Source organism: Vibrio rhizosphaerae, assembly GCF_024347095.1.
Classification (GTDB): Bacteria; Pseudomonadota; Gammaproteobacteria; order Enterobacterales; family Vibrionaceae; genus Vibrio; species Vibrio rhizosphaerae.
The window spans coordinates 3,342,982-3,458,324 of record NZ_AP024903.1 but is presented as its reverse complement, the minus strand read 5'-3'; the positions used below and the strand labels follow the sequence as shown (position 1 = coordinate 3,458,324).

103 protein-coding genes and 1 pseudogene (2 of these 104 only partly in view) are annotated in these 115,343 nt (G+C 47.0%); 63 read left to right on the top strand and 41 right to left on the bottom strand.

Annotated features, from left to right (window positions below):
- The 7 genes from choV to OCV37_RS14995 all read right to left on the bottom strand — a co-directional run.
- Positions 1-893: the 5' portion of a choline ABC transporter ATP-binding protein gene (choV, locus tag OCV37_RS15025; protein WP_038185321.1), read on the bottom strand. The gene continues 322 nt to the left of window position 1, outside the view; 893 of the gene's 1,215 nt are visible here — the first part of the coding sequence; its start codon is at positions 891-893; the stop codon falls past the left edge of the window.
- Position 894: 1 nt separating this feature from the next.
- Positions 895-1,743: a choline ABC transporter permease subunit gene (choW, locus tag OCV37_RS15020; RefSeq protein WP_038185323.1), complete on the bottom strand. Its 849-nt coding sequence runs from the start codon at positions 1,741-1,743 to the stop codon at positions 895-897.
- A gap of 66 nt (positions 1,744-1,809) precedes the next feature.
- Positions 1,810-2,766: a choline ABC transporter substrate-binding protein gene (locus OCV37_RS15015; RefSeq protein ID WP_038185325.1), complete on the bottom strand. Its 957-nt coding sequence runs from the start codon at positions 2,764-2,766 to the stop codon at positions 1,810-1,812.
- A gap of 25 nt (positions 2,767-2,791) precedes the next feature.
- On the bottom strand, positions 2,792-4,495 hold the full coding sequence (betA, locus tag OCV37_RS15010) for a choline dehydrogenase (RefSeq protein WP_038185327.1): 1,704 nt from the start codon (positions 4,493-4,495) through the stop codon (positions 2,792-2,794).
- A 10-nt stretch (positions 4,496-4,505) separates the two neighbouring features.
- Complete coding sequence (gene betB, locus OCV37_RS15005; protein WP_038185330.1) at positions 4,506-5,963, bottom strand: betaine-aldehyde dehydrogenase; 1,458 nt, start codon at positions 5,961-5,963, stop codon at positions 4,506-4,508.
- A gap of 17 nt (positions 5,964-5,980) precedes the next feature.
- Complete coding sequence (betI, locus tag OCV37_RS15000; protein WP_038185332.1) at positions 5,981-6,577, bottom strand: transcriptional regulator BetI; 597 nt, start codon at positions 6,575-6,577, stop codon at positions 5,981-5,983.
- 290 nt (positions 6,578-6,867) lie between these two features.
- Complete coding sequence (locus OCV37_RS14995; protein WP_038185333.1) at positions 6,868-8,652, bottom strand: aminopeptidase P family protein; 1,785 nt, start codon at positions 8,650-8,652, stop codon at positions 6,868-6,870.
- Between the two features lie 251 nt (positions 8,653-8,903).
- On the opposite strand from OCV37_RS14995, the gene tsrA reads away from it, so the two are divergent.
- Positions 8,904-9,200, top strand: coding sequence for an H-NS-like global regulator TsrA (tsrA, locus tag OCV37_RS14990; protein WP_038185335.1), 297 nt, complete (start codon positions 8,904-8,906; stop codon positions 9,198-9,200).
- Positions 9,201-9,239: 39 nt separating this feature from the next.
- Here the strand turns inward: tsrA and asnC are convergent, their stop codons facing one another.
- Positions 9,240-9,704, bottom strand: coding sequence for a transcriptional regulator AsnC (gene asnC, locus OCV37_RS14985; RefSeq protein ID WP_038185337.1), 465 nt, complete (start codon positions 9,702-9,704; stop codon positions 9,240-9,242).
- A gap of 205 nt (positions 9,705-9,909) precedes the next feature.
- On the opposite strand from asnC, the gene OCV37_RS14980 reads away from it, so the two are divergent.
- Both OCV37_RS14980 and OCV37_RS14975 read left to right on the top strand, forming a co-directional pair.
- Positions 9,910-10,686, top strand: coding sequence for a class I SAM-dependent methyltransferase (locus OCV37_RS14980; RefSeq protein ID WP_038185339.1), 777 nt, complete (start codon positions 9,910-9,912; stop codon positions 10,684-10,686).
- 120 nt (positions 10,687-10,806) lie between these two features.
- Entirely contained in the window at positions 10,807-11,172 is a 366-nt protein-coding gene (locus OCV37_RS14975) for a hypothetical protein (RefSeq protein ID WP_038185342.1), read from the top strand.
- A 132-nt stretch (positions 11,173-11,304) separates the two neighbouring features.
- Here the strand turns inward: OCV37_RS14975 and OCV37_RS14970 are convergent, their stop codons facing one another.
- On the bottom strand, positions 11,305-12,177 hold the full coding sequence (locus OCV37_RS14970) for a carboxylate/amino acid/amine transporter (RefSeq protein WP_038185344.1): 873 nt from the start codon (positions 12,175-12,177) through the stop codon (positions 11,305-11,307).
- 58 nt (positions 12,178-12,235) lie between these two features.
- Complete coding sequence (gene uspA / locus OCV37_RS14965; protein ID WP_038185345.1) at positions 12,236-12,661, bottom strand: universal stress protein UspA; 426 nt, start codon at positions 12,659-12,661, stop codon at positions 12,236-12,238.
- A 158-nt stretch (positions 12,662-12,819) separates the two neighbouring features.
- Between uspA and ftnA the strand changes: the two genes are divergently transcribed.
- From ftnA to OCV37_RS14950, 3 genes are all read left to right on the top strand, one after another.
- The gene (gene ftnA, locus OCV37_RS14960; protein ID WP_038185348.1) at positions 12,820-13,347 is read left to right on the top strand and encodes a non-heme ferritin; all 528 of its coding nucleotides are present in this window, start codon (positions 12,820-12,822) and stop codon (positions 13,345-13,347) included.
- A gap of 66 nt (positions 13,348-13,413) precedes the next feature.
- Positions 13,414-13,737 carry a universal stress protein UspB gene (gene uspB / locus OCV37_RS14955; protein ID WP_038185350.1) on the top strand — a complete coding sequence of 108 codons (324 nt, stop codon included), beginning with the start codon at positions 13,414-13,416 and terminating at the stop codon, positions 13,735-13,737.
- 150 nt (positions 13,738-13,887) lie between these two features.
- On the top strand, positions 13,888-15,075 hold the full coding sequence (locus tag OCV37_RS14950) for a BaiN/RdsA family NAD(P)/FAD-dependent oxidoreductase (protein WP_038185352.1): 1,188 nt from the start codon (positions 13,888-13,890) through the stop codon (positions 15,073-15,075).
- Positions 15,076-15,092: 17 nt separating this feature from the next.
- On the opposite strand, the gene OCV37_RS14945 is transcribed toward OCV37_RS14950, so the two are convergent.
- The 3 genes from OCV37_RS14945 to prs all read right to left on the bottom strand — a co-directional run bounded on the left by OCV37_RS14945 (position 15,093) and on the right by prs (position 18,150).
- Positions 15,093-15,536, bottom strand: coding sequence for a nuclear transport factor 2 family protein (locus OCV37_RS14945; protein WP_245609159.1), 444 nt, complete (start codon positions 15,534-15,536; stop codon positions 15,093-15,095).
- A 236-nt stretch (positions 15,537-15,772) separates the two neighbouring features.
- Entirely contained in the window at positions 15,773-17,254 is a 1,482-nt protein-coding gene (locus tag OCV37_RS14940) for a nicotinate phosphoribosyltransferase (RefSeq protein WP_038185356.1), read from the bottom strand.
- Positions 17,255-17,316: 62 nt separating this feature from the next.
- Positions 17,317-18,150 carry a ribose-phosphate diphosphokinase gene (gene prs, locus OCV37_RS14935; RefSeq protein ID WP_038185361.1) on the bottom strand — a complete coding sequence of 278 codons (834 nt, stop codon included), beginning with the start codon at positions 18,148-18,150 and terminating at the stop codon, positions 17,317-17,319.
- A 56-nt stretch (positions 18,151-18,206) separates the two neighbouring features.
- Between prs and OCV37_RS14930 the strand changes: the two genes are divergently transcribed.
- The 4 genes from OCV37_RS14930 to OCV37_RS14915 all read left to right on the top strand — a co-directional run bounded on the left by OCV37_RS14930 (position 18,207) and on the right by OCV37_RS14915 (position 27,416).
- Positions 18,207-19,007, top strand: coding sequence for an NUDIX hydrolase (locus OCV37_RS14930; protein WP_211252101.1), 801 nt, complete (start codon positions 18,207-18,209; stop codon positions 19,005-19,007).
- Positions 19,008-19,223: 216 nt separating this feature from the next.
- Complete coding sequence (locus OCV37_RS14925; RefSeq protein ID WP_038185363.1) at positions 19,224-19,550, top strand: hypothetical protein; 327 nt, start codon at positions 19,224-19,226, stop codon at positions 19,548-19,550.
- 38 nt (positions 19,551-19,588) lie between these two features.
- Positions 19,589-26,938, top strand: coding sequence for an RHS repeat-associated core domain-containing protein (locus OCV37_RS14920; RefSeq protein WP_169739383.1), 7,350 nt, complete (start codon positions 19,589-19,591; stop codon positions 26,936-26,938).
- A 121-nt stretch (positions 26,939-27,059) separates the two neighbouring features.
- The gene (locus tag OCV37_RS14915) at positions 27,060-27,416 is read left to right on the top strand and encodes a hypothetical protein (protein ID WP_157635084.1); all 357 of its coding nucleotides are present in this window, start codon (positions 27,060-27,062) and stop codon (positions 27,414-27,416) included.
- 143 nt (positions 27,417-27,559) lie between these two features.
- On the opposite strand, the gene OCV37_RS14910 is transcribed toward OCV37_RS14915, so the two are convergent.
- The 4 genes from OCV37_RS14910 to OCV37_RS14895 form a co-directional block, all read right to left on the bottom strand.
- Positions 27,560-27,988, bottom strand: coding sequence for a TM2 domain-containing protein (locus OCV37_RS14910; protein ID WP_245609160.1), 429 nt, complete (start codon positions 27,986-27,988; stop codon positions 27,560-27,562).
- Complete coding sequence (gene yidD / locus OCV37_RS14905) at positions 27,988-28,212, bottom strand: membrane protein insertion efficiency factor YidD (RefSeq protein ID WP_038185367.1); 225 nt, start codon at positions 28,210-28,212, stop codon at positions 27,988-27,990. Before yidD ends, OCV37_RS14910 begins: the two co-directional genes overlap by 1 nt.
- Before the next feature lies 1 nt (position 28,213).
- On the bottom strand, positions 28,214-28,429 hold the full coding sequence (locus OCV37_RS14900; protein WP_038185369.1) for a DUF4177 domain-containing protein: 216 nt from the start codon (positions 28,427-28,429) through the stop codon (positions 28,214-28,216).
- 164 nt (positions 28,430-28,593) lie between these two features.
- Positions 28,594-29,244 (bottom strand): Rossmann-fold NAD(P)-binding domain-containing protein, encoded by a 651-nt coding sequence (locus tag OCV37_RS14895; RefSeq protein ID WP_038185374.1) that lies wholly within the window; start codon positions 29,242-29,244, stop codon positions 28,594-28,596.
- A gap of 641 nt (positions 29,245-29,885) precedes the next feature.
- Here OCV37_RS14895 and OCV37_RS14890 point away from each other — a divergent pair.
- A complete protein-coding gene (locus OCV37_RS14890; RefSeq protein WP_051680852.1) occupies positions 29,886-31,061 on the top strand; it encodes an MIX and LysM peptidoglycan-binding domain-containing protein in 1,176 nt (391 codons plus the stop codon).
- A 201-nt stretch (positions 31,062-31,262) separates the two neighbouring features.
- Here OCV37_RS14890 and OCV37_RS14885 read toward each other — a convergent pair whose 3' ends face one another.
- Positions 31,263-31,472, bottom strand: a complete 210-nt coding sequence (locus tag OCV37_RS14885; RefSeq protein ID WP_157635085.1) for a hypothetical protein — start codon at positions 31,470-31,472, stop codon at positions 31,263-31,265.
- A gap of 281 nt (positions 31,473-31,753) precedes the next feature.
- Here OCV37_RS14885 and OCV37_RS14880 point away from each other — a divergent pair, with 281 nt between their 5' ends.
- The 5 genes from OCV37_RS14880 (at position 31,754) to OCV37_RS14860 (ending at position 44,604) form a co-directional block, all read left to right on the top strand.
- Positions 31,754-32,356: a helix-turn-helix domain-containing protein gene (locus tag OCV37_RS14880; RefSeq protein WP_038185378.1), complete on the top strand. Its 603-nt coding sequence runs from the start codon at positions 31,754-31,756 to the stop codon at positions 32,354-32,356.
- Positions 32,346-33,200: a queuosine precursor transporter gene (locus OCV37_RS14875; protein ID WP_038185379.1), complete on the top strand. Its 855-nt coding sequence runs from the start codon at positions 32,346-32,348 to the stop codon at positions 33,198-33,200. The genes OCV37_RS14880 and OCV37_RS14875 overlap by 11 nt, the downstream gene beginning before the upstream one ends.
- Positions 33,201-33,222: 22 nt before the next feature.
- The gene (gene queF, locus OCV37_RS14870) at positions 33,223-34,044 is read left to right on the top strand and encodes an NADPH-dependent 7-cyano-7-deazaguanine reductase QueF (RefSeq protein WP_038185380.1); all 822 of its coding nucleotides are present in this window, start codon (positions 33,223-33,225) and stop codon (positions 34,042-34,044) included.
- 268 nt (positions 34,045-34,312) lie between these two features.
- Positions 34,313-35,887, top strand: coding sequence for an acetolactate synthase large subunit (locus tag OCV37_RS14865; RefSeq protein ID WP_211252102.1), 1,575 nt, complete (start codon positions 34,313-34,315; stop codon positions 35,885-35,887).
- A gap of 671 nt (positions 35,888-36,558) precedes the next feature.
- Positions 36,559-44,604, top strand: coding sequence for a non-ribosomal peptide synthetase (locus tag OCV37_RS14860; RefSeq protein ID WP_051680854.1), 8,046 nt, complete (start codon positions 36,559-36,561; stop codon positions 44,602-44,604).
- 182 nt (positions 44,605-44,786) lie between these two features.
- Here OCV37_RS14860 and OCV37_RS14855 read toward each other — a convergent pair whose 3' ends face one another.
- Complete coding sequence (locus OCV37_RS14855) at positions 44,787-45,779, bottom strand: DMT family transporter (protein WP_084717535.1); 993 nt, start codon at positions 45,777-45,779, stop codon at positions 44,787-44,789.
- 6 nt (positions 45,780-45,785) lie between these two features.
- Positions 45,786-47,006: a hypothetical protein gene (locus OCV37_RS14850; RefSeq protein WP_038185381.1), complete on the bottom strand. Its 1,221-nt coding sequence runs from the start codon at positions 47,004-47,006 to the stop codon at positions 45,786-45,788.
- A gap of 142 nt (positions 47,007-47,148) precedes the next feature.
- Between OCV37_RS14850 and OCV37_RS14845 the strand changes: the two genes are divergently transcribed.
- The 3 genes from OCV37_RS14845 (at position 47,149) to OCV37_RS14835 (ending at position 49,252) form a co-directional block, all read left to right on the top strand.
- Positions 47,149-48,027: a LysR family transcriptional regulator gene (locus OCV37_RS14845; protein ID WP_038185384.1), complete on the top strand. Its 879-nt coding sequence runs from the start codon at positions 47,149-47,151 to the stop codon at positions 48,025-48,027.
- Between the two features lie 117 nt (positions 48,028-48,144).
- Entirely contained in the window at positions 48,145-48,630 is a 486-nt protein-coding gene (locus tag OCV37_RS14840; RefSeq protein ID WP_211252103.1) for a hypothetical protein, read from the top strand.
- Positions 48,631-48,856: 226 nt separating this feature from the next.
- Positions 48,857-49,252 (top strand): hypothetical protein, encoded by a 396-nt coding sequence (locus tag OCV37_RS14835; RefSeq protein WP_038185387.1) that lies wholly within the window; start codon positions 48,857-48,859, stop codon positions 49,250-49,252.
- A 191-nt stretch (positions 49,253-49,443) separates the two neighbouring features.
- Here OCV37_RS14835 and OCV37_RS14830 read toward each other — a convergent pair whose 3' ends face one another.
- The 6 genes from OCV37_RS14830 to OCV37_RS14805 form a co-directional block, all read right to left on the bottom strand.
- The gene (locus OCV37_RS14830; RefSeq protein WP_038185575.1) at positions 49,444-50,340 is read right to left on the bottom strand and encodes a HEPN domain-containing protein; all 897 of its coding nucleotides are present in this window, start codon (positions 50,338-50,340) and stop codon (positions 49,444-49,446) included.
- A gap of 171 nt (positions 50,341-50,511) precedes the next feature.
- On the bottom strand, positions 50,512-50,814 hold the full coding sequence (locus tag OCV37_RS14825; protein ID WP_038185390.1) for a type II toxin-antitoxin system RelE/ParE family toxin: 303 nt from the start codon (positions 50,812-50,814) through the stop codon (positions 50,512-50,514).
- The gene (locus tag OCV37_RS14820; protein ID WP_038185391.1) at positions 50,802-51,059 is read right to left on the bottom strand and encodes a type II toxin-antitoxin system Phd/YefM family antitoxin; all 258 of its coding nucleotides are present in this window, start codon (positions 51,057-51,059) and stop codon (positions 50,802-50,804) included. The genes OCV37_RS14825 and OCV37_RS14820 overlap by 13 nt, the downstream gene beginning before the upstream one ends.
- Before the next feature lie 146 nt (positions 51,060-51,205).
- Positions 51,206-52,195: an L-arabinose ABC transporter permease AraH gene (gene araH, locus OCV37_RS14815; RefSeq protein WP_038185393.1), complete on the bottom strand. Its 990-nt coding sequence runs from the start codon at positions 52,193-52,195 to the stop codon at positions 51,206-51,208.
- 12 nt (positions 52,196-52,207) lie between these two features.
- Complete coding sequence (gene araG / locus OCV37_RS14810) at positions 52,208-53,725, bottom strand: L-arabinose ABC transporter ATP-binding protein AraG (protein ID WP_038185397.1); 1,518 nt, start codon at positions 53,723-53,725, stop codon at positions 52,208-52,210.
- Positions 53,726-53,779: 54 nt separating this feature from the next.
- Positions 53,780-54,784 (bottom strand): arabinose ABC transporter substrate-binding protein, encoded by a 1,005-nt coding sequence (locus tag OCV37_RS14805; protein WP_038185398.1) that lies wholly within the window; start codon positions 54,782-54,784, stop codon positions 53,780-53,782.
- Positions 54,785-55,284: 500 nt separating this feature from the next.
- On the opposite strand from OCV37_RS14805, the gene OCV37_RS14800 reads away from it, so the two are divergent.
- The 5 genes from OCV37_RS14800 (at position 55,285) to araC (ending at position 60,826) form a co-directional block, all read left to right on the top strand.
- The gene (locus OCV37_RS14800; protein ID WP_038185400.1) at positions 55,285-56,994 is read left to right on the top strand and encodes a ribulokinase; all 1,710 of its coding nucleotides are present in this window, start codon (positions 55,285-55,287) and stop codon (positions 56,992-56,994) included.
- A gap of 56 nt (positions 56,995-57,050) precedes the next feature.
- On the top strand, positions 57,051-57,752 hold the full coding sequence (locus OCV37_RS14795) for an L-ribulose-5-phosphate 4-epimerase (protein ID WP_157635092.1): 702 nt from the start codon (positions 57,051-57,053) through the stop codon (positions 57,750-57,752).
- Between the two features lie 9 nt (positions 57,753-57,761).
- The gene (gene araA / locus OCV37_RS14790) at positions 57,762-59,264 is read left to right on the top strand and encodes an L-arabinose isomerase (RefSeq protein WP_038185401.1); all 1,503 of its coding nucleotides are present in this window, start codon (positions 57,762-57,764) and stop codon (positions 59,262-59,264) included.
- A gap of 45 nt (positions 59,265-59,309) precedes the next feature.
- Positions 59,310-59,834: a hypothetical protein gene (locus OCV37_RS14785; protein ID WP_084717536.1), complete on the top strand. Its 525-nt coding sequence runs from the start codon at positions 59,310-59,312 to the stop codon at positions 59,832-59,834.
- A gap of 155 nt (positions 59,835-59,989) precedes the next feature.
- Entirely contained in the window at positions 59,990-60,826 is an 837-nt protein-coding gene (araC, locus tag OCV37_RS14780; protein ID WP_038185407.1) for an arabinose operon transcriptional regulator AraC, read from the top strand.
- Positions 60,827-60,883: 57 nt separating this feature from the next.
- Here the strand turns inward: araC and OCV37_RS14775 are convergent, their stop codons facing one another.
- Positions 60,884-61,795 (bottom strand): DMT family transporter, encoded by a 912-nt coding sequence (locus tag OCV37_RS14775; protein WP_038185581.1) that lies wholly within the window; start codon positions 61,793-61,795, stop codon positions 60,884-60,886.
- A gap of 255 nt (positions 61,796-62,050) precedes the next feature.
- On the opposite strand from OCV37_RS14775, the gene OCV37_RS14770 reads away from it, so the two are divergent.
- From OCV37_RS14770 to tatC, 8 genes and pseudogenes are all read left to right on the top strand, one after another.
- On the top strand, positions 62,051-62,284 hold the full coding sequence (locus OCV37_RS14770) for a hypothetical protein (protein ID WP_038185410.1): 234 nt from the start codon (positions 62,051-62,053) through the stop codon (positions 62,282-62,284).
- Positions 62,285-62,381: 97 nt separating this feature from the next.
- Positions 62,382-63,851: pseudogene (gene rmuC, locus OCV37_RS14765) on the top strand (DNA recombination protein RmuC); the annotation flags it as partial.
- 388 nt (positions 63,852-64,239) lie between these two features.
- Complete coding sequence (gene ubiE / locus OCV37_RS14760) at positions 64,240-64,992, top strand: bifunctional demethylmenaquinone methyltransferase/2-methoxy-6-polyprenyl-1,4-benzoquinol methylase UbiE (protein ID WP_038185415.1); 753 nt, start codon at positions 64,240-64,242, stop codon at positions 64,990-64,992.
- A 13-nt stretch (positions 64,993-65,005) separates the two neighbouring features.
- Positions 65,006-65,611, top strand: a complete 606-nt coding sequence (locus OCV37_RS14755) for a ubiquinone biosynthesis accessory factor UbiJ (protein ID WP_038185417.1) — start codon at positions 65,006-65,008, stop codon at positions 65,609-65,611.
- Positions 65,608-67,248 (top strand): ubiquinone biosynthesis regulatory protein kinase UbiB, encoded by a 1,641-nt coding sequence (ubiB, locus tag OCV37_RS14750; RefSeq protein ID WP_038185420.1) that lies wholly within the window; start codon positions 65,608-65,610, stop codon positions 67,246-67,248. The genes OCV37_RS14755 and ubiB overlap by 4 nt, the downstream gene beginning before the upstream one ends.
- Before the next feature lie 44 nt (positions 67,249-67,292).
- Entirely contained in the window at positions 67,293-67,514 is a 222-nt protein-coding gene (gene tatA / locus OCV37_RS14745) for a twin-arginine translocase TatA/TatE family subunit (RefSeq protein ID WP_038185423.1), read from the top strand.
- Positions 67,515-67,520: 6 nt separating this feature from the next.
- Positions 67,521-67,844: a Sec-independent protein translocase protein TatB gene (gene tatB, locus OCV37_RS14740; protein ID WP_051680862.1), complete on the top strand. Its 324-nt coding sequence runs from the start codon at positions 67,521-67,523 to the stop codon at positions 67,842-67,844.
- 69 nt (positions 67,845-67,913) lie between these two features.
- A complete protein-coding gene (tatC, locus tag OCV37_RS14735; protein WP_038185425.1) occupies positions 67,914-68,669 on the top strand; it encodes a twin-arginine translocase subunit TatC in 756 nt (251 codons plus the stop codon).
- Between the two features lie 124 nt (positions 68,670-68,793).
- Here tatC and OCV37_RS14730 read toward each other — a convergent pair whose 3' ends face one another.
- Positions 68,794-69,318, bottom strand: a complete 525-nt coding sequence (locus OCV37_RS14730) for an NAD(P)H-dependent oxidoreductase (RefSeq protein ID WP_038185428.1) — start codon at positions 69,316-69,318, stop codon at positions 68,794-68,796.
- Positions 69,319-69,523: 205 nt separating this feature from the next.
- Between OCV37_RS14730 and OCV37_RS14725 the strand changes: the two genes are divergently transcribed.
- Complete coding sequence (locus tag OCV37_RS14725) at positions 69,524-70,492, top strand: LysR family transcriptional regulator (RefSeq protein WP_038185432.1); 969 nt, start codon at positions 69,524-69,526, stop codon at positions 70,490-70,492.
- Between the two features lie 41 nt (positions 70,493-70,533).
- On the opposite strand, the gene OCV37_RS14720 is transcribed toward OCV37_RS14725, so the two are convergent.
- On the bottom strand, positions 70,534-71,298 hold the full coding sequence (locus OCV37_RS14720) for a TatD family hydrolase (RefSeq protein WP_038185435.1): 765 nt from the start codon (positions 71,296-71,298) through the stop codon (positions 70,534-70,536).
- Positions 71,299-71,648: 350 nt separating this feature from the next.
- On the opposite strand from OCV37_RS14720, the gene hemB reads away from it, so the two are divergent.
- The gene (gene hemB, locus OCV37_RS14715; RefSeq protein WP_038185437.1) at positions 71,649-72,695 is read left to right on the top strand and encodes a porphobilinogen synthase; all 1,047 of its coding nucleotides are present in this window, start codon (positions 71,649-71,651) and stop codon (positions 72,693-72,695) included.
- Positions 72,696-73,401: 706 nt separating this feature from the next.
- Positions 73,402-76,173, top strand: coding sequence for a DNA polymerase I (gene polA / locus OCV37_RS14710; RefSeq protein ID WP_038185439.1), 2,772 nt, complete (start codon positions 73,402-73,404; stop codon positions 76,171-76,173).
- A gap of 731 nt (positions 76,174-76,904) precedes the next feature.
- Here the strand turns inward: polA and yihA are convergent.
- The gene (gene yihA / locus OCV37_RS14705; RefSeq protein WP_211252104.1) at positions 76,905-77,573 is read right to left on the bottom strand and encodes a ribosome biogenesis GTP-binding protein YihA/YsxC; all 669 of its coding nucleotides are present in this window, start codon (positions 77,571-77,573) and stop codon (positions 76,905-76,907) included.
- A gap of 820 nt (positions 77,574-78,393) precedes the next feature.
- Here yihA and OCV37_RS14700 point away from each other — a divergent pair.
- The 4 genes from OCV37_RS14700 (at position 78,394) to hemN (ending at position 81,607) form a co-directional block, all read left to right on the top strand.
- Positions 78,394-79,032 carry a class I SAM-dependent methyltransferase gene (locus OCV37_RS14700; protein WP_038185441.1) on the top strand — a complete coding sequence of 213 codons (639 nt, stop codon included), beginning with the start codon at positions 78,394-78,396 and terminating at the stop codon, positions 79,030-79,032.
- A complete protein-coding gene (gene yihI, locus OCV37_RS14695) occupies positions 79,032-79,580 on the top strand; it encodes a Der GTPase-activating protein YihI (RefSeq protein WP_038185444.1) in 549 nt (182 codons plus the stop codon). Before OCV37_RS14700 ends, yihI begins: the two co-directional genes overlap by 1 nt.
- A gap of 8 nt (positions 79,581-79,588) precedes the next feature.
- Positions 79,589-80,077 carry a DUF2489 domain-containing protein gene (locus OCV37_RS14690; RefSeq protein WP_038185447.1) on the top strand — a complete coding sequence of 163 codons (489 nt, stop codon included), beginning with the start codon at positions 79,589-79,591 and terminating at the stop codon, positions 80,075-80,077.
- A 144-nt stretch (positions 80,078-80,221) separates the two neighbouring features.
- Positions 80,222-81,607, top strand: coding sequence for an oxygen-independent coproporphyrinogen III oxidase (gene hemN, locus OCV37_RS14685; RefSeq protein ID WP_038185450.1), 1,386 nt, complete (start codon positions 80,222-80,224; stop codon positions 81,605-81,607).
- Between the two features lie 203 nt (positions 81,608-81,810).
- Here hemN and OCV37_RS14680 read toward each other — a convergent pair whose 3' ends face one another.
- From OCV37_RS14680 to hemC, 4 genes are read right to left on the bottom strand one after another with little or no spacing between them, the layout of a single operon-like run.
- Entirely contained in the window at positions 81,811-82,995 is a 1,185-nt protein-coding gene (locus OCV37_RS14680; RefSeq protein WP_038185453.1) for a heme biosynthesis HemY N-terminal domain-containing protein, read from the bottom strand.
- Positions 82,995-84,149: a uroporphyrinogen-III C-methyltransferase gene (locus tag OCV37_RS14675; RefSeq protein ID WP_051680864.1), complete on the bottom strand. Its 1,155-nt coding sequence runs from the start codon at positions 84,147-84,149 to the stop codon at positions 82,995-82,997. Before OCV37_RS14675 ends, OCV37_RS14680 begins: the two co-directional genes overlap by 1 nt.
- Complete coding sequence (locus OCV37_RS14670) at positions 84,146-84,898, bottom strand: uroporphyrinogen-III synthase (protein WP_038185456.1); 753 nt, start codon at positions 84,896-84,898, stop codon at positions 84,146-84,148. Before OCV37_RS14670 ends, OCV37_RS14675 begins: the two co-directional genes overlap by 4 nt.
- Before the next feature lie 2 nt (positions 84,899-84,900).
- Positions 84,901-85,839: a hydroxymethylbilane synthase gene (gene hemC / locus OCV37_RS14665; protein ID WP_038185459.1), complete on the bottom strand. Its 939-nt coding sequence runs from the start codon at positions 85,837-85,839 to the stop codon at positions 84,901-84,903.
- A 406-nt stretch (positions 85,840-86,245) separates the two neighbouring features.
- On the opposite strand from hemC, the gene OCV37_RS14660 reads away from it, so the two are divergent.
- On the top strand, positions 86,246-88,783 hold the full coding sequence (locus tag OCV37_RS14660; RefSeq protein ID WP_038185462.1) for a class I adenylate cyclase: 2,538 nt from the start codon (positions 86,246-86,248) through the stop codon (positions 88,781-88,783).
- Positions 88,784-88,901: 118 nt separating this feature from the next.
- On the opposite strand, the gene cyaY is transcribed toward OCV37_RS14660, so the two are convergent.
- A complete protein-coding gene (gene cyaY, locus OCV37_RS14655) occupies positions 88,902-89,216 on the bottom strand; it encodes an iron donor protein CyaY (protein ID WP_038185464.1) in 315 nt (104 codons plus the stop codon).
- Between the two features lie 76 nt (positions 89,217-89,292).
- Here cyaY and lptM point away from each other — a divergent pair, with 76 nt between their 5' ends.
- Genes lptM through yigB form a run of 6 tightly spaced genes read left to right on the top strand, consistent with a single transcriptional unit; the run spans position 89,293 to position 93,949 of the window.
- A complete protein-coding gene (gene lptM, locus OCV37_RS14650) occupies positions 89,293-89,412 on the top strand; it encodes an LPS translocon maturation chaperone LptM (protein WP_082671483.1) in 120 nt (39 codons plus the stop codon).
- 30 nt (positions 89,413-89,442) lie between these two features.
- A complete protein-coding gene (gene lysA / locus OCV37_RS14645; protein WP_038185465.1) occupies positions 89,443-90,696 on the top strand; it encodes a diaminopimelate decarboxylase in 1,254 nt (417 codons plus the stop codon).
- Between the two features lie 8 nt (positions 90,697-90,704).
- Complete coding sequence (dapF, locus tag OCV37_RS14640; RefSeq protein WP_038185468.1) at positions 90,705-91,535, top strand: diaminopimelate epimerase; 831 nt, start codon at positions 90,705-90,707, stop codon at positions 91,533-91,535.
- Positions 91,536-91,577: 42 nt separating this feature from the next.
- On the top strand, positions 91,578-92,258 hold the full coding sequence (locus OCV37_RS14635; protein WP_051680865.1) for a DUF484 family protein: 681 nt from the start codon (positions 91,578-91,580) through the stop codon (positions 92,256-92,258).
- 41 nt (positions 92,259-92,299) lie between these two features.
- Complete coding sequence (gene xerC, locus OCV37_RS14630) at positions 92,300-93,229, top strand: tyrosine recombinase XerC (RefSeq protein ID WP_038185471.1); 930 nt, start codon at positions 92,300-92,302, stop codon at positions 93,227-93,229.
- 3 nt (positions 93,230-93,232) lie between these two features.
- Positions 93,233-93,949: a 5-amino-6-(5-phospho-D-ribitylamino)uracil phosphatase YigB gene (gene yigB, locus OCV37_RS14625; RefSeq protein ID WP_038185474.1), complete on the top strand. Its 717-nt coding sequence runs from the start codon at positions 93,233-93,235 to the stop codon at positions 93,947-93,949.
- 18 nt (positions 93,950-93,967) lie between these two features.
- Here yigB and OCV37_RS14620 read toward each other — a convergent pair whose 3' ends face one another.
- Together OCV37_RS14620 and OCV37_RS14615 are read right to left on the bottom strand one after the other, a co-directional pair.
- Positions 93,968-94,624, bottom strand: a complete 657-nt coding sequence (locus tag OCV37_RS14620) for a tRNA-uridine aminocarboxypropyltransferase (RefSeq protein ID WP_051680866.1) — start codon at positions 94,622-94,624, stop codon at positions 93,968-93,970.
- Positions 94,621-95,634 carry a hypothetical protein gene (locus tag OCV37_RS14615; RefSeq protein ID WP_051680867.1) on the bottom strand — a complete coding sequence of 338 codons (1,014 nt, stop codon included), beginning with the start codon at positions 95,632-95,634 and terminating at the stop codon, positions 94,621-94,623. The genes OCV37_RS14620 and OCV37_RS14615 overlap by 4 nt, the downstream gene beginning before the upstream one ends.
- Before the next feature lie 61 nt (positions 95,635-95,695).
- Here OCV37_RS14615 and OCV37_RS14610 point away from each other — a divergent pair, with 61 nt between their 5' ends.
- From OCV37_RS14610 to OCV37_RS14595, 4 genes are all read left to right on the top strand, one after another.
- Positions 95,696-96,148, top strand: a complete 453-nt coding sequence (locus tag OCV37_RS14610) for an EVE domain-containing protein (protein ID WP_038185476.1) — start codon at positions 95,696-95,698, stop codon at positions 96,146-96,148.
- A 561-nt stretch (positions 96,149-96,709) separates the two neighbouring features.
- Positions 96,710-97,396 (top strand): 4'-phosphopantetheinyl transferase family protein, encoded by a 687-nt coding sequence (locus OCV37_RS14605; protein ID WP_038185477.1) that lies wholly within the window; start codon positions 96,710-96,712, stop codon positions 97,394-97,396.
- 51 nt (positions 97,397-97,447) lie between these two features.
- Positions 97,448-97,660 (top strand): MbtH family protein, encoded by a 213-nt coding sequence (locus tag OCV37_RS14600; RefSeq protein WP_038185479.1) that lies wholly within the window; start codon positions 97,448-97,450, stop codon positions 97,658-97,660.
- A gap of 12 nt (positions 97,661-97,672) precedes the next feature.
- The gene (locus OCV37_RS14595; RefSeq protein WP_084717538.1) at positions 97,673-101,149 is read left to right on the top strand and encodes an amino acid adenylation domain-containing protein; all 3,477 of its coding nucleotides are present in this window, start codon (positions 97,673-97,675) and stop codon (positions 101,147-101,149) included.
- 115 nt (positions 101,150-101,264) lie between these two features.
- Here the strand turns inward: OCV37_RS14595 and OCV37_RS14590 are convergent, their stop codons facing one another.
- Positions 101,265-102,089, bottom strand: coding sequence for a Cof-type HAD-IIB family hydrolase (locus OCV37_RS14590; protein ID WP_038185480.1), 825 nt, complete (start codon positions 102,087-102,089; stop codon positions 101,265-101,267).
- Positions 102,090-102,250: 161 nt separating this feature from the next.
- The gene (locus OCV37_RS14585) at positions 102,251-103,249 is read right to left on the bottom strand and encodes an alpha/beta fold hydrolase (protein ID WP_038185482.1); all 999 of its coding nucleotides are present in this window, start codon (positions 103,247-103,249) and stop codon (positions 102,251-102,253) included.
- Positions 103,250-103,319: 70 nt separating this feature from the next.
- Here OCV37_RS14585 and rhtB point away from each other — a divergent pair, with 70 nt between their 5' ends.
- Together rhtB and OCV37_RS14575 are read left to right on the top strand one after the other, a co-directional pair.
- Positions 103,320-103,937 (top strand): homoserine/homoserine lactone efflux protein, encoded by a 618-nt coding sequence (rhtB, locus tag OCV37_RS14580; protein ID WP_038185485.1) that lies wholly within the window; start codon positions 103,320-103,322, stop codon positions 103,935-103,937.
- A gap of 9 nt (positions 103,938-103,946) precedes the next feature.
- Entirely contained in the window at positions 103,947-105,173 is a 1,227-nt protein-coding gene (locus OCV37_RS14575; RefSeq protein ID WP_038185487.1) for an EAL and HDOD domain-containing protein, read from the top strand.
- A gap of 76 nt (positions 105,174-105,249) precedes the next feature.
- Here the strand turns inward: OCV37_RS14575 and OCV37_RS14570 are convergent, their stop codons facing one another.
- A complete protein-coding gene (locus OCV37_RS14570; RefSeq protein WP_038185490.1) occupies positions 105,250-105,720 on the bottom strand; it encodes a Dps family protein in 471 nt (156 codons plus the stop codon).
- A gap of 215 nt (positions 105,721-105,935) precedes the next feature.
- On the opposite strand from OCV37_RS14570, the gene OCV37_RS14565 reads away from it, so the two are divergent.
- From OCV37_RS14565 to OCV37_RS14545, 5 genes are all read left to right on the top strand, one after another.
- Positions 105,936-106,940, top strand: a complete 1,005-nt coding sequence (locus OCV37_RS14565) for an acyltransferase (RefSeq protein WP_038185492.1) — start codon at positions 105,936-105,938, stop codon at positions 106,938-106,940.
- Between the two features lie 49 nt (positions 106,941-106,989).
- On the top strand, positions 106,990-107,361 hold the full coding sequence (locus tag OCV37_RS14560; RefSeq protein ID WP_038185494.1) for a hypothetical protein: 372 nt from the start codon (positions 106,990-106,992) through the stop codon (positions 107,359-107,361).
- A gap of 342 nt (positions 107,362-107,703) precedes the next feature.
- Positions 107,704-107,877: a hypothetical protein gene (locus tag OCV37_RS14555; protein ID WP_157635087.1), complete on the top strand. Its 174-nt coding sequence runs from the start codon at positions 107,704-107,706 to the stop codon at positions 107,875-107,877.
- A 343-nt stretch (positions 107,878-108,220) separates the two neighbouring features.
- Positions 108,221-108,814: a lysoplasmalogenase family protein gene (locus OCV37_RS14550; RefSeq protein ID WP_051680873.1), complete on the top strand. Its 594-nt coding sequence runs from the start codon at positions 108,221-108,223 to the stop codon at positions 108,812-108,814.
- A 132-nt stretch (positions 108,815-108,946) separates the two neighbouring features.
- A complete protein-coding gene (locus OCV37_RS14545) occupies positions 108,947-109,534 on the top strand; it encodes a YhgN family NAAT transporter (protein ID WP_038185497.1) in 588 nt (195 codons plus the stop codon).
- Between the two features lie 31 nt (positions 109,535-109,565).
- On the opposite strand, the gene rsmD is transcribed toward OCV37_RS14545, so the two are convergent.
- Positions 109,566-110,171 (bottom strand): 16S rRNA (guanine(966)-N(2))-methyltransferase RsmD, encoded by a 606-nt coding sequence (gene rsmD, locus OCV37_RS14540; protein WP_038185499.1) that lies wholly within the window; start codon positions 110,169-110,171, stop codon positions 109,566-109,568.
- Between the two features lie 242 nt (positions 110,172-110,413).
- Here rsmD and ftsY point away from each other — a divergent pair, with 242 nt between their 5' ends.
- The 6 genes from ftsY to glpG form a co-directional block, all read left to right on the top strand.
- Complete coding sequence (ftsY, locus tag OCV37_RS14535; protein ID WP_038185503.1) at positions 110,414-111,646, top strand: signal recognition particle-docking protein FtsY; 1,233 nt, start codon at positions 110,414-110,416, stop codon at positions 111,644-111,646.
- Between the two features lie 124 nt (positions 111,647-111,770).
- The gene (gene ftsE, locus OCV37_RS14530) at positions 111,771-112,445 is read left to right on the top strand and encodes a cell division ATP-binding protein FtsE (RefSeq protein ID WP_038185505.1); all 675 of its coding nucleotides are present in this window, start codon (positions 111,771-111,773) and stop codon (positions 112,443-112,445) included.
- Positions 112,435-113,418, top strand: coding sequence for a permease-like cell division protein FtsX (gene ftsX / locus OCV37_RS14525; protein WP_038185506.1), 984 nt, complete (start codon positions 112,435-112,437; stop codon positions 113,416-113,418). Before ftsE ends, ftsX begins: the two co-directional genes overlap by 11 nt.
- A 171-nt stretch (positions 113,419-113,589) precedes the next feature.
- The gene (rpoH, locus tag OCV37_RS14520; protein WP_038185510.1) at positions 113,590-114,444 is read left to right on the top strand and encodes an RNA polymerase sigma factor RpoH; all 855 of its coding nucleotides are present in this window, start codon (positions 113,590-113,592) and stop codon (positions 114,442-114,444) included.
- Between the two features lie 414 nt (positions 114,445-114,858).
- The gene (gene glpE / locus OCV37_RS14515; protein WP_038185514.1) at positions 114,859-115,182 is read left to right on the top strand and encodes a thiosulfate sulfurtransferase GlpE; all 324 of its coding nucleotides are present in this window, start codon (positions 114,859-114,861) and stop codon (positions 115,180-115,182) included.
- Positions 115,183-115,278: 96 nt separating this feature from the next.
- Positions 115,279-115,343, top strand: the 5' portion of a protein-coding gene (glpG, locus tag OCV37_RS14510; RefSeq protein WP_038185517.1) for a rhomboid family intramembrane serine protease GlpG. It continues 778 nt past the right edge of the window; 65 of the gene's 843 nt are visible here — the first part of the coding sequence; it begins with the start codon at positions 115,279-115,281; its stop codon lies beyond the right edge, outside the window.

Genomic DNA, 115,343 nt, shown 5'->3' with positions numbered 1-115,343 from the left:
TCTTTAATTGGCTTCATCAGAGAGCGTCCCTTCAGGACATTCAATGGATTCGTATGGGCAACAAATTCACGGACATAATCGGTTTTAGGTTGCAGTACGATCTCTTCCGGACGGCTGTGTTGAATCAGTTCCCCGGATTCCATAATCGCAATACGATTACCAATTTTTAATGCCTCATCTAAATCATGGCTGACAAACAGAATCGTTTTATTTAATTTTTTCTGTAAGGTCAGTAATTCATCCTGAAGCTGAGTTCGAATCAGTGGATCAAGCGCAGAGAAAGGCTCGTCCATTAATAAAATATCACTATCCATAGCAAAAGCACGAGCAAGACCAACACGTTGCTGCATCCCACCAGAGAGCTCATGGGGAAACTTGTGTTCCCATTCTGCCAGGCCGACCATTTCCAATTGTTCACGCGCATGTTTACGGCGCTCTTTTTTGGAAATCCCTTGCATTTCGAGACCAAAGGCGACGTTATCGAGTACGGATAGCCATGGCATCAGAGCAAATTTTTGGAATACCATCGACACACGCTGAGTCCGCAGGTTACGTAATGTTTCACTGTTACAGTTGGCGACATCAACGAAATCTTCACCGTGCTTGACTTTCAGAGAGCCTCGGGTGACTTGATTGAGTCCGTTAACAGCGCGGAGTAAACTCGATTTACCTGAGCCGGATAAACCCATTAATACACAGATTTCACCTTCTTTTACCTTGAGGCTGACGTTATTCACGCCGACGACTAATCCGGTTTCATCAATTATTTCCTGACGCGTTTTACCTTGATCGAGGAGGGTGGTTGCCTTTTTAGGTTGTCGGCCAAAAACGACATCCAAGTTTTCAATCGTAATCGCATCGGTTGCTTTATGATGTTTAAAAAAATGATTCATCTTATTGCTCCTTGGTCTGATTCGGTGTTTTGCACAGTCGATCAAGGATGATGGCAACCAATACAATGGCTAGGCCAGCTTCAAATCCTTGCGAGATATTCACGGTATTCAAGGCGCGGACAACAGGTTTACCCAGACCGTCGGCACCAACCAATGCGGCAATGACAACCATCGAAAGGGATAACATGATGCACTGCGTCACACCGGCCATAATGCTGGCCATTGCTGCCGGTAATTCGACTTTAAACAGCAGCTTCATATTGCTGGCACCAAATGCTCTGCCGGCTTCAACCAGTTCTTCCGGAACCCGGACGATTCCCAGATAGGTCAGACGAATCGGTGAAGCAATGGCAAAAATGATTGTCGAGATTAAGCCGGGAACCACACCAAGTCCGAATAAAACGAGGGTCGGGATTAAGTAAACAAATGTCGGAACCGTTTGCATCAGATCTAAAATAGGGCGAATGACGGTATATAACCAAGGGCGATGGGCCGCCATAATGCCGATTGGAACACCGATTAAGACTGAAATTCCGGTTGCGGAAAAGACCAGCACGAAGGTTTCCAGCATTTCTTTCCAGTATCCGAGGTTCAGAATGAGCAAGAGAGAGGCGACAATAAAAATCACCAAAGATATCCGGCGATGAAGCCACCAAGCTAATGCAGCCGTGAGTAAAATAGGAAGAAACGGTGGCATGGATTGGAAAAAATCGACCAGAAACATAATCACAGTTTCAAGAGAATACGAAATCGCATCAAAAAAACCGGACGCATGAATTGTGAGCCAGTCTACGAATGACTCGATCCATTGACCGAGTGGAATTTTATAATCTGTAATATAATTATTCACAATATTTTACCTTCACCGGTGCAGATTCAACTGCACCGGTCATTGAGTATTGTATGAATGGATAGGTTATGAATTAGAATTTAAATATTGAACGACCGCCGCTTTACCGGGTTTGCCATCCACCGTGGTTACACCTTCAAGCCATTGATCTAAAACATCTAAATTTGATTTCAACCAAGATTTTGCCGCTTGTTGAGGCTTCATGTTCTGGTTGAGGATATCGTCCATGACCCGGTTTTCCATTGGCAGAGTGAACTGTAGATTTTTCAGGAACTTACCGACATTCGGACATTCTGATGTATATCCCTTACGAACGTTGGTATAGATGGTCGCTCCCCCATAGTTCGGCCCGAAATAGTCGTCGCCACCGGAGAGATAAGCCATTTTGAAGTTCGCATTCATTGGATGTGGAGCCCAGCCGAGAAAGACAATCCATTGATGACGACGAATCGCCCGCGACACTTGTGAGATCATGCCGGCTTCACTGGATTCAACCAGATCAAAGTCTTTCAACTGAAATGCATTGGTATCGATCATCTGTTGAATGAGTCGGTTACCATCATTACCGGGTTCAATACCATAAATGCGGTCTCTGAATTTATCCGCATATTTTGCAATATCAGCAAAGCTGTGTACGCCTGCGTCATAGACATATTGAGGAACGGCAAGGGTATATTTGGCACCACTTAAGTTGACTCGAAGCTGCTCGACACTGCCATTCGACAGGTATTTCTTGATGTCGCCTTCCATGGTTGGCATCCAGTTACCGAGAAAGACATCAATGTTGCCACTGGCCATCGAAGAATACGTGACAGGAACAGAGAGCAGGTCAGTTTTGGTCTGATAGCCCAGACCATGCAATACCTCAGTCGTGACTGCTGTTGTTGAGGTGATATCTGTCCATCCCACATCGGAAAAATGGACAGTATCACAAGTCTCTGCAGCATAGCTTTGCGAAGCACAAGATAGGCCGAAGCTAAGTGCTGCAATTTTCGTTATAAGAGGCCATTTTCTGAAATTCATAGTTATTTCCTTTTTGTTCATCATTTCATTTCTGTACGGATACAGAAGCGAGTTGAGGCTGAGTCGTCCGTTGTTCTGTTTGCCAGTCTTTCGCAATCCATACTGGTGCGTCAGAGCCGGGAAGCGGGGTTTTGCCTAAAATGAAATCGGCAGCTCGTTCTGCCACCATCATGGTGGGAGCATTTAAGTTACCGTTGGTAATTGTCGGGAAAATGGAAGAATCAACGATACGTAACTGATCAATACCGATGACTTTGCACTGTGTATCGACGACCGCCATGGGATCATCAATACTGCCCATTTTGCAGGAACAGGATGGGTGATAAGCGCTTTCAACATTTGCTCTGACCCATTGATCAATTGCATCATCACTTTCAACATCAATACCGGGCTGGATTTCATCACCACGATACGCAGCTAATGCTGGCTGAGACATAATCTCCCGGGTCAGGCGGATACAGTCACGCCAGTCCTGTCGGTCTTGTTCTGTCGACAGATAATTAAATGTAATTTCTGGTTTTACATGTGGATCCGCTGAAGTAATCCGGATAGTACCGCGACTCTCTGGCTTGTTCGGGCCTACATGCACCTGAAAGCCGTGCCCGGAAAAAGCAGCCTGACCGTCATAACGCATCGCCGCAGGAAGAAAGTGATACTGGATATTCGGCCATTTCAGTCCGGCTCTGGAACGAATAAAGGCACAGGATTCAAAATGGTTGGTTGCTCCGAGTCCTGTATGCGTAAGAATCCATTGCGTCCCAATCAACCCTTTACTGATCAGCCCTAATTTACTATTGAGCGTGATAGGTTGTTTACATTGATACTGAAAATAGACTTCAAGGTGATCCTGAAGGTTTTCACCCACTCCGGCCAGTTCATGATTGACTTCAACACCAGCGGCCTCTAGGACGGCTCTTGGACCGATTCCTGAACATTGGAGAAGTTGTACCGAACCGACCGATCCGGCAGATGAAATCACTTCTGCATTTGCATAAGCAGATTTGACGGAGCCTTGATGCTCAAATTCAACGCCGATTGCTTTTTTACCGTCAAGCAAGATCTTTCTTGCGACAACATGCTTTAACAAGGTCAGATTTGAGCGCTTTAATGCGCGCTTCAGATAAGCATTGGCGGTTGAGGCCCGGACACCGTGATCAACGGTCATATGCATCGGGCCGAAGCCTTCCTGCTGGTAGCCGTTATAGTCAATGGTTTCTGGGTAACCTGCTTCGACACCGGCCTGAATAAATGCAGTATAGAGCGGGTTGAGCTTCATTTCGTTGCCGTTACACGTTGCAACCGGACCGTCTTGGCCACGGTACCGATCTTCACCGCCTGACCAAGATTCGGCACGTCTGAAGTAGGGCAGGCAATTGGCGTAATTCCAGCCGGTTGCCCCGTGAGATTCCCATTCATCGAAGTCACAGGCATGGCCACGTACGTAAACCATCCCGTTAATCGACGAGCTGCCACCGAGGACTTTACCGCGAGGACAATGAAGCTGGCGGCCATCCAATCCTTTTTCCGGAACGGTTTCAAACTGCCACGCATATTTGGGCGTATTCATCGGATAGGAGAGTGCTGTTGGCATTTGAATGAAGATACTTTTGTCGCTGCCTCCCGCTTCGAGAAGCAGGACATTATGCTCTCCTGATTCTGTTAATCGATCTGCCAGTATGCATCCGGCAGATCCGGCTCCGACAACGATATAATCAAACTGCTGTTTCATCTGTTGGCTCCTAGTACGGGTAAGGGCTTTCAAAGTTTCCTAACTCGATAAAGACACTTTTGGTTTGTGTGTAGTGAGTCAGTGTCTCAAGGCCATTCTCGCGACCAATTCCAGAGTTTTTGTATCCACCGACAGGCATTTCCGCCGGTGAGTTGCCCCAGGTGTTGATCCAGCAGATACCAGCCTGAAGCTGATGAATAATGCGGTGAGCGCGTGAAATATCCCGAGTGAATACCCCGGCTGCGAGCCCATAAGAGGTATCATTCGCTCGTTGAATTACATCGTCCTCATCTGAGAATTTCATCACCGCCATAACCGGGCCGAAGATTTCATGCTGAACCAGTGCCATGCTTTCATCACAGTCATAGAAGACGGTTGGGGCAACAAAGTTACCTTTATCTAAACCGTTCTCTGTGACTTGGAAACCACCGGTCAGGAGCTTCGCGCCATGGTTACGGGCTTCATCAATAGCGGCCATCACCTGATGACAATGTTTTTTGGAAATCAATGCGCCGACCTGAGTTGCCATATCCATTGGATTGCCGATGATCAATTGCTCTGTACGGGTTTTCAGCTGTGTTAAAAAATCATCGTAGATCGACTCATGAACAAAGACGCGTGTACCATTGGTACAGACTTCACCCTGCGTGTAGAAATTGGCGACCATTGCCGCTGATACCGCTTGGTCGATGGGTGCATCATCAAAGATCAGCAGTGGTGATTTTCCACCAAGTTCCATCGTGACGGACTTCAGGGTCCGGGCGCTGTTTGCCATTACTTTTTTGCCGGTTTCGACTTCACCGGTGAAAGAGACCTTAGCGATGTCAGGGTGAGATGTGAGTTGTTCTCCGACCTGACCATCTCCCTGAACAATATTGAATACACCGTCGGGAACACCCGCTTTGGTATAAATCTCTGCAAGTTCAAGGGCGGTTAATGGTGTTTCCTCTGAAGGTTTGAAAATCATCGCATTACCCGCTGCAAGTGCCGGTGCGGATTTCCACATGGCAATCTGAATCGGATAGTTCCAGGCACCGATACCGGCACAGATTCCCAGCGGCTCCTGGCGAGTATAGAAAAACTGATTGTCTGTCAGGGGCTGTTGTGTACCGACCAAGGTTGGTGCCAACCCTGCGTAGTATTCGATCACATCTGCACCGGTGACGATATCGACTTCAAGCGCTTCTTGTAGGGGTTTGCCGGTATCAAGCACTTCCAGCTTGGCTAGTTCATCATTCTTTTCGCGGAGAAGTTCAACGGCTTTGAGCAGAATTCGACTGCGTTCTACGGCGCTCATAGCTGACCAGCGTGCAAAACCTTGTTTGGCAGACTCTACGGCATCCTGAATATCTTGTGTTGAGGCTTGTTCGATTTCAGCAAGCACTTCTCCGGTTGCCGGATTCAATGAAGTGAATGTTTTTCCGGAAGTGGCGCTGCATCGCTTTCCATGTATATAAAGTGATTTCATTTTGAGGCCTAACCTAGTTACAAGTTGTTGTAATATATGATTTGTTTATCCAGATAATCGTTAATAATGGTTCTGGCGAGTGCGGCATCAATCCCTCTTGGATTCAATGCGCCTCGTAGCCAGATGCCATCAATGAGCGCGGCGATCCCGTGGGCGACAGATAACGATTGAGGATGAGGGACTAATGTTTTTAATTCGATTTTAAGGTGTGAAATCAGGCGTTTCTCATTCACACGCTGAAGTCTGTATAACTGGGGGTCGTGCATCGAATAGGACCAGAAAGCCAGCCAAGTTTTAACGACTTCACTTTCTGTCTGGAATCCGTTGAAGTTGCCATCAATAATGGCATTAATCCGTTCATAATGCGCATCGCGCGGCAGCTGCTTTAATGCAGCAGTAATCACCCGAGAATGCTCACGTAAAATCGCGCGCATCGTTTCTTCGAGTAATCCTTGTTTACCACCGAAATAATGATTGATGATTCCAGCGGAAACGCCTGCTTCTTTGCTGATAAGCGAGATACTTGCCCCGTGTAACCCGACGCGCTCGATCACATTCATTGTTGCCTGAACGAGTTGCGGTTTACGGATATCTGGCATGCCGACCTTAGGCATAGCGACTCCATGTTTTTTTTGATTGAACGTTTAATTAACAAAAAAAGTAACACACAAAATGATTTGATTTCAAATCTTTTTTCAATCAAATTATCCTTTTAAAGGATGGGTAATGGTTATTTATCCTTTAAAAACAGATAGTTGTAATTATTAAATTGTTTAGTGATCTAATTGGTTTTTTGCTGTTCCAGATAAACTAGTTAGTGGTCTAACTGATGGGTTGAGGAAATGTAAAAAAACAGCCGACTGAGTCGGCTGTTTTATCTTTGAGGAATGACGGAAAAAGATGTTTAAGTGAGAGGCTGAGTTGCTTGTTTGAGCCACGTTTTGACATCACCACTGACGAGTGGCGAAACATCATTCCAGACTTTCTGGTGGTAGTTATTGAGCCACTGGATTTCTGTTTCGGTGAGCTGTGATCGGTCAATGGCACGTTGGTCGATCGGACAACGTGTTAAAGATTCAAATCCCAGTACACTAAAATCACCTTGGGTCTCTACCGGTGTAACCAGTTCTAGGTTCTCGATCCGAATTCCAAACTGATCCGCACGGTAATAACCAGGCTCATTGGAGACAACCATCCCCGGTTGTAAAGCCACGGTATTCGGTGCTTTGCTGATGCGCTGTGGTCCTTCATGAACGTTGAGGCAATGACCAACACCATGACCCGTCCCATGATCGAAATCATAGCCATGCGCCCATAAGTGCTGGCGTGCCAGTGCATCTAACTGATGTCCGGATGTTCCCTGTGGGAAGCGCGCACTTGCCAGTGCAATATGCCCTTTTAAAACCAGTGTAAATTGCTGTTTCATCAGCGGAGAGGGCGTTCCTATCGCGATGGTCCGGGTAATATCGGTCGTGCCATCGGTATATTGGCCACCAGAATCGACCAGATATAAACTGTCTGGTGTTAGCTGTCCGGGCGTTGGCTGATTGAGATGATTATAATGGCACATTGCCGCATTGCTGCCGGCCGCGGAAATGGTATTAAAGCTAAAGTCCAGTAAAGTCGGATCTTCTTGTCTGAATTCTGCCAGTCGATCCGATAAGGTGGCTTCATTGTGCAGATGGCCTTGCGCAACTTCCTGATCCAACCAAGATAAAAACTTCGCCATCGCGGCACCATCACGAATGTGGCAGGCTTTCATGCCGGCAATTTCACTGGTATTCTTCGCGGCTTTCGGTAGCATGCACGGATCTGCACCATGAATGATAGAGACGCCTGCGTTTTGTAATGTCAGACTGAACCAAGCGTTGCTGGTGTCGGGATCCAGTAAAACTTGCTTGCCCTGTAAGTTTGCCAGTGACTGTTCAAGTGTCTCCGGAGGGCAGATTCTGACGCCCGGTCCGGCATGGGGTTCAAAGTCTTCAATTACTCGTTGTGGGTCGATGAAAAGATCGACACTGGCATCGTCATAGATAATGGCATAAGTCAGTAAGACCGGGAGGCAGGCAATATCCTGGCCGCGAATATTCAGTAACCAACAGATTGAGTCTGATTGTGTGAGTAGTGCACAATGTGCTTGTTTTTTTCTGAGGATATCCGCGATAGCTTGGCGTTTGTCCTCGCTGCTCTGACCTGATTGTTTGATGTCCATTAACCACATTTTCGAAAAAAGTGGTACTGGACGGTTCTGCCATAACTGATCAATTGGGTTATCCTGAAGTGGACACAGCGTAAATTTCCCCGCGATTTTTTGTTGGGCATGTGTTACCCATAGAGCCCGATGAAGACGCGGATCGAATCCGACTTTACTGCTTGGGGAAAGATGGTCTATTATCCAATCGAGATAGGGTTCTTCAATCAGATGATGATATTCAAATATTGTCTCTGGAACTTGTTTGGTAACTTGAACCGTGTAGCGACCATCAACAAAAATTGAAGCTCGCTCTTGAGTAATGACGGCAACGCCCGCAGAACCAGTAAAGCCTGTCAGCCATTGTAGACGTTCGTTATGGACGGGTAGATACTCTCCCAGATATTCGTCCTCATGAGGAACAATCAGCGCATCAAGTTGGTTTTCTTTGAGCCAGCTTCTTATATTTGATATTCGTTCAGATATATGACCTTGCATCTGTTGTTATCCTTTTTGTAGTCAATGGTAAAATGCTACCGGTGAGTGATTTTGAAATAAGCTACGCTTTTTTTGCTTGGCTCGCAATTTTGAATGATAAGTATCATTATTCATATAGGACATCGGATGTGATGTTCTATATGAATAAATATCAACCAATCGGCTGCGAAACGTATTATTATTGATATGTTCGTGCCCGATGATTATTTAGGCATATCTTTAACATTATAATATTTTCTTGGAAATCACATATGTCGATGACAACTTATGAAATGGCTCGAATTTTAGAGCAGCTTGATGAAACACCAGAGAAGGTGATGTTTGGAAAGTTGCTCAGTGAATTGGGCAACCAGAGCAGTGAGCGTATTCGCAGTGCTGCTAAACAAGTATCTGTTCCTGTTTTACGTGACTTGGTTTACCAATTTGAGCAAGTGATCGAATCCCGCAAATATGAACAAGTTGAAAGCATGGCAAAAAATTTAGCGGCCCAAGGTATTTCTGCTGAAGAGCTGCTGAACTATTTAAGTAAAAAGAATAGTGCTATTTAATTAAAGTCACTTTAATTTTTCCGGTTTTTATGCCGTTGTTTACGGGATAACATTTCTATTGATGGGGTTTTGCAATGAAATTAATGTTTCAGTTGATTGAACCTCATCGATGCTTTGCAATTTATCAATGAGTACGTATTGAAGTTCTTCAATTGAGTGACACATTAATTTTGCAAATATATTGTATGCCCCCGTTGTATAATAGGCTTCGACAACTTCATCGAGCGCATTCAGCTTTTCTAACGCTGAGTGGTAGTCTCTTGCGGCATTTAAATTGATGCCAATAAAACAGCAGACATCGTAGCCTAGCTTTTTCGTGTTCACGACGACTTCCGTTTTTTGGATAATATCCGCGTTTTTCATTTTTTCGATGCGAACGTGGATTGTGGCCGGGCTGACATTAAATTGTTTTGCCATTTCTGCGTAGGGCGTTCGGGCATCATCCATTAAAATTTTGAGGATGGCACGATCCAAATCGTCGAGTTTGGCCGTATTGGGATGCATGATTATTCCTTGTTTGAGCTTTTATTTTTTATAGGAAACCGATGCTGAGCACCCGGAAGTCTTTCGTGGTGTTCAGCGGTTTACAGATTATATCGATATCACAGCAAACTATTCTATCACTCAAATTGTCAAATGATGTATAGCGTCATGTCGATTTCATGTATACCACACTCTTGGCTGGCTTGATTCAGAGGAGAAAGTCTTTTTGTCACTACAGTTGTTAACCGAGTCCCGTGACGGACAGCCAACTCTCGACGCAATTGCGGAGCGATGGCAGCTTGAGCATACGCCGGGCAGCGCCTTTGCTTTAGTCTTGACTGACGAACGCTTAGAGTTGCGTCAGTTGGATGAGCCCAAGTTGGGCGCGATCTATGTTGATTTTGTTGGTGGGGCTGTTGCGCATCGGCGTAAATTCGGTGGTGGAAAAGGGCAGGCGATAGCCAAAGCGGTCGGGCTGAATAAAGGTGTCATTCCGGTTGTCCTTGATGCAACGGCTGGCTTGGGCCGTGATGCTTTCGTATTGGCTTCTTTAGGGTGCCATGTCTTGATGGTGGAGCGTCACCCTGTGGTTGCAGCACTCTTGGAAGACGGGTTAAGACGAGCTTATGCCGATACTGAGATTGGGTCATGGGTGGCTGAGCGAATGACATTACTGCATGAGAGTAGTCACCGGGCACTCGACAATCTTGAGCACCATATCCGGCCTGACGTCGTTTATCTGGATCCGATGTACCCTCACCCGGTGAATAAGAAGAAAACCGCGTTGGTGAAGAAAGAGATGCGGGTATTTCAATCTTTGGTCGGTGCTGATGACGATGCTGACGCTCTGTTAATGCCAGCACTGCGTTTAGCAAAAAAACGAGTGGTCGTGAAGCGTCCTGACTATGCTCCGTGGCTTGATGCGCAGCGCCCGACGATGGCCATCGAAACCAAGAAAAACCGCTTTGATGTGTATGTCAATGCAGCCATGGACGAGAAATAACAAACAAGAAACAACCATTTCACCACGTATTGGCACTGTGCCTGAGTATTTTTCTTGATTCCCGGACGATTGCTTTGTATATCTAATTAAGAATAATTATTATTTTTGTTGAGATAAACAATGAGCAAGCGTCTGTGTAAATTCGATCGACGTGAAATTCGACATACTTTGGGAGAGATTCATCATTTGGTGAGTGCGCCTCAGTTTGTCTGTCTTTCCTGCGCGAGAAGTGCCAATCAACGCTTTCACTTATGTAAACCCGTGGCACTTCCGACCCCGACGCATCAGCCGATCACTGTCGAACAGCCACGACCACTGCTGAATGTTGCGATGCCGGTCTGGGATAAGAAAGTGCTCAAGCAATTCAAAAAGCAGCTCAAAGATAAAAAGGCCCGAAAGCAGATTAAAAAACTTATCCGGCAGCACAAGAAACTACGTAAAGAGTCGGGGAAAGTGCAGAAGAAGCTAGAAAAAATCGCCGGTTGAGTCATTGTAAGTGATTACTTACATTCGTTGTCGGCTGTTAAACCTGAACCTATGCCGGGAAAGAAGGGTAAGGATGATTACAGCCCCCCGCTTTCCCGTACGTGTTCGGTAATTTTTATGATACGTGTGTTGCTATGAGTATTGTTGTGCCACTTTACGTTTGACCCAAGTTTCATTGATCCAGAGTGACAACATAATGATTGCGCCACCGAGAATCAGTTTCAGCAGGTTAGCCTCTCGGTTCCAAATCAAGATATTCACAATCAGACCAGCCGGGACCAATGCGTTATTCATAATCGCCAGAGCTCCCGCATTCACCAGACAAGCCCCTTTATTCCACATAAAATATCCCACCCCTGAAGCGATCAACCCCAGATAGACCAGAATACCCCATTGCAGTGACGTTGTTGGCAGTTTATCCGGATGTCCCAAAAGGAGAAACGCGATCGCCGCAACGAGTAGTGCACCGAGATAGAAATAGCCAAATACGGTGTGCTGAGAGAGTTTGGTGTCCTGATTTTCCATCACATACTTATAGCTGACCTGACCGATCGCAAAGCAAAGATTCGCCCCCTGAACGACCAAAAACCCGATTAAAAAGTCTTCTTGCACATCCGTGCGTTTAATCACGATTGTCCCTAACACGGCCACAATAGCTGTTACGAGATACCAGGGAGAAAAGCGCCCTTTGAGCAGATCATAAATTAATGTGACGTATATCGGGGTAAACACCGTAAATAACAGCACTTCAGGGACACTGAGCAAGAGAAAAGATTGGTAGTAAAAGCAGTACATCAAACCAAGCTGGATGCCACCGATGGCCATAAGTTTGAGGATCAGTGAGGGAGCAACCTGGCGGAATTTCAGAAATGGTAAAAACACCAGACTCGCAAGTGCAATACGCATGAGGACGGAGAACCAAGCATCAACCTGACCGGCAAGATAAACACCGATCAGGCTGAACGAAAAAGCCCACAATAGGGTAATCACAGAAAGGTAAGCCATATAATCGTTTCAAAATGATCAATAATGGCCCAGAGTCTAGCGAAGTTTTCCCTATTCGTCAGTCTTTGAGTGGCACGACCAGCATATCAACCGGAGAACAGTTGATGAGAAGTTTGGTTGAGGAAAGCAGTTTGCTCCAAAAATCCTGATGATGGCCACAGACAACCAGATCGATTTCGTATTCTTTGATCGTTTCACAAATCTCATGGCCTAAATCACCACTACCTACCAAGGTGTGATGAATCGGATAGTTGGCATGGGTTGCGATTTCTTGCAAATGCTTTTGTGACATTTCCATGGATTGATGCTGTGTTTCTGCCAGATTGATATCGATCAGCCCGGTGTACAGCTCGGCATAATTCACATCAATATGAATAAAAGACAATTTTGCTCCAAGAGGTTTTGCCAACGCAACAGCTTTATCTACTAAAACTCGGCTTTCCTCAGATAAATCGACTGTGACTAAGATATGTTTATAGCTCATTGTACCGTCTCCGTTTCATATCTGATGGTTTCACTTTAGCATCGCCCTGAAAAAAAAATTGTCGTAATGATCTCAGTTCCACTTCTCTGACAGAAGATGATAAAGTGTTGAAGGTGCTATATTTCAATCAATATGAGCTTAAATCAGGAGACAACGTTATGCTAGCACAAGCTATGGTTGATCAACTAAATGATCAAATTAATCTCGAATTTTTCTCATCCAATCTATACTTACAAATGAGTGCTTGGTGTGAAGATAAAGGCTTTGAAGGTGCAGCAATGTTTCTTCGTTCTCATGCTCAGGAAGAAATGCAGCACATGCAGCGTCTGTTTACTTATGTGAGTGAGACAGGAGCGCTGCCGATTCTCGGTGCGATTGATGCGCCCAAACACGACTACACAAGTTTAGGGGAGGTTTTCCGCGAAACATATGAACATGAGCAAATGATAACGCAAAAAATTAATAAGTTGGCCCATGTAGCATTCACATCCCAAGATTACTCGACCTTTAATTTTCTTCAGTGGTATGTCGCTGAGCAGCATGAAGAAGAAAAACTATTTAAAGGGATTTTAGATAAGTTAGAGCTGGTTGGTGAAGATGGCAAAGCCCTGTTTTTCATCGACAAAGATTTAGCAGACATGGTTAATGAAGGTTCATCTTCTGTTATGGATTCTCAAGCCGGGTAATCTCAGAAATATCACTGCTGATTGTCTTTTTCTTTGAGATCCAAGTGAAGATGTAGGGAGGAAAAGATGATCAGCGAAGATACGATCTTATTCGCACTCATGGGAGTGACACTGGTTAATGTTGCGCGGTACCTAACAGCGCTTCGGGCATTGATTTATATCATGCGTGAAGCCCATCCTCTCTTGTATCAGCAAGTAGACGGTCCCGGATTTTTCACTACTCACGGTAATATGAATAAACAGGTCCGTTTATTTCATTACATCAAAAGTAAAGAGTACCTCCATCATCACGACACGGTCTTTACAGGTAAATGTGAACGGGTGAGGCAACTCTTTATCCTTTCATCTGCCCTTGTCGGAATTACGATGGTTACCTCGCTTATTTTATAGAGAGAATTTCAACGTCGGGCACTTGATTGGTAAAATAACGCGCTTGACGTTAGAATCATGTTTCTATCGATGAAGGATGTGCTGACTGGCACATCCTTTTTTTCGTATCTTTTATATTTATAGCGATCGTTTGATTTTGGTGAGATGAGAATGAGCAAACAAGTTGATGTCGTTGTGATCGGCGCCGGAGCTGCCGGGTTGATGTGTGCTGCGCAAGCTGGCAAACGGGGACGACGCGTCTTGGTTGTCGATCACGGTAAAAAACCGGGACGGAAAATCTTGATTTCCGGCGGCGGACGCTGCAATTTCACCAACTATGATGTCTCTGCGAACCATTACCTCTGTCGCAATCCTCATTTTGTTAAATCTGCTTTATCGCAATATACCAACTGGGATTTTATCTCTTTGGTTACTCAGTATGGTATCGAGTTTGAAGAACGGGATCATGGGCAATTATTCTGTCTTGAGAGCGCGAAAGACATTGTTAATTTGCTGCTCAGGGAGTGTGATTTACCCAATATTGAACAGCGCTATCAGGTTAACATTCAAACCATTGAGAAAACGGAAACCGGTTTTCGCCTGAACATCGGGTCAGAGATCATTGATTGCCAGTCGCTGGTGGTTGCAACCGGAGGATTGTCGATGCCGAAACTGGGTGCAACGCCTTTCGGCTATCAAATTGCGGAACAGTTTGGTCTGAAGGTTTTGCCGACCAGAGCAGCATTGGTGCCTTTTACACTCCACAAAGAAGAAAAAGATCGGTTTGCCGAGTTGTCGGGTATTGCTGTTCCTGCGGTTCTCACCGCTGAAAATGGCACTTCATTTAAAGAAGCGCTGCTTTTCACGCACCGGGGGCTTTCCGGCCCCGCGGTGTTGCAGCTTTCCTCTTATTGGCAACCCGGGGAGAACGTCACGGTGAATCTGGTACCGGACGAGGATATCGAGCAATTGCTGAATCGTTCCTGTGCCAAACACCCCAACCAAAGTGTGAAAAATACCCTTGCGAAGGTGTTACCTAAACGCTTGGTTGAAGTCTTGATTGAGCGAGGCGAGCTGGTGGATAAGCCGCTCAAGCAGCTCAACAGTAAAGAAATGGCCGCACTGGTTGAAACATTGACGCACTGGCAGGTTTTACCCAACGGCACGGAAGGCTACCGCACCGCAGAAGTGACACAGGGTGGGGTCGATACCGATGCGCTTTCTTCGAAAACCATGGCATGTAAATCCGTCCCCGGCCTGTTCTTTGTCGGTGAAGTGATGGATGTCACCGGCTGGCTGGGCGGATATAATTTCCAGTGGTGCTGGTCGTCCGGCTGGGTTGCCGGACAGTGGGTGTGATGCTGTGCAAAGCTGCGTTACTTTCCCTCTGACAGCACAGCAATTCTTTCCAAATCTCGACTCGGAAAATCAGGATCGACGTACACATACATACGACTTATTATGTTTCCATCAAACTCAAATACACTACAAAAACGACCCGTGGACACATTGTTGTCCGGCCAGGGGGTTCCGTCACTCATGACTCCACCCTCTTGTCCTTCAACAATGACTTTGTTTCCTGCCGTTGTGATTTGAAAACCGTCTATATCGTGCCAGATACTTATCAACGAGCTACCAATTCTATTGCCGAACGCAACTAAGGCATTCTTTCCTTTCGCCTGTCCAAATTTAGGAAAGAAAAAATCAACATCCTCTGAGAATAGATCCAGATAACTCGGATCACCTGCGTCTATTTTCTCGAAATACTTAATGACTAGCGCAACTAAATCGTCTTCTTTCATCATTGTTCCTACATCCATATTCGTTTTACCTACAACAGTGTCTTTTCAGCAGATATTATCTTTATGATTTTTCATAAAATAAAAACACAATGACAGTAACACACTATGCCGCTCATAACTCAAAATAAACATGAGTTATTTCGTAAAAATCTCTTTCGAAATAAACCGCTCGAATAGCATGGTCAACCTGACTGCTTTTTCATCGGATTGTGTCAAAAAGGTCATCTGACACAATCCTGAATTCGGCGCTTATTTTACTGAGTGGTCAGCCGCTCTCGAATATCCATCAGCGTTTGTTCTGAAACCAGAACGCCATCTTTGAAAACGGTCTTTAATTCCCCTTGTTGTTCTTGCTCTGCGGTTTGTTGATCAAATAGTTCAAAGCCAGTGGCTGTCTTTTCGACCCGCAGCAGGCCACGTGCTGATTTTTTGGTGCCGTTATCTGTTTTCGGGTCTTTAAATATTTCTCTGCCTTCACCGTTGACTTGGCCCCAAGTTGCTTTCATGGCAAAGCCAAAGTTATCGCGGGTTAAATATTGATATGTGTAGCTGCCAATACCGAGCACGATATTATTTGAGGCAAAGCCTTTCTTCTTCATTCCTTCGAGAATCGCTTGGGCTCTTTCTAAGGTAATGGAGTCCCCGTAAATAAGACCGACCCGGGAATTTAACATTTTATAACCGCGCTCGGTGACATCACCGCCAAAGATATCCCATAAGCATTCCACAGCGCCTTTATATTCAGGTGTTCCCGGTTTGGCATCTGGATCCCCACAGATAATTTTAACCGGGTCACCACTGTCTGGACGGAAGACAACTTTCGCTAATCCTAGTGCATCTTCTTCACGCGCCAGAATAAGCTCTTTTAATGTCTTGGTATAAGAAGAAATCACCTGCCAAAAATCCCAGGTATCGGAAACAATACTGACCACGCCGCGGGGATACAATTCGGTGATTAAGCGGCGAAATGTTTCAATCTCTCCCTCTTGGGTGCCCATACACATGACACTGTGTTCTGTCGCAGGTACGGAGACACCGATGACACCTTCTGCATTGTAATAATCCTCAGCATAATCAATCGCTGTCACCGAGTCTGTGCCAATGAAGCTTGTTAAGTGCCCCAGACTAGACTGTGCTGAATCGACAATCCCGCTCATGCCGCGAAAACTAAAATCGTGTCCTTGTAATGGCACAAATGCTGGTGGGGCACCGGTTTGATCGGCGTAATCCGTTAAGAGGCGTTTATATTCATAAGCGATGGTTGCTGTTGTACAGGTTTTCCAGATTTCAGCACTCATACTGGTTTCCAGATAGTTGGTCAGCCAGTAAAACTCGGGCAGTGTGTTCACAATGGTAAACATCGGGACTTTTATGTTAACTCGGCTGCCTTCAGGTAATGCTTTGATTTCCAGAGGCAGGTAGCCCAAGTCATGCAGTGCTTCAATGTGATCGACTGGGACTGCGCCTTCACCGAGCGATGTATCCATACGGCGTTTATACCGAGCTACCACTTTTTCTTTGGGCTGGTTAAAAAAGCCGTCACGCCATGCTTCGATTAAGAAGCGTTTGATATAGCCCTGTAATCCGACAAATACAACTCGTTCATCAAAGCCTTCTAAGACAGGAGCGAGACGTGATGATCTAGGTGTAAAGTTAGAATACACGTATTCAGTTCCTTGGGGATATTGGCGTCTGTGGTCGGCTTTGTAAAAATCAATCGCTGTTAGTGGGTTCATAAAATACTCCGGTTGTTTCACTCTTTTTATGATTAGCTTCGTTTTATTTTCTGGTGGCTTGTTTACGAATAGTGGATAACGTTGATCATCGAATTGTCTGCATTTTGCGGGAAACTATCCGTGGTATAAATTTTATCGATAAGACCATCGAATACTTGGAAACCATTACTGAAAATTCCGTGTGTGACATACAGAATGATTTGGCTGGCACCTTTGGCTTTCAGCTGCTCTGCGATTTTGATAAAGGTAAAGCCGCCATCACAGATATCATCGGTAATAATTGCGGTTTTACCGGTCAGGCTTGGTGCTTCAATTTCTGTTTTTGTAATATGTCCGGTTTTGGAATCGCGTTTTTTGTAGCATTGAACCATTGATGGCAGGGCGAAATATTCTTGAATCGCTGTGCAGCGTGCCTTTGCACCCTGATCGGGACAAACCAAGACACTATTGTCTGATGTTAATTGTTCAACTAATTCTGAATGCGTAGCGATGATTTTTTCTGGTGTAATATTAATCGCTTGGGTTAAATCTATACCTACCTGACTATGGCAGTCCCAGACAGTCAGACGACGCAATGCCATTGAATTTAATAATCCGGCAAAGACTTCCAAAGAAAAGGCCTGTCCGGCGGCACAGACCCGATCCTGACGTGCGTAAGGTAAATAAGGCAGGGTGAGATGAATCGGTGTGTTCTGCCCGAATTTGTGCTGAAGTGCGTTCACAAGTAAGAGTAAATCCATGACGTCAGTTGTGTCTTGAATACGGGCTTCTATGGTGATGCAGGAGAATGGTGATACATCAGTATCCGATAATTGAACGTGTCTTTCACCACCCGAAAAGGTAAGGAAATTCGTTGTTAGGATTTGATTGTTATCGGTTTTTATTTGAATGTTCATCTTGACATACTCGCTATTATCTTCGGGGTGTTTATATAGTGTCCTATGGACACTATATGTGTCAATCTATTTTTTGTCCTAAAGACACTATTTTGCTTATAATGATAAAAATTTCTGATGCTATGGGGGAATGTATGCGAGAAACTGAGGCTGAATTTTTGCGCGACTATGACCGAAGCTCATACCTTGCACCGCTTATCACTGTCGATGCCGCCATCTTTACGTTTCATGATGACGAGTTACTCATCTTACTCACGCAGCGTAGTGAACATCCTGAAAGGGGGAAATGGGCATTGCCGGGCGGCTTTGTCGATGAAAGTAAAGATATGTGCTTAGAAGACACAGTGCAGAGAAAGTTGCGTGAAAAAACCGGTGTGAATGCACCTTATATTGAACAGCTGATGAGTGTGGGAAATCATCATCGGGATGCTCGCGGTTGGTCTGTGACGATTGCTTATACGGCATTGGTTGCTTTTCAAGCATGCCAGAGTTTTGTTGAGAATGTGTCCGAAGCCCGTTGGATGGCGTATAACGAGGCTTTGGTGATGGAATTAGCATTTGATCATCTTGATATTCTGCAAGCAGCGCGGGAGCGACTGAAGCAAAAAGCATTGTATTCGATGATACCTGCCTACGCATTATCCGATACGTTTACCTTATCTGAGTTGCAAAAATTTTTAGAAGTGTTGATTGATAAGCCTATTCAAAAGAAATCTTTCCGTCGCCGTGTTGAACAAGCAAATTTGGTTGAAGAAGTGGGACTAAGAGCCGCAGAAGGAAAAGGACGTCCGTCCATGACCTACAGACTGAAAGATGGTGCGAGGGACTTCACGTTTATCAGAAACTTAGATACATAGTTTAGATACATAGTATTGAACGACTTCAATATTCAGCGATTGACTAACAATCCAATCAATCGTTGTTTTTAGTCACCACGGATACAGAAATTGAATATTATGTGTGAATTAAATATTTTGTGATCTAATTAATCCTTTTGCATATGTGTGCTAATGATTATCGTAATAAAGTTGTATGTTATCCGCGATTTGGCTTCAGGTACTGATAAATAATTCATGATAAATCATAAAATAACGGCGGTTCGCTGGGTGTTGGCGCTTTTATTGCTGGTTGCTGTGATTACCGGTATCAACCTTTTGTTACCCAACCGCTCTGCTGTTGAGTTGGGTCATCCGCTCCCCGAAAAAAATCATACCTTACCGCCAAATACAGAAACGCTGACCGTAGAAAAATTAAATCATCAGGTTCAGGTGAAACAGTTACGGCAGGCGCTGATTCATGAGCAGCCGTTATCGGCGACTGAGACGCTATCCGACCAAGATATTGATCAGAAAATTGAATCACTTGAGCAAGAGCTACACCAGTTAAGTCAAGAAAAGTAGCGCTGTATTCGCTGTATTAAATGTTAAGTGGGTTAAGTATGAATAAACGGATTGGCCTTTTGTTAGGTCTGGGGTTTTTTGTATCTGCGTCATATGTACAAGCAGCCTCTATCACTGAAACGGTCGGTACTTTACCGGGAGAACTCAGTGTTCACCAAGGGATTGCCTCTTATCAGATTCCGATTCAATTGCCGGAAGGTCGTGGCGGTAATACACCACAACTGGCGATGCAGTATTCCAGTCAGGGGGCCACGAACTCAGCATTTGGTGTCGGTTTCAATATTGCCGGACTTTCTTCGATTTATCGCTGTGGCAGTCAGTTCTTTACCGATGAGCAATTTCGTCCCGTTGAAAATAGCCGTCTGGATAATTTCTGTATGGATGGCAATCGGCTGATTGTTGCAGATGGTGTCCGTGGTGAAGATGGTTCGGTTTATTTTTTACAACAGGATGATTTTACTCGTGTCTCCCTGAACGGTAATGCATTGGCATCAGACAGCATCTTTATTTCCCAGAGTAAGAGTGGTGAGCGGATGACCTATCGTTATCATCCGCAAAGTCGTGCGTGGTTACTGAGTGAAGTAACCAACACATCCCGTAAGAATCCAGTCAAATACAGCTATACAACGCATGGGACGATCGCTCAGGTCGACTATGATATCTATTCACTTGCATTTGTTTACGAACCCGTGGCAAATGCCCAATTTAAACTTTCTCGCTTCAGTCAAAATGGTGAAACGGATCAATCAGGGGAACGCTTGTCCCGGATTGAGCTGAAAACCAGCGGGCAACTGGCCAATTATTATCAGTTCACTTATCAGGCGACGACCGGTGAACAAAGTTCTTCAATCGATACACAGACTGTGCGCGCAATTCAATATTGTGATCACGACAATGTGTGCTTACCTAAGACCCAATTCGATTGGCATGCCGTGCCGAAACCCAAACAGCAAAATGTTTATTTTAATCGACAGGTAGTTAACAGCAATATTGTGAACTGGGGTAATAACAGTATTCCTGCCGCTTGGAAAAATCAGTCCCGTTCATGGTGGATTGACTTAGATGGTGATGGTGAGCTTGATCTGTGTAAAACCGCAACCGGCGGATTGCACTGTCATTTCAATGTCGCTGGTGATAACAAAACGGTGGCGTATCCCATTACTCAATGGGGGGACAGTGATGCTCACTGGTGGCTGGATCTCAATGGGAACAGCAAGAGTGAATTCTGTCGTAATGATAAAGACCAGCTCGTTTGCACCGAATTCTCGCCCAATGGTCAACAAACCACCCAGACTTACCCGTTACCGGCGCTTGGTTCAAAAGAGTACCGCTGGTGGGTGGATACTAATGGCAATGGCTACCCTGAATTCTGTCGACGCATCGATGATGACTTGGTCTGTAGTCAACTGAAAAAAGAGGATGAGACCACTTATACCTGGCAGGAAACCACTCGCCTCAATCACTTGGTTTGGGAAGCGAACAGTGACATTGATTGGGTTGATCTCGACGGCAACGGCAGTCAGGATTTCTGCCGGGTCAGTGCCAATCTTGTCAAATGTACGTTATTGAACGCCAGCGAGGTCAAAGGGGAGCGCGTTCGTGTATTCCCGTTGGCCAATACCGGCAGTAAAGATAAGCGCTGGTGGGTTGATATCAATGGCGACGGAGCTATGGATCTGTGCCGGGCAACCAAAAATGAAGCCGGTCAGGAGAAGAACCTGACTTGTTCTTATGGGACTCACGGTAATGTGTCCGGCTTAAGTAATGATCTGGTTTTGGTCGGAGGGCCGGACTGGAATGGCAACTGGGGAGATGCGAATAAACGCTGGTGGCAGGATCTCAATCAGGATGGGGTGATTGATTTCTGTCGTGGCAGCGGCTCTCAGGTGTTCTGTACCAATATCAACAAAGAAAATTATCAGTTTAAAGTCGATTCATGGGGCAGCACCCAGCGTTGGTGGGCCGATCTGAACCATGACGGTCAACTGGATTTTTGTACCGATAAAGGGGGATTACTGGTCTGTAAGACGGCTGAAAATCTCGTCAACCGGGCTTTATTGTTGTCCAAAGTGACCAACGGTTTAGGTCATACATCACAGGTATGGTTTGGTGCTTACGGCCAACATACAGATCGTTCCGCGATTCAACCAGCGACCTTACCCAAACAAAATCTTTCGCTGGCTCATCCGGTCGCTTATCGGCTGGACAGTGAGAATGGCAGCGGGACCACCAGTTATGTGTTCCGGTATGGGCCGTATCAATATGATACGCAAGGCGAAGGTTCCGGCGGTTTTGAGTGGATTCAACAGCGTGAATTCGTGAACGGGGAAAACAACCGCAACCGATATATCGAGTTTTACACCGCGTTTCCTTACAGTCAGAATCAAAAGCATCGTCAAACGTTTCTTGGCAATGCGGATCAACTGGATGACAACTGTCGTGTCTGTGGTGAGGCAAACTTCTGGAACTTCCGTCATCTGACGCTGCTGAATGAGTCGGATACCCACTATGAACATCGCCCGGTGATACGGCAGGGATGGGTACGACCAAAATCTCAGGAGCAGATTCAACAGGCAGCCGCAGCGCTCGCGCAGCCCTATGAATTGATCGAATATCAAGATAAAACTTATGCCAAAAAGCCGGATACCGCGTTGCTGATCCCGGGGCCGGTCATTATCTCGATCATCCAACCGAACGATCAATATTATCTGGTTGAAAATCTAGCGTCGGTTCCTGAACTGGCGCAGGGATCGCAGGCTGTCTTGTCTGCCGTGGATGATGCGCTCAAACATAAACTGGCAAGACAGCAGAAAACCGCCACCACTCAGATCATTGCTCGCGATCAGTATCAGCAACTGGTCAATAATACCCCACAGATGACTCAGCACCGGAGTTATCAGGTTTATATGCAGCAGCAGCGTGATAAAAGTTATGATCTGGATAAAAACCTTCTGATGACGACGACAGTCAGCCATGAGCAGGTTGATGACTATGGCAATATTGGTAAAACAACCACGCTGACACAGGGGCTCAATCCGGTTACCGGAGCCACAGATACTTACCGTAAGGTTGTTGAAAATCAGTTTAGTAATCATGTTTCCTCTTGGTTGTTGGGGTTACTGACTCGCTCGCAAACCACCCAGATTCATACTGACGGCAGTCAAATCAGTCATGTTGCTGAATTCAGTTATGATCCGCTGACCGGGAAAGTCGTGAAGGAAGTCAGCGATCCCGGTGATGCACTGGCGGTCACCAAAACATACCGCTATAACAGTGAAGGGGTTGTTGAATCAGAGACAATCACGGCACAACAAAATGGTGCTCAGGTTAGTCAGGAATCGAAACACACCCTGACATATTCACAAAATCTAACCACGGCAACCCATACCAATCCGTTGGGACATCAAAGCCGAACCGTCAGAGACCGTTTAAACGGCGTCATGACCAACTGGGATCCGAACGGGCTTGAATCGCGTGTTTATCTCGATGGTTTAGGGCGCAAAACCGAGTCTTGGCAGCAGGCTGAAACCGGGTTTATTAAAACTCAGTATCGGTATCTGCCGGCATCCGATAACCGCTGTGGTATTAAACCGTCCGATGCCGTGTATTGTGTGGTTTCTGAAACGCCGGGGCAGGCGACACAGGTTGCTTTTTACGACATGTTGCAGCGTAAAGTCCGTGACGCTCACCGGGCGCTGCATGGTAAATGGGTTCTGGTGAATCATCAGTATACCCCGTTGGGACAGGTGAGTGCGGTCACACGTCCTTATTACGCCGGTGATGTCCCACAGTATACGTATACCCGTTATGATCAGTTGGGTCGCATTCATACCGTTTCTCAGCCGGGACCGGCAGGGAAAGACCTGAGTTGGGTGTCTTACCAGTATCAGCCATTCGTCACCACTAAGATTGATGCCAAAGGCAGAAAAGAGTCCACCTATCTCAACGTGATGGGATGGGAGATTCAGAAGCTGGAGCCCGCAGGCGGCAGTCTCACCAAAGAATATTATGCCGATGGCATGCTGAAGTCGGTGATCAGTGCAACCGGGAATATGAGTGAGTCTCGCTACAATGTGCAGGGGAAAGAAATTTATCGCAGCGATCCGGATTTAGGTGTCTGGAGTTATGTTTACGATGGATTTGGCAACCTCCTGAGTCAGACGGATGCCAAAGGTCAGCATACGACGATGAAGTATGATGCGTTGGGGCGGATGATCGAGAGTAACGAAGAGACCATCACAGCTACGGCGCAGGGTGAGCAGAAACAGATTCGAACAACGCTATGGCATTATGACTCGGTGGCAACGGCAACCGGTACCCGTCAATGGAATGGGGCACTGCTGCAAAGTGAGGTCAAAGGTGAGCTGATTAAGAACTTTTATGTGGATGCTATCGGCAGAGCCAGCAAAGAAGAGTTGATTAATGAAGACCAGACACTCAGTCGTCAGTTTGAATATAACAACCTTGGTCTGTTGATTGCCGAGCATCGGCCGAATCAGTTTACGCTCAACTATCAACGGGATGCGCAAACGGGGATTAATACCGAAATTTGGGGTGATATTAGTCAGGCTCAGATTCACTTTAGTGCTGAAGAATATGATCGCGTGATTCGGCCATTGATTGATCAGGCGATCGCCCGGGCCGGTGATTATCTGCGTAAAGCCAAAGAGCTCCGAAGACAACAACATTTCTATCAGGCCCGTGAAGAAGAATATCTGGCGCTGAAAGACCACGTGATTTCTGCCGATGGTGTTGCGGAGAATGAGCAGTTTGCACAGCAAATGTACGCCGAGCTCCATGGCCGGGCGCTGGAAGCATTTTACGATCAAAATGGCGAGCGCTATTTTAAAGTGCCGGGCCGGACTGTGTTGATCAATTCTCCGGTCACGATTACCGTGGTTCAGCAACCGAAATTCCACCTCAAACTAGAGGGCAACCTGTTACGCAAAGTGAGCTTAGCGGAATGGGCAAGCGTTCAATCCGGCTTAATTGCCGCCAATCAGATTGCTTATTACGGCCATTATGCGGACAACAACGGTGCCGGGTTGGTGAGTTTTACATTAGATCGGGATGACCCGTTATACGACCAGCGAGTCCGGGAGATGTTTGGTCGTCTGACCGTGTTAGCTGATGATATCGGCCGCCTCGAATATGTGGCCGATCACACCCACCGCAAAGCAACCAGCTACTTACAGGCGGCGAACCAACTGGTTCAACTGGTCAAACAGGTCAAACTGGTTTCGCAACGCTACCGGAATTTAGGCGAGGAAAGCGGTACTGAATCTCTATTGTTACAGTCGTTAAAAGATGCCGCGCCGGCCCAAGGCAAGCTCAGTTACTGGAAGCTCAGTGATCTCGATGCGGAAGGCCGTATTACTGCGGAAATTTACGGTAATGGCCTGACCAACCAGTACGACTATCAGGAGGACAGTGGTCAGTTGCTCAATATCACGACACTTCAGGGCAACCAGTCCATTCGCTCTCTGCACTATACCTATGACCGAATGGATAATGTCACGTCTCGTTATGATGCCATCAATAATATTCGTGACGAATATTATTATGACCAACAGGACCGGTTAACTAAAAATCGTCTCATGGGTACCAATCATCAGCATCAGGATAATCCGTTGTTTAATAAGGATTATACGGTTAGATATAACGCGGAAGGCAACATTACCTATAAATCCGATGTCGGTCGTTATTTCTATGCTGATCCCGAGCATGCTCACGCGGTCACCCGTGCCGGTAACAATACTTATACCTATGATGCCAACGGCAACATGCTTACTGGTGGCGGGCGGACCATTGACTGGAATGGATTCAACAAACCTGAGCGGATTACATCGGGTGAGCAGTGGGTGGCGTTCAAATACGATTCAGCCCGTCAGCGCTACTTTAAACAGAATCATCAGGGTGAGAAAACATGGTATCTGGGCAAAGTGTATGAGCGAGTTGAAGGTGCGGACGGTAATATCCGGCATAAGCAGTTTATCTATGTTGACGGCCGTCTGGTGGCGCTCAATGTTGATGTGACCAAAACCGATGGTCAAGGCAACGCGGCCTCGGTGGATCGTCAGATTCGTTACAGCCATAGTGATGCGCTGCATTCCATCGATTTGATGACTGATATGTGGGGCAATGTCGTTGAGCGCAGAAACTATGATGCCTGGGGTAAAGTCCGGCCATTTGCGTGGCAGCAAGAGACACAAAATGTCCCGCAGGCACTGATGCAAAACCGGGGCTATACCGGTCACGAACAGATCGAAGAAGTCGGGCTGATTCACATGAATGCCCGGGTGTACGATGCCACGCTGGCGCGTTTCCTCAGTGCGGACACCTATATTCAGGCTCCCGATCACAGTCAGTCCTATAACCGCTATAGCTATGTAATGAATAACCCGATGAAGTATTACGATCCGTCGGGTCATTTCTGGAAAAAGATCAGAAAAGCAATCAGTAAAGGCCTGAAGAAAGTCACCCGGGAAGTGTTTAAAGGGGTGGCCAAGGTGAAATATCTGAACGCGGTGTTACAGACGGCTGCCTGCGTCGTGGGTGGCCCGGCCGGATGTGCCGGCTATGCCGCTGCATCGACACTGGGATATACCGGTTCATATAGTGGCGCATTCCGGGCCGGGGCGTTTTCATATGCCGGCGCGAGAATCTATGGTGTCGGAAATCCGCTGAGTTCTGTGCGGGGGACGATTTCTTTTGTCACTTCTGCAACGTTAAGCCGTGAACAATCGACCATTGCCAATTTTGCCTTATATGGTTTGGGCGGTAGCTTCGGGCAAGTTGCTGCGAATGCCGTGGTGGAGGCGAAAAACTATTACTGGAAGACGCGGGTAGAGCATTATGCGAATAAGTTAGGCCTGAGCCTGTATGAAGCGAATATCTTACTGCAATTAAACTCAGAGATTGGTTTGGCTGTCGCGGGGGATACGGTACAAATCGATGACAAAGGTGTTCAGATTTACGGATTTACGACCCGGAATAAACATGGCATGTGGGGCGTTCTCTGGGATGTTAATGACACGATTCTTGGCTACCAGGGAGAAATCGATGCCGTAGGACGGAGTTTTATTCGTCAGGCGGAAGGGCGGCGGATCGAGATCGGTCATAGCCTCGGCGCGTTGCGTTCAACCAATCTGGTTCGTCGTGGTTATGCATCAAGCGCCCATGTCTATGCATTACCGGCTACCAATATCGGTGGGCCGGGCGTCACGGTGACCAATGGAATGCATGATGGCGTCAGTGGTGGTGTACTCGGCGGCATTTTTAATCCCGGTTCACTGATTCCCAGCCCTTACAGTCAGTTCAGTTTTTATCCGCCGATCTTCAGACTGGATAAAAACCATCCTTACTGTTCAGCGTATGGAAAATGCTAACCCTATGAATCTCTCGGCGGTACATCGCGTACCGCCGTTACACTCAATAATCAATGAAATTTTGTAAAACAGGCCCAGCAGACATGCGACACAGTGGCCACTGATAATAAAGCAAGGAACTATGATGAAATTACAAAAAATACTACTGCTCGGCGGTCTGCTACTTTCTTCGACCGCATTTGCCGGAGCTTGGACCGAGCCGTTGACGGTCAAAGATGTATCGGTCAGTGTAAATGAAGGTCGATTTGCTAAGGCTCAGTTGAGGGTTACTTTTGATAAACCACCAGTCACCTCGGTATGTGCGGCAACCGAGAAACTGGCTGTCTATGATCCGAGTGATATGAATGCCTGGATTCAGACTTGGTCTTCGATATTACTCACGGCACAGGCTCAGAATAAGAAAGTACAGATTTATATGACGACCTGCCGTGCCAACAGCGTTCCGCTACTTTACGGTGTGCGAGTGATTAATCAGTAACGGTTTTATTTCCCTTGTCTTAGATAAAAGCTTTGAGTCACTGACTTGAAGCTTTTTTATTTGCATAAGTACTAATGTGGTTAATGGGGAAAAGCCTGAAGGTCAGTCACACCAGATGCAAAACTGATGTGACAGCTGTGCTCTCAATGGTGATCGCGATGCGGTGAACCGCTATGAATAATCTGTTCGTAAAGTTCTCTGGAGATAGCTTCGTTGTACTGACGGACAATTTTCTGCGAGAGGAATAACTGGGGCAGTTCATAGCCACATAAAGCGATCAGAATCAGGACACCCAGTCCGCTGCCACCGAGAATAAAACTCAAGATAGCAATGATCAGCAGAACCAGTTCCGCGATAAACCGTTTATATCTGCCCAGATACAGATGGTGCACACCACCGAGAAAGAAATAGTTGAGTACCGCGTAATTATCGGGGTCTTTGATGAGCTTGGACTGCTCATGATAAAAGGCTTTTCTTTCCGTATCAGACAGCGCATTGATCTGTTTCCGCAGCTGTTCTTCTCTGGTTTCGAGTTGTTCTTGGGGTTCAAGCCAGTTCATCAGGGAACTCATTACGGCACCTCGTCATAAATTTTTTCGACCAAATCGGGCTGATTACAACGTCTGATGCGGGCAAGTCCGAGCTTCCACCCTTTTCGGGCGCCGTATTTCTCAATGCATTGTTTGGTGTATTCCGAGCAGGTTGGTTCGAAGTTACATTCAATATTGAGTAATTGTTTAGAGCCGCCTTTACGTTGGTAAAGGCGGATCAAATGCAGAGAGATAAACTTCAGCAAATTAGCGACCTAAAGTCAGCAGAATTGCTTCACGTTTCCAGAACAGCATAAAACGTTTCTGTTCAATCACCTGAAAGACAACTTGCCAGCCATCGGCGGCATACTTATTCAGATCGGCTTCCATTTTTTGTACCGGCAAGCCGCTTGAACCGAGTAAAATTGTACCGCAACCACCTTCTACGATGTGAACCACTTTATATTCTTTATATTGAGCCATGTTGATTACCAATCTATTTAATAGAAAATAGCATGCTATCTAAGAATGATTGATTTATCAACAACTAACGATGTGATTTATATGTTTTTATGATATTCACCCGAGTTATTCATATCTCATTTCACTGAAGTCGTTCATGATAGCGAAACCATGTGATCAGCGTTTTAAGCAGTCTGCATCTCCCCGGAGCGTAAAATGATGGTTTGGTCAGTGGTAGGGACATGGTGCAACAGTGCCCGCGCCACTTTCTGCGCCTGGATGGGACGATAGTGCTGTGGAATCAGCGGCCAGACTACCCGACTGGCATATCTGGTGAGCGTTTCACTCGCACGTATCGGTTGTCCCAATGCCTCTCGATCTCCCAGTAGCATCGATGGGCGAGCAATGACCAAACCATCCGGAGATAGATCGGTTAAGGCAGCTTCCAGCTCACCTTTAACGCGATTGTAGAAAAACGGTGATTTGGGGTTGGCTGCCATGGCACTGACCAGCCCGATGCGTTGTGCGCCCGCAGCCCGTGCCGCTTGTGCGACTGCTAAATTGATTGTCAAATCGACTGCCCGAAATGCTGCCCGGCTACCAGCTTGATGCATGGTCGTCCCGACCGCCAGATAGACTTCGTTGATTTCTGGCAAGGGGGGAATCAATTGAAAATCGACCTGATGTTCCAATAATTTGGGGTGACTGACTGTCAGGGGCTGACGACATAACACATGAACTTCTTCGATCGACGGATCCTCGAGCGCGTTGCGTAGAATCGCATTGCCAACCAGACCTGATGCGCCTGCAATCGCAATATGACGTTTGCCTGCCATTGATTTCTCCTTGGTTATGATGTCTGTTTCTGTCCGTTCTTTTGGGTCAGCCAATCCTTGAATATGAGTGTAGAAGTTATCCAAGTATGGGTCTATCGGTTGATGGTACCTATAGCAAAAAAAGTGAACGCAAATTTGAAAAAGTACAAATTTGAAAAAGTAGTCATGTGTTGGATTTTTTCATCGATTTCAGTGTTCTGACATCTTCGATAGATTTACCTGAATATGCAGCCATGATGTTCAATTGTGGGAGTTGAAAGCGTTGTTATTGCCGGATGAGAAATGGGTCATAAGTCAAGACTGACCCAGCTATGACTCAGGCATGCCATGGCCAAGACCTCTGTATTCAAGTGATATTTTATCCCTGTTCAGGGCATTCAGAGCCTGACCCCGATGCTCTCTTTACATCTTGTTGTCGTTATTTTGCTTTCTCTTGACTTTATTGCTCCTTTTGACGCTATTATTGATACGTTTAATAGAAAGCGCGCAGAATCGCTACCTTGGTTCAAGGTTTTGCAATTGCAACTGAGCACTACATATACTCCCATCGGTTTTTGTGTAGAATAAGCACCTTGTAGCGTTTGTTTCGCGTTGGTTAAAACAGTACAGTACTCATCAATAAGAAACGTCAGTGAACCCGTATGATTCAGTCAAAAATCAATGCCGATATCCTCGCAGAATCGAATCATTCTCAGTCTTCCTTTTCTACCTCTTCTTACAGTGCCGCGCCGACGCTTCCTGAACGTCCGGATGAGATCCCGAATGTCAGATTCGAATATCATCTGGAAATCGCCTGTTCAGATGAATCCCGTCGCGCGATGATTCGCTACGGGTTTGCCCTGAAAGGACAAGAAGTTGAACTGACGACCAGTCCGCAGAATCAATATTCGACGGAGTACGGTACCCGTTATACCTACTATACCGCTTACAATGACCCGAAGCGGATTATGGCCTTTAATGATCTCAGTCCTTTGGGGATCAGTGTGCCGCATCCGATTCAGGTCAAGCCGATTGGCTCCGGCTTCGTCCGCGAAGCATTTATTCCGGTGCAGCCGGCGATTCAGGTCGGTGATCATCTTGGGCTGCCAACCGAAGGCTATATTTATCATTTCCATCAGGCGCGGCTGGTGCAGGAGTACCACTTGATGCCGGGTGGATCAGGCAGCTTTTATGCCACGCTTTCACGCCATGAAAAACTCAATCAGGCGAGGGGTTGCCCTTGTGCGCATGATGCATTGCTGGTGTTCTGGAAAATTGGCTGTCGGGATGTGCACAACCAGCATCTGCTTTATCTGAAAAAACCGATCACCAGAGCACAGCTTGATGCATTGAATGAAACGTGGCTGGATAAACATGCGGTCAGACTGGATCTGCAGGCATTGCTGGACATCACACGTGAGCCGGTCGTCTTACGGTCGTTGGAGCAACCTACCCGGAATGAGCAAAAAAATGCTGACGATACATTGCATACCGTGCAGCGTATTCCCGGTACCAACCTCCGGGAAAGCTGGCTGGAAATTGCGGTGCGTTACGGCTTATCTGCCAAAGCGCTGCTGGATTTAAATCCTCAGTATCACGCTGACCCGATGGCATTGAAAATTGGCGACGTACTGACAATCGAGTCTCAAAAGCGTGATTCGCACCAAGAAAACTTGATTGGCCAGCCTCCCAAAGTCCCTCAAACTTATAACCATCCACTGAATAGCTATTATGCTCATCAGGATACCTATCTTGCCGGTACAACGATAAAAGCAATGAATAGCCGTGATTTAGTCAGAAAAGATATTCCGGTTGTCCGTCTCAACCGTCTCGTTTAGTGGGTCTGCGGACGGCCTGAGTCTCTCTGTAAAAACAACCATGGGTTGCGATTGCGTCATATGCTCAAGATGCACCGGGAAGTCATGATGTCTGGTGTGAAGAGCTGTGATTTACCGATAGAGACGGTGATGCTGACAGAATTGATGGACAACTCGGCCTTGGAAGCGCTGTCCATCACGCTTCCATATCATTCAACCGACTCACATTTCAGATACGACGGCTTCCGTTACACTATTGGTATAGAGTGTTGTCGTTGTATGCAGTGCCATAATGGCCCGGTGTAGTGCATCTTTTTCAGCCGGGGAAAGTTCTCCTGACGTTGGAACGCTACACTGACTCACAACGCGGCACCAGAATAAAACATCATCCATGCCACTTTCATTTTCTCTTAGTTCTGACATTGTGCCCATAACATTACCCTAACCACTGTATTATTGATATTTATGTAATTAAGAGTTTGCTATTAATATTATATTGATTTTAAAGACTACTGATCATAAATTTAAAAATTAATCAATAGTTGGAAATTTGCTGTTTATCATATTAAAAACGGACTCTTTTAGTTATTTTACAGAACGTGACCAAAAATGTTCAATCTTTGGTTATCTAATGTTGATCCAGATCACGCAATTTGTTTCGCTTTGAATAGGCATCGATTGATATCTAGCTGTGGCGTATGGTTGGGCGGTAGATGAAATTAAGTAAACAAGAAAAAATAGATAATATTAAAAATAATATTTCTTATGCGATTAAAAGTCGTAATGAAAGTAAGAAATCCTTTTCTGAACGCACGGGTATTACCAGAACTACAATTTACAATATTTTAGACGGTAAAGTTGATCGGATTCAGACTCAAACAGTTGAAAAGATTGCTAGTTTCTTTGGGACGACATGTCGGGTCATCGAAGAGAGTAATCTGGAAGCGATCGAGTACCGGAATCAGTTGATTTCTCCGGATGGTAATAAAAATCCGTTATGTATCCCAATTGTTAATGAGAAAGAATTAATTGCTTCATTGGATAAATATATTGGTGAATTAATCGTTGTTCATCCGACAACTTATTATTTCTCGGATGAATCAAATATGATTGGCTTAAATATTACAACCCCATTTACACATCGATATCAGATTGGCGCATTATTGGTGATTGAACGGTTTAAGCGCAATGATATTGATGATCTTGTTATTTTAACGTCCAGAAATTCTTTGAAAATTGAATCTGAGAATTATGTTCTGAGAGATGGTGAGATATTGATTGGGTGCGTCAGAGAGGAACGGTTACATGCAGAATAGAAAATATAAATTAATTGGTTTCAGTCGCCATCCGGAACATGTTGCCAATGTCATGGTATTGGCAACAGGCAAACAGTTATCCATCCCACTCAATGAAATATTTAACAGTACGGTGGCAGAAGATCTGAGCCCCATCGAGACCAAAGAAATTTGTCGCAAGCTATACAGTAATGAAGGATTTCAGGGGGCTTACGATATCAAAGATCGTAAAGAATCGTACTGGATTACATTTGCCGTCATTGCCACGATACTCTCGGCCGTGTTTATCTTGTCAAATGTAACGGGTGTCAAACCGATTGAGATCGCCAACTCGGGTTTTATTGTTCCTTTTGCGATTTTTTTATATCCCATCTCTTTTATTCTGGTCGATATTCTCAATGAATTTTATGGGCTACGTATGGCCCGGGCTGCGATTCTACTGTCAACCGTGACCAATGCTTTTCTGTTATTGATGCTCAATCTTTCCGGTTACGCACCGACCATTAGTGACTGGGAAGCGGTCAATGAGAGCTATCAGTCAATCATTCACAGTATTAACTCGGTTTTTCTGGCTTCTATGATTGCTTATTTTGTTTCGGAGAACGTTAACGCGTATCTGTTGCAGAAAATTAAACAACTGACCAATGGCAAACGGTTGGTTGTGCGGGTCTTTTTCAGTACTTTCTTTGCGTCGTTAATCGATAGTGCAATTTTCATCTATCTGGCATTCAGTCATATCCTCAGTCCATCTGTGTTATGGAGCATGTTTATTTGCCAGGTTGTTGTGAAAAGCATCTATGCGATTGTCGGTGTTGGCCCGATATACGGTGCAAGGACGCTATTTAATAAATATATCAATCGATAAACGACAACGTTAGTGGATCATTATGGATACAACTTATTCTAAAAATCTTGGTAAGAAGACGGATTATATATCAACCTATACCCCGCAACTGCTGGATCCGATTCCGCGGGCTCGTGGGCGCAGTAATATTACCGCATGTGATAGTGCCGCTTTCTCCGGTTATGACTTGTGGACCGGCTATGAATTGTCTTGGCTGAATCCGAAAGGTAAACCGATGGTGGCCGTCGCAGAATTTATGATTCCGTGTACCAGCCCAAACTTGATTGAGTCTAAATCTTTTAAGTTGTACCTGAACAGTCTCAATCAGACATCATTTGCATCAGAACAAGCACTGGTCGAAACGCTGATTCAGGATTTGAGTGCCGCGTCGGGTGGTGATGTTCAGGTGAAATTGATTCCTGTTGATGAAACATTAGCAATCTGTGCGGATAACTCTTTTACCTGTATTGATGATCTGGATATTGAAATTGACAGTTATGCGTACGATGAAGATCGCTTGTTAGGTGCGTCCTCTGCAAACATTATTGAAGAAAAGCTTTGCTCGCATCTGCTGAAATCGAACTGTCTGGTGACCAACCAACCGGACTGGGGGAGTGTCTATATCCATTATCAAGGCGCTGAGATTGATCGCGAAACTTTGTTGCGATACATCATCTCCTTCCGGGAACATAATGAATTTCACGAGCAGTGCGTTGAACGTATCTTTGCCGATATCAAACGGTGCTGCAAACCGGAGAAACTGACAGTTCTTGCGCGTTATACTCGCCGGGGTGGTTTGGATATCAATCCATTCCGGAGTGATTTTGAAGACGTTATGCTGGTCGGACGAGCGTATCGCCAGTAACCGATTATCCCTTCCGATAAAAGGCCTCCCTCTGATGATGGGAGGCCTTTTTTATTGCGCCTGCCTTGATGTTTTGGTTTGAATCAGGCATTTCAATTTATTCTATCAAATTCATTTCATAGCTAACTGGTTGCAGCTCCGAGCAGTGCAAAATAGGTATGAAGACACAAAATTATGAAATAACATGCATCATATGTATTAATTTTGATAAAAGAGTGCATTAATACCTTTTATCTCTTGCATAATTGAAAATGTGGGGTTCTAAGCAATGAATGATGCAACAAAAAGCTATTCGATGAATGGTGCTGAAAGTCTGTTGCGCACATTGGTCGAAAGTGGTGTTGAGGTCTGTTTCGCCAATCCGGGGACATCAGAAATGCATTTTGTTGCTGCATTGGATCGCGTACCGGGGATGCGCCCTGTGCTGGCACTTCAGGAAAATGTTGCAACGGGTGCGGCTGACGGATATGGGCGTATGACGGGCAAGCCAGCATGTACATTGCTTCATTTAGGACCCGGACTGGCCAACGGTCTGGCCAACTTACATAATGCCAGACGGGCCGGTTCTCCGATTGTGAATATCGTCGGCGATCATGCCACAACTCATCTACAGTATGATGCCCCATTAACATCTGATATCCACGGGTTTGCAGGCCCGGTTTCTGAGTGGGTTTATACATCTTCTTGCTCTAAACAAATCGGAGAGGATGCCGCTCGGGCTGTGTGTGTGGCGTCACAAGCGCCGGGGCAAATTGCGACCTTGATTCTGCCGGCAGATACCGCATGGAATGACGCTGAACATGTTGCTTCCCCCATTGCTCCGTCTGCACCAACCGTCGTTTCTGCCGAGAAAATTAATCACATTGCCGGTTTGATTAACAGCGGACTCAAAACAGCGATCCTCATGCGAGGCTCAGCCTTGTTAGAACCGGCATTAACCGCTGCCGGAAAGATTGCTGCAAAAACGGGAGCCCGACTTTTATGTGATACTTTTGCACCACGTATTCAACGCGGTGCCGGTCGAGTACCGGTTGAACGGTTACCATACCTTTCTGAGCAGGCGGCTGATTTTCTGACCGGGATTGAATTGATTATCTTGGTTGGTGCTAAGCCTCCGGTCAGCTTTTTTGCATATCCCGATAAACCAAGCTGGCTGACACCAGAAGGGTGTCGTTTGACTCGGTTAACCGGGATTGATGAAGATAGTCGCCGGGCACTAGAAGATTTAGCCAAAGCTTGTGAGGCCGAGGACATTGAGCCATACCGCACTACGCATCAGGCACCTCAGTATGCGCTTGATGGCCCGCTTACTGCGGAATTTGTCATGCAGGTCATTGCTAAATACTTACCGGACAATGCCATTATCAGTGATGAATCCGCCTCATCCGGTTTCCCGCATTATCATGTGACCGAAACCGCTGCGGCACATGATTATCTGAATCTGACCGGTGGTGCTTTGGGGAGTATGATGGCCGTTTCGATTGGTGCGGCCATTGCTTGTCCGGGACGCAAGGTCGTCAACTTACAAGGTGATGGCAGTGCGATGTATCTGTTACCTGCACTCTGGACCCAAGCGCGGGAAAATCTGGATATTGTGACCATTATATTCAGTAACCGTTCATACAGTATCCTGAACCATGAACTTCAACGAGTGGGGGCAAAAAATCAAGGACAATCAGCCGCTTCTCTGATGAGTTTGGAAAATCCATCGATTAACTGGCTTGGATTAGCATCAGGAATGGGTGTTCCTGCCGTTCAGGCTGAAACTCGCCAGTCATTTGATATAATTTTCCAAAAGATGATGCAAGAGTCTGGGCCGAAATTAGTTGAGGTTGTTCTGTGATGATTTAATTTAATTATTAATTGTTATTTATATTATTAATTGATAACAATTTGTGAAAAATTAATCTCTGTTGTTGTATTTGGCTAAATATTTAGCATTTTGCTGGTAATTTTTTCAATTAATTATCAGCTATTTTTTTATAAATTTTTTATTTTGCCTGTAGAGGTGTCGTGTCTGTTTTCTACATTTTATTATCCCACTCATTTTCTTCATGATACTCTCTATTCTTATTTTGACAAATTAGACCACAGTTCTCCTGTTATTTTTTGTTTGTTTTTGTATTAACACAAGTTGTTGTTTTAATTAATTTATTTAATTTTGTTTGCAGTTTTATGATTTGGTAATTATTTAAATATGATAATTATCATTTAAATTTATGCTAATTATGACTCTTTACCAATAAGAACAAAAAATTATATAACTTACTGGAAACTGTTTAGATTGTGTTTTGGGTTAATTTTGCGTTTTATCGGTTGTTTTTGATTGTTTTTCTTATTAATTATATATCTGTTTATTGAATGTTTTGGTTGCTTTTTCATGATTGAATTGAATGTTGTTTTATTATACAAAGTAAAGTGATGGCATCTTAATAACATTATCACTTTGTCGGTTTTGTTATTTTATCCGCGTATTTGAATTTTATTTATCAGAATGTGTGAGTGAATATCAATATGAACGATAACCATAAATCCTCTATTCAATTAGAGCGAGAAAGTCATTTGGCGCTTCCATTATCATCGGCTCAACGGGGTATCTGGTTTGCTCAAGAGTTAAAACCTGATGCGCATGGCAAATTTTTTAAAATTACTGAATATCTGGAAATATCCGGTGTTGTTCAGCCAGATCTTTTTGAAATAGCTATCCGCCGGACTGCCAGAGAGATTGAATCTTTTCAACAAGTCTTTGAGCTGACGCCGCAAGGACCGAAGCAGCGGTTTGGTGTTGATCCGAGCTGGGAATTACCCATTTTAGACTTTCAGGCTGAACAGGATCCTCAGCGAGCCGCCAAAGCATGGCTTAAGGCCGATCTGGCCCGCCCTTTTGACCTTGAACAGGGGCCCCCGTTTTCTTTTGCACTACTGCAGCTCGGCCCTGAGCGTTTTTGGTATTACGCCTGTGTTCATCACTTGGTTCTGGACGGATTTGGTGGGGTTCTTTTATCCAGCCGGGTCGCTGAAATTTATTCCGCATTGGTGGCCGGAGAAGAGCCGCCAGCCTGTCAGTTTATTTCACTGGCGGAAGCGATAGAGATTGAGCGGGAATATAAAACATCGAAACAGTATCAGCGAGACAAAGAATATTGGCAGGAGGTCCTCAAAGACCGGCCAGCTCCCGTCAGTTTGTCTGACAAGCAGGCACCCTGTACCGATATTATCCGCAAACAGATGTATTTACCGGCATCGACCAATCGGATGTTAAGAGAGCTTGCGGTTGAATGTAAAAGTCAGGTTCCGCAACTGCTGATCGCTTTAATCGCGATTTATCTGCACCGCGTCACCGGAGAAGACGATCTGGTCGTGGGATGCCCAATGGTGGCCCGGACCAATAAAAGATTACGTTTATTCCCCGGTATGGTTTCCAATGTACTGCCCTTAAGACTCAATATCGGTACTGAGGATACGCTCGTGGATACTGTCTCTCAGGTCAAACGCCGCATTCTCGGTGCCGTTCGCCACCAGTGTTACCGTGGTGAAGATCTGGCATCCGATCTTGGGATTCTGACCGAGAGTGAACAACTGTTCTCAACCGATATCAATATCTTGCCGTTTGAGTACGAAATGAAGTTTGGTGAAGCCCCCGTCAATGTGAATAACCTGACTTTAGGGCCCATTGATGATCTCTCAATCAATATCTGTGACCGAGGCCCGCAACAAGGGCTGGAATTGTGTATTGATGCTAATGCTGCTTTGTATAGTGAAATGACCTTAGCTTCTCATTTCTACCGTTTGATGCACTTCTTCTCTTGTGCTGCGGCTGAACCGGCGCAGACCGCGGTCAGTGAATATAATCTGCAAATGCCAGAAGAAGGTTCCATGATCGAGGCATGGAACCAGACTCAGATTGCCTTCCCGCCGGCACAGTCCGTTCACGAACTCTTTGAACGTCAGGCGAGTGAAGAGCCGGAACATATTGCATTGACATGTGCCGGAGAAAGCGTCAATTACGGTGGTTTGAACATTCGCGCCAACCGTCTCGCACATTATTTGCGTTCTGTCGGGGTCGGCCCTGAAAGTCGGGTTGCCATCTGCTGTGGGCGGGGAGCTGACTTGTTGATCGCTATGCTGGCAACACTGAAAGCCGGTGGTGGATATGTGCCGCTTGACCCCGCTTATCCGGCAGAGCGTTTACAGTATATGCTGGCCGATAGTGAGCCGACCGTGGTGCTGACCGATGGTGTGATTGAGCTCGGTGATTTAGTGGCAGAAACATTACCGGAATCGCGTCTGATCCATACCCAACAAGATCGGGGTTTATGGTTTGAGCAACCGTCATCCAACCCGAAAGTCAGTGATCTGGGGCCTGAAAATCTGGCTTATATTATCTATACCTCCGGTTCAACCGGTCAGCCGAAAGGGGTGATGGTTGAACATCGGCAATTGCTGAATCTGGTGAACTGGCATAACCGGGCTTTCCATGTTCAGCAAGGAACTTATGCATCCTGTGTGGCCGGTCTCGGCTTTGATGCGGTTGTCTGGGAAGTGTGGCCGCCATTGAGTGCCGGTGCGACACTGACCATGCCGTCGCTGGAAGCCTCGCGGGATCCGGAGCAATTGCTCGAGTGGTGGGTTGCACAACCGATTGAAGTCGGCTTCTTACCGACACCGATTGCGGAGCTTGCATTTGCACGCCGGGTCGCACCGAAAACATTACGATATCTGTTGGTCGGTGGTGATCGGCTGACGCGTCAACCTGATGAATCCGTCTCTTTTACGCTGGTGAACAATTACGGTCCGACGGAGACGACTGTTGTCGCGACCTCTGGCGCAATTCGGGCCGCTGATGATGTGTTGCATATCGGTAGTCCGATTGCGAATACTCACATCTATATTCTTGATGAACAGTTACGTCCCGTTCCACTTGGCGTGACCGGTGAAATCTATATCGGCGGCAATAGTGTCAGCCGGGGATATCTGAATCGTCCGGAGATGACTGCGGAACGGTTTTTAGCCGATCCGTTCCGTGAACAGCAAGCGGGCAAGATGTATCGTACCGGGGATCTCGCACGCTGGCGTTTGGATGGAACGATTGAATATCAGGGCCGGAATGATAGTCAGGTCAAAATTCGTGGCTTCCGGATCGAACTCGGTGAAATTGCAACGGCTTTACAAGCTTGTTCGGGGATTCAAAGTGCCGTTGTGACAGTATTGCACGCCGGAGAATCATCCGAACGTCTGGTCGCTTACTACACCAGTCAACCTGATGCATCGATTGAGATCGAAACATTGAAACAGCGGCTGAGTGAGTCTCTGCCCAGTTACATGGTACCGGCTGCATTTGTCGGGTTGGATGCGATACCACTGACGGCAAACGGTAAAATTGACTACCGAGCGTTACCTGAACCCGATGCAGAAGCATTTGTTCACCGTCATTATGAGGCGCCACGCGGTAATGTCGAGCAGCTACTGGCGTCGATCTGGCAATCTTTGCTTAATGTTGAGCAAGTCGGGCGTCATGATAATTTCTTTGAGCTGGGCGGACATTCACTACTGGCAGTACAGTTGATCGAACGGTTGAGACATCACTATTACCATTTGGCGATCAAATCGCTGTTTACCACCCCGACACTGGCCGGTCTGGCGCAAACATTGAGCCAGTCATCGAAGACAAATCGTCAAGTGCCGCCAAACCTGATTCCGGCAGGGTGTACGCAAATTACCCCGGAGATGCTGTCAATGGTAGAACTGAGCCAGTCTCAGATCGATACCATCGCCGCTTCTGTGCCCGGTGGTGCGGCGAATATTCAGGATATTTATCCGCTGGCACCGTTACAGGAAGGTATTTTATTCCATCATTTATTGGAGGAAAAAGGTGACCCCTACATTACGCGGGCGATCAAGGCATTTACCAGTCAGGATGAGTTACAACAATTTGTTGATGCGCTTCAGGCGGTGGTGAAACGTCATGACATCCTCAGAACCAGTCTCGTCTGGGATCAACTGGATGTGCCGGTTCAGGTGGTATGGCGTGATGCGGTGCTGCCGCTGACCGAGCTGAAGCTTGAAGGTTCGAACATGGTCAAAGCGATTCAGCAACGCTTTGATCCAAGTCTGACCCGTCTGGATGTTCATCGGGCACCGATGATTGAAGCTTATCAGGTTGAAGATGTTGCGGAAGGACGATGGTTACTCTGTTTGCTGATGCACCATTTCTGCCTTGATCACACCACCTTAGAACTGATGATGGAAGAAGTGCAGGCGCATCTGCTTAAACAGGTGGAACAACTGCCGGTACCACTTCCGTTCAGAAACTTTGTGTTTGAGAGCCGGCTGGACAGCAATCCGGAAAAAGAGAGTGCTTACTTCTGTGAACGTCTCGGCGATATTGATGAGCCTTCTGCGCCATTCGGTTTACTCAATGTGCAAGGGGACGGCCACGAAATTCATGAGCTGCATTTACCGGTTGAGGCGGATCTGTCTCAGTTGATTCGGGAGCAGGCCCGCCGTCAGGGCGTCAGTGCTGCGAGTTTATTCCATCTGGCTTGGGGGCTGGTGGTCCGGGCAACTACAGGTCGTGATGATGTGGTTTTCGGCACGGTATTATTTGGCCGGATGGCCGGTGGTGCCGGGGCGGATCGGGTGCTGGGAATGTTCCTCAATACCTTACCGTTACGTTTGTCGCTGTCCAATGAAACAGTCACAGAAGCGGTTCAGTATACGCATCAACATTTGGCTGAAATGCTCGAGTATGAACATGGTTCATTGTCTCTGGCGCAGCAGTGTAGTGGCGTTGCACCACAAACCCCGCTGTTTAGCAGCTTGCTCAACTATCGTTACGATGGCGGCAACAGCCAAACAGGGATTGAGAGCGGACCGATGAATTTGCTGTTTACCGAAGAGCGGACAAACTATCCGATCACACTGTCGGTGAATGACAATCCAAAACTCGGGTTTTCCTTAGATATTCAGGTCGATGAAAGTATCGGCTGTGAACGGGTCGGCGCGATGGTTATGCGTGCTTTGCGCGAGTTGGTCTCCGCGTTGGAAGCGCAACCGAAACAGCTCATTCATGCGTTGAATATCCTGCCGAAAGATGAATACCGGAAAGTGGTTAATCAACTGAACGCAACGCGTACTTCCGCTGTGACTGATATCTGTGTCCACACGCTGTTTGAACAGCAGGCTGCCGAGTATCCGGAAGTCATCGCGGTGGTGAGTGAGACTCAGAAACTGACATATCGCGAGCTGAATCAGCAAGCCAACCGTCTTGCTTATTATCTGCGGGCCCAAGGGGTGGCTCCCGACCAGCGGGTTGGCCTCTGTTTTGACCGTAACACTGACCTCATTGTTGCGATGCTGGCGACGCTCAAGGCCGGTGGCTGTTATATCCCGATGGATCCGAGTTATCCTGCCGACCGCCTGCAATATATGGTTGCGGATAGTCAGCCGACACTGATTTTATCTGACGGTATCCTCGAGACGGAAACGATTGTCGGCACAACAGAGATTCGTGTGATTAACATCAGCACAGAACTGTTTATATGGCGCGATTATCCGACAAACAATCCACAATCCGAGCATATCCGACCGGATCATTTGGCCTATATCATTTACACCTCGGGCTCAACCGGACAGCCGAAAGGGGTGATGGTTGAACACCGTAATCTGGCGAATCTGGTACATTGGCACAATCGGGCATTTGAGATTAAGCCCGGCACTTGTGTCTCCAGTGTGGCGGGGGTCGGTTTCGACGCGGCCGTGTGGGAAATCTGGCCGCCACTTTGTACCGGAGCCCATGTGATGCTGCCGACGCTCGATATTTCCCGCGATCCGGAGCAGTTACTCGCGTGGTGGATCTCACAACCGATTGAAGTGGGATTTATGTCCACACCGATTGCTGAACTGGTGTTGTCAAGACAACTTGACCACCCGACACTGCGGACGCTGTTAGTGGGCGGGGATCGACTGAACCACCATCCCCATCCGGAGACATCCTTTACGCTGGTGAATAACTACGGCCCAACCGAAACCACTGTTGTTGCAACGTCGGGCGTGATTCAGCCGACAGACGATTTACTGCACATCGGTTCACCGGTCGATAATACCAGTATCTATATTCTGGATGCGTATCAGCAACCGGTGCCGATTGGCGTCAAAGGGGAAATTTATATCAGCGGTAAGAGTGTCGCCAGAGGTTACCTCAACCGCCCCGAGATGACGGAAGAACGTTTCCTCGATGACCCGTATTCTTATGAACTCGGTGCCCGGATGTATCGCAGTGGTGATTTAGGCCGTTGGACCGCCGATGGGACGATTGAATATCTGGGTCGTAATGACAGTCAGGTGAAAATTCGTGGTTTCCGCATCGAACTGGGAGAAATCAGCGCCTGCATGAGCACTCATCATGGGGTTGCTGAAGCGGTCGTGATTGCAGAGAAAACACCGAATCATGATCAGCGTTTGCTGGCTTACTATGTCGGTAATGCGCAGACGGCACCACTACGGGCCTATCTGTCTGCTCGTCTGCCCGATTACATGGTGCCTGTGGCTTATGTCAAACTTGACCAGATTCCGCTGACACCGAACGGAAAGGTTGATCGTAAATCATTGCCGGAGCCGGAAGCGGCCGACTTCGTCACTCAGGTTTATGTTCCGCCAGAAGGGGAAGTCGAAGAAACCATTGCTGCGATTTGGCAGCGATTGCTCGGCGTTGAAAAAGTAGGGCGCAACGACAGCTTCTTTGAATTGGGCGGTCACTCTCTGGTCGCGGTACAGTTTCTCAACGAAGCCCGTCAGCATGGCTATGAACTGACACTCTCGACGCTGTTTTCTGCATCACGGCTTGCTGATATTGCCGACTACATTCAGCGTAGTTCTGAGGTGTTAATTGAACATGCGGTGGCACTTCGTCCGGCAAGCGATGAGCAGCGGCCGCTGTTTATTGTGCCGGAAGCCAGTGGCGAAATGCTTTATTCACCTTTGCTGACCTCTTATATCGATCAAGATATTGCGGTTTACGGTCTGGTTGCACCGGCACGTAATACGCCACCGTTCTACACCATTCAGGGGGCCGCAGCACGTTACGTCAGAATTATCCGGGAAACCCAACCGGAAGGGCCGTATCGCATGACGGGGATTTCACTGGGCGGCACACTGGCTTATGAAGTTGCCAGACAACTGCTCGGGCAGGATCAGGAGATTGAATACATCGGTGTCATTGATACGACGGCTGAGAAAGCGATTGTACCGCGGCATGTCGGTGAAGAGCATCTGACGGAAGAGCAGAAGATTCTGCTGATGAGTAAAGAGATTTACGACGGTCTTGCGTATGACATCTATGGTCTGGCTGAATCGGAAAGTACGCTGGAAGAGGGCATGACATGGAAAGATCACTACCGGATGGCCAAAGACATGGGGATGTTACCGGCGGGTTGGACCGATACGTATTTTATGAACTGGATGCAGCACCGAGAGGCGTTGATCCGGGCGGAATACGAGTACAAAAATCTCCCGGTCGATATCGATCTCTATGTGGCTGAGTTGCGTCCTGAAGGTGAAGCGGCTGATGTGGTGCCTTATCTGCGTTGGGATCGTTTCTTACCTCAAGACTCGATTCGTCCGACAACGATTCCGGGTACAACGCATTATCACTTGATTGTTGAGCCTTATATCGGCTATCTCGGTCAGGCCATTTCAAACGATCTGCATGATCGGGAGAAAGCTTATGCCGCCGGTAAAGTGATGCGCAACGCGCCGTATGATCCGTTGGTAACCTTACAGGAAGGCAACGGACACGGGCCGACGGTATTGTGTATTCCCGGTGCCGGTGTCAATGTCTGTGCCTTCATGGGATTGGTGCAGTCGATTGAATCCGACTGGAGTGTGCTTGGCTTCCAGCCGCGTGGTCTCAAAGGTCATGATATTCCGCATACAACGGTTGAAGCGGCTGCGGCTTTCTATCTGAAAGCGCTGGCGTCGAGAACCTGTATCGGGCCGATTCATATTGTCGGACACTCGTTCGGGGGATGGGTAGCCCTCGAACTGGCCACACTGCTGGAAGCAGAAGGCATTCAGGTTGCGTCACTGACGATTGCTGATTCTGAAGCGCCGGATGCGACGCCGCGTGAGTACAGTGACCTGTCGGCACTGATGCTGCTCGTCGAACAGTTTGAGAGACAAGGTGCCGCTTTAGGCCTGACTGAGCAAGACCTGAAAGGTCTCACTCACCGGGAACGGTTAACGCTGGTGCATGGTTATCTGGTGGCGCAAGGCGTACTGACGGATAACACCGGTGTGGATGACTTGGATGGTATTTTCCGGGTCTTTGCGACCAATATCCGAACGCATTATCAGCCAGCGGTACAGCCAAATACGCTGGTCAATCTGGTGTTCACACAGGATATGAAAGCAGGTGTCAAAGAAGCGTGGCAGACCCAGTCACTCAACCTAAATTGCGTTGAGAGTCGGGCCGATCACTTCAGTTTGCTCAGACCACCGTTTGTGAATTTGATTGCTGAAATCATGCAACCGACATTCCGGACTTTGGTGACGGATATTTAAACCCAAGCCCTGTGGTTCGATAAAACCAATTGCCCACCGACCGGTGGGCAATTTTTTGGGGATAAGGTTTGCATACGAGTGTTTGAGGACCTGCATTTGAATGCCAATCACGGAAGTCTCTCGGCAAAACGTGCCTGCCAGTACAATAGTCCTATGTTCCCCAACACTTCATCTATAAACAATCACTTCACGGGCTGAGTCACCAGTAACGGGTCGGGTGTGACCCGGCTTGACTTTGAGTGTTCCGGGCGATTACAGAGCAAAATCCCCACAATAGCCAGCAAGCCGCCAACGCCCATCAACACACTGAGACGTTCGCCGAGCAGGAGTGCGCCCAGCGAGACCGCTGCAATTGGATTGAGTGCGATAAAAGCACCGGCCCGGGTTGCCCCGATCTTCTCAATGCCACTGTAGTACCAGATATAAGCAAGCGCTGACCCGAGAATGCCCAGATAACTGAGACCGAACAGGTCCTGAACATGGATCTGTGCCAGAGTCTCCGTTGTTAGCTGACCACTGAACAAGGTGGTGAATGTCAGCATGACTGCGCCTGCTAACACCGAATAAGTAACCGTATGCAATGCCCCGATGGTTTGCACCGTGCGTCTGCCGAAGACACTATAGGCAACCCAACTGAGTACACAGCCGACAATCATCAGATCGCCGCTCCCTGAGGTTTGTGCCTGACTGACTAGCTGGGGAGATTTACTGAGGATTACCATCACGGCACCACCAATGCAAAGGGCAATACCGCACAGGCGTGTCAGTGAAAAACGCTCTTTATAGAACACAAAAGAAGCGATGGCGATCATCGCCGGATTGGCAGCCACGATCAGCGAGGCGCGGGAGGCACCAATTTGTTGTAATCCAGCAAAGAAAAACAGGTTGTAGGTGTAGATGCCACAGAAACCGAGTCCGAACAGGACACAGAGTTGCTGTTTCGTGATGCGGATAAAGCCTCTTCCGGTCACGATTAACACCAGTACCAGAGTGACACCGGCCAGCAAGAAACGTAGTGTTGCCGAGACCAGCGGAGGAATTTCCGGATTGATGGCTCGCCCGGCAACGAATGTTCCGCCCCAGATGATCGAAACCACCGCGAGTTTGAGGTAGATGCCGGGATGATGAAGCCGGCCCTCATCGGATCGCACGGGATGTTTTTTCGGATGGCTCATATTTTATTAACTCGCTATGTTGAGGGCGTGTTGTGCGTGCTGTTCCGCATACGCTTTGGTGAGATGAAGTATGTCGCGCTGTGCACGACTGCCACCGATGAGATGCCAGGATTGCTGGCACTGTTCTAACTCCGACAGACAGGTTTGATACTGCCCGAGAGTGAACTGATGAATCGCTTTTAAAATAGCAACGCCGGTCCGGTGTGTTTGTGGATCAATCCCGAAACCGTCACATTCAGCAATGAGCTTTTCAATCAGAAAAGGTTGATTGGTGGCAGAGAATGACAGTGCTGCATGAAGCTTATGGAGATAAGATACTGAGTTTTCAATCACTCCTGTCCAGAGTGTTGCCAGTTTCAGCCACTGCTGCTGCCACTGTTTCTGAGCCCCCTGATCGGTATGTTTCAGATGTAGTCGCCACAGAAACCCGACCGCATCGAGGTCTTGTTTGGCAAACGGGGTTTGTTTCATGTGGCACAAGGTGTGGAAGGTTTCTAAAGCCGCTTCCGGCATCTGGTTTTGTTCGTAGGCAATCACGAGGTGCCAGCAGATGTGAATTTTCATCCCCGGATTATTCATCCATGACGAGGTTCGGTGATTTAGGAATTCAATAATTTGTGCCCATTGTTCCGTTTCGTGCAGTACATGGACAAGCGCATGGATCCCGTAGACATTATCCGGACAGGTTTCGATAGAATCCCAGCCGGCGGCTAATGCTTGTTCGTATTGCTGGCATTCACACAGAACGAAAGACTTGATAGCGAGATAGAAAGGGTAGAGATCATGTGTCCGGGGCAAAGCCGCTTCACATTGTGCCAGCACATCAACCAGACGTGTGGTTCGGCCGGTGCAGAACTCAAACATGTGTAAGATATACAGCGCAATCACATCTGTCGGAAATCTTTTCAAGTGAACTCTCATCAGGGTATAGGCTTGTTCATACTGAAACCGCGTCCAGGCTTCGCAAGCTTGATAGATGAGTTTGAATTCCGGTCTTTGGATTTCGCGCCAGTTCATTTGAGCAAGATGTAAATTAAAACGATAAAACTCTCGGATTTCACAACTAATGGTGCCGTCAAATCCGGCCAAGAGTTGATGAAACGTCTGCTGCGTTTGATTTTTTGGCCGACAATGTGCAGGGATTTCCTGAAAAGATAAAAAATAGCCGTTGATTTCCGGCCATAGAGATGAAACGCCATCCGTCGGGCGTTGTGACTGATAAATCATACCGCACTCCTTTGCCATGATTGTTTTATGAGCCGTTGTTGTTTTATGGGGAAGTCCATAGAAAAGATTTGATTCATATGGTCTTATATACTTATCGATATGATCACTCATAAGGAAATGAGCATTTACTCATGGGGTCGTTATGACATTAACGCAGTTGGAAATTTTTTCGGTTCTATCGGATAGCCTGCATTTCACGATTGCAGCTCAACGGCTCGGAATTTCTCAATCAGGGGTTTCACACGCGATCAAGGCATTAGAAGATGAGCTCGGGGTGAAACTGTTCCTCCGTCATCAGAGCCGTGTCGAACTGACCGATATCGGAGCGCGGCTGCTGGCACGTTCACGTACGTTACTCGGTGTGGCCGAAACCATGCGTCAGGAAGCAACCGATGCTCAGGGGATGAAGCAGGGTATGCTGCGTATCGGTTCGTTTGGTCCAACCTCGTCAGTCCGTTTGCTGCCTCATATTATTCATCAATATCAACAAAAATTTCCGGGGATCGAAATCTATGTCGATGAAGGACCGGATATTCAGGTGACTCAGTGGTTGAGAGAGCGTCGGGTGGATGTCGGCTTTGTGGTGTTGCCGGAAAATGATCTCGATGTCTTCCCGCTGCTTGATGATCAGATGGTTGCTTTACTGCCTGCGGCACATCCCTTGAGCCGGCTTGAGTCCGTGACGTTATCATCCCTGTGTTACGATCCGTTTATTCTGACCGGTGCAGGATCCGGTGAATGGGTGATTCGTCTGTTTCATGCCGAGAAATTGCAGCCGCAAATTCGCTATCGCACATCCCAACTGCTCAGCATTCTGTCGCTCGTTGAAAGCGGCGATGCAATTTCTGTCGTCGCGGAATCATCGTTACCGGATTGCGATTCGCAGCGTTATGTTTGTCGGCCATTATCACCGCCAATCAAGCGGCGGATTGGTCTGGCGGTATTAGACAGCTATCAGGCCAGCCCGGCGGTGAAAGCATTTATTACCCTTGCACAACAGTTGCATTCGGTGAATTCGTGATTATAGGTTCTTCCGGTTTAACTTGACTGACGTGATTATGCAATGAATAATTGCGCAACAATACTCATAAAAACATTTAAAAACAAAAATTTATTCAGTCAACGGAAGGAATCACAAGTGAAAATATTTTCAACAGCGGGTTTGTTAATGCTAGGTTGCTCGGCGTATGCAGAAGGGTTAACCACATCTCATGATGGGAAGACGTTAACCGTAAACTTTGGTGAGCCAACATATAAACAGGTGCTTCATTACCGGAAAATGTACAGCGAAAAGCCGTTTCCCGATGCAGAGGTTTATTACTATAACAACGGGACATATAAAATCATTTCTCAAGGCGAAAACCATTACGGTGTTTACGTCATGCAAGGGGATTTCAGTGATGAAACCTATACGGTGAGATTTATATCCTTGCCCTCTCCGGACTGGGGGAATAAAACCGCATATCATCAGCTGACTTTCATCCGGGGTGATAATGCGCAAAGCATATTTATCCAGAATGCAATTGTCGATACCGGAGAGGCGATCGCACAGCAAAATGGTACTTACACTTTGGAAAAAAATACCGTATCCAATCCCATCAGCACCGATTGGAAAAACAAATAAATCCGGGCTCCTGAGTTGCTGACTTAACGTCGGCAATCATCGGGAGTCTCTGATTGTTCGGTAGATTGAGGCAGCCCAGTAGGTAACAATAAAAACCATTCTACCTCACCCTATTTATATCCCATTCCTCCCAATACTGGACGCATAACTCGTGGACGACTTCCTCCTTTCTTAAATACAATAAAACCTCTCAAAGAAGGTGAATTATACCAGGTGGTACATTGAGATGAGTAAAAAGTCATATGTCACGATTTCTATCGTATTTGTATTGATCCTGTCGATTTTTATTTATGCCTTGATGATGCAGTTTGCTGAAGAGCGCCAATACAATCAGAATAGTCTCGACTATCTGATTTTAACGCCTGAAGAGATTATAGGTATAAAAGAACTCTGCCAGACCGAGCCTCAGTTTAGATATAGTTCAGCGGATGGGCCTAAACCGATGATGACGCAGCTAGAGTGTCACCTAGATACAAAAACATTACTCCCATACTTATCCCAGAAACAATATGTTGGAGATAGCCATCACAGGACATATAGAAAAGGGACATCTGAAATTGTACTGAGTGATGTCCGGGATGGTGCAGTACAATCCTTAATGTTTCTTGAATACACGCAGTAATGTTGACCGCTATGGTTTATTGAGTGTTTTTCGCGTCAGTGACGCTTACATCTTTGCAAGCGTCACCAGAAAATCTTTTTGTTTGACAGAATCACACGCTTTACAGAACCGGCTTTTAAGCGCATCCATACCCTGAAAAGCCTAATCATTCTTCCGGAATAATTTTCTTTGTTTGGGGGATTGATTTGAATTCAGTGCAACAGACACTCAGTATAACCCAGCCGCGTGAGACAAATCTGTTCCACTAACGCTTTTAGACGTAACACTTCACTTTCGAGGTAGGTCAGCTCTTCTGCGGTGATTTCATAATGTTCTGAATAGCGGGCTTCGATATACGCCCGTTGCAGGCGGCGGAAACTACGGCGGTGGAATTTGTTATCAAGTGGGAAAATTGTTGCAAATTCAGCATCGATTTGGGCGCACAGCTTTGCGAGCTTTTCGATATTGTGGGACTTGGGCAGGTAGTTGGTACAGGTGAGCAGGGCACAGGCCAAAAAGCGTTCAGCAGATTGATGAAGCATAAAAGCGGACTTTTTAAGCCATTGCCGTTTGAGATCATCTTTATAGGAAACGAAAAATTGCTCTGCGCTTTCAAACCACTGTGCGTAATGTTTGCGGGCAATTTCCTGTTTTTCGGCCTCGGTCAAATCGCCCGGCTCCGCCAGCGGTTTTGGTGTTGCAGCAAATAGCTCTATCCCTTCTTCACGAATACTCTTAAAAAAGTAATGCCCTTGTTGCAGGCGTTCATTCACTTCCTGCAAGTCATGGACAATCAGCCCCAGAGGTGCAGAAGTCACTTTGCGCTCAATCTGCTCTTTAGCTCGCTGCCAGACCACATCTTCTTCAACCAGTGCTGCTTTGTTAACGATTACCAGAATATCGTAATCGCTGATATACCCATTGACCGGATCGTTAACCCAGTCACCTCTGGCATGACTGCCAAACAGGATGACTTTCAGGATACGAAACTCGCTTTTACTCCCCGTTTTGCCCTGAAGGTAGTCTTCCAGCGTGTCACGCAGAATCGTTGAAATGGCGGTCAGTTCTTGCTGTTTCGATTCAGGCAGGTGGTCGAGGAATGTTTTCATAATCACGACATGAGTTAGTGGTGGATGAATAGCAGTAGCATAAAAGAAGGTGTCAACAAAGAACACCATCAACCTTCACTTTACGTCGGTTACTGAGAAAAATGCGATTCAATTCAAAGCTATAGCGTTTGTATGTCGCTCATTCGCAAGGCTTATTGCTTACTCAAAAGGTTATTGCTTACTCAATAGAAACTTACGCAAATCTCTCTCTGCGCGCATGACTAACAGAATAAAGACTTTGTCGCTGTCTTGTTTATAGAAAATCCGACACGGATTAACGACAATTTCACGATAACTGAGATGTTCTAGCTCGGGCGGAACGCGACCCGATTCAGGGAGGTTTTCCAGATGTTCAACTTTAGAGAAGAGCATGTGAACCAATTGCTGTGCAGCGACAACATTTTCAAGTGCGATGTATTCAGCGATGTCATTAAGATCAGATAGTGCTGACTCCGTCCAGATTATTTCAGCCATTTTGACATTTTGTCCCTGGCTTCATCGTGACTCATCATTTTACCATCAGCTAATGCGCGCTCACCTCGTGCAATCCCCTCCAGAATCGCCAAACGATTTTGCATAAACTCGTAATCATCAACATCAACCAGATATGCCGATGGCTTACCGTGTTCAGTAATCAACACGGGTTCTTTCGTGTCGTGGAGATCGGCAAGGATCTTCGTTGCTTGACGTTTGAGTGATGTAACTAGTTCTACTTTCATGAGAGCCGCTCCACAGGAATACTAAAAGTGATACTATTCTATCACTTTTAGTATAGCAAGCTTCATGAAGGCTAACGCTGACCCTCAGCAGTTTCCTGTCTGAGGGCTTTGTAAATCATTTGCCAGATGGCGCTTAAGCCGAAACCTTAAACCTTTCTTGATTGCTGTTTGTAACGGTCAAAAATAACCGCAGCTAACAGAATCGAGCCCCGAACCACATATTGTGCGAACGGTGACATGTTGAGCAGGTTCATCGCATTCTCAACTGTACCCAGAATCAGGACCCCGGCAATCACATAAGATACTTTACCCACCCCGCCTTTCAGCGACACTCCACCCAGAACACAGGCTGAGATGACCACCAGTTCGAAACCGACGGAAGTCATCGGCTGACCACTGGTCATCCGGGCCGCGAGAATCACACCCGCAAGCGCAGAAATAAACCCGGACACGGTGAAGATAATCAGTTTGGTTTTGACCACATTGACCCCGGCCAGACGGGCTGCTTCTTCGTTACCGCCGATCGCGAGTGTATTGCGACCGTAAACTGTCCGGTTGAGCAGAAATGCGAAAATGATAAACGTGATAATCGTCAGCCAGATTGGTGTCGGAATCCCCAGAACAGAAGAGTTACCCAGTGCGAAAAAGCTTTCTTCGGTAATCCCGACCGCTTTCCCGTCCGAGATGATGTAACCCAGTCCGCGTGCGATCTGCATGGTTGCCAGTGTCGTGATCAGGGCATTGACTTGTAGTTTGGCGATGACAAAGCCATTGATCAGGCCAAAGAAGACCCCGGACAATAATCCGGCAATGATGCCGAGGGTCACACTGCTGGTGGCATTAATTGCAACCGCGGTGACGACCCCGGCGCAGGCAATGACCGACGCAACTGAAAGGTCAAGGTCGCCACAGGCGAGGCAGAATAACATCGCACAAGCGACCATGCCGCTCATGGAGATCGCCAGCCCCAATCCTTTCATATTGATGAAGGTGGCAAAATAGGGCACAAAAAAAGCGCAGAGCAGAAACAGCCCTGCAAATACAATGAGCATCCCGAACTTATCCCAGATGTGGGAGAAATCGATGCTCGGTTTCTTCGTCTCATTGGTATTCGGTTTGGTGGTTGTAATGGCCATGACTGATTTCCTCTATGCTGCGACGGGGTTGGTTGCACCCAACATCGCCAGACGTAATGCGGTTTGTTCGTCAAATTGATCGCGTTGCAGTTCTCCGGAGATTGCCCCGTCTTTCATGACCAGTAATCGGTCGGAAATCCCCAACACTTCTGGCAGGTCACTGGAGACCACGAGTACGGCGACACCGTTTTCTGCCAATTTGAAGATCAATTCATAAATTTCAGATTTTGCACCGACATCGATCCCTCGGGTCGGTTCGTCGAGCAGGATGACTTTCATATCCGTCGAGAGCCAGCGGGCAAGAATCACTTTTTGCTGGTTCCCGCCGGAAAGCTCACCGATCAGTTGGTCGAGAGAGGCCGCTTTCACGTTCAGTGCATCGCACTGTAACTGGGCATTTTTCTCTTCCCAGCGAAAGTCGATACGTCCGCCTGACTTGAGAAAATCAGGCCGGGCGCTGATATTGGTGTTTTCGCGAACGGAAAGAATCGGCACGATGCCGTCTGCTTTACGGTCTTCGGGGCAGAGGGTCACACCGGCGCGAATCGCTTCACCGGGGGAGTGAATCCGCACGGTTTCACCTTGAATGGTAATCGTACCGGCGGTTGCTTTATCTGCACCGAAAATCAGCCGGGTCAGTTCAGTCCGGCCGGCACCGACAAGGCCGAACAGCCCAAGGATTTCTCCGCGCTGAATGTCCAGAGAAACGGGTTGGGTGAGCCCCGGTCCCATGAGTTCGTCAATTTTCAGTCCGCTGCCCCGATATTCGCGACCACGGTAGTGATAGATATCATTGATTTCCCGTCCGACCATCAGCTCAACGAGACGGTCATTGGTGAGATCAGCTAATGTATCGAAGGTCTGGACGTGCGTCCCGTCTTTGAAAATGGTAATGGCATCACACAGCTCGAAGATTTCTTCCATCCGGTGTGATACATAAAGAATGATTTTGCCGTCATTACGCAGTTCACGAATCACTTTAAATAAATTCTGGATTTCCCGCTGTGACAAACTACTGGTCGGTTCGTCGAAGGCAATGATTTGTGCATTCCGACTCAGTGCTTTGGCAATTTCAACCATCTGCCACTGACCAATTGAGAATTCTTTCAGTGGACGGGATGGGTCAAAATCTTCCCCGAGTCGCAGTAACTGTTCCCGGGCGTTGCGGTGTAGAGTGTCCCGATCAACCGACCCGTTTTTGGTCGGCAACTGGCCCAGATAAATATTTTCCGCCACGCTGAGTTCCGGAACGAGGTTCAGCTCTTGATAGATAATCGCGATCCCGTGATTGAGTGCATCGACGGTCGAGGAAAATACAGCGGACTGACCATCAATGATCAATTGTCCTTCTGTGGGTTGATAGAGTCCGCTGAGAATTTTCAGCAAGGTCGATTTCCCGGCACCATTTTCGCCCATCAACGCATGAATACTGCTGCTCTGGACTCGAAAATTTATATTCGAGAGCGCTTTGACGCCCGGAAAGTGCTTTGAAATCTGACTAAACTCTAAAGAAGAGGGCAATGCTGCCATAGTGGCCTCCTGTGGGTTCAGAAGGTGGCACAACATTGTGCCACCTGCCGCAAATTACAGTCCTTTTTTCTTCAACTCGGCTTTGTAGTTCTCGCGGGTAATCAGAACAACATCGGTGACTTCAACGAATTTCTTCGGTTCGACACCATCTTTGACCCATTTATACAGCGATTCGATACTCTTAAAGCCATGAACGTCCGGACTTGGCAGTAAAGAACCGTAGAAGCCGGTCGGTTTGGATTTCGCCAGTTCGTTAACTGCATCGACACCGTTAATCCCGATACCAATGACATTCTGCGCATCAAAGCCTTGACCTTCGGTTGCGCGAATACCACCTAAAACAGTGTTGTCGTTCATACCGACCACCAGCCAGTGTTTGACATTAGGGTATTGCACTAACAGTGAGTTGGCGGCATCGAGTGCACCGGGGATATCGTTGGTTTTGGTGGGGACACGATAAATCTGATTGGCAGGGAAGCCCGCTTCTTTCAGTGCCGCAATCGAGCCGTCTACCCGGCGACGGGCTGTATCCAGTTCATCGGCGGTAATGGCCATGACCGCGCTGTTGGCCGGGTTCCAGCCACGCTTTTGCATTTCTTTATACAGCTCTTGGCCCTGACGCTGACCGATTTGACTGGCAGCCATCATTACCAAGGGCACATTCGTCATTGGTTTGCCTTTGGCATTGAGGAACTGATCGTCAACTGTGATCACTTTGAGATCATAACTTTTGGCTTTGGCCATAATCGCTGGCCCGAGTTTCGGATCCGGGGTACAGATGACAAAACCTTTGGCACCGCTCGCGGCAAGGGTATCAATCGCGTTGAGGGTTTTCTCACCATCGGGAACCGCCATTTTAATCACTTCAAAGCCATACTCTTTACCGGCTTTTTCAGCAAAATTCCATTCAGTCTGGAACCAAGGCTCTTCAGGTTGTTTCACCAGATAACCGAGTTTGAGCGTGTCATCATCGTTACCAAAGAAAGCATGAGCAGAGGCACTGAGGAGTGCGGTCCCTGCTAAAGCGGCGACAGCGAGTGTTTTTCTTATCGTCTTCATTTTGCTATTCCATCCACTGGTTATTGTAGGGGGGTGTTTCGGGCACATTATTTGTACAAGCCGCGCAGGATTGAAGTGATGAAAATCACAGCAATGAAAGGTAGCGTTTTTGTCCATGTATATAGCGTGAGACAACATGACTCAGCTCTCAAAATGATACTATTCTCGATTTAAATAGCCTTTTATTCGTGCATATATGATTTTAAATGGCTCATATGGCGATAAATCTTCAAGATGCATATTTTTTAAGCGAAACCTCAAAAAAACAGTCGTGGCGTTTTTATCCATATTTTTAGCTACGGTGTTCATGTTCCCTTCTTCGTTCCACCGCTATAACTGACAACATTGAATATCAACTGTGAGCTTGCGATACCGTCTCAGTGGCAACGATTTATCGGTGGTGATGAAGAACGGTTCGTGATGATGACTTGTCAATGCGGATTGTTTATCGCCAGAGATAAACGTTGCATGGGGCGGGTGACTTGAAGATGGGGATAGTTATGGAGAATAGGCAGCAGAGTGAGCCCTGTGTGATTGGTTTGGATTTCGGTTCAGATTCAGTCCGGGCTTTATTGGTCAATGCTCGTTCCGGTGCTGAGTTGGCATCCGGGGTAGCAGAGTATCCCAGATGGAAAGAGGGCAAATACTGCCAACCGGCACGATCGCAGTTTCGCCATCATCCAAAGGACTATTTGGAGTCAATGACACAAGCCATACAAGATGCTGTGGCTCAGGTGAGTGCGGATATCGCGCACTCGGTCGTTGGGATCGGGGTGGATTCAACCGGTTCAACTCCCGCGCCAATTGATGCCGACGGGCAGGTATTGGCACTGCGACCGGAGTTTGCCGATAACCCGAACGCCATGTTTATTCTCTGGAAAGATCATACCTCGGTCTCTATGGCTGAACGGATTAACCAACTGGCACACAGCAATGACTTTCCTGATTACACCCGTTATGTCGGCGGAATTTATTCATCAGAATGGTTCTGGGCGAAAGCCGCTTGGGTGAGTGAACAAGATGCCGAGGTGGCACAACATGCCTACAGCTGGGTCGAATTGTGTGACTGGGTTCCCGCCATACTGAGTGGTCATCAGCATCCTGAACAGTTACGCCGGGGCGTTTGTGCCGCGGGGCACAAGGTGATGTGGCATGAGTCATGGGGCGGACTTCCCTCAGAAGCATTTCTGACTGCCGTTTCACCGACTTTGGCCGGATTACGGGAGCGGATGTATCACGATGTTTATACCGCGGATCAGGTCGCAGGCTATCTGACCGATGAGTGGGCCGCCCAGCTAGGGTTACCTGCCGGGATTGCCATAGCGGTCGGTGAGTTTGATTGTCACATGGGAGCTGTCGGTGCCGGGGCCGGGGCTCATGACTTAGTCAAAGTCATTGGTACATCGACCTGTGACATTTTGATGGTTGATCCCCAACAGGTTGCGGACAAAGCGATCGCCGGGATCTGCGGTCAGGTGCTGGGCAGTGCTTTGCCGAATATGACGGCGCTGGAAGCGGGGCAATCTGCATTCGGCGATATCTACGCCTGGTATAAACGGCTGTTGGTCTGGCCGGTTGAGCAGTATCTGCGTGACCATCCGGAGGTCAGTTTTGATCTGGCTGAGTTTGAGAATGCTCTGATCCCGCAATTAACTCAGGCAGCGGCTGCTTTGGAAGAAGGCGGTAATCAGGCGCTGGCGGTGGACTGGCATAATGGTCGCCGGACACCCAATGCCAATCAGCGGCTGAAAGGTGCAATTGCCGAGTTGAATCTTGGCTCGACCGCGGTTGATTTATTTGCCGGACTGGTAGAAGCAACCGCACATGGTGCGAAAGCGATTGTCGACTGCTTTGTCAGTCAGGGTGTGGATGTCAATCGACTGATTGCCATTGGCGGGATTTCGCAAAAATCACCTTATGTCATGCAGACCTGTGCCAATGTGATTGGCCGGGAAATTGTCGTGGCTGAATCTGAGCAGTGCTGTGCGCTGGGGGCCGCCATTTTTGCCGCCGTGGCTGCCGGTGTCTATGCGACGACCCAAGATGCTCAGACACAAATGGCAAGCCCGATCAGCCGGACTTATGTCCCGACAGCGACCCAGTCAAATCTGCGCGAATCGCGCTACACCATGTACCGCCATTTAGGACAGTCTCTTGAGCAGCTATCTCAGGATCGTTTAGATGATTCGTTATCAAAGGAGGATGCATGAATATTGATGTTTCTTTCACCCCGGATTTTGTGGTCAATGCGGCGTGGAAAGCGCGGATGGATGTGCTGCGGGAGCAGGTCTGGAAAGCCAACATGGATTTGCAAAAGCATAATCTCGTGACTTTCACATGGGGTAATGTTTCCGGGGTTGACCGGGAATCCGGCTTGGTGGTGATTAAGCCGAGCGGGGTCGCTTATGAAGATCTGTCACCGGCAAATATGGTGGTGGTCAATCTGGCCGGTCAGCGTGTAGAAGGCGATCTGAATCCCTCTTCAGATACCGAAACCCATCTGGAACTCTATCGGACTTACCCTGAAATCGGGGGGGTGGTGCATACCCACTCGATGAATGCGACGTCTTGGGCTCAGGCCGGTAAGCCGATTCCTCCTTTAGGCACCACCCATGCAGATTATTTCTATGGTCATGTGCCGTGTACCCGTTCGCTCTCCGATGCTGAAATTCAACAGGACTACGAACTGAATACCGGCCGGGTGATCGTGGAAACCATCGGGCAACAAGAGCCGCTTGCCGTCCCGGGCATCATCGTTAAAGAGCATGGCCCGTTTAGTTGGGGGACAACGCCCGATCAGGCGGTACACAATGCTGTTGTACTCGAAACCGTGGCTGCAATGGCATTGAAAACACTGCAAATCAATGCTGGGGTGGATGCCATTAATCAAACATTGCTGGATAAGCATTACCTGCGTAAACACGGTAAGAATGCTTATTACGGACAGCAGGAACATCACGAAAAATAAGGATACACGATGAAAATTTTCGATAAGAAACAGATCTGGTTTGTCACGGGTTCCCAGCATTTATATGGACCAAAGGTCTTGCAGCGTGTTGCTGCCGATAGTCATGAGATGGTTGCCGGACTGAATGCCGCAGCTGATATTTCGGTCACTGTGGCTGAACAGGAAGTTGTCAAAACACCGGATGAAATTCTTGAAGTGTGTCGCCGGGCAAACAATGATCCGGACTGTGTGGGACTGGTATTGTGGATGCACACGTTTTCTCCGGCCAAAATGTGGATTGCCGGTCTGAGTCAGCTCAACAAACCGTTCTTGCACCTACACACGCAGTTTAATGCGGCACTACCGTGGCAAGATATCGATATGGACTTTATGAACCTCAACCAGAGTGCACATGGTTGTCGGGAGTTTGGGTTTATCGGTACACGATTGAACCTCAACCGGAAAGTTGTGACCGGACACTGGCAGGATGTTGCGGTGCATCGTCAGATTGATGATTGGTGCCGGGCGGCTGTCGGGATTGCAGAAGCGCAGCAACTGAAAGTGGCACGCTTTGGTGACAACATGCGTCAGGTTGCGGTAACCGAAGGTAATAAAGTCTCTGCACAGATCAAGTTTGGCTATGAAGTGCATGCCTATGGTTTGGGTGAGCTGAGCGAGCGCGTCAATGCAGTTGCTGACAATGATGTAGCCACGCTGATTGATGAATATGCTTCAACTTATGAGATGGCGCCGGGTTTACTCAATGACCGTGATTCGCTGGCCATCCTCAAACAGGAAGCCCGCCTTGAATTGGGGATGGAGCAATTTCTGACTGAAAAAGGCGCACGTGCGTTCGCCAATACATTTGAGAATCTGACTGGCCTGACTAACCTTCCCGGACTGGCAACACAACGCTTAATGGAAAAAGGTTATGGTTATGGCGGTGAAGGGGACTGGAAAACCGCAGCGATGGTCCGCATGATGAAAGTCATGGGCCAAGGCAAGCCGGGCGGTACCTCTTTTATGGAAGATTACACTTATAATTTTAGTGAGCGGAGTCAGGTTCTCGGCGCACACATGCTTGAAGTCTGTCCGTCGATTGCCGCCGCTCGGCCAAAAATTGAGATTCACCGTCATACCATCGGTTGTGACTGTCAGATTGCCCGGATGATTTTTACCGGAAAGTCTGGCCCGGCGTTGAATGTCTCTGTGATTGATTTAGGTGATCGCTTCCGGATGCTGGTGAATACTGTTGATGCCGTGACACCACCACAGGGGTTACCGAATCTACCGGTTGCTCATGCGCTGTGGGAACCGCATCCAAGCCTTGAAGTTGCTGCAACAGCTTGGATTTATGGCGGTGGTGCTCACCATACGGTCTACAGTCAGGCGGTGACGGTTGATATGCTCTCTGATTATGCTGAAATTGCTGGCATTGAGATGGCGCTGATCGATTCACACACCGATTTGCGTCAGTATAAGCAAGATTTGAAACATAACAGCCTGTACTATCGGCTGAATGGCCAGATATAAAACCGATTGGTGCCTGCTATGGCAGGCACCTCATAAGGAGCCAATGTGAAGATAGACCCGGATGAATTTCAGGTGTCTGATCGGGCACAGTTGTTTCATGATCACTGGCAATTGGAAATCGCGTCACATACACCGGTTGTATTTCAGTTGTTCTCCCAGAGTAAATTGTTTTTTAGTGGTCGGTTAGAGCTCATCAACAACGATGAGGTCGTCAGTACCGACGATTTTCATTGGCGATTTCGCATCAAAGATAACCGGATTGAGCAGTGGTGTAATGTTCAGCTCGAAGAAACCCTTTCCCTTGGTATCACCTATTCTTTTCAGCCGGATGCATTGGTGATCGAATACATGGCCCGCAACCGCGTGCCGACCCGCTTGGATATGCGACATAATATTCAGGCGATTCAGACTGAACACGGCCCGGAGCCGCGCTCGGTTGCCGATGTGAAGGACAGGCTGAAACAACTACAACACCAAAATAACGAGCGGCCAAGCGATTATCTGGTTGCGTCCGGGAATCAACATTTCAGAGAGGCATTTTCTGCCACACAGTGGATTTTTCTGTCATAGCCTACTGTTCTGCGTCATCGTCTTGGGAGCGTAGAGCGGCTTTTAGAACCAATCGGTGTAACAAGTTTTATACGAAACTGTGAAGTATTAAATCGTATGAAATCGAAGAGTTAGCGTACACTCAGGCGTTAAAGGAAAGTAGTATAGGATGTAGGATGCAAGACAATCCGCTCAAACCCGGGTATAACTTCGATGCACATTTGGTGGCAGGGCTGACTCCGATTATTGAAGGAGATGAACTGGATTTTACCATTGATCGCCCCAATGGCATGAAAGGATATATTATCAACCTGACCAGCAAAGGTGAGGGCACGCTTTTTTCCGGTGATCAGGCAATCAGTGTCGGTCCCGGTGATTTACTGCTGTTTCCCCCGACGGCAGCGCACTATTACCATCGTAAACCAGACAGTGTGTGTTGGTTTCATCGCTGGGTCTATTTTCGTCCCAGAGCCTTTTGGCACGATTGGCTGAACTGGCAAGATGAGCAACACGGGGTGTATATCACCCGCGGGCTGGATCGAACCACAATTCACCATCTGGAGCGTTTATTCATCGATATTGAGTATACCGCCAAATCCGATGAACCTTACCGAAGTGATTTATCGATCAATCTGTTGGAACAACTGCTGATTCGCTGTAAGAGTTTGCAACCGGATGTGGTCAGCAAGCCGCTCGATCCACGCGTGATTGAAGCGATGAATTATATGACGCAGAACCTCAATCAGGATTTCACCATGGAAATGGTAGCCTCTCACATCTGTCTGTCTCCTTCGCGGTTGGGGCATCTGTTCCGTGAAGAGATGTCGATGACGATTACACAATGGCGGGATGATCAGCGCATCAGCCGGGCCAAACAACTGCTGGTGACCACCAACTATTCAGTCAATCAAATTGGTCGAATTGTCGGTTATACCGATCCCCTCTATTTTTCCCGGGTATTTAAACGGAAGTCAGGCGTCAGTCCCAAACGCTATCGGGAGCAAATCACCTAATCAACGGCTTTGCCTCAAGCGTCAGAGGCAAGCCCATGAAACAAGCATTTCGTTTGTTTATGGTGCGGTTGACTGGTGGGTCTTGTCTCGTTTGAACGTGACCTGCTGAATCGTCAGTCCGGCAATAATACAGACCAGCCCAACAATCGTCGTCGGATGAATCTGTTCCTGAATGATCACCGATAACAACAGCAGTGAAATAAACGGAGAGATAAAAATCAGATTACTGATTCTGGCGGTATGACGGGTACGTTTGAGTGCACTTAGCCAGAGAAAGAAGGTAATGCCCATTTCAAACAATCCGACATAAACGGCGCTGAGCCAGCCTTGGACGGTGATATGCGTCCAGTCGGCATGCTCGTAGAATGACAGGATCAGCGTGCAAGGAAAGGCAACCAAGAATCCCAGTAACAGACTCACCACCGGATCCGCCGTATTCCGGGTATTGAGAATCCAATAGCCAGCCCACAGAATTGTCGATAATAAGGCCAGTCCAACCCCCACCGGACTCTCGAAATCCAGTGCCAGCAGGTTGCCCCGGGTGGCAATCACTAAGACCCCCAGATAACACAACCCCGCAGCCAGATAGTCTTGCTTACGGATTTTTTGCTTCAGAAAAATGGCCGCCATCAGGGTTAATGTCATGGCCCAGCTATAATTGATCGACTGGGCCTGAGAGGCGGGAAGCAGGTGATAGGCCTGAAACAGAATCAGATAATAACAGAGTGGGTTAATCAATCCTGAAACGATGAAATAAACTGGATTGGCGGTGAATGTTGGCCAAATTAACCTGAGCTGGCGCTGATAGGTACAAATCATCAACAACGAAACAATCGAAGAGAAACAGGCGACGGTCAGCATTTGAATCGGGGTCAGCTGTGCCAGTGTGAGCTTAAATGCTGTCGCGACAGTGGACCACAATAACACTGCGCTAAGACCGAAGAGCAAGGCTTGTTTTTCATTGTTCATGTTGTTATTCATTGCGGGTAAGCCGATTTTTCCACCATTGATTCGATGGCCTGAGCATAACATAAGCTTTCATCAGGCATGTTATTTGTGTCATATAAACAATCAATCCAAGTGTTACAAAATAATGAGTTTGTGGGATGTTGGTCGCATGGCCACTTGACTTCATTCGGATTCCCGTTGATCTGACGGTAAGGTTTGTCGGCGGAGATTTGCGCTTTCGTAATCACTGATAAGCAAAGCAGAAAGGACAAGCGGATGACGGGTGAGACATGCAGTGGCGAAATTTGGGGGATCTGTCCGTCATGTGGCCCGATGGCGCTGCGTTTCCAGTTGAGAAACGTACACTTACTGGGGCAAACCGGGATGGTGATGGGCATTGCGGTCACAACATGCAAACAGTGCCGTCAGGTGGTTCATATCCCGGATGAATCACTGGAAGCGGTCAAAACCGCCTATGCTCAGCTCACACCCCCTGACATCAGTGGTTAGTTTGGGGGGGGCCGTGCCGCAAATCTACTGGACATTTATCCAGTCCGGCAATACCATTTTTAGTTCTATATGCTGAGAAACAGAATTGATTCCCATGATGCAATGGATTATTGAAAACCAATCCCTACTGTTGTTGTCCGCACTCTGTATTGTGGGCTCTGCCGGCATGACGGGCTGGTGGATGAAGCAAAAAATGCAACTGAAATTCAGTCAGCTGCAGCAGCAACTGGCGAGTCAACAGCAACTCCACGAACAAGTGTTGACTCAGGTCACGACGCAATTACGCCAAACACAAGCGGAGCTGCATGAATCAGAAGATGCCCATGATCTGGCGATGGCTGAGCTGAAACAGCTGCATGGACAGTATATGGCAGCGACTGAAAAACTAGGACAAATGACCACCTTGCGGCAAGAGCGGACTCAGTTGAATGATGAGCTGGTTCGGTTGCGGGAGCAGCATGCGCAATTGCAAGGAGAGCTTCGTGAACAGGAAGCGCGACATCAGGCTCAAATGGTTGCCAGCCAAGAAAAGTTACAGCTGTTGGAACGTGCCGAAGACCGTTTGAAACAACAGTTTGAGCAGTTGGCAAATCAGTTGTTTGAAGCCAAAACAGCAAAAGTTGATCAGCAGAATAAACAGAGTCTGGAAGGATTATTGAATCCGCTGAAATTACAACTGGAAGGATTTAAAAAACAGGTGAATGACAGTTTCAGTCAGGAAGCAAAGGAACGTCATACACTGGTGCACGAGTTGAAGAATCTGCAACGTCTCAATGAGCAGATGGCAAAAGAAGCATTGAATCTCACTCAGGCGCTCAAAGGGGATAATAAACAGCAGGGCAACTGGGGAGAAGTTGTGTTAGCCCGGGTTCTGGCGGAATCAGGGTTACGTGAAGGGCATGAGTATCAGACGCAGGTCAGTTTGCAAAATGAGGACGGGAAGCGCTATCAACCGGATGTCATTGTCAATCTGCCGAGTGAGAAGCAGGTGGTGATCGACTCAAAAATGGCGTTGGTGGCCTATGAACGTTATTTCCATGCCGAGAGTGACGTGGCGCGCGATAAAGCCCTCGGTGAGCACTTACTTGCCATTCGCTCCCATTTAAAAGGCCTGAGCAAGAAAGATTACCAGCAGTTGCAGGGGATTCAGACATTAGATTACGTGTTGATGTTTATTCCGGTTGAACCTGCATTCCAGTTGGCAATACAGGCCGATCCCGCGCTGGTTAAAGATGCAATGGAACAAAACATCATCATTGTCAGTCCAACCACATTACTGGTTGCGTTACGCACCATTGATAATTTATGGCGCAATGAATATCAAAATCAGAATGCCCGGCTCATTGCGGAGAAAGCGGGCAAACTCTACGATAAACTACGTTTGTTTGTTGACGATATGGATACTTTAGGCGGTGCGATAGAGAAGGCCGGTCAGAGTTATCAGAGTGCAATGAACAAGCTGTCGACCGGGCGTGGTAACGCAATTCGACAGGCGGAGAGTTTTAAGCAATTAGGCGTTGAAGTGAAACGGTCAATTGCTGCCCGGTGGGTGGATGAATCTCAGCGGGAGGTCTCTGATACCTCGTCTGAAGAAACGTCACCGGAATCAACGTTTGCTGAACCTCCGTCGCCAGCGAAAACGTTGTCAGAGCAAGGTTTATCTCAACAAGGCTTATCCGGGACAACAGCATTTGAGCATTCTCACGCTGATGTCACGTCATCTGACGCGGTTTTAGCAGAAGAGAACGGGGAAAATCACAGCACATCCATCGGCACAAAATCTGCCGATTGCTGAAAGACATCCGATAGGGGATACAGTAAACTAGCGCAACCAATCAGTCAGTCACATGGGTTGATCAGGCATCAGTTTATCAAGCATGATGAATGATGTGGTCATGTGATGTGTGGCTTCTATTCGATCATGCAAGGTAGGTAAAGGCGTGCAATCTGAAAAAATGGCAGAAAATCAAGAAACGACCCATTTTGGTTTTGAAACCGTCGCCAAAGCGGAGAAAGCGCATAAAGTAGCAGAAGTTTTTCATTCTGTTGCAGCGAAGTACGACATCATGAATGACTTGATGTCCGGAGGGATTCACCGGCTATGGAAACGATTCACAATTGATTGCAGCGGTGTCCGTACCGGACAGCGAATTCTGGATCTGGGCGGTGGTACGGGCGATCTGACGGCAAAATTTTCACGAATCGTGGGTGACACCGGGCACGTCGTACTGGCAGATATCAATAATTCAATGTTATGTGTCGGTCGCGATAAGCTGCGGGACAGCGGCATTATCGGCAATGTGCATTATGTTCAAGCAAATGCGGAAGAACTACCGTTCCCTGATAACTATTTTGACTGCATTACCATCAGCTTTTGCCTGCGCAATGTTACGGATAAAGACCAAGCGCTCCGCTCGATGTTTCGGGTGCTCAAACCCGGCGGACGCCTGCTGGTGCTGGAATTTTCTAAGCCAGTGTTCGAACCATTATCTAAGATTTATGATGCATATTCGTTCCATCTCTTGCCGAAGATGGGGCAGCTCATCGCCAATGATGCTGACAGTTATCGTTATCTTGCCGAGTCGATTCGGATGCATCCCGATCAGGACACATTAAAAAGCATGATGAGCGAGGCCGGTTTTGAGCAAGTGAGTTATTACAATCTGACCGCGGGTATTGTGGCGCTTCACCGTGGTTATAAATTCTGACAAGGCGGTGTCTATGCCATTTGTACCTTTACTGACCGCAACGATTGAAACCATTTTGAACCGATTGATTCAGGATGACCCTGCTCTGATCCGCCAACTCGCACGCCTGAAAGGTCATGTGATTCAGGTTCATCTGAAAGAGCTCGATCAAACACTGACGTTTGTTTTCAGCCAGCAAATTGATGTGTTAGCGCGGTACGAAGGAACACCGGATTGCTATTTGTCTCTGACTTTATCGATTCTGCCGCAGTTACGAGAGCAGGCAAACATCACGCAACTGATCAAACAGGATAAGTTGATACTGGAAGGTGATATCCAACTGGCCCAGAAATTTTCTCAACTGATGACCGACTGCAAACCGAATTGGGAAGAGTGGTTATCGCGCCTGAGCGGCGATGTTGTCGCGCATACGGTCATGCAGGCCGCCAAAGATTTGAGTCATTTCCTGCAAACACAACATCAGCGCCACCAATCCCATATCGCACAAGTCTTGACGGAAGAGTGGCGAGTTGCGCCGAGCCCGCTTGAGGTGGTTGATTTTTGTGATCAGGTTGATGAAGTAAACAGTCAGTTATCCCGGCTTGAAAGCCGGATTCAGTCTCTGACGGAGAAACTATGACGCCAACAGAAATCAAGCGGTTGTATCGTATCATCAAGGTACAGTTGGAATATGGGCTTGATGAATTCCTCCCTGACGATCATCACTTGTTCCGGGCCCCATTACTCGCACGAAAATCGCTGTTCTGGCTGCGGAATCGTTATCCGGAAAAACCATTAGGGGAGCGTCTGCGTCTGGCGCTTCAAGAGCTGGGACCGGTATGGATTAAGTTTGGTCAGATGATGTCTACCCGGCGGGATCTGTTTCCCCCGCATATCGCGGATCAATTGGCGTTGCTTCAGGATAAAGTCTCACCGTTTGATGGTCATTTAGCAAAGCAACAGATTGAAAAAGCGCTGGGCGGTTCGGTAGAGACTTGGTTCGATGATTTTTCGGTGGAACCGCTGGCTTCAGCATCGATTGCTCAGGTGCATACTGCAACATTGAAATCCAATGGTCGTGAGGTGGTGCTCAAAGTGATTCGTCCTGATATCAAGCCGGTGATTGCCGCGGATATCAAACTGATGTATCGGATGGCACGCCTCATTGCCAAAGCGCTGCCCGAGACCCGGCGTTTAAAGCCGGTTGAGGTGGTTCGGGAATATGAGAAAACATTACAGGATGAACTCGACTTGCGGCGGGAAGCTGCGAATGCGATTCAGTTGCGACGTAATTTTGAGGGCAGCGAAGAGCTCTATATTCCAGAGGTGATTTCTGAATATAGCAGTGAAACCTTGATGGTCTCGGAGCGCATCTATGGGATTCAGGTCTCGGATATGGAAGCACTAGAGGCAAACGGCACTAATATGCAGTTGTTGGCGGAACGTGGTGTCAGTGTGTTCTTTACGCAGGTGTTCAGAGATAGCTTTTTTCATGCTGACATGCATCCGGGCAACGTATTTGTTCAGCCGGCTCATCCTGAAAATCCGCAATGGATTGGGTTAGATTGCGGTATTGTCGGAACGCTGAACAAAGAAGATAAACGCTATTTAGCCGAAAACTTTCTGGCGTTTTTTAATCGTGATTACAGACGTGTTGCCGAACTTCATGTCGAGTCCGGTTGGGTACCATATGATACGGATATTGATGCATTCGAAAGTGCTATTCGGGTGGTATGCGAACCGATTTTTGCCAAGCCGCTGTGTGAGATTTCATTCGGCCATGTGTTGTTGAACTTATTTAACACGGCGCGTCGTTTCAATATGGAAGTCCAGCCGCAACTGGTACTCCTGCAAAAAACGTTATTGTATGTGGAAGGTTTGGGGCGGCAGTTATATCCTCAACTTGATCTATGGAAAACAGCCAAGCCGTTTTTGGAACGGTGGATGGTTGATCAGGTCGGGCCGGGTGCGGTATTACGTTCTATCCGCGAGAAGGCGCCATTCTGGGTAGAAAAACTCCCGGAGTTGCCAGAACTGGTCTATGAAAGTCTCAAGCAAGGACGCGTGATGAATCAACGGGTCAATGCGCTGTATCAGGATTACCGGCAGGTGAAACGGGATCAGGCCCGGGGGAAATTTTTCTTAGGGATTGGAGCGACCGCACTGATTTGTTCAGCGGTCTTTTTGGCCAATGGGCAAGAGCCGCATCTGTCGATCAGTACAGCCTTGGTCGGCGGGATGTCCTGGTTCGTCAGTTGGATGTTCTACCGTCGATAAGCGTCGCTGCTAAACGGTTTGAAGAAGCATAAAAGGATAGTGATATGGGTGGGATTGGGATTACTGAATTACTGATTATTGCGGCCATAGTGGTGCTTCTGTTTGGCACGAAAAAATTGCGGAATATGGGCAGCGATCTGGGCAGTGCTGTGAAAGGCTTTAGAAAAGCGATGGATGAAGAGCCTTCGGACACGAAGCGTGAAAAACCAGATGAAGTACAACAGAAATCCACTTCTTCTGCTCCGCATCATCAAGACAAAGAGTAGGCCTCGGTGTTTGATATCGGTTTTTGGGAGCTGGTATTAATCTCGGTGATTGCTTTGGTTGTGCTGGGGCCGGAGCGCTTGCCACATGCGATTCGAAGTATCGCCCGCGTGATTGCGTCAGTGAAAAGGATCGCCAATAGTGTTCAGCATGAATTGTCTCAAGAGTTGCAGATACAAGCGCTCAAAGACAAGCATCGACAAGCTGAGCAAACCAAAGTGAACGAACCATTTCCTGAGTTACATCAGTCGCATCAATCTGTGGATACCACCACACGTGACGTTGAGCAACCTTCAACGCATGATGACCGTGCAGAGAAACCGTCGAAATAGCTATGATGCGCATGTTGCTTAAATTGGTTTGTCTGACGTCATCTGTCCCTGACGTAACATGGAGTCAATATGTCGTCTGATGAGCAAACTCAACCTTTCATTCGTCACCTGCTCGAGTTACGTAACCGATTATTACGTTGCATCGTGGCTGTTATCGTTGTATTTCTCGGTTTAGTCTACTTTGCGAATCATATCTATGAGTTTATTGCCCGGCCGTTAATTGAGCAGCTACCCGCCGGTGCAACCATGATCGCCACCGATGTTGCCTCGCCCTTTTTTACCCCGCTTAAGCTGACATTGATTGTTTCGCTGTTTATAACGGTCCCGTATCTGCTTTACCAAATATGGGCTTTTGTTGCGCCGGGATTGTACAAACATGAACGCAAGCTGGTCATGCCCCTGATATTGTCGAGTTCTATCCTGTTTTATGGTGGTGTCGCATTCGCGTATTTTGTGGTTTTCCCTTTAATCTTTGGCTTCTTTACCACGATTTCACTGGATGGTGTTGCTTTTGCGACCGATATTGCCAGCTATCTTGATTTTGTGTTGGCGCTATTTCTGGCGTTCGGCATTGCGTTTGAAGTGCCGGTGGCAATCATGTTGCTTTGCTGGACGGGCGCAACAACACCAAAAGCACTTCAACAAAAACGACCTTACATCATTGTCGGAGCATTTGTGGTCGGGATGCTGCTGACGCCACCGGATATCATTTCTCAGACGTTACTGGCTGTTCCCATCTGTTTATTGTTTGAAGTCGGTGTTTTTTGTGCCCGTTTCTATCACAATAAAAACATGTCCGAAAAAGAGGAACAGGATGTGTCGTGAAGAGGCGTTGATGGCGGTGAACACCATTTTCAATCCATTTGGTCAAGACGGATAAGTCCTCAAATCATGACGTAGTGACAGCAGAAGCTTGTGACCGGTGGCCCCGTCCATTCGGGCAATCAATTCAGGCCAGCAATCGCTGTGAGAGCTGATCTTCAAATGATGTCAGCTTTTGGGGCGTGATATCCATCGCTTCATGAAAAACTAAGGGTTCAATAAAGGTCATTCCCACATAGAGTGCCGTGGCTTTCATCGGGGTCAGCACTTCTTTCATGGTACTTTGAACCAGTCCGGTCGGTGAATAGGTACTTTCACCAGCGCCGGTACAGGTGACTATCAGCATTTCTTTGCCTTTTAGCGCTTTGCCTTCCGGGCCGAATGCCCAGCCATAAGTCCAGACCTCATTGAGATAGGCTTTCAGCATCGGGGTCAGGTTGAACCAATGGATCGGGAACATATACACGACCCGGTCCACATTTTCATAGGCTGCCTGTTCTGTGGCGATATCGAATTGACTGATATTTTTACCATACAGCGTGTCCAGATTTCTGACGGTCACGGATGTTGTATTGAGTGCCACTTTTTCAAGTGCCTTGATGACGGTGGACCGCTCTGTGTAAGGGTGTGAAACAATAACCAGTGTTTTCATGAGTCGAACTCCAAAGATGAATCTGAATGGGTGGGCAGACGTTGTCCGCAGACGGCCTCCCTCTGGCCCGGTACTTTAGTGAAGGTGAGTAGTATGAATAGGTTTGTTTGTAACTTTAATGGCACATATGGTTGAACTATTTTCAACTTGAAGTTAATAATTGACGGCATCATGAGTTTTAAAACCAATCATTTCTGGAGTCGTCATGGACGTGTCGCAACATGTCAGGGCTATTTTGTCATTTGTGGAAGCTGCCGATGCCGGTAGCTTTTCCGCCGCAGCCAGAAAACTTGGTATCAGCGCGGCTGCGGTCAGTAAGAACATTGCAGGTCTGGAACAGGTACTGGGTGTCCGCCTGATGAACCGGACAACAAGAAAAATCAACCTGACCGAGGAAGGCGCTCTTTTTTTATCTCAGGCTCGAATTGCTCTGGGAGCACTGGATAGTGCTGTTGATAATCTGGTGGCAAGAAAGGTCGAAATGAATGGTCATGTCAAGATCGCGACCAGTGCCGCTTTTGGGCGGGAATATCTATTACCGGTGTTACCCGGATTGTTTGAGCTTTATCCGGGATTGACTGTTGACGTGGATTTTGACGACCGGATGCGGGATCTGATCCATGATGGTTATGATATTGCCATTCGGGGGGGACGGATTGTTGATTCTTCGTTGATTACCCGACCGGTTTGCCGGTTAAAAACGGTTCTTGCGGCATCACCTGACTATCTGGCTATGTATGGTGCACCGTCGATACCGGAGGATTTAATTCGACACCGTTTGATTGCCCGGCGTTTTTTAGGCGGGCGGATTAATCCGTGGGGATTTAAACGCCAAGACGGCAGCCTGATTACGATGGAGCCACAACCCGCGGTATTGACACTTTCTGCGCCAGAAGCATTGGTTCAGGCAGCCGTCGCGGGGATTGGTATTGCACAAATTGGTATTCACCATGCGCTGCAATATCTTGAAAGCGGCCAGTTAAAAGCCGTGCTTTTTGACCAATATGATCCCGGAAGTTATGAGATGGTGATTCAATACCCGCACCGCACGTTGATCGCACCTCGGGTGAAAGTCACAGTTGATTACCTGCTGAGTGCTTTTGCGTGTGAGAAATCGTTACATGTTCCTGAAGCAAAGCTGGCTGAGTACCAGTTTGAGCAAGGGGATGCGTGATCGCTCCTTGCTCGAATGGCTCTCTTGTAACGAGATTTGGCTCAGGGCAATTGAAATAACTGTTTCGCATTGTCTGTGGTCAGTCGGTCCACTTCTTCAAGCGAAATCTCTTTGAGTGCGGCAATTCGCTGGGCGACAAGATGCGTGTAGGCCGGTTCATTGCGTTTTCCCCGATGCGGCACCGGTGCCAGATAAGGGCAGTCGGTTTCCAGAATGATTTGCCGCATATCCAGATGAGGAACTACTTGATCCATCCCGCCATTTTTAAAGGTCGTGACACCGCCTAAGCCGAGGTGAAAGCCTAAATCCTGAATGGCTTTGGCTTCTTCCACACTGCCACCGAAACAGTGAAATACCCCTTGCAGCGATCCATCCTGAGCCTGACTCAGCAGTTGAATGGTTTCTTGCATTGAACTACGGGTATGAATCACCACCGGGAGCTGTCTCTCTTTTGCCCAGCCGAGCTGGGTAAGAAAAGCGGTTTCCTGTTCAGCCTGATAGGTTGTATCCCAGTACAGATCGATCCCAATCTCACCGACAGCGATAAAATCATGTTTATCAAACCATCCATGAATGATATCGAGTGTCTGATGAAGATGTTGATCCACGTAGCATGGATGTAATCCCATCATGGAACGACAGATATCAGGGTAGGCGGCCTCGGTTGCCAGCATCGGTTCGATAGAGTCGAGATCGATATTCGGCATACAGATCATCTCGACACCTTGTGCCAGCGCCCGTTGAATCACGTCTTGCCGGTCCTGGTCAAATTCGCGGGCATAAACATGGGCGTGCGTATCAATCATGGTATTTTCCGGTCATGGGTTGAATCAGGCATTATAAAAGATCAGCGCGTTGAGATCATTTTTTGAATTTTTATTTCAATAGACATGGCGTGTCAGTTGGACAGTGGTATGATTTCAGCGCACTACCCGTGACAATACGGTGTTTCCTCAAGCGCTGTATTGTCGGATGAGAAGGTCATATTCGTGTTGTGAGAGTCGCATTTTCGGGTCGCAATGTACTTTTCTTCAGAGCTCTCTCGCTGTTGAGCGACGGTTCATGATAAGCGCTGTTCGTTTCGTCCGTTTGTTACATGTACAGTATGTGGCGAACCTTGATGCGGTGCATCACAAATATCAAAAAGGAGTTCCATGTGTCAGTTTCTATCGTAGGTCAGTTTCCCGGTCGTCGTATGCGTCGTGTGCGTAAACATGATTTCAGCCGTCGCTTAGTCGCGGAGAATGAGTTGTCTGTCAGTGACCTGATTTATCCGGTATTTGTGTTGATGGGCAAAGGTCGTCGTGAGCCTATTGAGTCGATGCCGGGTATTGATCGTTTATCAATCGATGTTCTCCTCGAAGAAGCACAGTATCTTGCGAGCCTTGGTGTACCGGCTATCGCGTTGTTTCCTTTTATCACTCAGGATGCGAAAAGTATTGATGCTGCTGAGGCATACAACCCTGAAGGTCTGATTCAACGGGCGGTTCGTGCTTTAAAAGAACATGTTCCGGAAATCGGGGTGATTACTGATGTGGCATTGGATCCATATACCACCCACGGTCAGGATGGCATTATTGATGAGCAAGGGTATGTGATCAACGATATCACGACTGAAGTGCTCGTCAAGCAGGCGTTATCTCATGCGGAAGCTGGTGCGGATGTGGTTGCTCCCTCCGATATGATGGACGGCCGGATTGGTCTGATTCGAGATGCGCTTGAGGAAGCCGGGCATATTCATACGCAGATCATGGCTTACTCTGCAAAATATGCTTCAAGTTATTATGGGCCTTTCCGCGATGCGATAGGTTCAGCAAGTAATCTGAAAGGGGGGAATAAAAAAACCTATCAGATGGATCCGGCGAATAGTGATGAAGCGTTACAGGAAGTGGCGTTAGATATTGGTGAAGGTGCCGATATGGTCATGGTGAAGCCGGGAATGCCGTATCTGGATGTTGTTCGTCGCGTTAAAACCGAACTTCAGGTACCGACCTTTGCTTATCAGGTTTCCGGTGAATATGCGATGCATAAAGCAGCCTTTCTCAATGGCTGGCTAAAAGAAAAAGAGACCGTTATCGAATTATTGCTTTGCTTTAAGCGCGCCGGAGCGGACGGTATTCTGACCTATTTTGCCAAGGATGTTGCTGAGTGGCTTGCTGAAGAGCAAGCGACGCGGGGCGCAGCACTGAAGAAACATCAGTAAAATTGATGTGAATGTGCACATGACGTGAAACAACGGATATAAGGCTGGCAAGTGCCAGCCTTTATTTTTTATTTATGAATGAGTTACAGTATTCATGAAAAATAAATGAGATTTTTTCTCATTTAACACTTGACCCATTAAATGAGAATAATTATTATTACACCTGTCTTAGGGAATGAGGAAGTTCACCACCGCGCTGAGATGTAGCACGATTGATGTTTGTTACTTAATGCGATGGTGTTTACGGGCTTGCACTCTTCTTTTTGACACGACATTGCTCACATTGCTTCCAGTGTATTTATAGCTTTATAAGAAAGCGATTTGGTCACACGTATCACTTTCTTGCTTATGCTAGGCGACATCCCTTGGATGTCGCTTTTTCTTTTTTAGCGTGATTGTTTTTGTTAACAGAACGATATACTTTTCCACATTGATTGATCCCGAAAAGATCATGTTTTTTTACACAGATCTTTTATTTAATATTTTAATATCAATGTCTTATGTTTGCATTTTTGTCTGTTTTTGTGAGTTTTATTTCAGTGTAAATAAAATTATAAACAGACTTATCCACAATGATAGGTCTTGTCTGTGGATTTCAGTCGGATTGGATTGCAGTAAAAACTCGGTAGAACATGGCATCCTCAGGGAACTCATGGCATTCTAAGGAGATAATTTTGAGACCTCTACATCCGGATACCAAGAAACTATGGCCCATATTCCTGATAACCCGCTCATTCTGATTGACGGTTCTTCTTATCTCTATCGTGCATTCCATGCTTATCCAAGCACCATGAGTAATGGTGAAATCCCTACCAATGCTGTTTATGGTGTTATTAATATGATCCGTAGCATGATGCGTCAGTATCCTTCGGAGCGGATCGCGGTGGTATTTGATGCAAAAGGCAAGACATTCCGCGATGAGATGTACGCAGAATATAAGGCGCATCGTCCACCGATGCCGGATGAATTACGTTGCCAGATTGAACCGCTGCATAAGATTATCCGTTCGATGGGATTACCGTTACTCGCGATAGAGGGGGTTGAAGCCGACGATGTGATCGGTACGATTGCGAACCAAGCTGCCAATGCAGGTGTTCCGGTGCTGATTAGTACCGGAGATAAAGATATGGCGCAATTGGTGAACGATAACGTTACTTTGATCAATACCATGACCAATGTCGTGATGGATCGTGAAGGCGTCATCGAAAAGTTCGGGATTCCGCCAGAGCTGATCATCGATTATCTGGCGTTGATGGGCGATAAAGTCGATAACATTCCCGGTGTTCCGGGCGTTGGTGAGAAGACTGCGACAGCATTGCTTCAGGGGATCGGCGGTCTCGAAGCGCTCTATCAGAATCTGGATAAAATTGCCGACTTGGGATTCCGCGGTTCTAAGACGATGGCGCAGAAGTTGGAAGATAATAAAGACAATGCATGGCTTTCTTACCAACTGGCGACGATTAAACTGGATGTTGAACTGGAAGAGACACTGGAGACGCTGGTTAAACGCCCGGCTGATCGGGAAGATTTGATTCAGTTGTATGGGCAACTGACTTTTAAATCCTGGTTGAATGAGCTGCTTGAAAGCCCGGAAGGAAGCCCGGAAATGAATCAGGCGTCGGAATCGGCTGTAGTGACGATGGATACATCGGCCGTCAATATTGATCGCAGCCAGTATCAGACCATCTTGAATGAAGCTGATTTTATGGCTTGGTTAGAGAAGCTGAAAGATGCCGATTTATTTGCCTTTGATACAGAAACGGATGGATTGGACTATATGACAGCCAATCTGGTCGGCGTTTCATTTGCTATTACAGAAGGTGAAGCTGCCTATGTTCCTGTCGCACATGACTATATGGATGCGCCGCAGCAGTTGGAGCGGGACTGGGTATTGGCTCAGCTTAAGCCACTTCTGGAAGACGAAAATTGCCATAAAGTCGGGCAGAACCTGAAATTTGATATGAGTATTCTGGCCCGCTATGACATTGAACTCCGTGGTATTGCACATGATACCATGCTGGCTTCTTACGTATATGACAGTGTCGGCGGACGGCATGATATGGATAGTCTGGCGCTGCGTTTCTTGCAACATAGCTGTATTTCATTCGAACAAATTGCCGGCAAAGGGAAAAATCAACTGACATTTAACCAGATCGATCTGGAACAAGCAGGTGTTTACGCTGCTGAAGATGCGGATGTCACGCTCCGGTTGCACCATCGTTTGATGGAAAATCTGGAGCAGAATGAAACCCTGTTAAAGATTTATCAAGACATTGAGGTGCCGTTGGTGCCAGTGTTGTCCAGAATGGAGCGAACAGGTGTCCACATCGATGACATGCGTTTGAATGTTCAGTCTCAGGAAATTGCTCAGCGTTTAGAAGAACTGGAGAGTAAGGCATTTGAGATTGCCGGAGAATCGTTTAACTTGAGCTCGCCAAAGCAGCTTCAACAAATCTTCTTTGAAAAAATGGGTTTGCCGGTGGTGAAAAAAACGCCATCGGGCACACCATCGACCAATGAGGAAGTACTTCAGGAGCTGGCGCTGGATTATCCGCTACCGAAGGTCATTCTGGAATATCGTGGTCTGGCGAAACTCAAATCAACTTATACCGATAAACTGCCGAAAATGATTAATCCGGCCACGGGGCGGGTACATACCTCTTATCATCAGGCAGTGACAGCAACCGGACGGCTGTCATCGACCGATCCGAACTTACAGAATATCCCGGTACGGAATGAAGAAGGGAGACGGATTCGTCAGGCCTTTGTGACCGAATCCGGCTGGAAGATTGTCGCCATTGACTATTCTCAGATTGAATTGAGAATTATGGCCCATCTGTCTGGCGATCAGTCGCTGTTGGATGCCTTCCAGCAAGGGAAAGATATCCACGCTGCCACGGCCGCTGAGATTTTAGGTATTTCGATTGATCAAGTCTCCAGTGAGCAGCGTCGTCGTGCGAAAGCCGTTAACTTTGGTTTGATTTATGGCATGAGTGCATTTGGTTTGGCCAAACAACTCGGGATTCCTCGCCATGAAGCACAATCTTATATGGATAAATATTTCGAGCGTTATCCCGGGGTGATGCAGTACATGGAAGATACCCGGGCGCAAGCAAGTGAGCAGGGCTATGTCGAAACCTTGTTCGGGCGTCGTTTACATCTGCCGGAAATTCGTTCGCGTAACGGGATGCGAAGAAAAGCCGCAGAACGGGCGGCGATCAATGCGCCGATGCAGGGAACAGCGGCTGACATCATTAAGAAAGCGATGTTATTAGTGGATGGATGGATTGAGCAAGAAGGACAAGGGCGAGTTCGATTGTTGATGCAGGTGCACGATGAACTGGTTTTTGAAATCCAAGAGTCATCTCTGACCGAAATTGAAAGTAAAATACAAAAACTCATGGAGTCGGCAGCAGACCTTCGTGTGCCTTTAATTGCAGAGGTTGGACGAGGTGATAGCTGGGAACAGGCCCATTAAATCGGGGTTTTTGACCAAAATGACATGATTTTTATGAGCTGGCGCACAAGTGTCAGCTTTTTTTTTACATAAAAAAAGTAACAAAATATCAGTTTCTTATGTTGTCTGATTTAAAATAAGTGAAAAAAAACTACAGAATGGGTTTTCTTTTTCATCAGTTTATTGTACATTTAATGACGTAGGGTACAGAGGTAAGATGTTCTATCTTTCAGACCTTTTGTTTCACGTTATTGGATTAGGCTGTTTCAGCCGCCCCAGTCAGTTTTTGACTGGGGCGTTTTTTATTGTGTTAAGTATATGTAATTCATCAATAAAATTCGAACCACCATCCGCATTAAGTATTCCCGTCCCTCTATTCATGCGACAAATCATTAAAAAAATTCTTGGTTCCCCATCTGAGCCGTTAAGATTCTCAAATGAAGTAATGTAACGATTCTGTAATTAATTACCCTTCACAAAATAGTTATTTCATTAGGGAAATAAAGTGTTACATTTTGGTTAAAATTTATATTTTTCAAAATGTTATGTGAGTTTTTTGGACTGCGGCATATCGGTGGGAAAGGATTGAAAAAACAGATGAATTCAACGATGCTTGTAAGGGCACAAAAACAAAACAATTAGAAGAAGTTCATTATCTCTCCCATTACCCTGCCAGGATGGCGGGGTTTTTTATACACGGAAGAAAAGCATCGCTGTTTTTGTCATTTCTTCCGGCGTTTCGAGCATTTGATTTATTGATTGGACGCACTGTCGGCATCACTATCTTGCTCATCCTGATGGGCGAATGCCGGAGCATACCAGCTATCGAGTTTTTGGCGCAGCACATCAACGCCCAGTCCCGATGTCGAAGAAAAGGCATCGACGCTGACGTCACCACAGAAGGCCAGAGCTGCTTCACGAATTTTGATCACCTGCGCTTTTCTGGCACCGCTTTTGAGCTTATCCGCCTTGGTCAGCAGAACCTGAACCGGAATATGACTTTCTACAGCCCAATAGATGAGTTGCTGGTCGAGATCTTTCATCGGATGGCGAATATCCATCAGAACCACGAGTCCTTTTAAGCACTGGCGTGCTTGCAGATACTCTCCAAGTGCTTTTTGCCATTTTTTCTTCAGTTCCGGTGGCACTTGGGCAAACCCATACCCCGGTAAATCGACAATATGGCAGCCATCGGTAACCTGAAAGAGGTTGATTAACTGCGTTCGTCCTGGGGTCTTACTGGTCTTGGCTAAGTTTTTTTGATTTGCCAAGCGATTCAAAGCACTGGATTTTCCTGCATTGGAGCGTCCGGCAAACGCGATTTCGATGCCAGCATCTTCCGGCAAGTGGCGGATATCCGGGGCACTGGTAATAAAGTGCGTGTTTTGATAGTGGATTTTTACACTCAAGGTAGACTCCATAGTCACTGTCGCTGTTGATCAATCATTTGCCGGAATGCAATAGTATCACAGCCATCTCCCTAAAGAAGGTCTCTGTGAAACGTTCCCCTGATTCCAAGGGGCTGGCGATTATACACGACTCCGATCAGAATCTGGAACATTATCACGGCTTGATGAGCAGAAGTACGTGGCGTCATGGGTTGGGGTCGGGAGGGCGTCACATGCTGTGAGCTTCGGTCGGTTCCTTTTTTTCTATGTAGATTGTGAGAGATCAGCTATAGATAAGCTGATGATTACACTGATAATGATTTTAATTTTATGATTTTATTATTATTTTTAATATTACATATGGAATGTGATCAGAATCATTTTTTGATGGGTTGTCTCTGTCGGAAGAAAGCGTAAAGTTTACCTGTTGCTTCAGGGATGAATTCTCATCCTGAAGTGGCAGACAAACAGGACGTTTGTCTGATAAGGATGATCTGCTTGGCCCTATGGAGTGGGGGATGTAATGGAACCAAGCTACGGAAGAGCTTCGTTACAATGATGTTTTCAGGGAAAGTGAAAATTCATCAGGATTGATGGCGAACCACAACGTTTTTGCAAGGAAAGCACCAACAACAAAAGGAATATTGTGCGCATCTCTATATGTGCCAGAATCTTTTTCGTTACTACGGTGACGGTTTAGAAAGCGACAGGGCTCCTGTCGCTTTTTTTATATCCGGCGCTTGTGAGAACCAGAGCCCGCTGAGTTCATCGATTGAAGAAAAAATAAGCTTAAATACTCCACTATCGGGCTAGTTTCTGGTATGTTGCGCATCCCGTAACAAGGAGAGTCCATATGATCTCATGCCCACTATGCGGTGCTGAATCGCTGGGGATTTATCATCGGGATAAACATCGCGATTATTGGCAATGTCACCAATGTCATTTAGTGAGTGTTGCACCTGCATTTCATCTGGATGCAGAATCAGAAAAATCCATCTATGATCTGCATGAGAATCATCCATCTGATATGGGGTATCGGCGATTTTTGTCTCGCCTGACAGAACCATTGGCTGAGCGGATCCCCCCTGATGCCCATGGATTAGATTTTGGATGTGGTCCGGGGCCGACGCTCTCTTTGATGATGGAAGAACAAGGGTTCCGGATGGCGGTATATGATGTTTTTTATTTCCCTCAGAAGACGGTGTTAGAATCAACGTATGATTTTATGACTGCAACTGAAGTGATTGAACACTTATATTCGCCGGGTCAAGTATGGCAGCAGTGGCTGACATGCGTGAAGCCGGGGGGATATATCGGAATTATGACCAAGCTGGTCAAAGATTTGGATGCGTTTACAAGGTGGCATTATAAAAACGATCTCACCCATGTAAGCTTTTTTAGCCGAGAGACTTTCTGCTTCCTGGCAGAACGAGATGCTCTCGACATTGAATTTATCGGTAGTGATGTAATTTTACTGAGGAAAAGCCAGTAATGAGCCGTAAGAAGAAAGTAAGATCATCTGGGAATACAGACGTCGTTGTCGTTCGTCAGCGTTCTCAGACAGATATTGAAGGACGTTTGCGTAAGAAGCTGAAAAAGAGAAAAGGCTTGAAAACCGGCAGTCGTCATTCAGAAGAGTCAGGCAGTACACGCCGATTAAGCGCTTCGACTGCACAGGATCCGCGTTTGGGAAGTAAGAAAAAAATTCCGCTCGTTGTCGAAACACAGCCAAAAGTTGTTGCTGAAAAACGGCAAGAACAAGCTGAACAAGAGCTGGCTTTACTCGAAAATGATGCGCAGCTTCATGCTTTACTTGCCCGATTGGATCGTGGAGAAAAGCTCGGGGCCGGTCTGCAACAGTATGTGGATGAAAAGCTCAATCGAATTGAACAACTGATGAAACAGCTTGGATTGTTTGATGAAGAGGAGGATGACGCGGTATCCTCTGAGTCACCGGCGATGAAATCCAAGCAAAGCGCATCGGATGACGAACTTCTGGAGAAATTTACCGGATTTGATCCGGATGATTTTCAGCAATAGGAGGACATATGAATCTGACTGTACTCGCGATGGTTGGGGGCTTGATTGTTGCAGGTCTGGCGAGTTATGCCGGCTATCTGCTGGTGAAGTTGAAGCAGCAAAAGGCATTGATTGCCCAGCATCGAGAGTTGGCGATCGAGAAGAGAAACGCAAATATTTTCGAGAACGTCAACACACTTTGTATGGTCGGAATTCAGGGGCAGTGTGATCTTTCTGAAATCAGTATTCGGGTTTATTGCATCATGGATTATGTTCAGGGTGAACAGCGTGTTGATTTCGAAAAACGGTTTCCCGCGATTTCAGAGCTTTATCATATCGTTAAAGACATGCCTCGTGGTGATGCACGGCAAGCGATGCCTAAGAAAGAAAGGATGCAGCAGAATCTTGAACGGATGACAGCTGAGAGTCGTCTGGAGGATGATATTATCAGAGAGCTGACCTCACTGAAGGATATGATTCAGCCGTTGAATCAACAAATTCAGGTTCAAATGATCTAGATCTCGCGAGGCTTACAGCGGTTAATTCGGTGATCTCTGTAGCACTTTCATACAATAATCATAGATTTCTATTTTGCCGCCTGACTTGTTCGTCTCGCAGTGTGGCAAAATAGGCGTTCATCGACCCATTCGGAAAGATAAAATATGTTTCAGCAGGTATCTCGTCAGCAGGTTGTCTGGGATCAGGCAATGTTGGATAAATATAGTTACTCCGGACCTCGTTATACCTCTTATCCGACAGCCGTCGAGTTCCATGAAGCATTTACGATTGCAGACTTTGATATGGCGTGTGCTCAGTATCCTGAGCGGCCGCTTTCTCTTTATATTCATATCCCTTTTTGCCATAAGCTTTGTTATTACTGCGGTTGTAATAAAGTCGTCACGCGTCATTCCCATAAAGCGGATGAATATCTGGATATGCTGGAGCTTGAGATTCGTCAGCGAGCATCCCTGTTAGCTGGTCGCCGTGTGGTTCAACTGCATTTCGGTGGGGGGACGCCAACGTTTCTGACTGCACCTCAAATCACGCGGTTGATGACATTGATCCGGCAGGAGTTTGACTTTGAGCCTGAGGCTGAAATCAGTATTGAAGTTGATCCGCGCGAGATACAACTGGATATTCTGGATCATCTCTATCAAGAAGGTTTTAATCGTTTAAGTATCGGGGTTCAGGATTTCAATAAAGAAGTCCAGTTACTGATCAATCGAATTCAGGATGAAACGTTCATTTTCGCTTTAGCTGAACGAGCTCAGGCATTGGGGTTCCGTTCGACTAACCTTGACCTGATTTATGGGTTACCTAAGCAGACACCACATTCATTTGCGCGAACATTGAAACGGGTTCTGGAAATGAAACCGGGACGGTTATCTGTCTTTAATTATGCACATATGCCGCAATTGTTTGCCGCACAACGAAAAATTAAAGAAGATTTTCTGCCGAGCACGCAAGAGAGAATGGAAATCTTGCAGATGACCATTGGAACGCTGACCGATGCCGGTTATCAGTTTATCGGTATGGATCATTTTGCGTTGCCTGAAGATGATCTTGCGGTTGCACAACGAGCGGGTTGTCTTCATCGCAATTTTCAGGGATATACCACACATGGGGATTGCGATTTGATCGGGTTTGGTGTGTCTGCCATCTCGATGGTCGGGGATGCCTATGCACAGAACCAAAAAGAGTTGAAATTATACTATCAGCAAGTAGAACATCAGCGTCATGCGCTATGGAAAGGGGTCGCACTGGATCAAGATGATTTAGCCCGCCGGGATGTGATTAAGCAATTGATGTGTAATTTTACGCTCGATAAAACTCAGATTGAGCGTACTCATCAGCTCGATTTTGATCGATATTTCCAGTCAGACTTAGCGCTTTTGGAACATTTTATCGCAGATGAGTTAGTGTTAGTCAGTGAGCGGCAGTTGACGGTGACGCCAAAAGGCCGTCTGTTAATTCGTAATATCTGTATGTGCTTTGACCGCTATCTGCGAGAAAGAGCAAGACAGCAACAGTTTTCCCGGGTGATATGACCGCCTTCGTATGAGACCGATAAGAGCGGTGCAGATGTCGACATTGTGTCTGCGCAACGAAGCATATTGCACGGATACCATGACACAAAAAAGCCAGCATTAGCTGGCTTTTTTGTTGGGGTTTCGCTAAACCGTGGTCGGGTTAAAACGATGTGATTAAAACCGTGCTTCAGTTAAAACCATGATGAGTTTAAAACATACAGCTAAGCCGTTGGCTCAATCAGTGAGAGTGCTTTCTTACTGACATCATGAGCTGCCTGCGACATATTTTGTCGTTCCAGAACCTGAGCAAGTAACTGATAATCTGAAATACTATTTCTGATTTGCAGCGCTTTTTCCAGATGTCCTTGGGCCAACGGTAACTTTTCTTCCTGCAAGTAGAGTTGTCCTAAAGCACTGTGAGCTTCTGCATGTTGCTCATCTTTGCGAATCACATCTTGTAACAGCTTGATGACCGGCTGGCGCGTCTCCAGTTTGAGTTCTGGCAGGAGTGGATAACTGCTCGAGTTCGGATGTTTCTTAATATGCTCTTTGAGCAGCGCAAATGCCTCTTCATCACCTTGATTTTTAAGAAGTAACTGAACATAGCTTACCATCAGTTCTGGGGTGTTTTTCAGGCGTTTGGGCAGATCTTTCCAATATTCGGTCAGGGTTTCTTTGCCTCGGATTGCGGCTGCCTGTGCCATGAGGTGGCTACGGGATTCGATTTCCAGACGAGAAATTTCTTCTTCTCCGGCTAATTTGAGCTTTCTGAGCTGCGGGAGCAGATCAAGAAGCGGTTGCCATTGCCGGAGATGGTGATATGCCGTCTTCAACAAACTGACAACCACCGGGTTGTCCGGGTACTGGATAGCCTGTTCACGCAACACGTTGAGTGCATCTTGGTAACGCTGTTGTTTCGTGTACTGCTTTGCCTTGGTAAGCTCGACGGCCAGCGTTGAATTTTCTTGTTTCGCGGCAAGAGACAGGTAGTGATCCCGTTTCTCTTGATTGCCTTGTTCGAGTGCCGCTTCAGAGGCAATGAGATAGCACAGCAGCGGCATATCGTGATGTTTTGCCAGCCGGGTGACTTTCTTTTCGGCCTGTTTCCAGTCTCCCTCGATGAGTTTGATGATTCCTTCGTTAGTATCCCGACGCGATTGTTTCAATTTTCGTGAACCAAACCAATGCCACGTACTGCTACTAATGCGAAGGGTCTTTTTAAGCAAAAACTCAATGCCAAAGAGAACGGCCAGTAAAGCAATCACCAGCAGGATCAGTGTGGTGACACTCATCTCAATGGTTTTATTCGCAATTGAAATCAGAACGTATCCTTGTTGACCGGAATACTGGGTGCCGACATATAACCCGATACCGAGGACCGCAAAGAGAAAAATGGCTCGAATCATTACTCTTCCTCCTGCATCAACCCGGAAACTTGTTTACGCAGGCGCTCATGAATGAGATCGGTGAGCGGTTGTTGAGATTCCAGTTTTATCGGATATTGAACGGTAATCTTCTTCTGACTCAGCGTGTGAGTGGCTTGATTAAACTGTTTCACCTGATCATTGTCAGGGTTCAGGAACGAGACTGACCATTGATTGGCCATCGCTAAAGCCGTGGTATAAATTTGCTGATTTTCGTCGTAGATGGCTTTGATCGCAGTCTCGATTTTAGCTTTCAGATTTTCTCTCAGGTAGAAATCTTGTTCCGGAGATAGAAGCGGAATGACGTTGCCATCCCGGGTTCTGAAAGTAATAAATTGTTCAGCAAAGTTCTTCAGTGATGTGAGTAGGTTATCTTGCCAGTTGCTGATGTCCTCGCTGACTTGCGGTTTTGGCGCTTGAGGAGCATCAGGCAGAATCGCGTTCGCCAATGGTAGTTTATCAATGAGCTGCTCTAGGCTGGTAAGACGCAAAACCAGCCCATCTTTATCGATCAAGGGGAGAGATTTCAGTTTAGTGATATCATTGGCCATCGACTGACGGAGTGAGACCAGACTTGGATCATTGAGGGCAGCGATACGTTCATCGGCACTTTCCATCAAATGGGTCGCGGTCAGCACATCGTGTTCGAGGAATAGTTTGCGACCGGCAAGTTTGACCAGATAATCAGATTCAGCCAACAGCCAGTCATTCGGGCGACGTCCTTTGATATCAGCAAGAGCACGTTGCAGGCTATCAATACTTTTTTGTTGTTGACCCAAATGGGTATCAACCTGATTGATAACGGTGGCTGCTTTTTTATCGATGCTTTGATTGAGTTGCGTCACTTGTGTTTCAACTTGGCTCACCGATTGACTGAGTTGTTGCTGAAGTTGTGTGATTTGTTCCTGATAGCCGTGCATAGTGTGCTGAACATATGCAGCGATTCCGCCACCGGTGAGCAGGGTTAACACGATGGCAATTTTACTGAGCCTTGCACCCGACGCAGCGGATTTTGGTTTTGACGTTGCGCCGGAAGGTTTTGCTGCTTCGGGCTTAGAAGCTGATGCGGAAGAAGATTTGGTTGATTCTTGCTTCTCTTCTGAAGTTGGGGTAACGGCTTTTTTTGTATCAGTCATTCATGATTCCTGTCATTCTTCTCGGCCAGAATTGCGGCCACTAAGTCTGAATTGCTGGCACTACCCACAGCAATGGTATGCTTGATTCCCAGAGAATGTGCATCATGTGCAATCCGTTCACTGGGGACATAAAATGTTTGATCCAATAACCATGGCGCATCGTATTCAGCGATCTGTGTAACGAAGAACCGCAGTTGTTGCTCACTGGTGATGATGACACTATCCACCGCGGCCTTCCGCCATTCGCAAACGGCAGCCCTAGTATTAAACGGGAGCATTTCTCGCTGATAAACTTCGCAATAATTGACCAAGGCTCCCTGAGACTTGAGCTGTTGGGCGATTAAATCCCGGCCACCATTTCCTCTCAGTATTTCAACGCGTAACCCTGTGGGGGCGTTAAGCTCGGGGAGAGAGAGGAAATTTTCACTGTCGCTCACAGCGGGATAGTTTACCGTCTGTTGGGTAAAATTACTTAGAAGCTGTGCGGTTTTTTGACCGATGGCAAGATATCGAATATCAGATGGCCATGAAAAGCCATTTTGGTCGAGATATTCCTGACTATAAAGAACCGCTTGCTGACTGACGGCGATCACCAGATCACAGTGTTTCAGCCGGAGCGGTAGTTGATCGAGTTCCGAACCGGCATGAAATTCAATTAAAGGATGATGTACCGCTGCAATACCCACGGCCTGAAGTTGACGGCTGAGTGCTTCTCCCGGTTTACCGGGACGTGTCACCAGTACCGACATGATCAGTCGTGCTCATGATAGAGGTTGGTCAGGATCTCCTGAGCGCCACGCTGCAAGAGTTGTTGGGCAAGCGTTTTCCCCAACTGTTCTGCATCGTTGCGATGTCCTCGGATCTCGCCGCGAATGACTTGACTGCCATCCGGCTCACCGACCAGTGCCCGTAGCCAGAGTTGATCATTTTCCAGTAACGCATAACTACCGATGGGCACCTGACAACCGCCTTGCAGGGTTGTATTCATAGCGCGTTCACAACGGACTCGGTCCGTGGTTTCCTGATGGCTCAGCGGTTTTAATAGTTCAATTAACCGGCTGTCATCGAGTCGACATTCAATCCCGACGGCTCCCTGACCAACGGCTGGCAGTGATTGTTCCGGTGTCAGATAAGCTCGGATGCGGTTTTCAAGATTGAGACGTTTGAGGCCGGCTGCAGCAAGAATAATTGCATCATATTCACCGGCGTCGAGCTTACCGAGCCGTGTCCCCACATTACCGCGCAGTTCTTTGACGACAATATCCGGACGGGCTTCTTTTAACTGACACTGACGTCTCAAACTACAAGTTCCGACAATCGCCCCTTCGGGCAGTTCATCAAAGGCATCATAATGGTTGGAGACAAACGCATCGCGCGGATCGCCCCGTTCGCAGATCGTCACGAGCCCCAATCCCGGTGGAAAATCAACCGGTACGTCTTTCATGGAATGAACGGCAAGGTCGGCCCGGCCTTCAAGCATTGCGATTTCAAGTTCTTTGACGAAGAGGCCTTTTCCACCCACTTTTGCCAGCGGGGTATCCAGAATCACGTCTCCTTTCGTCACCATCGTGACCAGTTCAACGACCAGACCCGGATGAGCAGCCTGAAGCGCATCCTTTACATAATGGGCCTGCCAAAGGGCTAGCGGACTTTTACGGGTGGCAATACGAATCGGAGATGAATCAGTCATAAGTTATGAGTCGGTCAGAGAAAAATGATAGCTCACATCCTATCACTGTTCTTTTCGATCCCCAAGTTCACCTAACCGGTTGAAAAATGGGACGTGGCGCAGAGGAGTACCTTAATGAAAAAGTGCATAGGAAAACTTGTAAATTTTGAGATATACGACCATAGTCTAATTTAAAATATGTGATGTAGCTCTTGTTTATAGTTTAAGCTATGATGATTGGATAATATGAGTGAGATATGTATCAACGAAAAAGTATCCCTAAATTTTCTGGATAACCGACACGGCGGTCCGGGAGAGATATCTTTACCATTGATAGATAAAGTGTTAAATTGATCACGTTTTGACGGCGATTTTGCACAAAGGGCAATCAGTTCGTTGATTTATGAGCCAACCAAGGATATTCGCCTTGCAAACATACACCGAGACTTTAATCAAAAGATTAGATAATCTGAACCGGCAGCGTACCGAACGTGCGTTGGCGCTGATGGATCTACAAAGTCGCCGTGTTTTTCATTTAATTCCTGCATTCTTTCAATTCAATCATCCTTTAATTCCCGGTTATTACGACCAAGACGTGCCTTTTGGTGTGTGGGGCTTTGAAGCGGATGAAGCACAACAACAGTTTATTCACGATACAGAACTAGCATTGGGGCAGAGTCTCCCAATTTCAAGCGAGCCCGAAATTCAGGGGCTGTACACCATGGGAAGTACCTCCTCGATCGGACAAAGTACCTCCAGTGATCTGGATATCTGGGTGTGCGTTTCTTCGCTGATGAGTGCTGGTCGTCGGGATAAATTGGCCAATAAGTGTCTGTTGCTGACGGACTGGGCAAAGACACAAGGTGTTGAAGCCAACTTTTTTATCATGGACGAGCAACGTTTCCGGTGTAAACAATCCGATGAAATGACGGGTGAAAATTGTGGCTCTTCGCAACACTTGTTATTACTTGATGAATTCTACCGTTCTGCGGTACGAATGGCTGGCAAACGTCTTCTGTGGCAAATCGTGCCGCCAGAGATGGAAGAGTGTTACGACGAATATGTCAGTCATTTGTGTCGTAAGTCTTACATTAACTGTAGTGAATGGTTTGATTTTGGCCGTCTCAATCATATCCCGGCAGAAGAGTACTTCGGTGCCAGTTTGTGGCAGTTGTATAAGAGTATTGATTCACCTTATAAATCGGTGCTCAAAGCGATTCTACTCGAAGCCTATTCTTGGGAATATCCTCATACTCAACTCTTAAGTATCGATACTAAGCGCCGTTTCTTTACCCATGAACCAGATTTGTATGGGATGGATGCTTATTATCTGATGCTGGAAAAAGTGACCCGTTATTTAGAACGGATTAATGATCAGCCTCGGTTAGATCTGGTCCGGCGTTGCTTCTATCTGAAAACGCATGAGAAATTATCTCGTGAACCGGGAGCTGGCTCCGTTCCGTGGCGCCGGATGGCCTTGGAAGAACTGACCCAAATCTGGCAGTGGTCGTCAGGTATTATCGCTGAACTGGATAATCGGCGGAACTGGAAAGTCGAGCAAGTTGCGTTTATGCATACCGGGTTACTGGATGCTTTGATGCAGAGTTATCGTAATTTGATCCAATTCGCTCGACGTAATGACATTACCTCTTCCATTAGTCCTCAGGATATTTCGATTCTTTCCCGTAAACTGTATGCCGCTTTTGAAATTCTTCCGGGCAAAGTGACGCTGCTTAATCCGCAGATTTCTCCTGACTTGCATGAGTCCGACCTGACTTTTATTGAAGTACAACAGAACCGCAGTAATCCGGCTGGCTGGTATCTCTACAAGCAACCGTTAGTGCCGCGTCGGATGATGGGACAGCACTATCTGGAACATCACGAGTATTTGAGTAAGTTGGTCGCGTGGGCATTCTTTAATGGCCTGATCACCGAGTCAACCAGACTCCATGCGGTTGTGCAAGATGCTCAGCTCGACATTGATAAGTTTTATCAGATGGTGGGGGATTTGCGTAATACATTCTCCTTGCATAAGCGTCGTCCAACCATGCATGCACTCGCCAGCCCTTGTGAAATTAGCCAGCTGGCCATGTTTATTAATTTTGAACAAGACCCGACGTATGTGGTTTCAGGGAAATCACTCCGCGTTGATTTAAAAACGGTTGATGTTTTAAGCTTTGGGCCGGAACAGCGTTGCCTCGTCGGTAGTATTGATTTGGTTTACCGGAATTCATGGCACGAAGTCAGAACGCTGCATTTCGAAGGGGAAGGGGCGATTCTTGATGCGCTTAAAACGGTATTGTGCAAGATGCATCAGGATGCGTTACCGCCAGAATCAGTAGACGTATTTTGCTACAGTAAAAATTTGCGGGGGTTGATCCGTAATGCCATTTATCAGCTGTTGGCTGAATGTATCGACTTACGTTTGAAGCCGGTTGAAATCGAGCTGGAAAAACGACGTCGTTTTAAGGCATTGCGTGTCGGTCGCCAAATGTACGGGTTATTTTTCGAACGGCGGGGCGTCTCTGTTCAGCGGTTGGAAAATTCAGTCGATTTTTATCGCAGTATCTCGACCAATAAGCTCAAAGGCTCACCATTGATGATGATTGATCGGGAACAGGATTATCATCTGCCTGAAGCGATTGATGGTTTTGCCAGCGAGGGATTGATTCAGTTTTTCTTCGAAGATAGCGAAACCGGTTTTAATATCTATGTTCTGGATGAATCGAATCGCGTCGAGGTCTATCATCAGTTTAGCGGTAGTAAAGATGAGGTCATTTCGAGTCTGAACGGTTTCTATACGTCGATGCTGGATGAAAATAAAGTGGCCTCAAAGCTGATCAACTTCAATTTGCCGCAGTATTATCAGGTCATCCATGCTGATGATGGCAGCAGTACTTATATCATTCCTTACCGGAGTGACTCGTCTTCAGGGGCTATACCGACCAAGGCGGTAAACGCCTAAACGTCGCTTTTATGTGTTCTTTAATTTGAGTGTCTTGTCTTCCTGAATTGAGCCCCGGGCTTAAACATATCGATCCTCAGGGCTCCGGCATCAATTGATGTACCGTATAGCGCTGGCATCAATCCCAATCAATGGATTCTCCAGCGTGTTTTTCACATTCCTGACGGATTAGCGTCAGCAGTTCCAGACCGGTTTTAGAGCAAATCCATTGTTGATCGGTGTACTGGAAATGAAATCCGCCGGATTTGGATGCCAACCAGATTTCATGCATGGGTTCCTGACGATTGATTACAATCTGACTGCGATCCTCAAAATCCAGTGTCATGACATTACCGGTTGTCTCGTAGTCAATATCGGCGCCTGAGTCATCAATCATTTGCTCAACTTGTTCTAGCATTTGATCAACAAGTTGGTGGAATTCAGTATCGTTCATCCTCACATCCTATTGCTTTTCCTGAATCTGGTGCGATTATAGGGGGCATTGAATGAATAATCACGATATATGCAAAATGAATAAAAAGTTTACTGCACTTTTAGTGCTGTGCGTGTTAGCGTTGGCAGGTTGTGGACAGACAGGACCGTTGTATATGCCTCAGGACGATACACCGCAAAACCAATCACAACCTTAATCCTTAGTCATTGATCATTAGGAAAATATTTTGGATTATTTTAATTACCAGAACGATGGACAGCTATGGGCTGAAGAGGTTCGTCTCGCAGAACTGGCAAAGGACTATGGCACTCCCCTTTACGTTTATTCAAAGGCGACGTTTGAACGTCACTGGAATGCGTTTGATCAGGCGGTTGGCACGCATCCACATTTAGTTTGTTATGCCGTGAAAGCGAACTCCAATTTAGGGGTTTTGAGTGTTTTGGCGCGGCTTGGCTCCGGGTTCGATATTGTCTCTGGCGGTGAGTTGGAGCGTGTGCTCGCTGCGGGCGGCAACCCCGGGAAAATTGTTTTTTCCGGTGTGGGTAAAACCGAAGCAGAAATGCAGCGGGCGCTCGAATTAAAGATTAAATGTTTCAATGTTGAATCCGAATCTGAGTTGCATCGTCTGAATCGTGTGGCTCAGTCGCTCGGCGTCAAAGCACCGGTATCTTTGCGGATTAATCCGGATGTTGATGCTAAAACGCATCCGTATATCTCGACCGGGCTCCGTGACAATAAATTCGGTATCGCGTTTGATCAGGCGCGTGACGTCTATCGTTTTGCTCATCAATTAGAACACTTGGATGTGTGTGGTATTGATTGCCATATTGGTTCGCAGTTAACACAAATTGATCCTTTCATTGATGCCACCGATCGCCTCTTGGCGCTGATTGATGAACTGGCAGCAGAAGGGATCAACATTCGTCATTTAGATGTCGGTGGTGGGTTAGGGGTTATCTATAACCAAGAAACACCGCCACAACCGGCAGAATATGCCAAAGCCTTACTCTCACGACTGGAGAATCACCAACATCTGGAGCTGATTTTTGAACCGGGACGGGCGATTGCCGCGAACGCGGGTGTGTTACTGACCAAAGTTGAGTTTTTGAAGCATACCGAACATAAGAATTTTGCGATTATTGATGCGGCGATGAATGACCTGATGCGTCCTGCTTTGTATCAGGCGTGGCAGAAAATTGTTCCCGTGAGCCCGCGTGAAGGGAAGGCGCTGATTTATGATATCGTCGGGCCCGTCTGTGAAACCGGTGATTTTCTCGGTAAAGAGCGTGAATTGGTGCTGGAAGAAGGTGATCTGCTGGCTGTTCGTTCGGCGGGTGCTTACGGGTTTGTGATGTCATCCAACTATAATACGCGTTCACGGGCTGCCGAAGTCATGGTTGATGGCGAACAGGTTCATCTGGTTCGCCAGCGGGAACCGCTCAGTAGCTTGTGGGCGTTGGAAAGTGTTTTACCGGAGTAACAAAGCCTATGCATTTTCATTTTTCTAAAATGCACGGTTTGGGTAATGATTTCATGGTCGTTGACTGTATTACCCAGAATATTTTCTTTTCACCGGAGCTGATTCGTCGCTTGGCGGATCGGCACACGGGGGTTGGGTTTGATCAACTGTTATTGGTCGAAGCGCCTTATGATCCGGAAACAGATTTTCACTATCGGATCTTCAACGCAGATGGCAGTGAAGTTGAACAGTGCGGCAATGGTGCGCGTTGTTTTGCGCGTTTTGTTCGACTCAAAGGGTTGACGAATAAGTACAGTATTCATGTCAGCACCAAGAAAGGGAAGATGATTCTGAATGTCGAAGATGACAATCAGATTACCGTGAATATGGGGTTGCCAGAATTTGAACCCGCAAAAATCCCCTTTAAGGCGAAGCAGTCAGAAAAGACCTATATTTTACGCATTGCTGAACAAACCCTGTTTTGTGGCGCGGTCAGTATGGGCAATCCTCATGTGGTGACCACGGTGGAGGATGTCGATGTTGCCAATGTCGAGCATCTTGGGCCATTACTCGAATCCCATGAACGTTTTCCGGAACGCGTGAATGCTGGCTTTATGCAGGTGGTCAATCCCAATGAAATCCGGTTAAGGGTTTATGAACGTGGTGCGGGTGAGACGCAGGCTTGTGGTAGTGGTGCTTGTGCCGCGGTTGCTGTCGGGATTATTCAGGAGCAACTGGCAGAAAACGTGACTGTTCACCTGCCGGGTGGCGATCTGAAAATCAGCTGGAAAGGACCGGGACAACCACTTTACATGACCGGGCCAGCCACACATATTTATGATGGTCAGATTGCGTGCTGAAAGCGACTGAAATCATTGAAGAACGTTGTAGAAAGGGTTGTTGTGTCAAACACTGAAACTGAAATTAATGAAAATGATGTGTTAACCGCCGAAGTGGTGGCTGATTATTTACAAAATCATCCTGATTTCTTTATGAATCGTCCGGCGTTGGTTGACCGCCTTGCATTACCGCACCAGCAACTTGGCGCGGTGTCTTTGGTCCACATCCAGTTGAACCGACAGCGGCACCGGATTGAAGAGCTTGAGGAAGAAATTACCGCCTTGATGTCTCTGGCTGCGAGTAATGATCGGACGCTGCATGCATTTATGGATTTGCAGGAACAGATGTTTCGGTGCGATCACCTGAGTCAGGTGATTGAGGCGATTGAACAGAAGGCGGTACAACTATCGCTGAAAGCACATATCCGTCTGTCTGGTGCGCCCGCGCAATACACCTTGGATCAAGCTTATTGGCAGCGTTTTTCAACCAACAATTTCAACGGAAATTGTGCTTATTTAGGTCGAATGCGTAAAGCGGATCGGGATGGTCTGTTTGGGGAATTCTCGGGGGCGCCAGAATTTGGTTCTTACGTGGTGTTACCGATCAAAAGTAAAGATACACATGGGATGCTGGCTTTTTCCAGTGAAGATGGCGGTCATTTCCAGCCAAGTATGGATACGTTGTTCTTGCGTTATCTGGCTGAAGTCTTGACCCATTTATTACATGTTCTGCCATGGAAATAAGCATGATACCGGTTAGTAAGAGAGATGAATAAGTTCGTCGCATGAATGATCAAAGTCTGAGATTACCGGATGAATTACAGCAACCCCTTCAACGCTTCTATGAGTACCTGAGAAGTGAGAAGGGGTTGAGTCTATATACGCGTCAGAATTATCAGCAGCAACTGACTCAGATGACAGCCTATCTGGCTGAGCATGGGGTGACCGACTGGCAGCAATTGGATTCGGCATGGGTCAGACAACTGGCAGCAAAGGGGATGCGTGACGGCATCAAGGCCAGCAGTTTAGCAACGCGCTTATCTGCATTGCGTAGTTTTCTGGATTTTCTGGTGTTAAGAGGTGAATTAACAGCCAATCCGGCCAAAGGTGTTTCGGCACCGAAGAAGAAGCGCCCCTTACCGAAAAATTTAGATGTTGATGAAGTTGCACAACTCCTTGACGTTCACGAAGAGGATCCGCTGGCGATTCGCGATCGGGCGATGATGGAGCTGATGTACGGTGCAGGTCTGCGTTTGGCGGAAATGGTTAGCGTCAATGTCAAAGATATTCATCTGGGACTGGGTGAAATTCGTGTGATCGGGAAAGGTAACAAAGAGCGCAAAGTGCCGTTTAGCGGTCAGGCCGTGATCTGGGTGAAGCAGTGGATGGCGGTTCGCAGCCAGCTTGCACATCAGGATGAACCGGCTTTGTTTGTTTCCAGTCGTGGCAACCGAATCTCACATCGTAATGTCCAGAAACGGATGTCAGAGTGGGGAATGAAACAGTCGGTTGCCAGTCATATCAGTCCCCATAAATTACGCCACTCTTTTGCGACCCATATTCTTGAATCAAGCCACAATTTGCGTGCGGTACAAGAGTTATTGGGGCATGAAAATATTTCAACCACACAGATCTATACTCATCTCGATTTTCAGCATTTAGCGCAAGCGTATGATCAGGCTCATCCCCGCGCTAAGAAAAAACGGAAACCATAGCGCATGTTTTATTACCGTTCTCTCCCTTCGATTCAGGCGATGACCTTTGATTTGGACGATACACTTTATGATAACGTCCCGGTGATTCGGCAACTGGAACGTAAGATGATGGATTGGATGCATTTGAATCATCCGGTCAGTGCGTTGCATCCGGTTGAGTGGTGGCAGCAGTTGAAAACCAATATTGCACAGCAATCCCCTGAGTTGATGCATGATGTAACGCAATGGCGTTATCAGCAAGTGATGCAGGGGCTGATACGGTTGGGGTACGCAGCCGATGAGGCTCGCAAAGCGGCCGAAGATGCAATCAATGAAATGTTCTACTGGCGTCATCAGATCGACGTGCCGGCCGAAACTCATCGGGTGCTGACTTTATTGAGTCGGCAAATACCGTTAATTTCAGTCACGAATGGCAATGTTGATCCGCATAAAATTGGGTTGGGACACTATTTTCAGCAAACACTGCAAGCCGGACCTGACGGATTTTCCAAACCCTATCCCGACTTGTTTATCAAAGCGCAACGCATGCTTGATTTGCCTGCTGGTCACATTCTCCATGTCGGTGATCATCTCAAGACCGATGTCTATGGTGCCAAAATCAATGGCTTCGCCGCCTGTTGGTTCAATGACCGGCAGAAAAATATCCGTACAGAGCCGGCGACGGCATTACTGCCGGATGTTGAAATTGAACAGTTATCCAGCTTGTTAGCGTTTGTATAGCGGACTGTGAAGCACGGATCATTCGCATTCAGCTCGCGGAAGAGTGGTTTTGTCTGCTTGCAGGGCGTCCATAAACTGATGGAGAAAATCCGTCAACGCCTGCGCATCTTTGCTTTCCCCCCGTTGATTCAGTAAAGCTGCAACGACTTCGAGTGTACAGAGTGAGTCCGGTTGTTGATTGCGTCTCAACCGATAAGATGAGGTGGTACTGGGTGTGATCTGCACGCGGGGCAGCGCTGCCAGCCAGTCACTCTTCCTTTCCATTTTTCGGGCTTCTTGCCAGGTTCCGTCCAGCACAATGAAATGAGGCGTGGGGCAGCGCGACCGGACGGGATGTATCTGAGATTGCGTCTTGATTTGCGCGTTCATCTCGTCGATGGTCAGGGCGTGCGGTGCCGGAAAGAGCAGCACCGGAAAAAATTGCGGATCGTCCAGCTGGTGGCGGAATTGTAGATCCGGTTGTTTGCGTTGCCAGAGGTATGAGTGACATTGCGACAGGGCATGGACCAGCCAGCGTCCGGTATTGGTCTCCCGGTTGAGTTCTCGCTCATGAACCAATAAGGACAGCTTGATTTCACTTTCGCAACGAGGAATCGCCTGACAAATACATTGATAGATTAACCCACAGTCAGGACATCGTTGCAGTGATTGCGCTGGCGGTTGATTCGCCTTCATGGCTGGCTCCGGAACAGGGTGAGTCCACCTTCACTGATATCGTAAATCTGTTGACCGACTTGTTCTTTCGGGGCATGAAGCTGATCGCCCTGACGGGTGAAAATCCGTTGCGAGAGCAAGTATTGTTGTTGATGTTGGGTCATGACGACCTGAATCTGATCGCCATTGAGTGCCTGCCAAAAGCCTGTTTCCACAATGGGCACCGGATCATTCTGGTAGCGATAAAGTGTTTGAGCGGTGTGATCCGCTTTGAGTGTTAACGTCACGGAAAAGTTGTCTTGGCGGGTTGAGCTTGCATAATAAGTCGCGCCCCATGCTGTGGATGAATCCTGATTACTCAGTCGGGCACAGCCTCGATAGCGGCCTTTTTGCGTATTGAATGTTGCCATCCAGCCGTATAAGGCTTGATGATTTAGTTGGCAAAGTGATGGCGACAGCGTCAATTTCCCCTGTGGTGCCGTATACACACGCTGATCTCCGGTGTGGTTGATATTGGCGACAGGCCACGACTGAGGCGATGATTTTCCGAACATCACCGCCAAATTCTCCGGTGATGTCATACGAACCCGCCAGTTTGGTTTCTGGCCCTCGGCTTCCGTGTTTTGTACCGGTTGGCTACAACCTCTGACCGCATCCTGTGAGATATAGTTAAGCTGATGTGCAATCAATCGTGCTCTGAAATCCGCGTTGTAACCGGTCTGACTTGGTGCGGTAAGGAAACCAATGATTTCGCCATAGATCGCCTGATAAGGTGAGGCAACCTGTTGGCTGAGGGTTTGAAATTGTTGTGGCGATAACGTCAGTAAAAATTGCTGGTTGCTGTTACAGGGGGTAAATGAGCTGGTTTGGGGACCTATCACAATCTGGCCCCGGAACATGACCGGCGGGATCTGAATCTCCGCTGACTGCCCCAGAGAAACATGATCGGCAGGAGAGGACACCATTGATGATGTACAGGCTTGTAAGAGTAACATCAATGAGCTGAACATTAGAATTTTCAAGGGCTTCATGGTATATCTTCCTTACCTTAACCGAATGAGACATCGTTTCGTATAGCAACAGCATAACATTATGGCATATTGGTTATTTAAAACAGAGCCGGATACGTTTTCAATTGATACTTTACGCGTGCAGCAGCGCGCTTGTTGGGAAGGTGTCAGGAATTATCAGGCACGCAATATGATGCGTGATCAAATCCGTCTGGGGGATCAGGTTTTGATCTACCATTCATCCTGCAAACAGGTCGGGGTTGCCGGGATTGCAGAGGTGGTTCGTGAAGCCTATCCGGATCACTTTGCATTCGACCCTGACAGTGATGTTTATGATCCTAAATCAACCGCTGAAAATCCGCGTTGGGTGATGGTCGATGTTGCTTTTGTCAGCAAAATGGCGCGAATTATTCCTCTTTCTCTCATGAAAACGATGCCCGAGCTGGCCAACATGCCTCTGGTGCAGCGGGGTAATCGACTGTCGATTATGCCTGTGACTGAAGCTGAGTGGCAGGCAATTCTTTCCCAGCGTTGAAATTTTGCACCTGACAGGTGGTTGTTTCCGCCTGTCAGGTGCACATCATCGATCCTCACTATTCATCAACTCTCTCTATCCACATTTTATCGCCTGATTAAATCAGGTCCTGTTGTTAAGAGACGGCTCCTGACCTGAGACAGGTCATGTTGTCTTGTGCTGCACCGTGTCAATCGTGAAGGTGCCTCACCGTCAGTATCAGTGAATTTATGATGACATTGAGGTGTTCTGAATGGGATTGAGGAACTGATGGATGAACGAACGGTCTGTTATCGTGAGAACTAACACTATATGAGTCGGATATATAGGAAATAATGCGATCTCCGCTGTGAGTTCCACGGATTTTTATTGGAGTTTATACGTGTATTGGTTGTATGCTAATGGCTGCTGTTGCAGTGCAACGATTCAGCAAGTATGAGCAAGAAATTCAGAAAAATAATCATGAATGTTTGTTTCGGCATATCAGGTTAAGTGCTCGGATGGGGACGGCTTACGCCATTGCATGAGGCCTATTTTCAATTGATTTGCATATATAATGAACGAGCTTAGGGACGATGAGTGATGACATTTCTGATCTGGCAGAAGCAGTTATGCCTGGGTGGACAGACTATTTTTATCAATCGCTATGCGCGTGATGAGTATCCGGCAGGCGCTGTGCAAGAAGGTATCACCTTGCCTGACTCCCTGCTCGGCGCGGTCAGTAAAAGAAAAGCAGAATTTGTTGCCGGCAGGATAGCCGCAAAATATGCCTTGCTGCACCGAGGTGCATCTGAACCTTGGGTTGGGATTGGAGAACATCGTTCTCCGGTATGGCCTGATGGATTTATCGGCTCCATCTCGCATACGGATGATACAGCGATCTGTACCGTGTCTACCAACGCGGAGCGATTATCGATCGGGATTGATATCGAAAATATCATGGATGACACGCTATGCGAGTCGGTCGGGAAAATGATTGTCACGTCCGGGGAGATGAAGCTTCAGGAGACCGACTGGTCTAAAGCGCAGTTTATCTCTCTAATGTTTTCCGCCAAAGAGAGTCTTTTTAAGGCGCTTTATCCTTTAGTGAAGCGTTATCTTGACTTCCATGATGCACAATTAGTTTCTTTTGACCCGCAACATTCACATTTCACGTTTGAACTTTCCCAAACACTTCAGCAAGAGATCGGCATTCAGGTTTGTCATGGCGACTATCTGTTGTTCGAAGAGGCTCTCGTGACATTAATACAGATTGAACGGGATGCCTGATGTAAACAAAGTATGAATCTTTCCCTTAGTTGGCAGGGTGGCTTAAAAATAATGAATGATAAAAAATATACCAATCCGTTTGATGATGTGAATCATCAATTTCTCGTGCTGACCAATGACCGTGGTCAGCATAGCCTGTGGCCAGAATCCAATCCGGTCCCCCAAGGCTGGCAAGCGATTTTCGGTCCGGAAGATAAATCTGCCTGTCTCAGTTATATCGAACAAAACTGGCAGCATGTTCATCTCTCTGGACTGAATTCATGAGGAATTATCGCTATGTCTATGAGTAATGTTATTGATGAATCAATGTCATTATGGTCACAGGCAGTAAGACCGCCTGAAAACGTTGATTTTGTAAAAGACTCGGAGTCGGCCGCGCACGCATTGAACTTCACATCACGCATACCGGCGGCTCAACTCGATATTCAGCCATGGTCTGCCGGTACGGCACTCGTCCTTCCCGCGGAGTACCAAACCATTCTTGACCTGCTAAAACAGCAAGTCGAATCATTTCCGTCACGACTGGCATTGTCCGACAGCCAGTCATCATGGACGTTCGCGCAATTGAATGAGCAGATCAATACCGTTGCGGCGAGCCTCTTGCAAGGCGGTGTCCGGCATGGTGATGTGATTGGGGTTGCGTTACCGAGAACCGGGAATGCCGTGATTGCGCTGCTGGCGGTGATGAAATGTGGTGCCGTTTATCTCCCCATTGATCCGGATTACCCGCAGGAACGAATTGAGGCGATGCTGGAACAAGCGCGTCCCCGTGGTGTACTGATCGATGCAAATCCGTCGTCTGCTTTACAACAAGCACTGACAGAACCATCGCTTATGGTGCTGTGGCGATTCGAAACCTTGTTGTCTGTCCGTCAAGATTTCCCCTCGGATTATCCTGCACCGCAAAGAAAGGATACTGCTTATATTATTTTTACATCCGGTTCGACCGGTCAACCGAAAGGGGTTTTAAATCATCATGGTGCGTTACTGAATCTCGCGCTGTCTCATAGACAGACCATTTTTGAACGGGCGCTGTCGCAGTTGCGACAAGTCCGTGATTGTCCCATTGTCCGGGCGGCTCATACCACCTCTTTTTCTTTCGATGCATCCTGGGAGCAAATTTTATGGATGATTCACGGACATACCTTGTATCTCTATTCGAATGAGCAACGTCGGGATGCGTTTGAGCTGGCTCGGTTGGTCGGGCAAGATCAGATTGACGCTTTAGATTTGTCCCCTTCGCTGTTTTATCAGATGCTGGAAGCCGGACTGATGACCATGTCACATGTACCGACACTTGTCTTAGTCGGTAGTGAAGCGGTTCCTCATAAGTTGTGGCAAAAGGTGAAAGAGTATCCTGCTCTGATCGTTGAAAACTTTTATGGGCCAACGGAATATACGGTTGATGCCGTGAGTGCCAGTTTTAAAGCGGATGATACTCCAGTGATCGGTCGCCCTATCGCCAATACGCGCACCTATGTTTTGGATGAAACGCTGACACCGGTACCGACAGGGAGTGTCGGAGAGCTTTATCTTGCTGGTGCGGGGATGGCGCAGGGATATTTAAATCAACCCGGGATGACCGCAGAACGCTTTGTCGCCGATCCATTTGTTGCCGGTGATGTGATGTATCGTACCGGAGATCTGGTGTGTTGGTCTGAAAAGGGGCAACTTGCTTTTATCGGGCGTTGTGATGATCAGGTAAAAATTCGCGGCTATCGGATCGAGTTGGGAGAAGTGGAAAACGCCTTATCGCTTCAGCAAGGTGTTGCTCAGGCAGTTGTTGTGGCGCAGCCTTTTGCGGGGACACACCGATTGATTGGATTTTGTGTCGCGGTGCCTGACCATGTCAGTCAACTTCGTAGTGAGCATTTGTTGGCGGCACTTGCCCAGATTCTGCCTGATTACATGGTGCCTTCGGTCATTGAGATTATCGCTGAGATGCCGATTAATGCGAGCGGTAAAATTGACCGCAAAGCGTTGGCTGCCATGCCTCTGTCGGTGACTCGATGTCTTGGTCGAGCCCCGCAGACGGCTAGCGAACGATTGTTATGTCAGGAAGCTTTGTCACTATTCGGGGGCTCGGTAATCTCTGCGGAAGATGACTTTTTCTCTCTCGGTGGTGACAGCATTTCAGCAATGGCCTTGGTCAACCGAATCCGTCAGCAAGGATACCTCTTGAAAGTCAAAGATATCTTTGTCGAGAAGACGCTGGAAAAGATAGCCCTGAAAATTGACCGTTATCCTCATGCGAGTGTTACGCGTGAGGAGAGCTCTGCTGCGCATATCGTGATCAGTGACGATCTCCGGGCGCAGTTCACGGCAGCATATGGTGCAATTCATGACATTATTCCGACTTTACCGGTACAGAATGGCCTGCTGTCTCATGTGCGTGCCTGTGGTCAACAGAGTAACTATAACGCACTGACAAAGATGCAGTTTGTGGGGGACATGGATGTACAGCGTTTGCAGCAAGCGCTGAATAACGTTGTATTACGTCACCCGCAGTTACTGGCTCGTTTTGATGTTCATATTTTAGATCAGGCGGTGCAGGTATTGCCTCAAATCACGCTTGACCCCGCGGAACAAGGAACAAGCTTATGGCCGCTGGAAACTTGCTCTCTGAATGCTTGGTCTGATGAGGAGCAAGATGCGATGCTGGCGACCATTGAATCCCGGGAAGTTTTGCGTCCTTTTGATATGCAGGATACCCGTCAGCCACTACTTTATGCCGTATTGGTGCATCATCATGACAATCAGCATACGCTATTTTTGTCTGAACACCATCTGGTGATTGATGGGTGGTCGATACCGATCTTGCTTCGGGATCTGCTGCAGGCTTATGTGGCGGCCGCAGCGTTAGCAGCCCCGCAAAGCCCGGAGCGTTATGCCAGCGTGATTCGACAATTAGCGTCACGGGATAAATCGGTTGCCAGACAAGTATGGTCACAGGTATTGGCTGGCGCACAGCCGACCCTGATCTATCAGAATGAATCCCCTTCAGCGCAGGTTGGTGATGTGTCTTTTCAGTTGTCGCCTCAGATGACCCAGAAGCTGACGACACTTTGCCAGCATCACGGTTTAACCATCAATTCGTTGATGCAGGGAGTATGGGGGCTGATTTTGGGGGATCTCAGTGGACGTGAAGACGTTATTTTCGGTTCTCCGGTTTCTGGACGATTTTGTAATATTGAGGGGATAGAATCTTATGTCGGCCTGTTTACCAATACGATTCCCGTCCGGATTCGGCTCCAAAAAAATCGCTCGCTCATTGAACAGATGAAAGCGGTTCAGTCGGAACAGATTCATCTCTGTGAACATGATATGTTGGGATTGAATGAAATCGGACAACTGACCGGGGAGGCATGTTGGTTTGATACCATGTTGTCAGTGGATAACTATCCGAATGATGAGCATTGGTTTAGTCTCGATTATCACGGCATGAAACTGACCGCGATGGAAAACCGGGGTTATACCCATTTACCGCTGACCGTTTTTGTGACGCCCGGTGAATCTTTGGAAGTGCTGATTGCGTATCGGTCAACACGATATTCACCTCAGCGTCTGGCTCGGCTGTTTGAACACCTGCTGATTCAGATTATTGAGCAGCCCATGATTGCGCTACGACACTATACCTCAGACCCTGACTCGGCCGTGCCGATCGATGCTCCGAACCTTGATAGCGGGCATCGGGCCGGATGTGGTGACGCCGGTGCTCTGCTCCATATGGCGACACCGCTATCAGCCAACTGAATGCTGGTGAGTCTGTTGTTCTATCCTGTCAGCAGCCGACATGTCCACCAGCACTCCCGAATATTGATTGCTGGTGGATAGACAACGACTGCCCAATAAGACGAAGGTTTGTGTGTTACTGCAGCAAGTGTTGGTGAAGATAATGGGCAACAGCATCGTCGGCATGGCTCCCGATGCGCTCAATTTTCGGTAAGGCTGACAAGACTTTTTCATGGGCTGTTTTCATCACGAGGCCGCGACCAGCCATAGACAACATTTCAATATCATTCATCCCGTCACCAAAGGCGATACAATGATCTAGTGTATGGTTGAGGGAGTTGGCAACCACCTGTAATGCGTGGCCTTTTGAAATCTCCGGTCCCATCACTTCAAGGCAGCAGGGGCTGGAAAATGCAATGGTCACATTCCCTGCGAAGCGTTGCTTGAGAATCTCCTCGTAGTGTACCAGAGCTTCGTGGCTGGAATGCTTGTGGGTGAAGAATACTTTTGCCACGTTATCCAAGGGGGGATTTTCCGGATCAAACATCTGAAACGTGAACTTGGATTCATTGTGATATCGCTGAGTTGCTTCGTCGACATTGCTGAGTCGCCATTGATCATCATGATATATGTGGATAAAAATATCCGGGTCATGTTTACAGACATCAACCAAATCTTGGATCCAATCTTTCGGAACATTACGGCTGAACATCAATTGATTATCCGGGCTGTGGATCCGGGCACCATTCGAGGTAATCATGAACGCAGGAATGCCTGCAATTTCACGGATGCCGGCGACATCAACATGATGACGTCCGGTAGCAAAGATAAAGGTATACCCTTTCTGATGGAGGTCTTTCAGTGTGCTCTTTGTAAATGGGCTTAACTTATGGTCCGGAGCGAGTAATGTCCCATCGAGATCAGAAGCAACAATGCGAATATCTTTGCTGATCAGCGTCATAAAATCCTCATTTGATCGAAATGTCATGCAGAACTGCGTTATTGACTATTTTACGAAAATATAAAGGGGAAGAAGAGGGTAAAATCGATCATATCCCTTTTCCTCTTTTCCTCTTTTCCTCTGGTCTGTTTTGGTATCGAATCCGCTGTGTTCAGCGGTGTTTACGCTGAACGATGGGATGAAAAATGGCGGAGAATCGCATCCAGAGTTGGTGTCCGGTATTGATCGCTTTCAAATAACAACTCATGTTTTGCGCCTTCAACTCGAAAGAGTTCGCAGTCACGGTTGGTTTTAGACACTTTGCGGTGAAACCGATCTTGGGCATAGTTGCTGACGATGCTTTCTTCTCCGGCCTGAACAATCAGTGTCGGCAGTGTTACTTGTCGTGTGAGCAGATGGCATTGTTTGATCGCCATGAGACTTTGCCAAATCCACTGTGCACTGGGGCCGCCTAATTTCAGTTCAGGATGACTCTCATACAACTGCCGGAACCAACGGTATCTTGTCTGGCTGTGTGTCAGCGGATTATTGTCAAACGGTTTGGACAAATATCCCTGATAACCCGGTGCATACTTGGGCTCTGATGTCAGTGCCGACAAAATCTGAGTCAAAGGCAGCGCAATTGGGCGTAGTAAATAAGGCATATGGACGCCGAACATCGGTGCAGTTAGTGCCATGGCATCAAATTGATGATCTGGATGGGTTTGAATATAGCGCGTGACCACGGCTCCGCCCATTGAATGGGCGAGCAGGAAACGGGCCCGGTAAGATTTGGTTACCAGCGTCTGCGCAAGAATGGACTCCATATCACGAACGTAGTCATGAAATTCTCCGACATGGCCGATTTGTTTATCGGTACACAGGCGTTCGGACAACCCTTGTCCTCGATGATCATAGGTATAAATATCATAGCCTTGACGGAATAAATCGTAGAGTAGTTCCTGATATTTCCACACCGACTCAATGCGTCCGTTCGCAATCAGTATCATTTGATCGTGGTCAGGATGAGTGAAGCGACACCAATAGAGCTTCTTTTTATCAAATGCACGCAATGTTCCTTCCTGCCTATCCTGCCAGAACGTCGAAATATCGTTGCGGACGGCTTGCTCAAAGAGAAACTCTTGCGTATAAGGGGAGGTCGGTATTTTATGTTGATTCATAATCCAACTGATTGCTGATAGTATGAAAGATTCGTATTGTGTTAAGCGTCTTTAGTATAGAGGAATTCCCATGGAACTACACGTCTGGCTCGCTTATGTAGCCACGGCAATTATTTTCAGTCTGGCTCCCGGTTCTGGCACGGTGAATTCTATCAGTAATGGCCTTAATTACGGTACCCGCAAATCACTGTTTGCGATTGTCGGCCTCCAGTTGGGATTGGGCTTTCATATCCTGCTGGTGGGCATCGGTGTCGGAGCGTTGGTGGCTCAGTCCGTGCTCGCGTTTAGTATCATTAAGTGGGTTGGCGTCGCTTACCTTGTTTGGTTAGGCATTCAAAAATGGCGTGAGACTAGCACGTCTTTCACGACTGAATCACAGACTTTGTATCAACCCTGGGTTATGCTACGCAAATCGATGCTGATCAATCTCACGAATCCAAAATCGATTGTTTTTCTGGTGGCGCTTTTTCCTCAGTTTATTCAACCTGAAGGCCCCCAGGTGATACAACTTATAATTTTAGGTATAACAACCATGGTCATCGATACTCTGGTGATGCTGACATACACTTCGCTTGCCGCGAAACTCAGGCGATATACTCGCTCGGAATTTGTGATACGTCGTTTGAATAAGGTGTTTGGATCCGCATTTTTGGGGTGTGGCGCTTTATTGGCTGTGGCAAAAGCCTAGGTTCGAAGAATGCGATATACATATGTTGCCCGTCAGCCTATCCTGAATGCAAAAGGTGTCACGTTAGGCTACGAGTTACTTTTCCGAGACGGAGAAATGAATGCTTTCCCCTCTCATATCAGTTCAGAGCGGGCAACCTATCGTTTAATTGCTGAAAACTTTCTGACGGTCGGTCGCTCATCTGATCGACGTTCCGCACGTTGTTTTATCAATTTCCCATATAAAAGCCTGATTCGCCGTCTTCCCTTTACACTTCCCAAGCACCGGATTGTCGTTGAAGTTTTAGAAACCTGCGAACCGACCGATGAGTTATATCATGTTGTTCGTGACTTACATCGCCACGGCTATTTATTAGCGCTGGATGATTTCGTTTATTCACCGGCCTGGGAACGTTTTCTCCCCTATGTTCATATTGTTAAGCTGGATATTATGGCCTTGGGCGTTGATGAGGCTTGTCAGTTTGTCCGGGAAAAAATTGCCGAAAAATGTCAGTGCCGGTTTCTCGCGGAGCGAGTAGAAACGGAAGCAGAGTTTCTACAGACAAAAGCCGCTGGCTTCTCATTCTTTCAGGGCTATTACTTCAGAAAGCCGCAGGTGATGAAAAAACGCTATGTGGTTCCTGAATATCTGACAGCAATGAATTTATTTATTGAAGTTTGCCAGCCCGAGGTGGACTTTGAACGCGTCGAAGAGATCCTCTCACAAGACGTTACTTTGTCTTATAAATTATTACGTTTTGTGAATGCACTTTCAGATCGTATTTGTGTCAGCATCTCATCTTTCCGCCAGGCACTCATCTATTTAGGGCAGGACAGACTCAAGTCGTTTGTGTCTTTGACCGTGGCATCATATATCGCGGTAGACAAGCCAAAAGAACTCTATCGATTATCGTTGCAGCGTGCTCACTTCTGTCAACTGATGTCATCCCATGACATTTTTCATGAGCTGAAGGGGCAAGCATTTATGATTGGTCTTTTTTCTGTGCTCGATGCGATTTTGGATGTTTCCATTGATGATTTAATGGAACAGCTACCATTACCTGAATTGGCTAAAGAAGCCTTAGCGAAGCGCAAGGGGGCTTTTGGTGATTTGCTCACGATTCAGGAGCATTTTGAGCGGGGTAACTGGGACGGGATTGAGACCGAGAGCGCGAAAATGGGTCTATCGGTTGAGGAAGTCAGTCAATCACTCCACGAAGCATTATGTTGGAGTAATAATGCGCAATATATCGTGTGACCCCTCAGACCGATAGTCATAGAACGTTCTCAGAATTTAGCTTGGATGTGATATCTGTTTTTGAAAACCAATCACTTTACTGTAGCCAAGCGTTAAACATCCAAATTTGTTTTTCTTGCTCTCTGATATAATCGCTCATCAATGCTGCGGTTCCTTCATCACCCGCATCGCCGGCAATCCCCAAAATTTCTCGTTGTTGTTTCACCAGTGTTCCGAATCCCTGCACTAAGCCTTCAACCGTTGCTTTTGCTTGTGAGGCTTGTTTATGCTCCTGAATTTCCGAGCGTGTCACATAATCACTAAAGGTATGTAGCGGGGTGCTTCCCAAGGTCAGGATCCGTTCGGCGACTTCATCGATTTTAGTCAGCAAATCGGTATAGATCTCTTCAAACTTGGTATGAAGTTCAAAAAATTCCGGTCCTTTAATGTTCCAGTGGTAACCCCTGACATTCATGTAAAATACCTGATAGTTGGCGAGGAGTTGATTCAAAGATGTTGCAAGTTTTTGGCTGGTTGTACTGTCTAAGCCGATGACATTCGTTTTCATAAGACACTCCATCTATTTCTGAATTCTGTTTGATTCCTGTTCATCATAGGTCGCTCGAATCATAAAATAAATTCGGTTAAGTTGATTTTATTAATCGGTCATTTCTATCAAAATGAATTCCTGACATAAGCTTGAACAAAAGATAACCACAGATTGTTGTATCTGACAGGGCGCTCTCGCTAGAGTCAGTTACAAGATAAGAGGAGAGATTCAAGATGAGTCCCAGTCGGGTTTTCTATTTCGATTTACTGCGTTCTTTGGCAGCTCTGTTTGTGGTTGGTATCCATGTTTTGGGGCCGTTCCGTCATCAATTTGATGTGATTCCGTTTGATCACTGGGTAGTTGCGGCCGGATTAAATGGCATCAGCCGCTGGGCTGTGCCGGTATTTATCATGGTCTCCGGAGCGCTTCTTATTGGTGATGCGCGTCCTTTCGATGGAAAATACTATCTGCAACGCAGAGTGCTGAAAGTTGTGATTCCGTTTCTGGTCTGGTCCGTTTTCTATGCTTATCTGTCTGGGTGGGATACCCGTGGTTTTGACTGGAATACGGTGAAGACCCGTCTCTTCGACATGCCCTATGAAGCGACTTACTATCATCTGGGATTCTTTTATTACTTTATTCCGTTATATGCTTTGATTCCTATCTTTCACTGGGCTGTCAGACGGTATGAATGGTTTACGCAAGGCTATTTGTTGCTATGGTTGTGCAGCGCCGTTGCTTATCTGTTTTATTGGGATGGCTTCTGGTCTGCGACACTCTGGCTGTATTCCGGCTATCTGCTGCTCGGATACTATTTGTCGCGAGAGGCGGTTCATGTCTGGCTTTGGGCGTTGTTGGGAATTCTCGGCTTAGCGGTCACGGTTTATATGGTGATTCACCTGAGTGTGGATGCCGGGGAATATACCGTTAAACGTTGGCTGTCCTACAAGACGCTGAACACCATTGTGATCGCCGGAATGGTTTTTGTGCTGTGCCGACACTGGGGGGATCGTTTATCTCCGGCATTTCAAGCCGTGACCCGGTTTACCAGCCGTTATAGTTTGGGCATATATATCCTTCATCCCTTGGTTTTATGGCCGATGCATCATTTTGTGCTAAATTTCTCAGGGCATCCTCTCTGGGTGATCCCATTATGGATTATAATGAGCTATGTCGGCGCTTTAATGATGAGCTGGGCCTGTGCTCGTTTCCGGTTGACTCGATGGTTGTTGCCATAATGTCAGCATCATAGGTATCTGAGCATGAGGAGAAATCAAGGAGATGGCCATGTCAGAGATTGAAAAAGTTGTTATCAGAACACGGAAGCTGGAGCATCTCCTGCGTGTTCAATATCATGCTGAAGGGCGAGGACTGCACCAACTGATTTCAAGTTGTGAGAACCGATTACCTCATCATGTGATCAAAAAGCTGAGATATATCGCGACCGTTCGGAATAAGCTACTACATGAAACCGATTATCAATTAGATGATTGTGAGGCATTTCTGGACGCTTATGATGCGTGTATGAAAGAGTTGATGCCAAGGAGTAGTCGTTTTATCTGGCGTGCTGCTCTTTCTGTGATGATGATTATGACGTTGATTGCGCTAGGGGTTTACTACATCCATTGGGAATTTGTGTCAGCGAAGTTATTTGAATGAAATGATTGGATAAACAAAAAGGGACGCACTTTTGCGTCCCTTTTTGTTTATCCAAGTATCAGTAAATCAGAGGCAGTGTCATAAGGCCGAGAATAACTGCAATCATGACAAGTCCCTGCTTTTGAGATGGCGTAATCATAAATACACTGCTCCTATAATTTGTTTGCTAATATTTATACAGAATACCATTTTTTCATAATTGATCAAATTCATTTTGTAAAATCTTTGAAAAACCATGTTTATGTGAGTTCAGAGGTGAGATATCGCTAGTTTTAGTGGTATTTTTGGCTGTTTGTTATTTGTTCCATATTGGTTTTTAGACGTTTCTTGTCGTTTAACTATATGATTTATATTCCAAAAAAATCAATTAAACAGTGGTGTTTATCTAGCCTTGTTGGTTTTGGTGGTTTAAAGGTGGTGGGATGGTTTATCGGTCTTTTTAAGCAAAAAGTTGGTTGCTCTATCGATGTATTTGACAATAGTTATCAACTGGCGCAGTGTGAAGGTAATTTTTAAGTGGTCTGATGTGTTTTTTTATTTATTATCTCTGAGTTTTTATTAATCTTTGTCTTTACAGTGTGATTATTTTTATTTATTTGTTTTTAAATGATTTTTATTTTTTGTCGTTGTCGTTAATAACATTTAAAACTGATTAAATGCTCATTTGTATTTTGGGTTTATTTTATAAAACTGGAGTTTCATGACGGAGCCATTAGTTTTGACGATTTTTTGCGACTTTGTACTGTTTTTATACAGTGCGGGGTTACTTCTTTACTCAGATCCAAGTTTTTGAAGCCATCGGTGGATTTCTCATGAAACGGCTATAAACTAGCACCTGTTCAACACGAAGGTAGCTTGTATGCAGGAAAGCCATGTCGGTCACCCAAACAGACTCTCTTTTTATTTGGGGCTCATTTGTACCACAGTATTATTGGTCTTAATGTGGAGTGTTACGTCAGAATGGCGTGCTTCAGTTGTCTGGAGTTCAGTGGCGTTAGGCTGCTGTCTGATCTTTACTTGGTCCTTCTTTCGTCAAACCAAATGCCGTTTATCCTTTGCTGCCTTTCTATTGAGTTGTTGCGCTTTCAGTCTGGCCTTTTGGCAACATATTTTGTACCCGGTCCAATGGTGGTTACCGATCACCTTGATTGCACTCGGCATTGTTCTTTATCTGCTGTTCCTGCCCCATATCGATAAACGGATGACTGCTGTTGCGGTATTGGGGATGGGGTTACTCGGACTGATTTGGTCTGCCAGCGGATGGTGGCTTCAAGCGCGCAGTTGGAATGCTCTGGAAGCCTCTGTCGGCGCAGCACTATGGTTTGTGGTGTTCTTCCGGGTCATGGTCTATCCCGGTCAGAAGAAGTTAGATCAACTCTCTTTAGTGACGACGTGCGGATTTTTAGTGGCCTTGTGTCTGCTTGTGGCCGCAGTATTGCCAGCTCATCCCTGAGCGAAATTTTCCGAGGCTCTGATGAATGGAAGTGCTTGAATATAGAGCACTCCGACGAGCTCACGCGGACGTCGAAATCTTGCTTGCAGGTTGTTATACTCCATTTTTTATTGAATCACCTGAGATGTAAGTATGGAAATTTTTTCCGTCGCGACCATGATGTTTTTGATCATGGATCCGCTTGGCAACCTCCCGATAGTGCTGGCGATCTTAAAACACCTTGACCCGAAACGGCGACGTATCGTGTTAATCCGTGAGTTGTGTTTTGCGCTGCTTATTCTGATGATTTTTCTGTTTGCCGGCAAAAATATACTGGGTTTCCTGAAAGTCGCACCGGAGACATTGAGTATCTCTGGCGGGGTGATTCTGTTTATCATCGCAATTAAGATGATCTTTCCCAGTGCCGGTTCAATTACAGGATTGGCTGCCGGTGAGGAACCCTTTATTGTGCCCATGGCCGTGCCGATGATTGCCGGTCCGTCTTTGATCGCATCGTTACTGGTGTTTTCTTCACAATCGCCCAACGAGTTACCAGAACTGGCATTGGCTGTTTTTCTGGCATGGACCGGTACATCGATTATTTTGATGTTTTATGACTTTTTCCACCGGGTTTTGGGGGAAAGAGGATTGAAAGCTGCCGAGCGTTTGATGGGATTACTTTTGGTCATGGTTTCAACACAGATGTTTTTGGATGGCATTAAAAGTTATGTGGCGGGCTAAAAGGTCGTTTGCAACCCGCCACGGCTCGCTGCTAGATTGATGGAGCCTTCTGGTATAAGCGATAGCATACTTGTCCGGCAACTTTTTCCCGATAGAGTTGCCAAGATGCAGGAATGGCTGTGACTGGCCATTCTTTCTCACTCTCAATATAAATCATCGCGTGTTCGTGCAGCCATTGGTTGTGCTCCAGTAACCGGAGTGTTTCTTCTAATAACCCTTGGCGGAATGGTGGGTCAATAAATACAATATCGTAAGGTGCTGCCGGCGGTTGGGCGAGGTAAAGCAGCGCATCGCTCTGAATAATTTGGAGCTGTTGTGCTGACAAAGCATGTTGATTTTGCCTGAGTTGCTGAAATGCAGCCGGGTTCTTCTCGATGAGAGTTACCTGTTCAGCCTGACGTGATGCTGCCTCGAACCCAAGGCTCCCTGAACCGGCAAACAGATCGAGACAACGGGCTTGAGGAATATCGGTCGCTAACCAGTTAAACAGGGTTTCTTTGACTCTGTCCGTGGTCGGTCTGAGACCTTCTGCATCATAAACCGGTAATTTTCGGCCTTTCCACAACCCACTAATAATCCGAATAAAGCCTGATTTGTCTCTTTTTTGTGACTGGTTTGGCTGGCGATGTTTTCCCATGATTTTTTGACCGAAAATAAAGTGTTAATATAGCCGCCCTGCCTGTTTTTTTGCAGACGGGTGAGGGTACGAATTGAAGCATGATGAAGTTTAACAGCCTGAGTTTAGATTTTTCACGGCTTTGTCATTTTTCTTGCCTTGAGAATATAAATATTCTGAGCAAAGTATGATACCAATGACGTCATCAATAGAACTGGTATTATAACGTTTTGGACCAATGAATAAATCTAGGATATTTCCAGATGACAGAAAAAAAGAAGCGTGGCCTGCTGTCATGGCTTGGTTTTGGTGACGATGAGACGCCCAATCAAAACAATGATCTGACTGAAACATCGACTGAAAGTGATGTGAGTGAAGATCTTTCTGAAACGGAAGCGTCTTTGGCAAGTGTCACGCCAGCAGACGAAAACGCTGAACATGAAGTGGCTGAACTTCCTGAGCATCAAGTCGAGGCGGAAACTGAAGACACCAAGGAAACAAGTCAAGTCAGCCACGCAGAGCCTGTCCCGGAAACGCCTCAACCGGTGAGAGTGATTGAACAGGAAAAACCGACAGAAGGTTTTTTTGCACGTTTAAAAAGAAGTCTGAGCCGGACGAAAGCCAATATTGGCGCTGGTTTTTTTGGTTTATTCAAAGGGAAAAAGATCGATGATGACCTCTTTGAAGAACTCGAAGAGCAGTTGTTAGTGGCCGATGTCGGTATGGATACAACGCTGAAGATTATTAAAAATCTGACGGAAAAAGCTAATCGTCAACAGTTAAAAGACGGTGAAGCGTTGTACGGCCTGCTGAAAGAAGAAATGGGTGAGATTCTTTCTCATGTTGAGCAGCCTTTAATCATTGATGAACAGCAAACCCCTTATGTGATTCTGATGGTCGGAGTGAACGGCGTGGGCAAAACGACCACTATCGGTAAACTGGCAAAGCAATATCAGATGCAGGGTAAGAAAGTCATGCTGGCTGCCGGAGATACATTCCGGGCGGCGGCAGTTGAGCAACTGCAGATCTGGGGAGAGCGTAATCAAGTGCCAGTTATCGCTCAGCATACGGGGGCCGATAGCGCCTCGGTGATTTACGATACCATTGAAGCTGCCAAGGCGCGGGGTGTGGATGTGGTCATTGCAGATACGGCCGGACGATTACAAAATAAAGGCAACCTGATGGAAGAATTGCGCAAAATTGTTCGCGTGATGAAGAAGCTTGATGATTCGGCACCTCATGAAATTATGCTGACCTTAGATGCCGGTACCGGACAGAATGCGATCAGTCAGGCTAAATTGTTCAGTGAAGTTGCACCTGTTACGGGAATTACCCTGACAAAACTCGACGGAACCGCTAAAGGTGGGGTAATTTTTGCAATTGCGGATCAATTTAAGATCCCAATTCGCTATATTGGTGTCGGAGAAGGTATCAATGATTTACGTCCTTTCCAAACTGAAGAGTTCATCGAAGCCTTGTTTAGTCGGGATGAATAACTACCGTGAAGTCAATGGTTAAGCCGATGAACATGAAACGAGTAGGGTTGCAAAACTGACTGTCGCAAACAAAGTATATAGACGGGCAACAAACATCGATTATGTTTGAGGAAGGGGATAGCGAGTGATCAGATTTCAGCAAGTGAGTAAAGCCTATCGGGGCGGACGACAAGCCTTACAAAAGGTTGATTTCCATCTGCGTCGTGGGGAGATGGCATTTGTCGGCGGGCATTCGGGTGCTGGGAAAAGTACATTACTGAAATTGATTTGTGCTATTGAACGGCCGACTGACGGGCGAATTCATTTTAACGGACACGATATCACACGCATTCCGAACCCGGATATTCCGTTTTTACGTCGGAATATCGGGATTGTATTTCAGGAGCATCGGTTGTTGATGGATCGCAGCGTGTTCGATAATGTGGCACTCCCGATGCGGATTGAATCCATCTCTGAGAATGAGATTAAAAGACGCGTCTCGGCGGCTTTGGATAAAACCGGCCTGTTGGGTAAAATTCGTTGCCTGCCGAGTCAGCTTTCCGGGGGAGAACAACAGCGTGTCGGAATCGCAAGGGCGGTCGTCAATCGGCCGACATTGCTACTGGCTGATGAACCAACCGGTAATCTCGACCCTGATTTATCCAACCGTATTCTTCGCTTGTTTGAGGAATTCAACCGTGCCGGTGTCACCATTCTCCTTGCGACACATGATATTAATCTGGTGAACTCCCGTCCGATGTATCGCCATCTCGAACTCAATCAGGGTTTCTTAAGTGAGGTTGAAGATTATGGCCACTAAGCCGAAAAACAAACGCGCCTCCAATTCAAAGAAAAAACGAGAACAACAAAAGCGTCCGCCTCGCGATCACTTTCTGGCCATACATTACAAGCAGGCGAAATCGTCTTTTCTGGCCTTGTGGCAGCAGCGCCCGATGGGGAACTTACTGACATTGGCTGTTATCTCGATGGCCTTAACGATGCCTGCCTGTCTGTACCTGTTAAGTAAAAATGTAGCCTCGGTTGCCAGCCATGTTGCCACTCCTTCGCAAATCAGCGTTTATCTTGAGGAAGGGACACCCGAAGCCCGGGTGATGGTCCTGAAAGATGAAATCGAAGTGCGCCCGAGTGTGAAGAAAGCGGAATACATTTCTCCGCAGCAGGGACTAGCCGAGATGAGCAAGAATGCGGGATTTGAACAGGCGATCAGTCTGTTGGATGATTATGCATTACCCGGGGTGATTGTGATTACACCTGCGGTGACCAAGCAATCCGAAGTAAAACAACTCGCCGAGAGCCTGCAGCATGAGCAAAATGTCACCGATGTTCGCCTTGACGAAGATTGGCTGACACGCTTGGATGCGATCAAACATCTGGCGACAATGGTTGTCGTGAGTCTGTCATTGCTGATGTTTGCTGCTGTTTTCCTGATTGTCGGCAATACATTACGCTTTAATGTGCTAGCCAACAAAGAAGAAATTCAAACCATGAAACTGATCGGGGCGACAGATGTGTTTATTTTGCGGCCTTATTTGTACTCCGGTATGTGGTTTGGGTTTCTCGGCTCCGTCAGTGCATGGTTATTTACGGCTTTTCTGACTATATTATTCAATGGTGCAGTGAGTCAGTTAGCAACGCTCTATGATAGTCAGTTCCGACTTTTAGGATTAGGCTGGGATGAATCCTTGCTACTCCTGATGGTGGGGACATTGCTCAGTTGTATTGCGGCCAAGCTATCTGCACAGCGACATTTGAAAGAAATTGAACCTGTATAGCAATGCGGGGTCTTACTTCCTGAGGTTCGCAGCAAGTTATACCGGGATCTTGACTTCTGATAGAAAATTGTTTATCTGTATCTGTTGGACTTAACTCGTAAGCAACAAGATGATAGAGTCCCACAATCATAGGTTGAGTACACTCTTAATCAGAAATTGATGAGGAATTGAATGACAAACCATACGTATCCAATGGCAGTTGTGACACAAGATAGCCTGGACAGCTATATCCGTTCTGTGAATAGTTATCCGATGCTGAGTGCAGAAGAAGAACATGAGCTTGCGGAACGACTACATTACAAAGGTGAAATTGAGGCCGCGAAAGGTTTGATTCTGTCGCATCTTCGTTTCGTCGTTCATATTGCTCGTGGTTATTCCGGTTATGGATTACCAATGGCAGATCTAGTTCAGGAAGGCAATATCGGCTTGATGAAAGCGGTTAAGCGCTTCAATCCTGAAGTCGGCGTTCGGCTAGTCTCTTTTGCCGTACATTGGATTAAAGCTGAAATCCATGAATATGTGCTCCGCAACTGGCGTATCGTCAAAATCGCGACCACCAAAGCGCAACGCAAACTTTTCTTTAATCTAAGAAAATCGAAGAAGCGCCTCGGTTGGTTTAATCATAGTGAAGTCGAAACGGTAGCAAAAGAATTAGGCGTTGAACCGTCAGAAGTCCGGGAGATGGAATCTCGTCTGGCAGCTCAGGATGCCACCTTTGATATGTCTGTTGATGATGACGAAGGTCATGCAGCTTCAGCACCCGTACTTTATCTCGAAGATAAAAATTCGGATGTTGCTGAAAATCTTGAAAGCACCAATTGGGAACAGCATACCAATCATCGTCTGTCGTTAGCGATCTCGAGCCTGGATGAGCGTAGCCAGCATATTGTCCGCTCTCGTTGGTTGGATGAGCCTAAAGCGACATTGCAAGATTTAGCTGATAATTATGGTGTGTCCGCTGAGCGTATTCGTCAGTTGGAAAAAAATGCGATGAAGAAGCTGAAAGAAGCTGTCGGAGAAATGTAGTCAGGCGTTTCTCTCAGGCAAACCAAATTTAGAAACCGGGATCCCAGCGATCCCGGTTTTTGTTTTTGATCCAAACCAGTGCAGTGATGTCAACTCCGACCTGTGGATAAGTCTGTGTTTAAATGATTGACTTTAGGTGTATGAGTCGTCATTACCAAGCGCTGAACAGATTGTTCAGCTTGGGGATATCCAAATATTTACACACAATAAAATAAAGATCATCACTACATCTTGTGGATCATTTTAATTCTGACTACTTTATCAACACAATTCACAGCTTTATCCACTGATGGCGCAAAAATAATCAGCCGTCAATAACCCTTGTGATTCGATTGTATTGATAGGACCTTGAATAGGTTACAATAGTATCCACTGATAGAAGTGTTCACCGATAGAGTGCGGGAGTGATAAATCATGGAGCAATTTCAACATATCGATGTTCAGGGGGCGCTGAACATGATGCAAGAGCAGGGCGCAACGTTAGTCGATATTCGTGACCCTCAGTCATTTGCCGTCGCCCATGCCGAATCTGCATTTCACTTGACCAACGATACCATCAATCAGTTTATGGCAGACGTTGATTATGACCATCCCGTGCTGGTGATGTGTTATCACGGTGTGAGTAGCCAGGGCGCAGCACAATATTTGATTAATCAGGGATTTGAAACCGTCTATAGCATTGATGGCGGCTTTGAAGCGTGGCATCGGGCGAATTTACCGGTCGCATCGTTGTCATAATCATTGTATGCGTGTTTCCGATGCTCATTGTGAGCATAGGATATGATGTTGAGCCATCCGGTATTCCCCATTATTCGACAGAGAAGAGACAGAGATATGATGCGTCTGATTACGATTGATAATCCTCGTTTGGGGCAGGCATTCATTGACTATATGGCTTT

Coding starts and splice junctions, on each gene's coding strand:
- OCV37_RS15015 (WP_038185325.1), bottom strand. CDS start 2,766: ATGAATTTCAGAAAATGGCCTCTTATAACGAAAATTGCAGCACTTAGC.
- betA (WP_038185327.1), bottom strand. CDS start 4,495: ATGAAACAGCAGTTTGATTATATCGTTGTCGGAGCCGGATCTGCCGGA.
- betB (WP_038185330.1), bottom strand. CDS start 5,963: ATGAAATCACTTTATATACATGGAAAGCGATGCAGCGCCACTTCCGGA.
- betI (WP_038185332.1), bottom strand. CDS start 6,577: ATGCCTAAGGTCGGCATGCCAGATATCCGTAAACCGCAACTCGTTCAG.
- OCV37_RS14995 (WP_038185333.1), bottom strand. CDS start 8,652: ATGCAAGGTCATATATCTGAACGAATATCAAATATAAGAAGCTGGCTC.
- tsrA (WP_038185335.1), top strand. CDS start 8,904: ATGTCGATGACAACTTATGAAATGGCTCGAATTTTAGAGCAGCTTGAT.
- asnC (WP_038185337.1), bottom strand. CDS start 9,704: ATGCATCCCAATACGGCCAAACTCGACGATTTGGATCGTGCCATCCTC.
- OCV37_RS14975 (WP_038185342.1), top strand. CDS start 10,807: ATGAGCAAGCGTCTGTGTAAATTCGATCGACGTGAAATTCGACATACT.
- OCV37_RS14970 (WP_038185344.1), bottom strand. CDS start 12,177: ATGGCTTACCTTTCTGTGATTACCCTATTGTGGGCTTTTTCGTTCAGC.
- uspA (WP_038185345.1), bottom strand. CDS start 12,661: ATGAGCTATAAACATATCTTAGTCACAGTCGATTTATCTGAGGAAAGC.
- ftnA (WP_038185348.1), top strand. CDS start 12,820: ATGCTAGCACAAGCTATGGTTGATCAACTAAATGATCAAATTAATCTC.
- uspB (WP_038185350.1), top strand. CDS start 13,414: ATGATCAGCGAAGATACGATCTTATTCGCACTCATGGGAGTGACACTG.
- OCV37_RS14950 (WP_038185352.1), top strand. CDS start 13,888: ATGAGCAAACAAGTTGATGTCGTTGTGATCGGCGCCGGAGCTGCCGGG.
- OCV37_RS14945 (WP_245609159.1), bottom strand. CDS start 15,536: ATGGATGTAGGAACAATGATGAAAGAAGACGATTTAGTTGCGCTAGTC.
- OCV37_RS14940 (WP_038185356.1), bottom strand. CDS start 17,254: ATGAACCCACTAACAGCGATTGATTTTTACAAAGCCGACCACAGACGC.
- prs (WP_038185361.1), bottom strand. CDS start 18,150: ATGAACATTCAAATAAAAACCGATAACAATCAAATCCTAACAACGAAT.
- OCV37_RS14930 (WP_211252101.1), top strand. CDS start 18,207: ATGTGTCAATCTATTTTTTGTCCTAAAGACACTATTTTGCTTATAATG.
- OCV37_RS14925 (WP_038185363.1), top strand. CDS start 19,224: ATGATAAATCATAAAATAACGGCGGTTCGCTGGGTGTTGGCGCTTTTA.
- OCV37_RS14920 (WP_169739383.1), top strand. CDS start 19,589: ATGAATAAACGGATTGGCCTTTTGTTAGGTCTGGGGTTTTTTGTATCT.
- OCV37_RS14915 (WP_157635084.1), top strand. CDS start 27,060: ATGATGAAATTACAAAAAATACTACTGCTCGGCGGTCTGCTACTTTCT.
- OCV37_RS14910 (WP_245609160.1), bottom strand. CDS start 27,988: ATGAGTTCCCTGATGAACTGGCTTGAACCCCAAGAACAACTCGAAACC.
- OCV37_RS14900 (WP_038185369.1), bottom strand. CDS start 28,429: ATGGCTCAATATAAAGAATATAAAGTGGTTCACATCGTAGAAGGTGGT.
- OCV37_RS14895 (WP_038185374.1), bottom strand. CDS start 29,244: ATGGCAGGCAAACGTCATATTGCGATTGCAGGCGCATCAGGTCTGGTT.
- OCV37_RS14890 (WP_051680852.1), top strand. CDS start 29,886: ATGATTCAGTCAAAAATCAATGCCGATATCCTCGCAGAATCGAATCAT.
- OCV37_RS14885 (WP_157635085.1), bottom strand. CDS start 31,472: ATGGGCACAATGTCAGAACTAAGAGAAAATGAAAGTGGCATGGATGAT.
- OCV37_RS14880 (WP_038185378.1), top strand. CDS start 31,754: ATGAAATTAAGTAAACAAGAAAAAATAGATAATATTAAAAATAATATT.
- OCV37_RS14875 (WP_038185379.1), top strand. CDS start 32,346: ATGCAGAATAGAAAATATAAATTAATTGGTTTCAGTCGCCATCCGGAA.
- queF (WP_038185380.1), top strand. CDS start 33,223: ATGGATACAACTTATTCTAAAAATCTTGGTAAGAAGACGGATTATATA.
- OCV37_RS14865 (WP_211252102.1), top strand. CDS start 34,313: ATGAATGATGCAACAAAAAGCTATTCGATGAATGGTGCTGAAAGTCTG.
- OCV37_RS14860 (WP_051680854.1), top strand. CDS start 36,559: ATGAACGATAACCATAAATCCTCTATTCAATTAGAGCGAGAAAGTCAT.
- OCV37_RS14855 (WP_084717535.1), bottom strand. CDS start 45,779: ATGAGCCATCCGAAAAAACATCCCGTGCGATCCGATGAGGGCCGGCTT.
- OCV37_RS14850 (WP_038185381.1), bottom strand. CDS start 47,006: ATGATTTATCAGTCACAACGCCCGACGGATGGCGTTTCATCTCTATGG.
- OCV37_RS14845 (WP_038185384.1), top strand. CDS start 47,149: ATGACATTAACGCAGTTGGAAATTTTTTCGGTTCTATCGGATAGCCTG.
- OCV37_RS14835 (WP_038185387.1), top strand. CDS start 48,857: ATGAGTAAAAAGTCATATGTCACGATTTCTATCGTATTTGTATTGATC.
- OCV37_RS14830 (WP_038185575.1), bottom strand. CDS start 50,340: ATGAAAACATTCCTCGACCACCTGCCTGAATCGAAACAGCAAGAACTG.
- OCV37_RS14825 (WP_038185390.1), bottom strand. CDS start 50,814: ATGGCTGAAATAATCTGGACGGAGTCAGCACTATCTGATCTTAATGAC.
- OCV37_RS14820 (WP_038185391.1), bottom strand. CDS start 51,059: ATGAAAGTAGAACTAGTTACATCACTCAAACGTCAAGCAACGAAGATC.
- araH (WP_038185393.1), bottom strand. CDS start 52,195: ATGGCCATTACAACCACCAAACCGAATACCAATGAGACGAAGAAACCG.
- araG (WP_038185397.1), bottom strand. CDS start 53,725: ATGGCAGCATTGCCCTCTTCTTTAGAGTTTAGTCAGATTTCAAAGCAC.
- OCV37_RS14805 (WP_038185398.1), bottom strand. CDS start 54,784: ATGAAGACGATAAGAAAAACACTCGCTGTCGCCGCTTTAGCAGGGACC.
- OCV37_RS14800 (WP_038185400.1), top strand. CDS start 55,285: ATGGAGAATAGGCAGCAGAGTGAGCCCTGTGTGATTGGTTTGGATTTC.
- OCV37_RS14795 (WP_157635092.1), top strand. CDS start 57,051: ATGGATGTGCTGCGGGAGCAGGTCTGGAAAGCCAACATGGATTTGCAA.
- araA (WP_038185401.1), top strand. CDS start 57,762: ATGAAAATTTTCGATAAGAAACAGATCTGGTTTGTCACGGGTTCCCAG.
- araC (WP_038185407.1), top strand. CDS start 59,990: ATGCAAGACAATCCGCTCAAACCCGGGTATAACTTCGATGCACATTTG.
- OCV37_RS14775 (WP_038185581.1), bottom strand. CDS start 61,795: ATGAACAATGAAAAACAAGCCTTGCTCTTCGGTCTTAGCGCAGTGTTA.
- OCV37_RS14770 (WP_038185410.1), top strand. CDS start 62,051: ATGACGGGTGAGACATGCAGTGGCGAAATTTGGGGGATCTGTCCGTCA.
- ubiE (WP_038185415.1), top strand. CDS start 64,240: ATGGCAGAAAATCAAGAAACGACCCATTTTGGTTTTGAAACCGTCGCC.
- OCV37_RS14755 (WP_038185417.1), top strand. CDS start 65,006: ATGCCATTTGTACCTTTACTGACCGCAACGATTGAAACCATTTTGAAC.
- ubiB (WP_038185420.1), top strand. CDS start 65,608: ATGACGCCAACAGAAATCAAGCGGTTGTATCGTATCATCAAGGTACAG.
- tatA (WP_038185423.1), top strand. CDS start 67,293: ATGGGTGGGATTGGGATTACTGAATTACTGATTATTGCGGCCATAGTG.
- tatC (WP_038185425.1), top strand. CDS start 67,914: ATGTCGTCTGATGAGCAAACTCAACCTTTCATTCGTCACCTGCTCGAG.
- OCV37_RS14730 (WP_038185428.1), bottom strand. CDS start 69,318: ATGAAAACACTGGTTATTGTTTCACACCCTTACACAGAGCGGTCCACC.
- OCV37_RS14725 (WP_038185432.1), top strand. CDS start 69,524: ATGGACGTGTCGCAACATGTCAGGGCTATTTTGTCATTTGTGGAAGCT.
- OCV37_RS14720 (WP_038185435.1), bottom strand. CDS start 71,298: ATGATTGATACGCACGCCCATGTTTATGCCCGCGAATTTGACCAGGAC.
- polA (WP_038185439.1), top strand. CDS start 73,402: ATGGCCCATATTCCTGATAACCCGCTCATTCTGATTGACGGTTCTTCT.
- yihA (WP_211252104.1), bottom strand. CDS start 77,573: ATGGAGTCTACCTTGAGTGTAAAAATCCACTATCAAAACACGCACTTT.
- OCV37_RS14700 (WP_038185441.1), top strand. CDS start 78,394: ATGATCTCATGCCCACTATGCGGTGCTGAATCGCTGGGGATTTATCAT.
- yihI (WP_038185444.1), top strand. CDS start 79,032: ATGAGCCGTAAGAAGAAAGTAAGATCATCTGGGAATACAGACGTCGTT.
- OCV37_RS14690 (WP_038185447.1), top strand. CDS start 79,589: ATGAATCTGACTGTACTCGCGATGGTTGGGGGCTTGATTGTTGCAGGT.
- hemN (WP_038185450.1), top strand. CDS start 80,222: ATGTTTCAGCAGGTATCTCGTCAGCAGGTTGTCTGGGATCAGGCAATG.
- OCV37_RS14680 (WP_038185453.1), bottom strand. CDS start 82,995: ATGATTCGAGCCATTTTTCTCTTTGCGGTCCTCGGTATCGGGTTATAT.
- OCV37_RS14675 (WP_051680864.1), bottom strand. CDS start 84,149: ATGACTGATACAAAAAAAGCCGTTACCCCAACTTCAGAAGAGAAGCAA.
- OCV37_RS14670 (WP_038185456.1), bottom strand. CDS start 84,898: ATGTCGGTACTGGTGACACGTCCCGGTAAACCGGGAGAAGCACTCAGC.
- hemC (WP_038185459.1), bottom strand. CDS start 85,839: ATGACTGATTCATCTCCGATTCGTATTGCCACCCGTAAAAGTCCGCTA.
- cyaY (WP_038185464.1), bottom strand. CDS start 89,216: ATGAACGATACTGAATTCCACCAACTTGTTGATCAAATGCTAGAACAA.
- lptM (WP_082671483.1), top strand. CDS start 89,293: ATGAATAAAAAGTTTACTGCACTTTTAGTGCTGTGCGTGTTAGCGTTG.
- dapF (WP_038185468.1), top strand. CDS start 90,705: ATGCATTTTCATTTTTCTAAAATGCACGGTTTGGGTAATGATTTCATG.
- xerC (WP_038185471.1), top strand. CDS start 92,300: ATGAATGATCAAAGTCTGAGATTACCGGATGAATTACAGCAACCCCTT.
- yigB (WP_038185474.1), top strand. CDS start 93,233: ATGTTTTATTACCGTTCTCTCCCTTCGATTCAGGCGATGACCTTTGAT.
- OCV37_RS14620 (WP_051680866.1), bottom strand. CDS start 94,624: ATGAAGGCGAATCAACCGCCAGCGCAATCACTGCAACGATGTCCTGAC.
- OCV37_RS14615 (WP_051680867.1), bottom strand. CDS start 95,634: ATGAAGCCCTTGAAAATTCTAATGTTCAGCTCATTGATGTTACTCTTA.
- OCV37_RS14610 (WP_038185476.1), top strand. CDS start 95,696: ATGGCATATTGGTTATTTAAAACAGAGCCGGATACGTTTTCAATTGAT.
- OCV37_RS14605 (WP_038185477.1), top strand. CDS start 96,710: ATGACATTTCTGATCTGGCAGAAGCAGTTATGCCTGGGTGGACAGACT.
- OCV37_RS14600 (WP_038185479.1), top strand. CDS start 97,448: ATGAATGATAAAAAATATACCAATCCGTTTGATGATGTGAATCATCAA.
- OCV37_RS14595 (WP_084717538.1), top strand. CDS start 97,673: ATGTCTATGAGTAATGTTATTGATGAATCAATGTCATTATGGTCACAG.
- OCV37_RS14590 (WP_038185480.1), bottom strand. CDS start 102,089: ATGACGCTGATCAGCAAAGATATTCGCATTGTTGCTTCTGATCTCGAT.
- OCV37_RS14585 (WP_038185482.1), bottom strand. CDS start 103,249: ATGAATCAACATAAAATACCGACCTCCCCTTATACGCAAGAGTTTCTC.
- rhtB (WP_038185485.1), top strand. CDS start 103,320: ATGGAACTACACGTCTGGCTCGCTTATGTAGCCACGGCAATTATTTTC.
- OCV37_RS14575 (WP_038185487.1), top strand. CDS start 103,947: ATGCGATATACATATGTTGCCCGTCAGCCTATCCTGAATGCAAAAGGT.
- OCV37_RS14570 (WP_038185490.1), bottom strand. CDS start 105,720: ATGAAAACGAATGTCATCGGCTTAGACAGTACAACCAGCCAAAAACTT.
- OCV37_RS14565 (WP_038185492.1), top strand. CDS start 105,936: ATGAGTCCCAGTCGGGTTTTCTATTTCGATTTACTGCGTTCTTTGGCA.
- OCV37_RS14560 (WP_038185494.1), top strand. CDS start 106,990: ATGTCAGAGATTGAAAAAGTTGTTATCAGAACACGGAAGCTGGAGCAT.
- OCV37_RS14555 (WP_157635087.1), top strand. CDS start 107,704: ATGATTTATATTCCAAAAAAATCAATTAAACAGTGGTGTTTATCTAGC.
- OCV37_RS14550 (WP_051680873.1), top strand. CDS start 108,221: ATGCAGGAAAGCCATGTCGGTCACCCAAACAGACTCTCTTTTTATTTG.
- OCV37_RS14545 (WP_038185497.1), top strand. CDS start 108,947: ATGGAAATTTTTTCCGTCGCGACCATGATGTTTTTGATCATGGATCCG.
- rsmD (WP_038185499.1), bottom strand. CDS start 110,171: ATGGGAAAACATCGCCAGCCAAACCAGTCACAAAAAAGAGACAAATCA.
- ftsY (WP_038185503.1), top strand. CDS start 110,414: ATGACAGAAAAAAAGAAGCGTGGCCTGCTGTCATGGCTTGGTTTTGGT.
- ftsX (WP_038185506.1), top strand. CDS start 112,435: ATGGCCACTAAGCCGAAAAACAAACGCGCCTCCAATTCAAAGAAAAAA.
- rpoH (WP_038185510.1), top strand. CDS start 113,590: ATGACAAACCATACGTATCCAATGGCAGTTGTGACACAAGATAGCCTG.
- glpE (WP_038185514.1), top strand. CDS start 114,859: ATGGAGCAATTTCAACATATCGATGTTCAGGGGGCGCTGAACATGATG.